Source organism: Pantoea sp. JKS000250 (assembly GCF_003201065.1).
Lineage (GTDB): Bacteria > Pseudomonadota > Gammaproteobacteria > Enterobacterales > Enterobacteriaceae > Pantoea > Pantoea vagans.
In genome coordinates, this window is sequence record NZ_QICZ01000001.1 from 3,776,483 (window position 1) to 3,891,825 (window position 115,343).

Consider the following 115,343-nt stretch of genomic DNA (forward strand, 5'->3'; position numbering starts at 1 on the left):
GGCATTCAGCGAAGCCTGAAAATCGCGCTAAAGTGGGGGGGATTATGATCTCCGCCGCGCTGACCGCATTCCTGACCGGTATCACCGAACCGATTGAATTCTCATTCATGTTCGTCGCACCGATCCTGTATGTGATCCATGCGCTGCTTGCAGGTCTGGCATTCCCAATCTGTATCCTGCTCGGTATGCGTGATGGCACCAGCTTCTCACACGGTCTTATCGACTTTATCGTGCTGAGCGGCAACAGCAGCAAAATCTGGCTGTTCCCGATTATCGGTATCATCTACGGCCTGATTTACTACACCGTATTCCGCGTACTGATCGCCAAACTGGATCTGAAAACGCCTGGCCGTGAAGAGAGCAGCAGCAGCGAGCAATCTACCGCGACCGGTACAGAGATGGCGGGCAAACTGGTGGCGGCGTTTGGTGGTAAAGAGAACATCACTAACCTGGATGCCTGTATCACCCGTTTACGCGTCAGCGTCGCTGACGTGGCGAAAGTGGATCAGACTGAACTGAAAAACCTCGGTGCCCGTGGCGTGGTGGTTGCCGGTTCCGGTGTGCAGGCAATTTTCGGGACTAAATCCGATAACCTGAAAACCGATATGGATGATTACATCCGCAGCATGTAATGATTCAGAGAAATGAAAAAGCCCCGCTAAGCGGGGCTTTTTTTTGGGGCGCGTGTTACAGGTAAACGCGCAAGTACTCAGTCAGGCAGAGCAGGGCCATCGCCTGACCGTAAGGCATTGAGGTGAGAGGAACAGTGCGGTAATAGTCCAGGTCACTGCCCATCGCGGTTCCAAAGGAAACCTGTTTCAGCTCGCCATCGTCATCGATATTCGCAATCACGCCGCGCAGCGCTTTTTCTGCTACCTCCAGATACTCCGCGGGGAGATAGCGCTTGCGAACCCCTTTCAGAATGCCATAGGCAAATCCTGCCGTGGCAGAGGCTTCCGGGTAGCTGTTCGGGTCATCAAGCAGAGTGTGCCACAAGCCGCTGCTGTGCTGACAGGCCTTAAGCGCTTTGACCTGGGTCTCCAGAACCTGCTGCAGGAAGCGGCGGGTCGCGTGATGCTCAGGCCAGTTCATCATCTCCAGGAAGTCAGGAATCACAATCGTCACCCAGCTGTTGCCACGCGCCCAGCGTGCATCAGCAAAGTTATGGCGACCGTCGAAGTTCCAGCCGTGGAACCATAAGCCGGTTTCACGATCCATCAGATACTGGGTGTGCAGCAGGAACTGATAGCTCGCTTCTTCCACCCACTCATCGCGTTTCAGCAACTGGCCGATTTTGGCCAGCGCCATGACGCTCATCATCAGCGTATCGTCCCAGAGCTGCTGGGTGTTTTCATTGTTATAGACGATGTGCTGCAGGCCGCCCTGTTCGGTGCGCGGCATTTCATACATGACCCACTCAGCCCAGCGCTCAAGTACCGGCACCCAGGCCGGGTTACCGGTCTCTTCATAACGGTAAGCCAGCGTCAGAAAAGGACAAACGGTATTCACATTTTTGGTCGGCGTTCCTTCCGCCAGACGCTCAGTGAACCATTCATCAATGATCGCCAGCGTCTGCTGGTCGCCGGTTTGCTGATAGTAGTGCAACATGCCATACAGACCGATGCCATGTGTCCATTCCCAACCCGCCCAGCCTTTGGTATCAATCACCCGGCCATCGTCCAGCCGCAATAAAAATTCGCCTGTCTCATCGGTGATGTTAACCAGATTTTGTGTCAGCTTTTGAATCAGCTGTACCAGTTCGCTGCGTGGCAGCAGATGCTCAGGTTGGCACAATAATTTGCTGTGTTTAACGGGAAATACAGTCATGGTTTATTCCTGTCGTTTTAAGGTCGAGTTTATAGAAGGGTGTAAAGAGGGATGCGCGGACAATTTTTCCGGCGCTGGCTTATTCCGGTTAAGGAAGCCAATGTTATTGTTGCCCCACAGATTTTCGTAAGGCATGCCAGCCAGTGTTTCAACTATCCCGCGTGCTTCCGGGGTGATGCTTTCCGGCACGATGCGGTCCGCTTCACGCATTTTCAGCGTTTCCTGGCGCAGGACAGTATGGGTCTGCAGATTAAGTTTAAAGCGCAGTGACACGATAAAGCCGCAGGCCAGAACGGCCACTGTACCGATACTCAGGATCGCCAGGATGGTGTGGCTGACGCCGGGTACCTGGGTTGCCTGGCCAGAGACAAAACCAGAGAGCTGCAGCACGATACCGACCAGCATGACGGCACCCGCCTGCGACGCTTTACGCGTCAGGGTCATAATGCCGGCAAAAATGCCTTCACGGCGCTGACCGGTGATGGCCTCATCGACATCCGCGATATAGGTGTAGGTGTTCCATGGCACATAGTTAATGCCGCCACGTCCCAGACCTGCCAGGGCAGAGATCACTAACAGCAGTGACATGTTGTCGTTCATGCCGGCATACCACAATCCGGCATAGGAGAGCGACGCCAGGCCAAACAGGATGGCCACCAGACGGTAGGCAGGTGCAGGCCCCATGCGGATACAGAGCGGGATCATCGCCATCACAGCAATAAACTGCAGCACTGCCATGGTGCCCATCAGGCTGGAGGCAACCTGAGCACTCTGCATCAGCACAAACACCACATACCAGGTAAAGACGGCATTAAACACATCCTGGGCGATATAGCCGCCGAGGTACATGCCAAGGTGCTGGCGGAAGATGCGAACACGTAAAGTTGAGGCCAGCTCAACATAGAGCCGTTTAAGATTCTGCATCAGCGTCAGCTGCTGTTTTTCCTGCTCAGCACGCCGCGACTCGGCAGAGAAATCATCCGGGTGACGTTCCCAGGTAAAGCACCACACCAGCGTCAGCACCAGTGCGCAGATTACCGAGAACACCAGGCTGGCGTAGAAAAAGGAGTCGGGATTATCTTTGCCCAGCATACCCAGTAAAATACCGGGTAGAAATGCGGCCAGAATGGCTGAGAGCTGCGCCAGACCAATACGCGCGCCGGAGAACCGGGTTTTCTGTTTGAAATCGTCAGTCATTTCCGGGACCAGCGTTTCATAAGGTACCAGGATCATGGTGTAGACGATATCAAACAGCAGGTAAGTGCAGAGATACCACCAAAAGCTCATGTCGCTGACCCACATCAGGCTATAACTGAATACACAGGGTATGCCTGACAGGATAAAGAATTTGCGGCGGCCAAAGCGTTTGCCCAGCCAGGTTGAGCCAAAGTTGTCGGTAATAAAGCCCATGAGCGGGCTGACCACGGCATCCAGCACGCGAGCGGTAGCAAAGATTAAGGTGGCCTGAATCGGGGTTAATCCACAGAAGGTGGTATAAAAATAGAGCAACCAGGCGGCTGTGAGCGCCGTGGTGCCTGCTCCGAGAAAATCTCCGGAACCATAGGCCAGATAGTGGCCAAGACCAATTTTACGTGAGCGCATGGCTAATGCTCCTTGATGTTATATGGCGGTATATCCCTGGTGACGCCGGACTTCTCACCCGGACTGGTTAGCAAAGTAGAGCTGACCGGGCGGCTAAACCTTCGCAATTTGGCTAACGCCTGGGCTGAAGTGGCAGCCATATAAAGAAAAGGGTGGCGAAATTCTAATTTATAAAACAGCGTTTCATTTTAATGGTATGGCAGGCAGCTTGCGAGCATCTGGAATGCTGTTCAGGTGACAGAGGAGAGGAGCTGCTGCAAAGGCAGGCGAACAATGCAAGAAAAGTGGTACTGAGGTTGAAAGAAAACAAATTTCTCCCGCATACTGATTGATTACGACTCAGGCTCAAGGAATTGCACCATGGCTGAAGAAACCATTTTTAGTAAAATTATCCGCCGCGAAATCCCCGCTGATGTGGTTTATCAGGATGAACTGGTTACGGCTTTCCGCGACATTTCGCCTAAAGCACCGACCCATATTTTAATCGTGCCAAATGTGCTGATCCCAACGGTCAACGAGGCGGAAGCGGCCCATGAGCATGCGCTGGGACGTATGTTTACCACCGCAGCGAAAATCGCCCGTCAGGAAGGGATCGATCAGAATGGTTATCGGCTGATTGTGAATTGCAATCAACATGGTGGTCAGGAGGTCTATCACATCCATATGCATCTGCTGGGCGGCGAACCGCTGGGCCCGATGCTCTCAGACTGACCTGATAACGGAAAAAAGCTATGCGATCCTGGCTGACTGGCCTGCCGATCCTGCTCTGCCTGACGGCCTGCAGCAGTGAAAAACCGATGATCAATACCTCACAGTCGCTGGTGATGGAGTCTTCTGTGCTGTCAGCAGGGATCATTACCGATGAACCGACGCTGGATGAGAACGATGGACTGAAACGAGCCACCAGCGTGCTCTATAATCAGCGCGAAACACCGGTCGTTGTGCACTACCGTTATTACTGGTATGACGACAAAGGTCTGGAAATCACCCCGCAGGAACCGGCGCAGACCGTTACCGTTCCGGCGCAGGGCAGTATTGTCGCCACCTCGCAGCTGGGTAACCTGACTGCCAGCAAGGTTCGTCTTTATCTCTATCTTTAAGGATTTTCTACGTGATACGCAGTGTTAATCGTACCGGAGCGCTCCTGATGGCGCTCATTCTGACCGGCTGTGTAGTGAAACAGCAGCAGCCCGCCACGGTTGAACCGACCCAGCCAGCCGAGCCGGTGCAGCCTGTTCCGCAACCTGAGCCGGTGCCACAACCGCAGCCTCAGCCTGTGCCACAGCCACCGAAGCTGGTCACTATCAACTGGGATGCCAGCGTACAGCCGCTGGTGGCGCAGATGTTGCAGGCCGCCAGCGCCGAGCCGGGTAGCGTGTTGCTGGTCGACCGCATCAAAAACAGCACCAATGGCGCGCTGCAAAGCGAGAAAGCAACAGCCGCTATCCAGAATGCGCTGAACAACAATGGCAAATTCACGCTGGTTTCTGCCGATCAGCTGGCGCAGGCCAAGCAGACGCTGGGATTATCGCCGGATGACAGCCTGAACTCGCGCAGCAAAGCGATTGGTCTGGCACGCAACGTTAATGCCCAGTATGTGCTCTACAGTAACGCACGCGGCGATGTTAAAGCGCCAGCTCTGCAGATGCAGCTGATGCTGGTTCAGACCGGCGAGATCATCTGGTCCGGCAACGGCATTGCACAGAATTAATCCCGTCTTTCAGCGGATAATTCAGCAGGCGACCGGCGAGCCAGGAAAGGTATCAACTATCCCGCTGGCCGGTCTGACCGGTCACAGTCAGAAGATTGTCAGCTCGTGCGGTACCTTCATCGCGCGGGCGGCGCCACAACCGGCAATTCCATTTGTGGATCGGCAGCGCGAATTCCGGCTGTTGAGAAAAATGCGAGCCAGCGGACTGGCACCGCAGCCCGTTGCTGGTCATCGTCAGGGTATTGTGCTGACCTGGTGCGCAGGCGACGCGCTGGATGAACAACGCTTCAGCCAGCAGCGTCCGCAGATTGTGGCATTGCTGCGGCAGCTGCATCAGCAGCCGTTAACCGGCTATCGCCTGCAGTTGTTACCGCTGTTATGGCGCTACTGGCAGCTCTCGCCACAGCGGCATCACCGCTGGCTGCGGGCGCTCAGACGTCTGACGCAGCAGGGCGAACCTCAGCCATTAAGGCTGGCACCGCTGCACATGGATCTGCATGCCGGAAATGTCATACAGAGCCCGGAGGGCCTGTGTCTGATCGACTGGGAATATGCCGCTGATGGCGATGTGGCGCTGGAGCTGGCGGCCGTCTGTGCCAGCGATCCGCAGCATCAGACCGACTGGCTGGCAGAGTACGCCGCAGCGATGCAGCTGCCGCTTCCGGTGCTGGTGCAGCAGGTCAGACGCTGGCAGCCGTGGCTGCGTCTGCTGATGGCCAGCTGGTATCAGTTGCGTGCCGGTCAGGGTGACGACGACACATTACACCAGCTGGCCCGACAGAGCTGGGAACAGATTTAATCGCGTTATGCAGATGCCTAACGCTACAGGATTCAGGTTATGAGATCACATTTACCCGGCCCGCTGATGCTCGACGTTGAGGGCTATGAACTGGATGGCGAAGAGCGCGAGATCCTTAAGCATCCACTGGTAGGCGGCTTAATTTTATTTGCCCGAAACTATCACGACCCGGCCCAGCTGGCAGAGCTGGTGCGGCAGATCCGCGCGGCCTCTCACGCCCGGCTGGTGATTGCGGTGGACCAGGAGGGCGGTCGCGTGCAGCGTTTCCGTGACGGCTTTACCCAACTGCCCGCCATGCAATCTTTTGCGGCGCTTCACGATGCAGAAACCGCCGGTGAAATGGCGCAGCAGGCGGGCTGGCAGATGGCAGCCGAGATGATTGCCATGGATATCGATATCAGCTTCGCGCCGGTGCTCGACATTGGTCATATCAGTGCTGCGATTGGCGATCGTTCTTTCCATGCCGATCCGGCCATCGCGCTTGCCGTTGCCCGCCGCTTTATTGCGGGGATGCATGAGGCAGGCATGAAAACGACCGGCAAACATTTTCCGGGACATGGCGCGGTCAGCGCTGATTCGCATAAAGAGACCCCACGCGATCCGCGCGACGAAAAGACGCTGCGTGAGCACGACATGGCGATCTTCAGCAAGCTGATTACCGAGCAGGCACTGGATGCCATTATGCCTGCACATGTTATCTACACCGACGTTGATCCGCTGCCCGCCAGTGGTTCGCCCTACTGGCTTAAAACCGTGCTGCGCGAGCAACTGGGCTTCGACGGTGTGATTTTCTCCGACGATCTCTCAATGGAGGGCGCCGCCGTGATGGGCAGCTATCCTGAGCGCGCGCAGCAATCCCTTTCTGCCGGTTGTGACATGATTCTGGTCTGCAATCAGCGTCAGGGTGCCATTAGCGTGCTGGATAACCTGATCCCGGTCGGGTCAGAGCGGGTTACGCAGCTGTATCATCAGGGCAGGTTCACCCGCGATGAGTTGCAGGCAACGCATCGCTGGAAAAACAATGCCCAGCAACTGAGTGCACTTCAGGAACGCTGGCTGGCTCACAAAGCGTCGTGGTAAGCAGTGACTGCCCGGCGCTATCACTAACCTGAGGATTATCATGATCATCTATCTGCACGGTTTTGATTCCAGTAGTCCGGGCAATCACGAAAAGGTGCTGCAACTGCAATTTATCGATCCTGATGTCAGGTTGCTCAGTTACAGCACCCTCCATCCTAAACATGACATGCAGTTTCTGCTGAAAGAGACCGATAAAATGCTGACGCTGTCCGACGACGATCGTCCGCTGATTTGCGGCGTCGGGCTGGGCGGCTTCTGGTCAGAGCGCATCGGTTTTCTGTGTGGTATCCGGCAGGCAATCTTCAATCCCAACCTTTTTCCGCAGGAGAACATGGAAGGGAAGATTGACCGGCCAGAAGAGTATCAGGACATCGCCACCAAATGCGTCAGCGATTTTCGCGAACGCAATCGTGACCGCTGTCTGACCTTTCTCTCCCGTCAGGATGAGGCGCTGGACAGCCAGCGCACCGCCGGGCAGCTGCATCCTTTCTATGAAATTGTCTGGGACGAGACAGAAGGACATAAATTCAAAAACATATCCCCACATCTTCAGCGGATAAAAGCTTTCAAAACATTAGGTTAAGCAGGACAGGCACCGCAAGGTGCCTGTTTTCATTACGTAATTATCCGAGTTTTATTTCCCCGCTTTGATGTATATCAATATTCTTATGTTCTCCTCTTCCCGCCATGCTATTCTGCGAGCAGATAGCGATTTTAACTTCGCCAACCCTATGTTTCTTAAGGTTTAATTTAACCTTTGGTTAACTTTTGGTTCACAATTTGAGGGGGTCTTTGTTGACTACGTCTGTTAAGAGAATTGTTATTGTCGGAGGGGGAGCGGGCGGCCTGGAAATGGCGACGCAGCTGGGCCATAAACTGGGTCGTAAAAAGAAGGCCGAGATTATCCTGGTGGATCGTAACCACAGCCATCTGTGGAAGCCGTTGCTGCATGAAGTTGCTACCGGTTCGATGGATGAAGGCATTGATGCGCTGAGCTATCTTGCCCATGCCCGCAATCACGGTTTCGAGTTTCAGTTGGGTTCGCTTACCGACATCGATCGCAGCCGCAAAGTGATCCGTCTGGCCGAAGTGCTGAACGCACAGGGCGAAGTGCTGGTGCCACAGCGTGAAGTGGCCTATGACCAGCTGGTGATGGCGCTGGGCAGCACCTCAAATGATTTCGGCACGCCGGGCGTCAAAGATCACTGCATCTTCCTGGACAATCCGCATCAGGCACGCCGTTTCCACAACGAAATGCTCAACCTGTTCCTGAAATTCTCTGCCAGCGAAGGTAAGGTCGAGAAAGTTAACATCGCCATCGTGGGCGGCGGCGCAACGGGCGTTGAGTTGTCAGCGGAGCTGCACAATGCGGTCAAACAGCTGCACAGTTACGGTTTCAAAGGACTGGGACGCGAAGCGCTGAACGTAACGCTGGTCGAAGCGGGCGAACGTATTCTGCCTGCACTGCCACCGCGCATCTCAGCTGCGGCGCATCAGGAGCTGACCAAACTGGGCGTGCGCGTTCTGACGCAGACCATGGTTACCAGCGCTGAGCAGAATGGCCTGAATACCAAAGGCGGTGAGTTTATTGAAGCCGATCTGATGGTCTGGGCGGCGGGCATCAAAGCGCCGGACTTCCTGAAAGAGATTGGCGGACTGGAAACCAACCGCATCAATCAGCTGGTGGTAAAAGATACGCTGCAGACTACGCTGGATGATGACATCTACGCCATTGGCGACTGCGCCTCCTGCGCATTGCCGGGCGGCGGCGTTGTGCCGCCTCGTGCCCAGTCAGCGCACCAGATGGCCTCACGCGCAATGGACAACATCCTGGCGCAGCGCCACGGCAAACCGCTGAAGGCTTATGTCTACAAAGATCATGGTTCGCTGGTGTCGCTCTCCCGCTTCAGTACGGTCGGCAGCCTGATGGGCAACCTGATGCGCGGTTCAATGATGGTGGAAGGGCGCATTGCGCGCTTTGTCTACATCTCTCTTTATCGTATGCACCAGATCGCACTGCACGGCTATTTCAAAACCGGCCTGATGATGCTGGTCGGCAGCATCAACCGGGTTATCCGCCCGCGGCTTAAGCTGCACTAAGCAACTGCGCTTAATCTGGTAAAGGCTGAGCCTCCTCCATTCTGAGGGGGCTTTTTTATGCCCTGAAAAGTGGCTGAAACCGATTCCGGCAGCAGAAAAAGACCTTCATCTCGCCAGCATTAATACATTGATTAACACGGCTTAATGAATTGCCTGTAGCGATCGCCAGTTGACAGGGAAGGGGGACTGGAATTACGTGCCATCTTAAATAAGAGGTAAGTCCGGGTGGTCAGATTTAATCGTGGACCCTCTTTCCAGCGTGTCCGACATCCATTTAAGTCGGAACATCCGTGCTGCAGGCTTCACCAGGCTTACTGCGTCGACGATTTAACACGAGATGATGCGCGGTTGAACAGGCCTCTGTCCCGGTTATAAGCGGATTTCTGGTCAGGGATGGTGCGTTTTTTAAATGGGGCGCGCAGTTTGCTATTGTAAGTTTTATGTAAATTTTCCTGCATTTTTTCTTGAGATTTAAGATTGCGGCGGCATAATGTGCGCAGAGTAAGCAGCTATATACATTTAGTAACATCTTAACCACATGGACAGGTTATGCGGCCCGATAAAAATGGACTTCTCGCAACGCTGGCACTTCTGCCCGGCGCGCTGCTGATCAACGCCCTGGCAGTGCACACGGTGCAGGCGGCACCCGGTGATGAGCAATTGCAGCATCAGCAGGCGCAACAGAAAGCGCGTCAGCAGCGGCTGATGCCGCAGGTGCCTGATGTGCGTCTCTCAGAAACGGTTCCGTCACCTTCCCGTCTTAAGTTTCCGCAGGAAACCCCCTGCTTTGTTATTCAGAAGGTCAGCCTGTCCGGGCAGGAAGCGCTGCCACACTGGGTGCCTCTGCAACGTCTCGCCAGTCAGGCGAATGGCCACTGTCTCGGCGTAAAAGGGATTAGCCAGTTAATGGGCACGCTGCAAAACCGGCTGATTAATCACGGCTGGGTGACAACGCGCGTACTGGCTCCGCAGCAGGATCTGCGTCAGGGCGTGCTGCAGCTGCTGATTGTGCCCGGCCGGATCCGCAATGTGGAACTGTCACCCGCCTCATCACGCTACGTCAGCCTGTGGCCGACATTACCCGCTCATGCCGGCAATCTGCTGGATTTGCGGGATATTGAACAGGGGCTGGAGAACCTGCAGCGTCTGCCGACGGTAGAGGCGCACATGGCGCTGCGCCCTGGCCTCAATCCGGGGGAAAGTGACATTGTGATTGAACGCACGCAGCGTCGTTTCTGGCGACTCGGCGCATGGCTGGATGACTCGGGCACCGAAAGTACCGGGCGTTACCAGAGCGGGATCATGCTGGCGCTGGATAATCCCACCTCCCTCAGCGATCTCTTCTACCTGACCGCCAGCCGCGACCTGGGATTTGCGGGCAGAAAAAGCAGCAAAAGCCTGTCGGGACACTACTCAGTACCTGTGGGCTACTGGCTGTTTGGCCTTACCGCCAGCGACTACGACTATCATCAGACGGTTGCCGGTTACAGCCGCGATTTTCTCTACGCCGGTAAGAGCCGATCGCTGGATGTTCAGGCCAGTCGGGTGATCTACCGCAATGCAACCGCCAGAACCACCGTCAGCGCTGATGTGCTGGTTAAAGCGTCACGCAACTTCATCAACGACACCGAAATTACCAGCCAGCAGCGTCGTACCAGCGCATGGCGACTCGGCCTGTCGCACCGGCACTATATCGGCCCCGCCACGCTGGACGCCGGTGTCAGTTACCAACGTGGTACGCGCTGGTTCGGCGCGCTGCCCGCCTGGGAGGAGTCGTATCAGGATTCCACCTATGCCACCGCGCTATCAAAAATTCTGACCTGGCAGGCGGGACTTACCACGCCGTTCACGCTGGGCAATCAGCATTTAAGTTACAACATCCAATACCGTCGCCAGATGAGCAACACCCCGCTGACAGCGCAGGATGAGTTTGCGATTGGCAACCGCTGGACCGTGCGCGGTTTTGATGGTGAACGCACCCTGAGTGCCAGCCGGGGCTGGACCGTTCAGAACACGCTGGCCTGGCAGACACCGCTGCCGGCGCAGGAACTCTACCTGGGTGCCGACTATGGCGAGGTAGGGGGCAACAGTGCCTCACAGGGTGGGCCACTGGGACGTCATCTGGCGGGTGGCGTCATCGGGCTGCGCGGCGGCATCACGCCCGCCGGTGTCAGTTACGACTTGTTTGCCGGAATGCCTCTGTCGAAACCGGACGGCTTCAAAACCGATCCTGTAACGTTTGGTTTCAGCGTGAACTGGAACTACTAAATCCTTTATCAATATTGCTGACAATGGACTGTGCGCATTATGAATAAACTTTGCTATCGCCTTATCTTCAACCGGGTTCGCGGCATGTTAATGGTGGTGTCCGACATCACCCGCAGCGGCTATTCGCGCGTTGCCCGCAGCCCGAAACGCACCTCACTGTCAGAGACACGGGTAAAGATCTCACCGCTCAGCTTTGCTCTCTGGCTGGCAGCGGGTGTGGTCAGCCTGCCGGTTCAGGCTAATATTGTGGCAGACAGCAGCGCGCCGGGCAGCCAGCAGCCTACGGTCATGGCCACTGCCAACGGTCTGCCGCAAATTAACATTCAGACGCCCAACAGTCAGGGCGTTTCCCGCAATCAGTACAGCCAGCTCGACGTCGATGCGCGTGGCGCAATCCTCAACAACAGTCATCAGAACACCGCGACTCAGCTGGGCGGTATGGTGGCGGCAAACCCCTGGCTGTCAAAGCAGGAAGCGACGGTCATCCTCAATGAGGTGAACAGCCGTAACCCGAGCCAGCTGAACGGCTTTATCGAAGTGGCGGGTAAACGGGCGGCGGTAGTGATTGCTAACCCTTCAGGCATCACCTGTAACGGCTGCGGATTTATCAATGCCAGCCGCAATACGCTCACCACCGGGCAGGCGCTGATCGAAAATGGTCAGCTTAAAGGCTTCGATGTGAATGGCGGCCGCATCAATATCGAAGGTAAAGGCCTGAATGACAGCGATGCGGACTACACCCAGATCATTGCGCAGTCGGTAGCGGTGAACGCCAGAGTGCATGCCCGTGAACTTAATGTGGTCACGGGCAGGAACCAGGTCGCGACTGAAAGTAACGTCACGACGGTTAAAGCGGATGATGGGGCGACACGGCCTGAGTTTGCGCTTGATGTGGCGGCAATTGGCGGCATGTATGCCAATAAAATTACCCTGACCGGGACTGAAAAGGGCGTTGGCGTGCGGAATGCCGGTGAACTGGGGGCCAGTGCCGGTGAGCTGCATCTGACGGTAGATGGCCGGCTGGAGAACAGCGGCACGCTGCAAAGTCAGGCCGCACTGCAGATAGCCAGCAATGGCGACCAGGATAACCGCGGGAATATCGTCTCACAGCAGGATGTTACGCTGACGTCCGGCGGTACGCTGCGCAACAGCGGTCTGGTGAGCGCGGGCAGAAACGCCACGCTCTCTGCCGGCACCCTGCAGAGTAGCGCTGAAAGCACGCTGGCGGCAGGCGTTGACGGCAACGGTACACTGAGTCAGCCCGGCAATCTGCTGCTGAACAGTCAGGGCGAGCTGAAAGCTCAGGGTAAAAATCTGGCGCATGACCAGATTCAGGCGCGGGGCAGTCGGGTCGATCTGGCCGGCAGTCAGACCTCAGCCGATGCGATTGCGCTGACATCCACCCAGGCGGATATTAGTACCCAGGGTGCAACGCTAGCGGGCCGCACGCTCGGGATCCAGGCCGCAACAGCGCTTAACAATGATGATGGCAAACTGTCTGCTGGCAGCCTGGCCATCACAGCCCAAACGTCAGTAACAATCGCGGTCTGCTGCGCCAGCAGAACCGTGAAGCGCTGACTCTCTCCACCGGTTCATTACTCAACAATCAGGGTACGCTGAGCAATGAAGGCGATACCCGGCTGCAGGCACAGCACATTGAAAATCGCGGTGGACTCATCGCAGGCAACGGTGATTCGCTGCAGCTTGATACGCCATGGCTGGATAATCAGGGCGGCACGGTGCAGCTGGCGGGCAACGGCGCGCTGACCCTTAATGCAACCCGGCTTGAAGGCAATAAGGGCAATCTGCTGTCAGCGGGTGCGTTAACGCTCAGCGGTGACAGGATCGATCTCTCAGAGGGACATACCCAGGCAGAGGCGCTGATGCTGACGGCGGGCACGCTGGATCACCATCAGGGTCTGCTGTCGCAGCGTGGCACAGGCGAGATGGCGATTGCGGTTTCAGGTGATGCAGACAACCGTGGTGGACGGATAGAGAGCGGCGGTAATCTGCGCGTCACATCAGCCAGCCTGGATAACAGTGGCGGGACGCTACTGGCGGCGGGCAGCGGCGATCTGCAACTGCAGGTTCAGGAAACCCTGACGAACGTACAGGGGGCGCTGCAGGCCAGCCACAATCTGCAACTTAATAGTGCTGGCCTGAGTAACCAGCAAGGTCGCATCACTGCCATCAGCGGCGATGCCACATTAACGACCAGTCAGGCTATCGATAATGAGCAGGGCCGCATCGAAGCGGGCCAGCAACTCACCCTGCGCAGCCAGGGAGTAGATAACCACAGCGGAACCGTGCTCGGTGAGGGGGTAACCCTCGATACCCAACAGGGCCAGATCGGTAACACCGGTGGAAATCTGGTGGCCCGGCGCGATTTGAAGATCTCCAGCGGTAAAACGGACAATAGCACCGGCCTGATACAGTCCGGCGGCGATCTGGCGATCAATACTCACGACCAGGCCCTGATCAACCGTGACAGCGGTAAAGCCGGAATAGTCAGCGGCGGCGCACTTGCCATCACCAGCGGCGACTTTGATAACCAGAACGGCGTAATAGCAGCGGCCTCGGCAGCGACGATCAGTAGTGCAGGTGTGACCAACGGTGACGGCACGCTGCTGTCGGATGGCGCACTCACGCTGAACAGTGGCGCGTTCGATAATCAGCGCGGCCTGATCCAGTCCGGTGCATCGCTGTCGCTGGACACCCACGGCGCGCAGCTGACCAACACGGCCAGTGGTGACCGCGGCGGCATTGTGGCGCGCGGTGATCTGCAACTTTTAACCGGAACGATTGCGGGCGACCACGGCGTCATTCAGGGACAAAACCTGTTCATTGATAGCCGGGGCCAGGCTGTCGATATTGAAGCGGGGCTGGTCAGTGCCAGAGGGGAAGTGCAGCTGAGTAGCGGTGCGCTGAATAATCGCGCCGGACGGCTCCAGGCTGGCGGTGATATGCAGCTGGATACGCAGGGAGAGGCGCTGAATAACGCGGCATCCGGCGTTATGGTGGCGGGCGGCAATCTTCGCGTGAGCAGCGGTGTTATCAACAACAGCGGCGGTTCACTGGTCTCGGCGGGCAACGCCCAGCTCAACAGCGGTGCATTGAATAATGCAGATGGCACCCTCACTGCCGATCGTACGCTGACGCTGGAGAGCGGCAGCGTGGATAACCAGCATGGCCTGCTGCAGGCGGGTGAAGCGCTGTCGCTGAACACCCATGGTGCGCAACTGACCAATACCGCCAGCGGTGAACAAGGGGGGATCGTTGCGGGTGGCGATCTGCTCCTCTCCACGGGCCAGATCGATGGCCAGAACGGGGTGATGCTGGGCCAGAATGTCCGCATCAACACCCATCAGCAGACCTTCGATCATCAGCAGGGGCAACTGGGCGCTAAAGGTACGCTGCAACTGGACAGCGGGCTGCTCAACAACCGTGCAGGCAGGATTGAGTCGGGTGGCGATCTCAATCTGGATACCCATGGCAACGATCTCATTAACCGTGACAGTGGAGCGGCAGGCGGCCTGTTCAGTGCGGGTATCCTGAAGCTCTACAGCGGCACGCTGGATAACCTGCGCGGCTTTATCACCGGCAGCAAAGGGGCACAGATTGCGGCAGGCGACATTCACAACCAGTCCGGCACGCTGACGGGCGGTAAAGGACGGCTTGATCTCACCAGTGGCGAGCTGCAAAACCAGGGCGGTCTGTTACAGGCCGGCAGCGACATGACGCTGGACACCCAGGGCCACGCCCTGATCAATCGTGACAGTGGCAGTCAGCGCGGCATAGTTGCCCTGAACAGTCTGGATTTGCGCAGCGGTGCGATTGATAACCAGACGGGCTTTATTGCCGCCGGAAACCAGGCCACGATCGGTGCCTCTGAGCTGAACAACAGTCAGGGACAAATCGCAGGTAATGGCGGGCTGTTGTTCAGCGGTCAGGCACTGAACAACAGTGACGGTAAACTGCAGTCGACGGGGGATATCACCCTTAACACATCCGGCCAGACGCTGGCTAACCAGCGCGGACTGATTGCCAGTGGCGGTAACCTTCACATCGACAGTGGCGCGCTGGATAACCAGCAGGGGCAGATACAGGGCGGCACCGATCTGACGCTCAATGCGGGACAAAATGCGCTGTTTAATCATACAGGCAAACTCCTCTCGGCAGGCACGCTATCACTGACGGCAGGTCAGCTCACCAACAGCGACGGGCTGGTGCAAAGCGTCGGTGACGGCATACTGTCGCTGAGCCAGCAACTGGATAACCGCAGCGGGCTGATTCAGGGCGGCCAGCAGATGACGATTACCACGCCATCGCTGATCAACCGCGATACCCGACAGAGCGGCAAAGGAATCGAAGCAGGCAGCTTAACCCTCGAAGCCGATACCCTGGATAACAGCCAGGGTGCGTTACGTGCAAACCAGCGGCTGGCATTAATCGTGCAGCAGGCACTGGACAACGTCAGCGGGCTGATCTCTTCCGCCGATACCCTGACCATCCAGCAGAGTGCGCCAGCCCGGTCTGCGGCCTCTAAAATCCAGCAGCGTCGGATGCTGGCTATCAATAATGCGCCGGGTCAGACGCTGACTATCAACAACCAGCAGGGCACCCTGATCGCCGATCACGACGCGCAGATCAACGCGGCTGCACTCAGCGGCGACGGGCAGGTGTTATCGCAGGGCGATCTTGGCATCACCCTGGCGGGTGATTTCCACAATACCTCGTCGGTCAAAGCCAACGGCACACTGCGCCTGACGACAGGGGGTGACGTCACCAACGACGGCACCCTCGCGGCCCAGCAATCGCTGTACCTGACTGCACAGAATGTCAATAACCAGGCTGGTGGTGAGATCAGCGGCGGACAGACTGACATCACGGCAGCGGATACCCTGAATAATCGTGGTCTGATTGACGGTGGCCTGACGCATCTGGTGGCGGGCGTTCTGAATAATAGCGGCACTGGTCGCATCTTTGGTGATCACATTGCCATTGCGGCTTCGTTGCTCAATAACCTCAGTGAAGAGGGCAAAGCGGCGGTGATTGCTGCCCGACAGCGACTGGATATCGGGGCGGGCACCCTGAATAATCGTGACCATGCGCTGATTTACAGTGATGGCGATCTGCATATTGGCGGCCAGCTGGAAGCGAATTATCAGGCCACCGGACAGGGGCAGCAGCTCAACAATGACGGGGCAACCATTGAGGCCGGGCAGGATGCCACGATCAGCATGGCGGAAATCAACAATACCAACCGTCATCTGACCACGCAGGTCGTTACGACTGAAGATAGCCAGCACCATGACGCGGTGCTAAAAGGCCATACTGACCGCTTCGACTGGGCCAAAGTGGACACCAGCAAAAAAAATAAATATGGCGTGCACACGGCAAAAATGCCGGACGGCACCAGCGGCAGCGAGTTTTATGAGTATGACTACCGAAGGGTAGTGAAAGAAACCCAGATCCAGGAGAGCGATCCGGGCAAAATCCTGTCAGGCGGCAACATGACCTTTAGCGCCGGCCGTCTCAATAATCAGGACAGTCAGATTGTCGCGGGAGCCGTGCTGGGCGGGCAGATAGGCGAGCTGAATAATCAGGCGACGAAAGGGACACGCGTCACCACGGACGACGGGAAATCGGTACGCTGGTACGCGAAGAAGAAGAAAAAGAAATTTGGCGGGACCGAAACCTCGCAGGGCAAGGATCGGAAAACCTATCGCCCGGCCCCCGTAACGGAAACCATCGATCTGCAGACGCTGAGCTGGCAGGCGAATGCCGCGCCGCAGGGCAATGGCTACCAGACCGGTAACCGGCAGCAGCAGGGTGTCACTGCGCAGGCCGACAGTATTGGCTCGCCTTCTCTTCAGCAGGCGGTTACCGCCGTGGCGCTGAGTGCCACGGATAGCGGCAGTACCTTGCTGCCCGCCGGATTACGCTATGACAGCGCACTGACGCTGGACAAACTCGGCAGCCTCAAAGACCGGCCGCTGCTGTTACCTGCCGGGCAGCAGTTCTCGCTGACGCTGCCTGCGACGGTGGTCGACGGACAGACGATTACGCCAGTGATTCGCGCCGTCTCACCGGACATCCGTCTGCCGGATAACAGCCTCTATCAGTTGCAGCCCGGCAGTGACAGTCACTATCTTGTTGAGACCGATCCGCGTTTTGTGAATCAGAAACAGTGGCTAAGCAGCGACTATATGCAGAATGCCCTGACCACCGACAGCAGCCTGATTCTGAAGCGGCTGGGTGATGGTTATTACGAGCAGCGGCTGGTGCGTGATCAGATTATTCAGCTGACCGGCAACCGCTATATCAGCGGGTATGGCAGCGATGAAGATCAGTATCGCGGGCTGATGAATAATGGGGTAGCCTTTGGCAAAGCCTACGACCTTGAGTTGGGCGTGGCGCTGACCCCGGCACAGATGGCCCTGCTGACCAGCGATATCGTCTGGCTTGTGAATCAGACCGTGACGCTGCCGGATGGCACCCAGCAGACCGTGCTGGTGCCGCAGGTTTATGCGAAGGTAAAACAGGGTGACTTAACCGGCGACGGCGCGTTGATCGGGGGCGGTAGCGTGGCGCTGAACGCCCGTAACGACATCACCAACAGCGGCACCATTCAGGGGCGCGACGTGACGCAGCTGACGGCGCAGTCGCTGACTAACAGCGGTTACATCAGCGGCAACACCGTTAATCTTACCGCCCGTCAGGATATCACTAACCTCGGCGGTACCCTGCGTGGCGACAGTCAGCTTACGCTGCTGGCGGGGCGTGACATCACCAGCCAGTCCACGCTGCGCGGCGACGGCACCGACCGGTGGATCGATCGTCCGGCCGGTATCTACGTGCAGGGCAGTGACGGTGCGCTGACGCTGAGTGCACTGAACAATATCAACCTGGCCGCCAGCGATATCGGCAACGCCGGAGAGAAGAGCACCACGACGATTCAGGCGGGCAATGACCTGACGCTCGGCACCCTCAGCACGCAGCACAGTGAAGATGACAGCTGGAACAGCAGCAACTACCGTCGCCTGTCACAGCAGAGCGACGCCGGGACACGCATCACCGCCGGCGGCGCGCTGCAGCTGAGCGCCGGACAGGATATCCGCGCCACCGCCGCGGACGTTACGGCGGGCGGTGCACTGACCGCCAGTGCCGGACGCGACATCGTGCTCAGCGCGGGCAACAGCCGCACCGATCTCGCCGAACACAGTAAGCAGTCCAGCAAAGGGCTTCTGTCGAGCAGCAGCCTGGAGACCCACGACGAGCTGCACAGCAGTCAGGCGCTCAGCACCACGCTGAGCGGCGACAGCGTCCGGCTTCAGGCGGGCCGCGACATTGGCGTGACCGGCAGCAACGTTGCCGGTACGCAGGATGTGGCGCTGACGGCGGGCCGCGATCTCAGCATCACGACCGCCACAGAAACGAATAATGAAGTGCATCAGCGCGAGGAGAAAAAATCGGGCCTGATGGGCAGCGGCGGCATCGGTTTCACCGTGGGTCAGGCAATGCAGAAGAGCAGCACCGACGCCAGCGGCGCACTTAACCGGGGCAGCACGGTGGGCAGCAGCGATGGCAGCGTAACTCTCAGCGCCAGTAATCAGCTTACCGTGCACGGCAGCGACGTGATCGCCGGTAAAGATCTCTCCCTGAGCGGCAGCGACGTGAGCGTCAGCGCAGCCGAAAACAGCCACACGGCACTGACGAAAACTGAGCAGAAGCAGAGCGGGCTGACGCTGGCGCTGTCCGGCACGGTGGGCGCGGCGCTGAACACGGCGGTGCAGACCGCCCGCACCGCCGATGAAAGCGATGATGGCCGGCTGAAGGCGCTGCAGGGCACCAAGGCGGCGCTGACTGCGGCGCAGGCCGCGCAGGCTTACCAGATGGACGGCGCGCAGACCGACGCGGCGAACGCCAGAAACACCGCTTCGGGCCTCAAACCGGGTGATAAAGGCTATGAAGAAGGCTCGACCAGCTCGGTCGGCATCAGCCTCTCGTACGGCAGCCAGTCGTCGAAAAGCGAGACACGTTCCGAAAGCCGCGAGGCGCAGGGCAGTACGCTGGGCGCGGGCGGTAATCTGAACATCACCGCCACCGGCGCGCAGCCGGGCAGCGCGGGCGATATCCTCGTGCAGGGCAGTCAGCTGCAGGCGGGGGGTGACCTCGGGCTGACGGCGAAAAACGACATCAGCCTGCTCTCTGCGCAGAACAGCGAGCGCACCGACAGCACCAACAGCAGCAAGGGCGGCAGCGTCGGTATCGGGCTGACTGCCGGATCGGGCGGCTACGGCATCAGCGTGTCGGCCAGCATCAACGCAGGCAAAGGCCGCGCAAACGGCAACGGGCTGACCCACACCGAGACCACGCTCACGGCGGGCCACGGACTGAGCCTGAACGCCGGGCGCGACACCACGCTAACGGGCGCACAGGTGCGCGGCGACAGCGTGAAGGTCGACACCGGCCGCAACCTGACGCTGACCTCAGAGCAGGACAGCGACCGCTATGACAGTAAGCAGCAGAACGCCAGCGCGGGCGGCAGCTTCACCTTCGGCTCGATGACCGGGTCGGCGAGCGTGAACCTCAGCCAGGACAAAATGCACAGCAACTGGCAGAGCGTGGCCGAACAGACCGGCATCTTTGCCGGTAAGGGCGGCTTTGACGTGACGGCCGGTGAGCACACCCAGCTCAACGGTGCGGTCATCAGCTCAGCGGCAGGCGCGGATAAAAACCGGCTCGACACCGGCACGCTGGGCTTCAGCAACATTGAGAACCACGCGGACTACAAAACCGAACACCAGAGCGTGGGGATGAGCACCGGCGGCAGCATCGGCAGCCAGTTTGAGGGCAACATGGCGAACGGCCTGCTGGCGGGGCTGAACGGCAGCGGGAGCGCCTCGTCGGTGACGAAGGCGGCGGTAAGCGACGGCACGATTGTTATCCGGGATAAGGCGAATCAGACGCAGGACGTGTCGGCGCTGAGCCGCGACGCAGAGGGGGCGAATCCGGGGCTGGATAAAATCTTCGATAAGGATAGAGAGCAGCGCCGGACGGAAACGGCGCAGCTGCTGGCAGAAATCGGCAGCCAGGCGGGGGACATCGCGCGGACGCAGGGCGAGATAGCGGCGACAAAGGCCGCTACTGAGAAGATGAAAAACATCTCGCCGGACCAGAGGAAGGACGCCGAAGCGCAGTGGCGGAAGGCGAATCCGGGTCAGGAACCCACCACGGCCGACATCACCGGTCAGGTGTACCAGACGCTGTACAACCGGGCGATGCTGGACAGCGGAATGGGGACCGGCGGGGCGGTGCAGCAGGGTATCAGCGCGGCGACGGCGGCGATACAGGGGCTGGCGGGGGGCGATTTGAAAGCCGCACTGGCTGGCAGTTCGGCCCCTTACCTTGCCGAACTGATTAAGCAAAAAGCGCCGGATGAGGCCAGTCGTATAATGGCGCATGCTGCGGTGGCCGGGGTCGTGGCTGCCGCACAGGGGAATTCAGCGGCAGCGGGCGCGGCAGGCGCGGCCACCACGGCGGTGATGGGCGAAGCCATCAAAAACGTGCTTTATGGTGACGTACCGGTCAGCCAGATGAGCGAGCAGCAGAAGCAGACGCTGGTCGCGCTGGGCACGGTTGCGGCAGGGCTTGCGGGCGGCCTGACCGGAAACGGCACAGCGGATGCAGTAGCCGGAGCGCAGGCGGGCCAGAACGAAATCAGCAATAATATGGTCGGCATGGGCATGCTGCAGCAGATGCTGGCGCAGGAGACGCTGAACTCGGCAGCGATGGCTGAAGCAGGCAAAGGCGGAGCTAATGATCAGGCGGCGCTTGCGCTGACAAAAGCAGTTAAGGAAGGCCTTGATTCGACCTGCCGGGCAAATCCCAGCTGCGTGCTGATGGCAATCGTTTCGGCGCAGAGCCAGCAGCATACAAATGGAGCCGGCAGCAAAACCGAAACCGTGCCGATAAATGACGATCTAACGGGTGGAAAACTGTTCAATCCAGGCCAGGATGATAGTAAAGGCACGTCGTTGATCACGCCGGATCGGTCAGGCGAACAGAGATCCATCAATACCGGAAATACGGATGGTGTGCCGGATACAGGCGGGAATACCACGGTTACACCGATCCCTGAGCAGAATAAAGATGATTTGGCTTATCTGGCCCTTAAAGGAAAAGAGGCTCAAGAAGCTGCTGGGAATTTAGGTTTTGACCGAAGAATTCCGGCACCTAAGGCTCCATTTAATTCTCATGGTCAACCTGTATTTTTTGATGGTAAAACATATATTACGCCTGATGTCGACAGCCATAATGTTACCAATGGTTGGAAAATGTTTGACCGTAGAGGAAAACGTATGGGCACTTATGATAGCGATCTAAACAGGATTAAGGATTGACATATGTTTGGTATCTTCCCTGAAGATAAACCAGTAGATATTGAGGGCGAATGCGTCTTACCAGCATTAATAATTATTGATGAATTTTCAGAAATGATGAATATACCTCTTTCTTACTGGAATATAAATGATTACAAAGATAACTGGCGAGGTTCTCTTGAAGAAGGCTTGACAAATAAAAATCATGCTGCTTTAGCTGTTTCTATGTATGAGCCTGCCAATACAAATTTTGTGTTTACTTGGGTATTGTATTTTTCTGGTGATGTTGTTTTCGTTCAAAATAGCATTTTATTTCTAGATGAATGTCCAGGGTTCACTCCTGAAACTATAAATAGTTTTACTGAACCGCGAACAACGTATAATGAAGATGGCATGAAAATATCGGAATGGAATACCGATTTAAAAAGTGTTATTAGTTTTTATCATAGCCTTAAAGACTAAAAAAGATCCCTGCCGCCAAGCAGAACTGATTAAGCAGAAAGCGCCAGATGAGGCCAGTCGTATAATGGCGCATGTTGCGGTGGCCGGGGTCGTGGCTGCCGCACAGGGGAATTCAGCGGCAGCGGGCGCGGCCACCACGGCGGCGATGGGCGAAGCCATCAAAAAAGTGCTTTATGGTGACGTACCGGTCAGCCAGATGAGCGAGCAGCAGAAGCAGAAGCAGACGCTGCTCGCGCTGGGCACGGTTGCGGTAGGGCTTGCGGGCGGCCTGACCGGAAACGGCACAGCGGATGCAGTAGCCGGAGCGCAGGCGGGCCAGAATGAAATCAGCAACAATTTGCTCGGCATGGGCATGTTGCAGCAGATGCTGGCGCAGGAGACGCTGAACTCGGCAGCGATGGCCGAAGCGGGTAAAGGCGGTGCGAACGAGCAGGCGGCACTGGCGCTGACGAAAGCCGTGAAGGAAGGTCTGGGTTCGGCCTGTCTGGCAAATGATGCCTGTGTGCTAATGGCGGTGGTTGCTGCTCAGAACCAGCAGCACACGAATGGAGCAGGCAGCAAAACGGAAACCGTGCCGGTTGATGATGACCTGGCGGGTGGTAAGCTGGTTAATCCCGTGCAGGAGGAAAACAAAGGGACGACGCTGGTTACGCCGGGTTGGTCTGGTGAGCAGGAAATAAGCAATACCGGTAATACTGACGGTCTGCCGGATATGGGAGGCAATACTACTGTTACGCCGGTTCCTGAACAGAATAAGGATGATCTGGCTTATCTGGCTGAAGGTAGAGATAACAGGCTACCTATTCCTGAATCAACCACAGCAAGTAATGGTTTAAAAGTTGAATCTAATACTAAGCATACCCCGGGTGCCCAAGGGTTCAGGCCAGACGCAGGTATCGAGCCGAGGAACTCTTTAGAGCTTTTTGAAAGCTCAGTTGCGACTAAAGATCCAAAGATAAGATTATCTATCGATCAAAATGGAAATATACACAGGTTCTTTAACGCAAATAAAGATGGTTCAGGTATATTCCACTGGAGTGGTAGTACTGGTGATCCCAAAAATAAACTAGGTAATAGAGATCTGGGTTCTTTCAATAAAGAAATTAAACAGTTACAGGGTAAATCATGATTTATGGAAAGCCTTACGAATTTTCTGTCTTCTATAACCTATTGGAAAAAACAGCTGATGGGTATTGGAAACATGGTATTTTTTTGTTTTTCATTGAGGATGAAATATATCCATCAAAAGGTTCTAACTATACCTTGACAATGGCTATAGGATATTTGAGGGATAGCTATCAAGAAGTGGTTGATTGTCTGAGTACAGGCTTGGATTTAACAATGGATGATGAAACGTTATTTGCAACATTAGCTCACTCACATGGAATGATAATTGATCGTGACCCAGATGATTTTGAACTTCCTGATATGGAAAAGATAGGCGTTTTTTTGAGCCCTTTAGAGATTTCTGATGCGGGGTTTTACCTATTTTATTATCCAAAAAAATCAATGAAGAATATCTTATATTTAGTCATGATTACGGCAAGACAGTTAGAAAAGCTATTTTTAATAGGGGAGTCGTTAGTGGAGTTTTAGCCCAACTCCCAGCAATTGAGAGTATATAAACTAAAGGTGCTAATTGCTTCATTTGATGAATTTAATAGAAATAAATAAAATTTTTACCCTTGATTAATAAAGCATTTGAGCCAGTGATAATGTCGACGCAGAATCAGTAGCAAACAAATGGAGAATGCAGTAAAACGGAAAAATGGAAAGCAGGTGACTATCTTAATGACTTTAAACCCTCCCCTACACCTCTGGAACTGGTTAAAGAGCAGGCTGGAAAAGGTTCACAAACTGCATATATCAGGATGGATCATATCCTTAACGGGGAAGTGAAAACGCTTAATGATGGGACAAAAGTTGGGTCTGGTGGTCACTATATTCGTGATTCAAATATTATAATAGATAAGATAACGGGTAAACCTGATACCAATGGTGTTTCGACAGGATATATATCAGTGAGAGATCCAGCTACAGGATAATGGATAAATAAGAAAGCTGAAACTACATTCTTCCCTGAGCACTGGTCAAAAAGACAGACGGCTCAGGAGATTGAGAGTGCGTTCAAAAATTCTGAAAGAATACCGAATACAGAAATGTGGAGCGGGAAATCATCTAGCGGTGTGAAGATTCAAGGCTATTATGGCAAACCCGATGGAACAGGCGCTACTGCATGGCCGGTTTATACAGGGAGGGATAAGTAATGCTGAATGATAAAATTATTTTCTGGTGGGATGAAAATAGCGATTTATTTGTTCCTGTAGGGGGGAGATACGTAAATCCTTTGATGGAGCGGTATTGGGATATGGAGCACGTGAGATTTCAGGATGGTTATCCAATGACATTCAATATGGTATTCATTCTGTTGATATCTGGGTAAAAAACCTTACTGATATTGCATCAGGCAAAACAACTGAAGGCAACTTCGGCATAGGTAATGCCCATTGGGTGATGGTTACGCATGATAAGGTGTTTATTGGGTGTGAGTACGTGGAAGAGCAACAGGTGCTTTTAACCATAGAACAAAAATTATATGTACTGGAACAGTATCGATTATTCCTGGAAGGATCTTATACAAAAGACTTTCCGCCAGAACCGATCGATGTCGAGTATTTAGCAGAGGGTAGAGATGCTATAACACAGTATGAATCTTTAGACGGGGCATATTGTTTACCTTATTAATGAAAAATCCCGCCATGAGCTGACGGGGTTTTTCACAAACAGAAAGTTGTGAATAGCTTCATTGGGGCCACATCCTCCGACGGAAACGTTGATGTAACCCCAATGCCATAGCACATGCGTTGTGGGATCCAGTTTCCACTCAGATGTCTGACGAAAATGGCGCTGCGGGTGCTTTTAGTGGAGAACTGACCACACACTATAGCGTCAACGCCGGCAAAGGCCGGGCAAACGGCAACGGGCTGAGCCTGAACGCCGGGCGCGACACCACGCTGACCGGCGCCCAGGTGCGCGGCGAGAGCGTGAAGGTCGACACCGGCCGCAACCTGACGCTGACCTCAGAGCAGGACAGTGACTGCTACGACAGTAAGCAGCAGAACGCCAGCGCGGGCGGCAGCTTCACCTTCGGCTCAATGACCGGGTCGGCGAGCGTGAACGCCGGTGAGCACACCCAGCTCAACGGTGCGGTCATCAGCTCCACCGCCAGCGCGGATAAAAACCGGCTCGACACCGGCACGCTGGGCTTCAGCAACATTGAGAACCACGCGGACTACAAAACCGAACACCAGAGCGTGGGGATGAGCACCGGCGGCAGCATCGGCAGCCAGTTTGAGGGCAATATGGCGAACGGCCTGCTGGCGGGGCTGAACGGCAGCGGGAGCGCCTCATCGGTAACGGAGTCGGCGGTAAGCGACGGCACGATTGTTATCCGGGATAAGGCGAAGCAGACGCAGGACGTGTCGGCGCTGAGCCGCGACGCAGAGGGGGCGAATCCGGGGCTGGATAAAATCTTCGATAAGGATAAAGAGCAGCGGCGGATGGAGACGGCGCAGCTGCTGGCAGAAATCGGCAGCCAGGCGGGCGACATCGCGCGGACGCAGGGCGAGATTGCGGCGACAAAGGCCGCTACTGAGAAGATGAAAAACATCTCGCCGGACCAGAGGAAGGACGCCGAAGCGCAGTGGCGGAAGGCGAATCCGGGTCAGGAACCCACCACGGCCGACATCACCGGTCAGGTGTACCAGACGCTGTACAACCGGGCGATGCTGGACAGCGGAATGGGGACCGGCGGGGCGGTGCAGCAGGGTATCAGCGCGGCGACGGCGGCGATACAGGGGCTGGCGGGGGGCGATTTGAAAGCCGCACTGGCTGGCAGTTCGGCCCCTTACCTTGCCGAACTGATTAAGCAAAAAGCGCCGGATGAGGCCAGTCGTATAATGGCGCATGCTGCGGTGGCCGGGGTCGTGGCTGCCGCACAGGGGAATTCAGCGGCAGCGGGCGCGGCAGGCGCGGCCACCACGGCGGTGATGGGCGAAGCCATCAAAAACGTGCTTTATGGTGACGTACCGGTCAGCCAGATGAGCGAGCAGCAGAAGCAGACGCTGGTCGCGCTGGGCACGGTTGCGGCAGGGCTTGCGGGCGGCCTGACCGGAAACGGCACAGCGGATGCAGTAGCCGGAGCGCAGGCGGGCCAGAACGAAATCAGCAATAATATGGTCGGCATGGGCATGCTGCAGCAGATGCTGGCGCAGGAGACGCTGAACTCGGCAGCGATGGCTGAAGCAGGCAAAGGCGGAGCTAATGATCAGGCGGCGCTTGCGCTGACAAAAGCAGTTAAGGAAGGCCTTGATTCGACCTGCCGGGCAAATCCCAGCTGCGTGCTGATGGCAATCGTTTCGGCGCAGAGCCAGCAGCATACAAATGGAGCAGGCAGCAAAACAGAAACCGTGCCGGTTGATGATGACCTGACAGGTGGTAAGCTGGTTAATCCGGCTCAGGATGAAAAGAAAGGAACGACGCTGGTTACGCCGGATCGGTCTGATATAAACAGTCCTCTTATTACAATATCTCCTGAAACCCAGCCAGGAAAAAATGATGGAATATTCATCAACCCTAAACCGGTAGAAAATACTGGCAGCAGCTATATTTCTGAATCCTCTGATAAGAGTAATGCTATTAGTGCTGGCGACTTCTTTAAAGGAACAACGTATACAGATAAAGTCAAACAACAAGCTTCTTCTGGAGACTTTCACTCCTTCCCTGAATCTGTAGATGGCCATGCTAATCAGGGAACGGTATCAGTAATTACAGGTGGCGATGGTGTGGAGCGTCTTAAACTTGAAATATTAGGTAGTTATCGTGGGAAAGAAGGTGTATTTGAATATATACGCGAACCAAATGGTTCTATAAACCACAGGCTTTTTATTCCTAAAAATAAATGAGAGTGGGAGAAAAATGATTAATAAAATCTTGGAATTATATTCGCGTTGTGGAAAAAGTCTGTTGGAAAATGGGATTGATGATGCAGCACTACCAATATCTGTAGCGAATGAGGCACTGGAACTATTTGCAGGTGCTAGATGGACAGTGCTTGGTGGAGATGTTTATCAGTATGAAAATAACAAAATGAATAATTTTTATGCTGATTGGTATTGTAATTTGGCTGCGTCTTCTGAAAGTTGTGATTATGCAAGAGAGCATTTAAGTAAATTAAGAGGTAACAATATTTATATCTCTTTTACAATAAGAAATTAAAAAAATTCCGGCTAGGCTGACGGCGTAAAATGACATCAGCCTGCTGTCAGCGCAGAACAGCGAGCGCACCGACAGCACCAACAGCAGCAAGGGCGGCAGCGCCGGCATCGGGCTGACTGCCGGATCGGGCGGCTACGGCATCAGCGTGTCGGCCAGTGTCAACGCGGGCAAAGGCCGCGCAAACGGCAACGGGCTGACCCACACCGAGACCACGCTCACGGCGGGCAACGGGCTGAGCCTGAACGCCGGGCGCGACACCACGCTGACCGGGGCACAGGTGCGCGGCGAGAGCGTCAAGGTCGACACCGGCCGCAACCTGACGCTGACCTCAGAGCAGGACAGCGACCGCTACGACAGTAAGCAGCAGAACGCCAGCGCGGGCGGCAGCTTCACCTTCGGCTCGATGACCGGGTCTGCGAGCGTGAACCTCAGCCAGGACAAAATGCATAGCAACTGGCAGAGCGTGGCCGAACAGACCGGCATCTTTGCCGGTAAGGGCGGCTTTGACGTGACGGCCGGTGAGCACACCCAGCTCAACGGTGCGGTCATCAGCTCAGCGGCAGGCGCGGATAAAAACCGGCTCGACACCGGCACGCTGGGCTTCAGCAACATTGAGAACCACGCGGACTACAAAACCGAACACCAGAGCGTGGGGATGAGCACCGGCGGCAGCATCGGCAGCCAGTTTGAGGGCAACATGGCGAACGGCCTGCTGGCGGGGCTGAACGGCAGCGGGAGCGCCTCGTCGGTGACGAAGGCGGCGGTAAGCGACGGCACGATTGTTATCCGGGATAAGGCGAATCAGACGCAGGACGTGTCGGCGCTGAGCCGCGACGCAGAGGGGGCGAATCCGGGGCTGGATAAAATCTTCGATAAGGATAGAGAGCAGCGCCGGACGGAAACGGCGCAGCTGCTGGCGGAAATCGGCAGCCAGGCGGGGGACATCGCGCGGACGCAGGGCGAGATAGCGGCGACAAAGGCCGCTACTGAGAAGATGAAAAACATCTCGCCGGACCAGAGAAAGGACGCCGAAGCGCAGTGGCGGAAGGCGAATCCGGGTCATGAACCCACCACGGCCGACATCACCGGTCAGGTGTATCAGACGCTGTACAACCGGGCGATGCTGGACAGCGGAATGGGAACCGGCGGGGCAGTGCAGCAGGGTATCAGCGCGGCGACGGCGGCGATACAGGGGCTGGCGGGGGGCAACGTGGCCCAGGCGCTGAGCGGGGCGGCGGCACCGTACCTGGCGGAGCAGATACATACGCTGACGGAGGGCAACCCGCAAGCCAACCTGATGGCGCATGCTGTAGTTGGCGCAGTAGTGACGCAGGCATCTGGTAACTCAGCTCTGGGCGGAGCGGCAGGTGCCGCGACCGCCTCCGCCGCAACTTCCGTGATAGCGAAAACGCTGTACGGTACGGATGACTATAGCAAACTGGATGAGGCGCAAAAGCAGACCATATCAACTCTGAGTACGCTGGCAAGTGGGCTGGCGGGCGGGCTTGCCGGAGACAGTGGAGCTTCAGCTGTTGCAGGGGCTCAGGCAGGAAAAAATACTTCTGAGAACAACGACATGTTCAATCTGCCGTCAGGGTTGAACAGTTACGGTAGTGCAGCCTCAACGCTTGGGACGTCAATGGAAGGTGCAGGAGCGACACCGGAAGAGATCAACGCGGCAATGAGTAAAAATGTTAAAGGTGATATGCCTGAAGGGGCAAATATAACCAAAGTTATCGTAAACGGTTATAAAGATGGTGTGTTGATTGCGGGTGCGTGGTATTTAGGCCCGGCGGCGTCGATAGGTAAGGTCGTGGGTGGTGCAGTAATTGCAGAAATAGCGAACGGAACATATCAGTGGTTTGATATAAACAGTGTCAAGAACCAGAGTTTGCCTGAAAATCAGCAAAAAACCTGGGATTATTGGGGCAGCGCTTCGGCAGGTATTACGGGAGCACTGGCTCCGGGGCGAAATATATGGCAAAACGCAGGAATCGCGGCAGGTGGAACCCTATTTACTGATGGGCCTGATAAAGGTGCTTTAACTGGTACGGGAGCTGGTTGGGCCATAGGTAGTGTGGTTGGTGTGGTTGCACCGCCTGTATTGAAACCAGTTTTAGGCCCAAGCTCTGGCTTCGTCAGCGATGTTATTGGTTCTGTTGGTGGTGAGTTTATTGGTAATAAAGTTAAAGACAAAATTAACAAAAAGGATTCTAATGATGTTGAACAATAAAAAAAATCAGAATATAAATTTAAGGCTTTTATTTTTAAGTGTTATTTACCTTATTGCCTGCTGTTTCATTTTTTTCTTTATAGCTATTGTTATTATTGATTTAATTTTTGATGGCAAGGTGAATTTAACGCAAGAAGTAATTATAGATATCATCGTTGTAAGCACTATCGCGGGTACTGCGGGAGGGTTAGGTTCATGGGTTTTCGCTAAAATAGATGAACGCAAAGTCCGAAAAACGCCGCCATCCGATCCACAATAAACAGTGATCCCGGCCTACCGAGCCGGGATTTTTTTATCTGCCTGTCACTCTTCAGCCAGCCGGAGAATCAACTGCCCCGGTCCAGTGATCACCTCGATCTTCTGCCCGGTCGTAAATCCCAGCGTTTCCAGCCAGCGGCCTTTAATAGTCAACTGCGGCAGCGGGTTCGGCTGGCCTTTATTAGGCCGGTAACCCACTTTGTAATAATGCACCTGCGATTCGCTGGCGGTAGTTGTGGGCATGTGCGTCTCTGGCTTATGATGCGTATCAGCCATGATCAACTCCTTATCAGTTGGTTGTGGTCAGCGGGCTGTTGGTGTTCCACCACCTTCAGTCCGCGCTAAAATCTCTCGTTACGCTCTTCCTCTCCTGTTTTCTCCTGTTCAAATATACACCTTCCGTCGGGTAAACTCGCTGAAAGCGAAGTAGTAAATTGCGAGCCGTCTCTGATAAAAGGATTCTTTTTTTCCGGTCTGCATTTCGCTTATCCCTTCTTCATATCGCCTTACGGAATATTCTTTCCCGGCTGAATATCACACTATGATTCCGCATTAACCAGCCTTCATTCTGTCTTACTGATTACGCCTTGCCTCCACTAAAGTCGGTAATAAAGGCTGCGACGTGACGTAGCTGTAACATGACTGCGGATGAGCACATCCGGCAGAAGGGAGCATTGACAGCCTCCATAGCTACAGTAAATAAAAATCGTTCCGGCATCAGATTGCAGAACTCCGGCAACATTGCGAAATATGTGCACTGCACAACAGAGCACACTGGTGGGAGCATAAGCATTGGCAGTCAGTTTCAGGTCAGCATTTTTGAATAAGTGCAGGTGTAACTCGCCAATTGCTATTTTCCATACAGGTCAATTTAAATAGATCTGTAACTCAGAGTCTGAATAAAGGGGAATCTTGCGGTCAGATTGAGAATCCGTGTTAATAGACGGTATAAAACCGTGTGGTTTTCTGGATGTATTAGGGATAATATTTTCGGTGATTTTTCTTTTTTTTGTGGCGATGCGGTCTTGATACCTCTGATTATTTTTGGTCTAATAATGCCCTGAAAATGGATTAATAAATAAAGTACATTAGTTATTCAGGTGGTGAAATTCCTGACTTAACTCAAATTAAATGGACGAAATGCCATTGTGAACGAGTGGGATTTAAATCCCAGATTTCCACAGGTCAGCCTGTTTTAAAACACCCGGGTATAAACAGATGCACTCCGACCCTGTCTGAGCATAAGGCGCGGAGCGCTAAAGGAAATTCCTGGCCGGTACAGGCGGATTGATAAAACGATAACCAGTCCGTCGGGTATGGGTGATTCAGGGAACGAAGTCCTGCGATAAGCGCAGGGAAATAATGTTAAATTATGAAAAGGAATTAACCAGATGACCTCTAAGTTAACGATGCTGGCATTACTGTGTGGCGGTTTGTTCGTGGGCAGCAATGCGCTGGCTGATAATCACACTGTCTCGATCGGCTATGCTCAAAGCAAAGTTGATGACTTCAAAAACATTCGCGGTGTCAATGTTCAGTATCGCTATGAGTGGGACTCTCCTCTCAGCGTTATTGGTTCGTTCAGCTATCTGAAAGGCGATCAAAGTTTTTCTGAGCGCGAAGATTTTTATGGCGATGTCAGCGGGTATGACGGCAAAACTAAAGTGAAATATTACTCACTGATGGCTGGTCCGGCATATCGTATCAATGACTATGTCAGCTTCTATGGATTGATCGGTGTTGCCCATACCAAAGTGGATGAGAACGTGACTTATCTCGGAGCGTATTCCGAAGATTATAGCGAAAATAAATCCTCTTTTGCCTATGGCGCAGGTATTGTCGTGAATCCAGTCAGCAACCTCTCTGTGAGTGTTGGCTATGAAGGTACTCGCGTGAAATATAACGAAGATGTTGCTATCAATGGTTTCAACATTGGTATCGGCTACCGTTTCTGATTTAACGCTAAAATCTGCAACCCTGATCATCTGGTCAGGGTTGTTTTTTTGCGGCCTGTGAAGGGTAAGATTTAATGAATCTCAGGTCTTAGTTAGTTGTCAGATATAGATACCTTATTTTATTTTCCTCGCAGGATTAATAAAGTCTTTGCACAATGATTTGGCCAGCCATTTTGTTTAATAGTTGCATCGCCCCATAAAGACTGTGCAACGCAACAGGCACCCGGCTCCGACATCATTAAAATAATCCCATTTTTATTTCAGTTAAATTAAGGACAATAAACAATGGCGGAAAAAACATCATCTCCGGATTGATAGCACTATTATTGAGTGGCTGCACCGCAGGTTTCAGACCTTCTCTGGATGATTATAAAGGACAGGATGCGGCCCGGATTCGCGTCGCTTCAGAGGGCAATACGGCTCTTCAGTTCTTTGAAAAGCAGGGTTCAGGTTGCTATAAAAAAGTACTGGAACGCCGTATTACTTCTGGCTTTGCCATTCTGGGTATCCCTGTCACAGGGAATAAACGAATAGGTATGCCAGCCTCATCTGATAATAATGGTGCTTTCATCAATGAGTTCACCCTGAAGCCGGGACAAATGATTCGGATCATCCACTACTGGACTGAGACTGGGTACAACCAGAACACTCAAAAATCTGCCACTGCTGAATTTATTCCTCAGGCTAACCATGACTACGATATCGTGGTCTAAGGCTCTGAATATTCAGGCGATAGCGTGTCCATCAAAAATCTCACTCCAGACGGCGCCGTAGTGGGCTGGAGCGACGTGAAGGAATGCCCGTCAGAGAGTATTTTTGATTAGTTTTCTCTTCCTTCATTCCTGAAGCCTGATTGCTTCAGCAATGAATGTCCACGTTTACGGCATAGTCAGTAACCTGCTGACAGGTAGCGATGGAAATGCCGTTACCAGAACAGGCAGTCAGCGTCTTTATAACGCTTTGTAAAGGTTTATCACATTGATTTAAATACTTAAATTTCTGGCTTAAATCGGTACCAGTAATAATTCGCTGTACCTCGGAACTCTCCTAAAAACTGGCCCTGATAGCAATGTGACCAATTTCCTCCATTTATCTGATGTTGCATTTTCGGTCCATCTGTAAAACTTCATCTCAACAAACACGGCGCGTCGCGCACGCCGGTTATACCTCAATTACTGAGGATGCTTTAACAGCAGGATTGCGCGGTAACACTTTTCAGGAGGAACTTCCTGTGAATAAATCAATGTTAGCGGGTATCGGTATTGGTGTGGCAGCAGCGCTGGGTGTTGCCGCCGTAGCAGGCATGAACGTGTTTGATCGCGGTCCTCAATACGCTCAGGTACTGGCTGCAACGCCAATCAAAGAGAGCATCAGACAGCCACGTCAGGAGTGCCGTAATGTCACACTGACGCATCGTCGGGCCGTACAGGATGAAAACCGTCTTGCTGGCTCTGTATTAGGTGCAGTGGCAGGTGGAGTGCTGGGTCACCAGTTCGGTGGCGGTCGCGGTAAGGATGTTGCGACGGTAGCAGGTGCATTGGCAGGCGGTTATGCGGGTAATCAGGTCCAGGGCGGACTGCAGGATCGTGATACCTACACGACAACCGAACAGCGCTGTAAAACAGTGTACGACAAACAAGAGAAAAAACTGGGATATGACGTGACCTATAAAATAGGCGATCAGCAGGGTAAAATCCGTATGGAAAATGACCCCGGCACGCGTATTCCACTGGATCGCAATGGTCAGCTGATTCTCAACGGTGACCAGGCGTAATTGGGCAAAGCTTTGCCGCACTCGCGGCCACACAGCACGACGTAATGAAAAAGGCGCATCTCAAAGATGCGCCTTTTTTATCGCCATTTTCCCGCACTTTACCGATTAGCTCAGCAAAGCGCGGGCAGAGGGTTACGCCTGATGCTCAGCCAGTTGTGAAACGAAGCCCTGCACCCAATCCATACGGATTTTTCTTTCCGACAGCTCGCGGGTAAATCGCAGGCGTGTTGGCCCATCCAGTTTCCACTGCTGCGGCTCTTTCTGCAGCAGACTAATCAGCCATGCCGGATCGACCTTGTTCTGCGGCGCAAAATCGAAATAGCCACCTTTGTCGCTGGCTTCAATCTTACGCAGACCGACCGCGCGGGCTTTCAGGCGAATAATCGCCACGTCCAGCAGATTACGCGCAGGGTCAGGCAGCAGGCCGAAGCGGTCGATCATCTCAACTTTCAGCTCCTGCAACTCCTCTTCAACCTCCGCGCTGGCAATGCGCTTATAAAGTGAAAGACGGGTGCTGACATCCGGGATAAAGGTCTCGGGCAGCAGCGCTGGCATGCGAAGTTCCACCTCGGTCTGGTTGCTGGTGAGATCCTCCAGTGATGGCTCGCGACCCGCTTTCAGCGCATCCACGGCATTCTCCAGCAGCTCCATGTAGAGCGTGAAGCCCAGCGTCTCCATCTGTCCGCTCTGCTCATCACCCAGCAGTTCGCCCGCTCCGCGAATCTCCAGGTCATGGGTTGCCAGCGCAAAGCCGGCGCCCAGATCTTCAAGTGAGGCGATCGCCTCCAGGCGTTTATGCGCGTCCGTGGTCATAGACTTCGGATGCGGCGTCAACAGCCAGGCGTAAGCCTGATGATGCGAACGACCGACGCGACCACGCAGCTGATGCAGCTGCGCCAGACCAAAGTGATCGGCCCGCTCAATGATGATGGTGTTCGCGGTCGGAATGTCGATCCCGGTTTCGATGATGGTGGTACAGACCAGCACGTTGAAACGCTGATGATGGAAATCGTTCATCACCCGCTCCAGCTCACGCTCGCGCATCTGTCCATGACCAATCGCTACCCGCGCTTCTGGCACCAGATCGCTGAGACGCTGCGCCGCTTTCTCAATATTTTCGACGTCGTTGTAGAGGTAGTAAACCTGGCCGCCACGCAGAACTTCACGCAGAATCGCTTCACGGATCACCAGATCGTCGTATTCACGGACAAAGGTTTTTACCGCTAAACGGCGGGCAGGCGGGGTAGCGATAATCGAGAGATCGCGCATGCCGCTCATGGCCATGTTCAGGGTGCGCGGAATCGGCGTGGCGGTCAGGGTCAGGATGTCCACATCGGCACGCATCGCTTTAATGCGCTCTTTATGACGCACCCCGAACCGGTGCTCTTCATCGACAATCAGCAGGCCGAGATCGTGCCACTTGAGGTCACTCATCAGTAGTTTGTGGGTGCCGATCAAAATGTCGATCTTGCCCTCGCTGGCCTGTTCCAGTACCTGCGCCTGCTCTTTGGCGGTACGGAAGCGGGATAGCATCTCAATGCGAACCGGCCAGTTGGCGAAGCGATCGCGGAAGTTATCGTAGTGTTGCTGTGCCAGCAGGGTGGTCGGCACCAGCACGGCCACCTGTTTGTGGTTTTCTACCGCCAGAAACGCGGCGCGCATCGCCACTTCCGTTTTACCAAAGCCCACGTCGCCGCACACCAGTCGATCCATCGCCAGCGGCTGACACATATCACTCAGCACGGCATTGATCGCCTGTGCCTGATCGGGCGTAGTTTCAAACGGGAAACTTTCGCAGAACAGCTGATACTGCTCGCGGTCATGCTTAAAGGCAAAGCCGGTTTTAGCGGCGCGCTGGGCATAGATGTCCAGCAGCTCAGCTGCTACATCGCGTACTTTCTCCGCCGCTTTCTGCCGCGCGCGTGACCAGGCGTCACTGCCCAGCTTGTGCAGCGGCGCGTTATCGTCAGCCCCGCCCGCATAGCGGCTGATCAGGTGCAGCGATGAAACCGGCACATAGAGTTTGGCGTCGTTGGCATAGGAGAGCATCAGGTATTCCGCCTCAATGCCGCCTGCTTCCAGCGTAGTCAGGCCGATATAGCGGCCCACGCCGTGCTCCAGATGCACCACCGGCTGGCCGGGATGCAGCTCCGCCAGGTTACGAATCAGAATGTCCGGGTTAATGGTGCGACGGGTATCCTGACGGCGACGGCTGACGCGTTCGCCCAGCAGATCGCTTTCGCAAATCAGCGCCCGGTTGCCCTGGGTATCGATAAAACCGCGCTCGCTGGCCCCAATCATCAGCGTGAAACGATCGTCGACGGTTTCATCAAAACGGTGCACCGGCTGAGGACGCAGTTTAATCCGTGCCAGCAGCTCCTGCAGGCTCTCGCGACGGCCTTCACTTTCTACCGAGAAGACCACGGCGCCGCTGAAGGTCTGAATAAACTGCCGCAGATGATCGAGCGGCGCTTTCGCCTGCGCCTGAACGGTGAGGTCTGGCAGCGGGGTATAACCGAGATTGGTGTTGGCAGCTTTGGCAGGCAGCACCTCATTGGTCATCTGGATGCGCGGCCAGGCTTTCAGTTCACCCATTAACGCATCGGGACGCAGCCACAGAGTGACCGGCTCCAGCAGTGGACGCATCGGGTCCACCCGGCGGTTCTCATAGCGCGCCTCAGCATCCTGCCAGAAGCGGGTGGCGCTGCCTTCGAGGTCGCCGCAGTTCACAATCAGGGTGTTGTCAGGCAAATAGCTGAACAGGCTGGGTAACGGCTGCTCAAAGAACAGCGGCTGCCAGTATTCGATGCCCGCAGGCAACGTGCCTTTGCTGACCTGCTGATAGATGTGCTCCGACTCGCGGCGCACATCAAAAATTTCGCGCCAGCGGCTACGGAACAGCTCAATGGCGGCTTTGTCGCTGGGAAATTCATGCGCAGGCAGCAGGTTAATTTCTGCCACCGCTTCCAGCGTGCGCTGATTATCGACGTCGAACAGACGCAGGCTGTCGATCTCATCATCGAAAAAGTCGATGCGATAGGGCTGATCGCTGCCCATCGGGAACAGGTCGAGTAGGGCGCCGCGCGTGGCGTATTCGCCGTGCTCCATGACCTGATCGACATGACGATAACCTGCCTGCTCAAGCTGATCGCGCAGCCGGTCGCGTGACAGCTTTTGTCCCTGCTTCATCACCAGCGCATGACCGTGCAGGAAACTGTGCGGACAGACGCGCTGCATCAGGGTGTTGACCGGCATGATCAGCATGCCGCTCTGCATCACCGGCAGCTGATAGAGGGTCGAGAGGCGCGCGGAGATAATATCCTGATGCGGCGAGAAGCTGTCATACGGCAGCGTCTCCCAGTCGGCGAGGTGCACCACCGGCAGATCGGTAAACTGACGGATTTCATCCAGCAGACGCAGGGCGGTTTGGGTATCGGGGGTAATCATCAATACCGGGCCAGCATGACGTTCGGTAATGCTGGCACACTCTACCGCATGTGCAGCGCCGATGAGCTGGCCGAGCTGGCGGTGATCGCCGGATTTAACGGGCAGGGTATAACGAGTCTGTTCGGGCATGGGATCTCGGGGTTGCTCCATTTTTCCAGGACGTAATCATTCCATATTATGTCAGGGGGATCACCTTTGCGGCACAATTTTCCTGCCGCGCCGCGCTGAACACGGGGATCGGTCAGCCATTACCGGGCGTCGGCGGTAATACAGCGGATAGAGAGAGGATAGACGAGTCTGGAGCGGGATCAGAAAAAACCGCCGTCGCTCTGCAGCGACGGGGTTAAACGGGCATTCTATTTTATGGATTGCTGTGTGTAATACATGCGTGGGCGGTCGATATTTGCCCAGGATAACTCCTGCTCAGGATGATAGCTGAGGTTGCCGTCGTCCCACTTTACGTAGTAGCCGGCTGGTGCGCTTCCCTGCTCAAAGACGTTGATGATTTCGCCTCTGATTTCCCCGGATTGATGTTTAACAATACTGCCTTTGGGAAATTTCAACATGGTCGCTACCTCTATCGCTGTGCGATAAATACCCTCTTATCCTGTTACAGATTGTAGTCTACGCGCCAGGGCGCTGGATAATCAGCCAATAAGCGATGGCTTTATCGTCTATTCTGCGGCTTTGGTCGTGAATGTGACGTATCCTGACGCAACTTTGCTGCCGACTCAGAGGGTTAGAGGTTTCATAAAGCGAGCCGCTCCTTTATCATCCCCCTACCTATTTTCAGGCAACGGCTAACTGGATTCCATGTATCAACCTGTCGCGCTATTTATCGGTCTGCGTTACATGCGCGGACGAGCATCGGATCGCTTCGGTCGCTTTGTCTCCTGGCTCTCAACGATTGGCATTACGCTCGGCGTGCTGGCGATGGTCACCGTGTTATCGGTGATGAATGGTTTTGAGCGTGAACTCGAAGGCAATATTCTTGGCCTGATGCCTCAGGCGTTGATCACCAGTGATAAAGGCAGTCTCAATCCCCAACAGCAACCCGCTGACTCGCTGAATTTGCAGGGTGTCAGCCGCATCGCGCCGCTGACCACCGCCAGTGTGGTGCTGCAAAGCCCGCACAGCGTCTCGGTTGGCGTGATGCTGGGCATTGAGCCGGATGAAAAGGATCCGCTGACGCCGTTCCTGGTGAACACCCAGCAGAGCGTGCTGCAGGCCGGGCAGTACAATGTGATCCTCGGTGAACAGCTGGCGTCACAGCTTGGCGTAAAACGTGGCGATCAGCTGCGTCTGATGGTGCCGTCGGTCAGCCAGTTTACGCCGATGGGACGCGTGCCGAGCCAGCGTCTGTTTACGGTGGCAGGCACCTATGCCGCCAACAGCGAAGTCGACGGTTATCAGATTCTGGTTAATCTTCAGGATGCGTCGCGCGTGATGCGCTATCCGGCCGGGAATATTACCGGCTGGCGGCTGTGGCTGGATAAACCGCTATCGGTTGACAGCCTCAGCCAGCAGACGCTGCCCCAGGGTCTTGTCTGGAAAGACTGGCGTGAGCGCAAAGGCGATCTCTTCCAGGCGGTGCGCATGGAGAAGAACATGATGGGCCTGCTGCTGAGCCTGATTATCGCTGTGGCCGCTTTTAACATCATCACCTCATTAGGCCTGCTGATCATGGAGAAGCAGGGCGAAGTGGCGATCCTGCAAACCCAGGGCCTGACGCGCCGGCAAATCGTGGCGGTGTTTATGGTGCAGGGTGCCAGCGCCGGGATTATCGGCACGCTGCTCGGCACGCTGCTCGGTGTGCTGCTCGCCAGCCAGCTCAACAATTTAATGCCGGTGATTGGCCTGTTCCTCGATGGTGCCGCGTTGCCGGTTGATATCAATGTGTGGCAGGTGGTCACCATCGCCCTCAGCGCGATGATTGTGGCGCTGTTGTCTACGCTCTATCCTTCGTGGCGCGCTGCCGCCGTTCAACCTGCTGAGGCTTTACGTTATGAGTAACACTCCTTTGTTGCAGTGCCGCGACCTGTGCAAACGCTATCAGGAAGGCAGCGTGCAGACCGATGTGCTACGCAATGTGGCTTTCAGCCTTCAGCCCGGTGAACTGACGGCGATTGTCGGCAGCTCCGGTTCCGGTAAAAGTACGCTGCTGCATCTGCTGGGCGGTCTGGATGCGCCGACATCGGGCGATGTGGTGTTTGATGGTCAGTCGCTGAACGCCATGTCCTCGTCGGCCAAAGCCGAGCTGCGTAACCGCGAGCTGGGCTTCATCTATCAGTTCCACCATCTGCTGCCGGACTTCAGCGCGCTGGAAAACGTGGCGATGCCGCTGCTGATTGGCAAAATCGCGAAAGCAGAAGCGCAGGATCGCGCCCGCGAGATGCTGGCCGCCGTCGGGCTGGACCACCGTGCCGCGCACCGGCCGTCTGAACTGTCCGGCGGCGAGCGTCAGCGCGTGGCGATCGCCCGTGCGCTGGTCAACCGACCACGGCTGGTGATGGCGGATGAGCCCACCGGTAACCTGGATGCGCGCAACGCCGATGCTATTTTTGAACTGCTGGGCGAGCTGAACGTTCGTCAGGGCACCGCCTTTCTGGTGGTGACGCACGATCTGATGCTGGCAAAACGCATGACGCGTCAGATGGAGATGCGTGATGGTCAGTTAAGCGTTCAGCTCACTCTGGCAGGAGCGCTGTAATGGGTTCGTCGTTATCCCTGTTGCTGGGCCTGCGCTTCAGCCGTGGACGCCGTCGTGGCGGCATGGTTTCGCTGATTTCGGTGATCTCCACCATCGGGATTGCGCTGGGCGTGGCGGTGCTGATTATCGGCCTCAGCGCCATGAACGGTTTTGAGCGTGAGCTGAATAACCGCATTCTGGCGGTGGTGCCGCACGGTGAAATCGAGGCGGTTAATCAGCCGTTCCAGCACTGGCAGTCGATGATTGCGCCGATTGAAAAGGTGCCCGGCATTGCGGCGGCAGCCCCCTATGTCAACTTCACTGGCCTGATTGAGAGCGGTGCCCGGCTGGAAGCGCTGCAGGTGAAGGGCGTTGATCCTGCCCAGGAGCCGCGCCTCAGCGCACTGCCACAGTTTGTCGCCGGTAACGCCTGGTCCTCTTTTGCCGCCGGTAAGCAGCAGATCATTCTGGGCGGCGGCATTGCTGAATCGCTGAAGGTGAAGCAGGGCGACTGGATCACCATCATGATCCCGAATAACGATGGTGATAACAAACTGCTTCAGCCAAAACGCATTCGGCTGCAGGTCAGCGGTATCCTGCAACTCAGCGGCATGCTTGATCACAGTCTGGCGCTGGTGCCGCTGGCCGATGCGCAGCACTATCTGGATATGGGTGACAGCGTCTCTGGTATCGCGCTGAAGATGACCGACCCGTTCCAGGCCGTCAAACTGGTGCGCGATGCCGGTGAAGCAACCCGTTCTTACGTCTACATTAAGAGCTGGATTGGCACCTACGGCTATATGTACCGCGACATTCAGATGATCCGCGCCATCATGTATCTGGCGATGGTGCTGGTGATTGGTGTCGCCTGCTTTAACATCGTCTCCACGCTGGTGATGGCGGTGAAGGACAAGAGCAGCGATATCGCGGTGCTGCGTACCCTCGGCGCGAAAGACCGGCTGATCCGCGCCATCTTTATCTGGTACGGTTTGCTGGCGGGCCTGCTGGGCAGCGTCAGCGGTGTGGTGGCTGGCGTGCTGGTGGCGCTGAATCTGACCTCACTGGTGCGCGGGCTGGAGTCAATCACCGGTCATCATCTGCTGGCAGGAGATATCTACTTTATTGATTTCCTGCCCTCGGAACTGCACTGGATTGACGTGTTCTCAGTACTGATTACCGCCATTCTGCTGAGCCTGCTGGCGAGCTGGTATCCCGCCAGACGCGCCAGCCGCATTGACCCGGCTCGGGTATTAAGCGGTCAGTGATAAAAATGCGGCGCGAGTAATTTCGCGCCGCATCTGTTTAAGACCTTTGCTGTTGGGTCATGCCCTCAGCAACCGTTACTATCGGGTGATGTTAACCCGGAATCTGTTTAGAGCGGCTCGCCGCAGCTGCTACGCCAGGAGATTTTATGCGTACACCACGTCGCCGCATACGACTTGCCCGCCTGAAGAAAACCCGGAGAAAAGTGCATCAGCGCTTTCGCCAGCGCATTTTTGAGCGCGATCGTCAGGTCGAACTGGCCGCTCATCCCCAGCCGCATGTTGTGGTGCTGACCGGCGCAGGCATTTCCGCGGAGTCCGGCATCCGGACCTTCCGCGCGGCTGATGGCCTGTGGGAAGAGCACCACGTTGAAGACGTTGCCACGCCCGAAGGCTTTCAGCGCGATTCCGCGCTGGTGCAGCGTTTCTACAATGCGCGTCGTCAGCAGCTGCAGGAAGCCGACATCCAGCCTAATGCCGCCCATCTGGCGCTGGCGGAGCTGGAGCAGGTGTTAGGCGATAATTTCCTGCTGGTCACGCAAAACATCGACAACCTGCATGAGCGTGCCGGAAACAGCCGGGTGCTGCATATGCACGGTGAGCTGTTAAAGGTGCGCTGTGTCACCAGCGGTCAGGTAATTGAGTGGACCGGCGATATCACGCCGGACGATCGCTGCACCTGCTGTCAGTTCCCCTCTGTGCTGCGGCCGCACGTGGTCTGGTTTGGCGAGATGCCGCTGGGCATGGAGCAGATTTACCAGGCGCTGGAACAGGCCGATTACTTTATCGCGATCGGCACGTCAGGCCATGTCTATCCGGCCGCGGGATTTGTGCATGAGGCCAAACTGCAGGGCGCGCACACCGTTGAGCTGAACCTGGAGCCGAGCCAGGTGGGTAACGAGTTTGCCGAACGGCATTACGGCCTGGCGAGTGAAGTGGTGCCGAAGTTTGTTCATACCCTTCTGCGCGGGCTGTATAAGTAGGCGGGGCGGCGATGGCCGCCCGAAGTTGCTGACAAAGTCTGCCACGGCCAGCTGTAAGACCGTGTATGCACAGGGAACACGGTCAGATCAGAAAGTCGCTTAAACCATCCATGGCCGCTCGTCCCGCGCGATGACGCACCTCATCCATGAAGTGCGCCCGTTGCCGGGCCAACGCGTTGCGTTGTTCAAAAACGCTCCCGGCGTTTTTATCCGGGCGGCGGGACGCTTTCCTCTTCTGACCGTGTTCCCTGCGCTTTATGCTAATGCGTTGCAGCCAGGGTCACCCAGCTTTGGCTTTGCCAGCAGTCTGCGGAGCGGCTAATGCCGCCCCTTTTATCAATTTTAGCGGCCCGCTTTAAGCTGCTGGAACAGGGTTTCGTACTGAAGGCTGGCGTCGCCCACATCATCCTGCCATTCACCGTGCTTAATTACGTCAGCAGGTGGATAGAGTGACGGATCGTTCGCCACAGCGGGTGGCAGCAACGCCTTTGCCGCGAGGTTCGGTGTAGGATAGCCGATAGTTTCCGCCACTTTCGCCGCGACGTCAGGACGCAGCAGGAAGTTAATCAGCTTCAGCGCGCCCGCCTTGTTCTTCGCGTTAGCCGGTATCGCGAGGTTATCCATCCAGAAAATGCCGCCCTCTTCAGGCCAGACGATCGCTAACGGCGTGCCAGACTGACGTGCGACATACGCTGAGCCATTCCAGAGCATGCCCAGATTCACTTCGCCTTCCATAAAGGGATTACCCGGATTATCAGAGTTGAAGGCCAGCACATTGGGCATCAGCTTTTTCAGCTCAGAATAAGCGGCTTTGATCTGCTCAGGATCGCGGGTATTGCCGGAGTATCCCAGCTTGCGCAGCGCCATCTGGAACACTTCGCGCGCGTCGTCGGTCAGCAGCAGGCTTTGCTTATATTCCGGCTTCCATAGATCGGCCCAGCGGGTCACGCTTTTCACGTCGATCTCATCGGTATTGACACCGATTGCCGTCGCGCCCCAGATATAGGGAATCGAGTAGTTATTGTCAGGATCGAAGGGTTTATTCAGCAGGTCGGGATCAAGGTTGCTGAAGTTGCTGAGCTGGCTTTTGTCGATCTTCTGCAGCATCCCTTCGTTACGCATTTTTGCCACGAAGTAGGTTGACGGCACGACCAGATCGTAAGCGCCATCTTTCCAGGTTTTCAGTTTGGCGTACATGCTCTCATTGGATTCATAGGTCGAATAGATCACTTTAATGCCGGTCTCTTTCGTGAACTGCTCCAGCAGCCCCGGCGGCACATATTCGGTCCAGTTGTAAAAATAGAGGGTATTACTGTTGTCTGCCTGCGCCACGTTCATACCCAGCAACAGCGCACCTGCCGCCAGCCAGTGAGATCTCTTTTTCATCCTCAATCCTCTTATTTATTTCTGTCACGCAGCAGCCACTGACTGGCCGCGACCAGCAGCAGTGACAGCAGCATTAAAATAGTGGCCAGCGCATTCACTTCCGGAGAGACGCCAACTTTTACCATCGAGTAGATCTTCAGCGGTAAAATCTCAAACGTCGGACCGGTGACAAAGGAAGAGACCACTACATCATCCATCGACAGGGTAAAGCTCAGTAACCATCCGGCGGCAACGGCTGGCATCGCCAGCGGCAGAATGATTTTGCGCAGAATGGTGGTTTCGCTGGCCCCCAGATCTTTGGCTGCTTCCAGCATGCGCACATCAAAACCTTTCAGACGTGAGTAGACGGTAATCACCACAAACGGCAGGCAAAATGTAATGTGGGAAAAAAGCAGTGACCAGAAGCCCAGCGACATGCCCAGCAGCATAAACAGCACCAGCAGGGAGATAGCCATCACAATGTCCGGCGACATCATCACCACGAACAGCATGCCACTGACAAAGGGCTTGCCGCGAAAACGATAGCGAAAGAGAGCGACAGCGGTGAGTGCGCCGATCAGTGTGGCACAGCTGGCTGAGAGCACGCCCATGATTAGCGAGTGCTGCGCCGCCTGAATCAGACTGTCATTGTTCAGCAGCAGGCTGTACCAGCGGGTCGTGAAACCCTGCCAGTTAATGCCAAAGCGGGAGGCGTTAAACGAATTCACGATCAGAATAACAATCGGTATATAGAACCAGGCGTAAATAATCGCCATAAAACTGCCGCGTAACAGGCGTGCCATCATCCTAAATCCACCCGGTTATTCAGCAGTCGCGCCGCGCGCCAGTAAATCAGCAACAGCAATCCCATCAACAGCGTCATCACAATGCTGGTAGCCGCGCCAAATGGCCAGTCGCGGATGTTGAGGAACTGACTTTTGATGACGTTGCCAATCAGCAGATTCTTTGCGCCGCCCATCAGGTCGGCGACGTAGAACAGCCCCATCGCCGGGATCAACACCAGCAGACAGCCCGCAATAATGCCCGGCATGGTCAGCGGCAGAATAATACGGAAAAAGGTCTGCAGCTTACCGGCACCGAGGTCGCGCGCCGCTTCCAGCAGCGGTTTATCCAGCTTCTCCAGGCTGGAGTAGAGCGGCAGCACCATAAACGGCAGCAGAATGTAGATCAGCCCGAGGATCACCGCTTCCGGGGTATACATGATGCGAAACGGCTTATCGATCAGCCCCAGCGACAGCAGGAAATCATTCAGCCAGCCACGGGTGCTGAGGAAAATTTTCAGGCCGTAAATACGGATCAGCGAGTTGGTCCAGAAAGGCACAATTAACAGAAACAGCATCAGCGGACGCAGGCGCGGTGTGAGTTTTGTCAGACACCATGCAAAGGGATAGCCGAGCAACAGACAGCCGATCGTGGCAATCAGCGCCATGCTCAGCGAGTGCAGCAGCACCTGCGCATAGAGCGGGTCGAGCAGCCGGGTGTAATTACTGAAGGTCAACACCGCGCTGACGAAATGTGCATCATCGCGCGTCAGAAAACTGGTGACAAAAATCATCAGGTTGGGCACAAAGACGAACAGCGTCAGCCAGCCGACAATCAGGGCGATGACCCCCTTCTGAAAACCATTACGCATCCGCTTCATAGGGCAGTACCACCTCCCATCCCGGCACCCAGCTCACGGCCATCTTCTGATTAAGCGAGTGATCAACGTCCGGGTCATCTTCATTAAAGAACTCGCTGACCGTAACCAGCTTACCGTTCTCCAGCTCTACCGCAGACTCCAGCGTCATGCCTTTGTAATTACGTTCGCGCACATAGCCAATCAGGCCATCTGATGCGCTGTCACCGTGGATCTCCTGCACCCGCAGATCTTCCGGACGCAGCAGCACATGAAGCCGGTCACCCACGCTGACCGGGAAAGTACAGTGGATCTCGCACTCGCGTCCCTCGACCCGGGCACGCACGTCTGGCGCGCGGTCGCTGGCGAGCACTTCAGCATCAAAGACATTAATTTCGCCGATAAAGCGGGCAACAAACAGGTTTTCGGGCTCTTCGTAGATTTCGCGTGGCGTACCGTCCTGCACGACCTTGCCGTCGCGCATGACCACGATGCGATCGGACATGGTCAGCGCCTCTTCCTGATCGTGGGTGACAAAGACAAAGGTGATGCCGAGCTTACGCTGCAGGGCTTTCAGCTCGTTCTGCATCTGACGGCGCAGCTTATAGTCCAGCGCCGATAGGGATTCGTCCAGCAGCAGCACTTCAGGACGATTGACTACTGCGCGGGCAATCGCCACACGCTGTTGCTGGCCGCCAGAGAGCTGATGCGGGCGGCGATCGGCAAAGCTTTCCAGCTGCACCATTGCCAGCGCGTCATTGACTCTGGTCGTTATCTCCGCCGCCGGGGTTTTCTGCATCCGCAGGCCAAAGGCGACGTTTTCATATACCGTCATATGCGGAAACAGCGCATAGCTCTGAAACACGGTATTGACGTGACGGTGTTCGGCCGGCGTATCAGTAATGTCCTGATCATCGAGCGAAATACGGCCGCGATCTGCCGCTTCCAGTCCGGCAATCAGGCGCAGAATGGTGGTTTTGCCACAGCCCGACGGGCCGAGCAGGGTGATGAACTCACCGTGATGGATGGTCAGGTTAAAATCATCAATGATGGTCTTACCATCAAAAGCTTTACTGATGCCAGAAAGCGTAACCAGCGCCTGCTGTGCGCGTGTTTGCGTCATTTTAGTCTCAGTCTGTCTAGGGTCGAACAGGTAATAGCATAGCCGCTCAGCGCAGCCAGCCAGCAAAGAGGGGCGGATGATACCTGAAAAATAAGGCATTGCCATGTTTTGCCCGCCTGGCCGCGGCAATTTGACCGGCTGTTAACAACATTGCGAGGTTTGCCGCAACAATCACGTAATCAGGCGTTTTTTTCGGGCTTATTACTTTCACAAAGGTCACTGACAGCGCTAACCTGTCTGCGAATGATTTTACGCAACGTTGTGACCGGCGGGTCTGTGAATAATACCGGACGGCACTTTTAAAGGATGGGATATGGAACAGTTACTTGAGCGCTTTTTAAGTTATGTGGCAGTTGAGACACAGGCTAAGCCGCAGGCGCGCCAGGTGCCCAGCAGTGAAGGGCAGTGGACGCTGGCGCGTCAGCTGCAGGAGGAGCTGCTGGCCCTGGGTTTTGTTGATGTCACCCTGAGCGATCACTGTTGCGTCATGGGCACACTGCCCGCCAATGTTGACTGGCCGACGCCAGTTATCGGTTTCATCTCCCACATGGATACGTCGCCTGATTTCACAGCGAAACATGTGAATCCGCAGATCATCGAAGATTATCGCGGTGGCGACATTGCGCTGGGTAATGGCAATGAGGTTCTGTCACCCGTGATGTTCCCGGTGCTGCACAAGCTGATTGGGCATACGCTGATTACCACCGATGGCAAAACCCTGCTGGGCGCGGATGATAAAGCGGGTATTGCCGAGATTATGACGGCGATGGCGCAGCTGGCTAACAGCGATACGCCGCACGGCGCGATCCGTGTCGCCTTCACGCCCGATGAAGAGATCGGTCGCGGCACCTCTCACTTTGATGTGGAGGCGTTTGCGGCTGACTGGGCCTACACCATTGATGGCAGCGACCTGGGCGAGTTTGAGTATGAGAACTTCAATGCCGCCTCGGCTACGGTCAAAATCGTCGGTAACAACGTGCATCCAGGCTCCGCCAAAGGCGTGATGGTCAATGCGCTGGAGCTGGCTAACCAGTTTCATGCGGCCGTACCGGCCGGCGAAAAACCGCAGTACACCGACGGCTATCAGGGCTTCTACCATCTGCACCAGATCAAAGGCAGCGTCGAGCACGCCGAGATGCTCTATATCATTCGTGACTTTGAAACCGGGAGTTTCGAACAGCGTAAACAGACGCTGCTGCAGATCGCCGCGGAGATCAACAAAACCCTGCACCCGGATTGCTCGGTCACGGTTGAAATCACTAACAGCTATCGCAACATGCGTGAAAAAGTCGAGCCGTTCCCGCATATCATTGATCTGGCTTTGCAGGCGATGCGTGACTGCGGCATTGAACCGGTGGTGAAACCGATTCGTGGCGGCACCGATGGGTCGTCACTGTCGTGGAAAGGGTTGCCTTGCCCGAACATCTTTACCGGGGGCTATAACTATCACGGCAAGCATGAGTTCGCGTCGCTGAATATCATGGCGAAGTCAGTGGAAGTCATTGTGCGTCTGTCCGAACTGGCAGCACAGAAGAAGGATTAAATGAAAAAAGGCTCTCTGCCAGTAAAAGCCAGAGAGCCTGTTTCAGCCGCAGCGCACGGTTCTGCGCTGCGGGTTATTCCTCGCCGAAGTACCAGTAACCAGCATTCACCAGACCGGCGATCTGCGCCAGCACGGCCGGATCATCCAGCGCATCTCCCAGGTCGTCGAGCGTGATGCGATAGTGATTCGCCAGAACCGCCATGACATCGGGGCGTGAACACTCAACCCGCTCACCATTGATATAAACAGCATCACCAATCGTCAGGACACGCAGGCCACCCAACCGGCTCAGGGCATCGCCCTGTTGCAGCGCATCATAAATCTCATCAGGCTGATAAGGCGGTTCCGGCGGCGCGACGTCGAGTTCGTGGCGTGACTGCGAAATGAATTCGCCGAACCACTGCTCAAACTGCTCCGGCTGATTGACCACATCCAGCATCAGCTGGCGCACGCCTTCAATCTCCTGCGGCAGGATCTGTGACGGGCAATCGCGTGCAGGCACATCCGGATCGCTGAAGCGCAGGCTGCCCAGCTCGTTGGCCAGGGCGTAGTCGGCAAAGCCGCTGATTAACTCACGACCGCTGGGGGCGCGGAAACCAACGGAGTAGTTCAGGGCGTTTTCCAGCGAGTAGCCTTCATGCGGGAATCCTGGCGGAATGTAGAGAATATCGCCCGGCTCCAGCTCTTCATCGATGATGGCATCGAAGGGTTCAACCTGCAGCAGGTCCGGATGCGGACAGTGCTGCTTCAGCGCCACTTTTTCACCGACGCGCCAGCGACGGCGGCCCGTACCCTGAATAATGAAGACATCATACTGATCAAAATGGGGACCGACGCCGCCGCCAGGCACGGCAAACGACACCATCAGGTCATCGACACGCCAGTCAGGCAGGAAGCGGAAAGGGCGCATCAGCGCGGCAGAGGGTTCATGCCAGTGATTGACCGCCTGGACCAGCAGCGACCAGTTGTTCTCTCCCAGGTGATCATAGCTCTCAAACGGGCCGTGGCTGACCTGCCATTTGCCGTCCTGATGGCTGACCAGGCGGCTGTCCACCTCGTTTTCCATTGCCAGTCCGGCCAGTTCATCCGGTGAAAGAGGATCAACGAAGTTTTTAAAACCACGCTTCAGCACGACCGGGCGTTTCTGCCAGTAGCGCTGAATAAAATCGGGCCAGTTAATATCGAGCTGATAGTCCATACAAGGGTTCCGCTTAGGGCTGTAAATGCCAGCTAGTATAACAGCCCGGACGGTTTTCTACTCGCGACGATGTTCGACTTCCTGGCGCTGAAAAACCACTTCCATACGTGCTCCGCCAAGCGCACTGCTGGTGGCGATGACGTTACCCTCATACTGTTCCAGAATATCGCGCACCACCGCCAGACCTAATCCCTGGCCCGGACGCAGCGTATCGGCGCGCTGCCCCCGCACAAACACTAAATCGCGCTTGCTCTCAGGAATACCCGGGCCATCGTCGTCGATATAGAGATGCAGCGCCTTTTCGCTCTGATAAGCACTGACTTCGATAAATTCCAGGCAGTACTTGCAGGCGTTATCGAGTACGTTGCCCAGCACTTCCATAAAGTCATTCTGGTCGCCCACAAAGGTCAGCTCCGGTGAGATATCCAGCGTTATCGCCACGCCTTTGCGCTGATAAACTTTATTCAGTGCCGAGCAGAGACTGTCGAGCAGACCGGAAACGGAATGAAGATCGCGCTGCAGCGGATTGTGATCGGCCTGCATACTGGCGCGATGCAGGTAGTATCCCACCTGTTGTGAGATGCGGCTTATCTGCTCCAGCATTACCGGCTCCGCCTGTTCCACCGTCAGCTCTTTACCATTGCGCAGCGATCGCAGGGTACTCTGCAATACGGCCAGCGGCGTTTTCAGGCTGTGGGTCAGATCCGAAAGGGTGGTGCGATAGCGGGTGTAGCGCTGCCGTTCATTGGTCAGCAGCAGATTGAGGTTGCGCACCAGACTGCGCAGCTCCTGCGGCGGATTATCCGCCAGATTCTCACGCTGACTGGTCTCAAGTTCGCGCACCTGCTGTGTCAGCGCACCAATTGGCCGCAGACTCCAGTGCGCCGCCAGCCACAGCAGCGGAATAATCAGTATCAGGTTGGCCGCCAGCACATAGCTGAACCACGACCAGACCACATCAGAGTGCTGCAACTCCTGCGGAATAGAGTCGACCACTACGATGGTGAGTGCGGGCAGATTCGTCGTGGCATCGTAACGGTTAACGGCCACCGAGTGGGTAAAGGTGTCGTTACTGTCGGTGTCCCAGTCATTAAGCCGTTGCTTCGCATTGAGATTATTGCCCATCGCGACCATGCTGGTGCGGTTGCTGGTATCGATCTCGTAGAAGTCGGGCTTCAGCAGCCATTCGCGGCGGATCTTTTTGCGAATATCCGGCACGTCGCGTTGCTGCCACAGCAGCTTGCCGTGCTCATCGTAGATGAAGACCAGCGTCGGAAAGTTCAGCGTCATGCGTTCCGGCTGCGCGATGGTGAGCTTGTTGTCATGCCATTGCGCCAGCGTAAAGAACAGATTGCTCTCGCCGCGCATCACCCGGTAGGTATTTTTATCGAAACTCACCACATAGCCAATGACTGCGACCATGCCGTAAGAAAGAGAGAGGAACAGAACTATCGCTGCGGAGGCCAGCAGAAAGCGGGCGCGCAGCGAAATAGGGCGGTAACGATTAAACCAGGACATGGTCAGAGATCAAAGCGGTAACCCTGGCCACGCACGGTGGCAATGACATCAGTAGGGTGCAATGCCAGAATCTTTTTGCGCAGACGACCCATCAGGACGTCGATGGTGTGGCTTTCACGCAGTTCAGCGTCAGGATAGAGCTGCAGCATCAGCGAGTCTTTGCTCACCACTTTGCCCGCATTTCGGATTAGCGTCTCGACAATGGTGTACTCAAAGGCGGTGAGTTTTACTGGCTCTTCATTCACCGTCAGCTCACGGCGTGAGAGATCGACCTGAAACGGGGCCATATCGATGATTTGCGACGCATGACCGCTGTTGCGGCGCATCAGCGCCTGCAGGCGTGCCGCGACCTCTTCAATGTGAAACGGTTTGGTGACGTAGTCATCCGCACCGGCTTCCAGCGCTTCGACTTTTGCCTGCCAGCCCTCACGGGCGGTCAGCACCAGAATCGGCTGACGCACGGCATCACTGCGCCAGCGGCGAATCAGCGACATGCCATCTTCATCCGGCAGGCCGAGATCCACCAGCGCGATATCGGGCAGATGTTCGCGGAGAAAATAGTCAGCTTCTTTGGCGTCTTCGGCGGCATCGACCTGATGGCCCATGTCACGTAACTGGACGGCGAGATGATGGCGCAGCAGGGCATTGTCTTCAACAACCAGAACACGCATAGAAATTCCTTACACTCTGTTTGAGTCAACCTGCAGAAAGTATACGCGAAATGTATTAAACAAGATGTTAACGCAGACCGGACTGAGCCGGTCTGCGGCGGACATTATTTCAGATCGTCAACCATCTGGATAGCGCGACCAATATAGTTTGCAGGCGTCATCTGCTTCAGACGCACTTTTTCCTCTTCCGGCAGCGCCAGGCTGTCGATAAAGGCCTGCATGCCGGCAGCATCTACGCGTTTGCCGCGCGTCAGCTCTTTCAGCTTCTCATACGGCTTCTCAATGCCGTAACGACGCATCACCGTCTGGATCGGCTCTGCCAGCACTTCCCAGTTATGATCCAGCTCGTCCAGCAGACGATCGCGGTTCACTTCCAGCTTGGAGATACCTTTCAGCGTCGCCTGATAGGCGATCAGCGCATAACCCACACCCACGCCGAGGTTGCGCAGCACGGTGGAGTCGGTCAGGTCACGCTGCCAGCGTGAGACCGGCAGTTTGCTGGCCAGATGCTGCATCACGGCGTTCGCCAGGCCCAGATTGCCTTCGGAGTTTTCGAAGTCGATCGGGTTCACTTTGTGCGGCATGGTTGAGGAGCCGATTTCACCCGCGATGGTTTTCTGTTTGAAATGGTTCAGCGCCACATAACCCCAGATATCACGATCGAAATCGATCAGGATGGTGTTAAAGCGGGCGATGCAGTCGAACATCTCGGCGATATAGTCGTGCGGTTCAATCTGCGTGGTGTACGGGTTCCAGGTAATCCCCAACGAAGTAACGAATTTCTCGCTCAGTTCATGCCAGTCCACTTCGGGATAGGCGGCAATGTGGGCATTGTAGTTACCGACTGCGCCATTGATTTTACCCAGCACTTCAATCTGCTTCAGCTGACGTAACTGACGCTCCAGACGGTAGGCGACGTTGGCCATCTCTTTACCCATGGTCGATGGCGTCGCCGGCTGGCCGTGGGTGCGTGAGAGCAGCGGAATGTCACGGTATTCGCTGGCAAGCCCTTTCACGGCGCTGATCAGCTGGTCCCAGTAAGGCAGGATGACGTCACGGCGGGCCATTTCCAGCATCAGGGCGTGCGACAGATTGTTGATATCTTCAGAGGTGCAGGCGAAGTGGATAAATTCAGAGACGGCATGCAGGGCAGGGAAATCGGCCACTTTCTCTTTCAGGAAATACTCAACCGCTTTCACATCGTGGTTGGTGGTGCGCTCAATCGTTTTGATGCGGGCGGCATCGCCTTCTGAAAAACCGGCGACAATTGCATCAAGGAAAGCGTTTGCGTCGGCATCAAATGCAGGAACTTCCTTGATCTCTGCGGTCGCGGCCAGTTTTTGTAACCAGCGAACTTCAACCTCAACGCGGAATTTCAGCAGACCGAACTCGCTGAAAATCGCACGCAGCGGGCTGACTTTATCGCCGTAACGACCATCGACAGGTGAGACGGCGGTCAGAGAGGATAATTCCATCAGTGCAACTCCTGAATCATTTAGCAGTGTTTTGCCGCACCGACTTAGTAAGTCAGTGGCAGCCGGGATAAGAGGGTTTTCGCTTCACGCAGCAAACGCTGGCGCGAGAACATTAGTTGCAGTCGGCCACCGCCGACCTGCTGCCACAATACGGCAGCGCGGATACCGGCTAACAGAGTGGCACGCACTTTACTCTGAACCTGCGTATTCTGCAGCACCGCAGGCGAACCGGTAACCTGGATACGCGGGCCAAGTGGGCTGATCACATCCACATAGATGCCAGCCATCGCGCTGAGGATGGTGTCTGACTCCAGTTCATAATGTGCCAGCTGGCGATCCAGCTGCGTAATGCGCTGTGCCAGCGTCGCCATGGCGGATTTACTGGCGCTGAGCTTGCGCTCCAGCACCATCATGCTCAGGGTGTAACGCGTCAGTTCAGCGCCTGCCCCCTGACGACTGCTGCTGTTCAGCACCGCCATCAGGGTTTCAAGTCCGAGGCGCAGGTTGGCTTCATTGTTGCCGAACACCGCCAGCGTGGAGCCAGGATTCAGGTCCAGTACGCTGCGCAGCGACACGGTCAGCGCTTCAGGCTGGCAGTGACCCTGCTGAGCCAGCTGCTGCACCAGATGGGCGGACTGACAGATGCCCGCCAGCGCCAGCGTGATTTCCTGATAATTTTTCGCCACGGTTACTCCTGTTTACGCGTCATCAACGCGGGCTAAGCCCGTTTACTCCGCCACTAACGGCAGGCGCTGTTCGATAATACCGCCACCGAGGCAGACATCGCCAAGGTAAAAGACCGCAGACTGGCCCGGCGTGACCGCAGCCACGGGCTCGTCAAAGCGCACCTCAATCCGATCGTCACCCTGCGGAATAATCTCACAGGGAATGTCGGTCTGACGATAGCGGGTTTTCACAGTGCAGCGCAGTGGGACGGTAATCGGCTGACGATTAACCCAGTGCAGCTGCTGCGCAATCAGGCCAACGGACATCAGACGCGGATGTTCGCCGCCCTGGGCGACAATCAGACGGTTACGCGCCACATCTTTGTCAACCACATACCAGGGATCATCTTTGCTCTCTTTCAGGCCGCCGATACCGAGACCTTTACGCTGTCCCAGAGTATGGTACATCAGCCCCTGATGTTCACCGACGATCTGGCCTTCCGTGGTTTCTATTTCGCCTGGCTGAGCCGGGAGATAGCGCGCAAGGAAGTCGCGGAATTTGCGCTCGCCGATAAAGCAGATGCCAGTCGAGTCTTTTTTCTTCGCGGTGATCAGGTCCAGCTGTTCTGCAATGCGGCGCACTTCCGGTTTTTCCAGCTCGCCGACCGGGAACAGACTTTGGGCAATCTGTTCGTGGCTCAGGGTATAGAGGAAATAGCTCTGGTCTTTGTTACCATCCAGTCCGCGTAACAGCTGGCTCTGACCATCGACGTCCTTGCGGCGCACGTAGTGACCCGTGGCGATGAAATCTGCGCCCAGGTCTTCCGCTGCGAACTCCAGGAACGCTTTGAATTTGATCTCTTTATTGCAGAGGATATCGGGGTTCGGCGTGCGGCCTGCTTTGTACTCTTCGAGGAAATGCTCAAAGACGTTATCCCAGTACTCTGCGGCAAAGTTAACTTTATGCAGCTTCATACCGAGCTTGTCGCACACAGCCTGCGCATCTGCCAGATCGTCCGCGGCAGTACAATACTCCTCGCCATCGTCCTCCTCCCAGTTCTTCATGAACAGGCCTTCAACCTGGTAACCCTGCTGCTGCAGTAACCAGGCGGAAACGGAAGAATCGACGCCGCCGGACATACCGACGATCACTTTTTTCTGGCTGTTGTCAGACATGACACGCTCGCATTACGATAAAAAAACAGGCGGCGCATTCTATCATGCAGAAGGCAGACGCGCACCCTCGTGAAACGGCCACTGGAACGGGCTGACCAGATGTAGCGGGTAGCGCGTGCCCTGTTGCCAGAGGCGTACGCTTTCCGCGACCAGTGGCGAACGCAGGTTAGATGCAGTGAGAATCTGCGCTGGCGGCAGCCACCAGCAGCAATCGATGTCGCTGTCCTGCGGCTGGGTTGGCGCTTTTTTGGCCAGATCCACGCCAAACAGAAAACGCACAAAAGGCGTACTGTCGGGCGCGATCCACTGGTTTATCCCGATGAAATAGTGCATCGATGCCGCGATGCCGGTCTCTTCATAGAGTTCGCGTTCGGCGGCTTCCAGCAGCGTTTCATCCGCTTCGAGATGTCCGGCAGGCTGGTTCCAGGTGGCACGACCGTTGATCGTCTCTTCCACCACCAGCAGTTCACCTTCGGCCTGAACCAGACAGGCGACAGTAACATGAGGTTTAAACATCACTTCTCCGCAATTGTTAACCTGAGGTTATAAAAAATCGGTTTTCAGGTGGGGCTCTCGCTGATTTCACGCCACGTACCTGAAGCCAGATCGTCGAGTGAATAGCTCCCCATGGCGTAGCGGATTAACCGCAAGGTGGGAAAGCCAATATGGGCTGTCATGCGGCGCACCTGACGATTACGGCCTTCATACAGTGTGACTTTCAGCCACTGCGTCGGGATATTTTTGCGCTCGCGGATTGGCGGCTGACGCGGCCAGAGCCACTGAGGCTCAGCCACTTTTTCCACGCCAGCGGGCAGCGTCATGCCATCTTTCAGATTAACCCCATCCCGCAGAGGCTGCAGATCCGCTTCCTGCGGATCGCCTTCCACCTGCACATAATAGACCTTGCCGGTGCGTTTGCCGGGCTGCGTCAGCGCGGCCTGCAGGGCACCGTCGTTGGTCAGTACCATCAGGCCTTCGCTGTCGCGGTCAAGGCGGCCCGCGGCATAAACGTCTGCGACGCTGACAAAATCTTTCAGGGTGCGGCGGCCCGCTTCATCAGTGAATTGCGGCAAAACGTCGAACGGTTTGTTAAACAGAATGACACGTCGTGGAGCAGCAGGGCGGGCAGGCGCACGTCGCGCATCACGCGTCGGGCGGCTGAATCGTTTATCCTGGTGAATTCGTTGAGTTGTTTTTCGCATGGGCTTTGCAGTCAGAAACATTCGGCGCATTATAACGTGAAATTGCGGTGATTGGCGTGACGGAAATATTCAAGTAGTATTGACGCGCATCTTACAAATCATTAACAAACGCCCAGGAGAGGTTAATGGAAAGCAAAGTAGTAGTTCCGGCGGAAGGTCAGAAAATCACCCTGAATCAGGGCAAGCTTACAGTGCCAAACAATCCGGTCATTCCTTACATTGAGGGTGACGGTATCGGTGTTGATGTTTCCCCGGTGATGCTGAAAGTCGTCGATGCGGCGGTGAAGAAAGCCTACAACGGCGAGCGTAAGATCTCCTGGATGGAGATTTACACGGGTGAGAAGTCAGTTGAACTCTACGGTCAGGACGTCTGGCTGCCACAGGAAACGCTCGACTTAATCAAGGAATATCGCGTGGCTATCAAAGGCCCACTGACCACCCCGGTCGGCGGCGGTATTCGTTCACTGAACGTAGCACTGCGTCAGGAGCTTGACCTCTACGTCTGCCTGCGTCCGGTACGTTACTACAAAGGCACGCCAAGCCCGGTTAAACGCCCTGAAGAGACCGACATGGTGATCTTCCGTGAAAACTCCGAAGATATCTATGCGGGTATCGAGTGGAAAGCGGGCTCTGCCGAAGCGGACAAAGTGATCAAATTCCTGCGCGAAGAGATGGGCGTGAAGAAAATTCGCTTCCCTGAGCAGTGCGGTATCGGCGTTAAGCCGTGTTCAGAAGCGGGTACCAAACGTCTGGTGCGCGCGGCAGTGGAATACACCATCACCAACGATCGTGATTCACTGACCCTGGTTCACAAAGGCAACATCATGAAGTTCACCGAAGGCTCTTTCAAAGACTGGGGATACCAGTTAGTGAAAGACGAATTCGGCGGCGAACTGATCGACGGCGGCCCGTGGATGAAGTTCAAAAACCCGAACACCGGTAAAGAGATCATCGTTAAAGATGTGATTGCTGATGCTTTCCTGCAACAGATCCTGCTGCGTCCGGCAGAATATGACGTTATCGCCTGTATGAACCTGAACGGTGACTACATCTCTGACGCCCTGGCGGCGCAGGTTGGCGGTATCGGTATCGCACCAGGCGCTAACATCGGTGATGAGTGTGCACTGTTCGAAGCGACTCACGGTACAGCACCGAAGTATGCCGGTCAGGATAAAGTGAACCCAGGTTCAGTGATTCTGTCAGCAGAAATGATGCTGCGTCATCTGGAGTGGTTCGAAGCGGCTGACCTGATTGTTAAAGGTGTTGAAGGCGCTATCGCTAACAAGACCGTGACTTACGATTTCGAACGCCTGATGGATGGCGCTAAACTGCTGAAATGTTCAGAGTTTGGTGACGCGATCATCGAAAATATGTAATGTCTGCTTAAGCCCACATCGCGGTAAACGCGATGTGGGCTTTTTTATGCCCGCTCTTTCACGCTTTTCCCTTCTCTTCGCATCCTCTCCTCAGTCATAACGTATTCAGTATTGATGCTCTTACTAAGGCAATTAACAGGTGTTCAGTATCCCCTTCAACGTATGAACGAATGACGTTTCATTATCAACATCCTGATAAATTCTTACCTGCGACTGAATATTTTAATATTTCTGCAAATTGCATTATCTGATGCCACTACAAAAGAAACTGTGAACGCAAAACTGGCATCTGTTTGTGACTGAATATCGTTACTGTAATACCTCACTCATAAGGAGGATTTATGGACGCTAATTATACAAAAGACGCGATTTATATCTGTCGCCTGATGTTTGGGCAGGCTGTGCTGGAATTATTAGCAGATAATCAGCCGGTCACTAACCGCGCTCTGGAAGCAAAAATAAAGGTGATGTTACCTGATGCGCAGCCTGCGCTGATTTACAATGTCGCTCTTGATCTGTTAAATGAAACGCTAAGTTAATCTTCTGCCTGTCTGATAAGCGCCCGGCATTCAATATGTCGGGCCTGGCTATCAGCACGTGACAGCTGATTCATTTTTGTAACGCGTGCCGCAAAAAAAAGAGTTGAACAGGATCCCGTTGTCACAGAGGTGTACGCTTCTGCGAATACACAGGGAGAATATTATGGACGATGAAGCTTTAAGTGATGCGATTGCGGCATGCCGACTACTATTTGGTCAGGCTGTTATGGAAATTGTGGCTGAGGATAAGCTGGTAACCCGCGAAGCCATTACTGAAAAAATTCATCAAATGTTTACCGGTATTGAGCCTGAACCTGTTATGAGACTGGCTATCAACCTGCTGTCAAATAACGTCCACTGCTGATTCCGCTGAATGCAGTGATGACACTGGCCGCCGTAGGTGGCCTTTTATCTCTTCCTCACGCTGACGCCCCGCGCAAGTTTTTCTTAATCATTCACCCGGCTAATGAGCCCGGCATAACGCTTGCCTGAAAAGCGCCCATCGCCTTTCAACAACATGGCGATCATTGAACCAACCTCGATCTGCGCTGACTAATTTGCTGACTTATGCCGTTACGTTAACGCTTCAGAGACGTTAATTGTGCGAGTCTCACTTTTATTCAGCCAGAACGGCGTAGCCAGTGCGCAGAGGATGTCAGACATGCGGGTTTTAATTATTTGTCGGGATAATATTGGCGATACCTTGCTGACCACGCCACTCATCAGTGCGCTGGCGCAGTCGGGCCAGTATCAGGTCGATGTACTGACCAACAACTACGCTGCGCCCGTGTTGCAGCATAATCCCGATATCCGGCAGCTCTTCTATTACACCAAGTTGCATCACCGTGAGGCAGGGCAGGGACGACTGGCCTGTGTGTTACAGCGACTGAAGCTGATGCTGAATCTGAAAAAGCAGCGTTACGACATAGTGATTCTGGCCAAAAGCCGCTGGGATCAGCATGGCCTGAAGTGGGTTAAAATCGTGCGTCCCGCCAGAGTGATCGCGCTGGGGCAGCAGCCGCATCCGCTGATCAGCGATTTACTGCCGCCGCCCGGCCAGTCACCCTGTCATATCAGCGAAACCCTGTTTAGCCTGGGACGGGATTTGCGTCTCAGCGCCACCGCGCCAGGCAAACTGACGCTGCGGCCGGATGCGGCTATAGCGGCCAGCCTGCGAGACACCTGCGCGATTGATCCCACTCTTCCGGTCTATGCACTCCAGATCAGCGCCCGCAAGCCGAGCCAGCAGTGGGACGCCGCCCGATTTGCCGGGCTGGCTGAGAAAATTTCGGCGCATCATCCCTGCCAGATCATGCTGCTCTGGTCACCTGGCAGCCGCGATAATCCGCGTCATCCGGGGGATGATGAAAAAGCGCGTGAAATCATGGCGCTCTGCCCGCACCTGCCGATAAAGGCGGTGGCGACTACCAGCCTGCCGCAGCTGATTGCGGCTATGTCGTTATGTCAGGGGCTGGTGAGCAGTGATGGCGGGGCAATGCACATCGGTGCCGCACTGGGCTTACCGGTGGTGGCGCTGTTTGGTGACAGCGATCCGGCGTGCTGGCATCCGTGGCAGGTTAACTATCAGGTGCTGCAACCGGCGTCACGTGAGGTCAACGCGCTGAGTAGCCGCGAGGTTTATGACGCCTTCGCCCAAACGATTATTCAGTAATCTGCTTCAGGCCAGCGTCCACGGCTGGCCGCTTCACAGAGCATCGCGATCGTTACGGGAGAATATCCGCCAGATGTAAACCACTTCATTGGTGTCATTCGCCGCGGGTACGCCGCCGGAAAATAGCGGGCATCATCATAATGCTCAGAGCAGACGTTGAACGTGGCAAAAAAATCATTCATCAGAATCGCGAACTCCACCTCATTCAGCGGCAGCTGCTGCAGATGAAAACCCGCCCGATCCACTTTCCGGAACCCGCCCAGGGCGGTTGGCTGATTGTGGTATTCAATCAGCGCAATAATAGCGTGAGAGAGATCGTTCATTACCCCACCAGTTTCGCCACGGCCTGCTCGACTTCTTCGGCCTTAATCGACGCCATCGGATGCTGTGATGCCGTTTTATCCGGGCGATGAATAACAATATGGCGATCGCTGTCCTGGCAGGGGCCGGTATAGCGTGGATTGGCGGTAGAGAACAGGCTGACCGTTGGCGTCTGTGCCGCCACCGCGATGTGCAGTGGGCCGGTATCGCCGGTGACCAGCAGGTCCAGCGTGCGGATCAGGGTAATGAGGCCGCTGAGATTCGTTTTGCCTGCCATTGGCGTCACACGCTTACGGCAGTGCGGCGGCAGGCTTTCGATAAATTGTTTCTCAAGAGACTGCTCAGCAGCTGTACCGGTGACAATAATTTCAGCGTCAGGCCAGCGTTCGAGCAACGCGGTCGCCAGCTGGCTGAATGAAGCCAGCGGCCAGCGGCGAATATCTTTAGATGCCCCTAACTGAAAACCGATACGGCGATGGCTGGCTGTTGCAGCAGGGCGGCTATTTACCTCGGGCAGATGCATCCGGGTCTGCTCTGTCTCTGCGCCCAGCGCTTCGAGCAGCTTCAGCTTGCGCTTGATGGTGTGATCGTCGAAATAGCCTGAATAGTGATCAAGATATTTATTCAGCACCGGGGATTCGCTGCCGTAATGATCGCGCACAATCGCCTTACTGCCAGTCAGTACTGAGCTCATAATATCGTAGGGAAAATGGGCGTGTAATATCACTGACAAATCCGGTTTCTGGCGACGCAGTTTGAAAAATAGCGGCAGGAAATTAGCCACTTTGTTATCCCAGATATAGATCTTATCGAACCAGTTATAACGGCTGACCAGGTCCTTATTTTTCTTACTGGAAACCAGAATAAATTTGCTGGTGGGAAAGCGATTCTTCAGGCTCCAGATAGCGGGTGTATTCATCAGAAAATCGCCCAGTGCCGTAGTGGAATAAATCACTACCGTGCCGGGTGTTAGCGCCTGCAGGGCCTGCGGTTTTGTTCTGCCTGAAAATCGAGAATAAAGCGTTAAAAGTCGGTCTATCAGATAAATCTTTTTTTTCTTCACGTCTGAATTCTCTTGAACGTATCAATAATATTAAACAAAAGGTGTTGTGCATTATTAGAGAATATTCTTACGTCTAAAGTTCAGCAGGGGGAAATCTTTTTTATTGGTCGTAGAATATTTGTTTAAACTTTTTCCACAATTTTAGTGTTGTTTATTCAGGGTATATATACAGAATTGTGTAAAAGAGGTAGGCAATTTTCGAAAAGAGTTGGGATGATTCTTATAATAAGAATAATATTTCAGGATTTTTTAATCCCGCCCTTAATTACTAGCAGGTTAACTATTAGCAAATTTATTTTACGGCAGCTATTGAATATAAAAAAAACAAACCCCGGCATGCGTGCCGGGGCAGGGTATTACGACTGAGGCTGACCCACCGGGCCTGATCCCAGGGTGCCGCCTGGAGAAGACTGGCCACTTGGCGCATGGGGACGGCCATCTTCTTTAATGGCGTCGCTCTTATGTGAGCAGCCCGCCAGAGAGGTTAAGGTCGCTGCCACCAGCAGCAAAGCAGGAATCGTTTTCATGAGGTCACCTTGATGTTGTCAGAAAGAGAACGTAATTAAGACTGGAGACTCACCGTGCGCTGGCCTGTGAAGGCTTATCTTTCAGATGTTTCTCAGCATACGGTCAGCTACAGCCAAAAAAAACGGAAGCCAGTGGCTCCCGTTCTGTTGACGTGTGGCGGTATTACTTGCGACCCAGCAGGAAGCCGATAAATACGCCAACGCCTGCAGCAATGGCCAGACCGGCAGCAGGATTGGACTGAACCTGATCGCGAATGGTCTCAGCAGCATCACGTGCAGCATAGCTTGCCTGGTTGGTATAACGACGCGCTGCGCCCTTAGCCTGATGCTCGGATGAACCGGTTGATGCACCCCATTGTTCCTGAACTGCGCCAGCGGCTTCTTTTACTTTATCTTCGATTTTTCCTGACATTTAAATGCTCCTTGGTTTTGAGTAAGACTCTCAAAGCGTAGCAAAGATAGTGAGTTCTGCTGCGCCAGTGCCCGATTAGGCGTTAAAAAATCATTTCTGGCTGTTAATGGCGCTGCGTTTGCGGGCCAGCCATTTCCTGTCTAGCCTTTTGAGATGAGAGTCACAGCCGGAGGAGAAACGATGAAACGTGATGCACTGAATGATGATGACTATGATGAAGTCTGCCGCGTTATTGGCGATGCAGTCATTGTGCTGATGGAGCGCGGTCATGATACCCGGCGTGGCGAAATCTACGACCTGCTTAAACGAACCCGGCAGCAGCGCGCCCACAGTGAACGGGATGAGCAGCGAATGCTGGATCACGCTATCCGGCTGGTTAAGCCCGACGTTTAGCGAATGTGGAAGCGTTACGTTACTGTAGCAGCACGCCCTGAATCAGGCTGGCTTCAACAATCTCCACCTCATTGATTTTCAGCGCCTGCATATATCCTTCCACCAGTAACAGATTACTCACGTCCGTGGCGCGATAGTCGCCAGACAGTTCACTGTCGCCTTTCCAGACCTGCTGCTGCGAGAGCTGGCTCAGGGCCGCCAGCGTATAGCGGTCGGGTTTGCCCGGTAACTGATTGCGAATCGAAAAACCGTGTACGCCTCCGATGCCAATTACCCGACGACCGGCCACATCCTGTTTGATCTGCGGGCTGACTTCGTTAGTCGCGTAAAACTGCACAAAGCGCAGCACCGACTGCCGCCAGGAACCAATAGGATTGGGGGATCCCGCCTTCGGGCTGTTCTTGAGCACCGTCAGAATAAAGTTTTTCAGCGTCACCGAAGCCAGTCTGCCCTGATAGATATCGGCTACCGGCTTGCCCGCCTGCTGCCGCCATGCAGTCATCTGCATTGACCCGCCGCCAATATCCCAGACCAGTAACTGCTCATCCCGGACCATTGGATCGTTAAGCGCGGCTCTGGCAGAGAGAAAGCCAAGCGTCGCCTCCTGCTGCTGCGAAATAATGCTGATTTGCGCACCGCTCTGGCGCTGCAACTGTTCAATGACGGCCTGACCGTTGCTGGCGTTGCGAAACACCGCCGTCGCCACGCCGCTGATTCGCTGCGGATGAAAGCGCTGTGCGTGCGCCACCAGCTGCTGCAGTGCGGCGGCACCTTCATGGGTTACTGACGGACTCAGCTGGTTATCCGCTGAATGGGCTAATGCGTCGTTCCAGGCCACGGCGCGCTGATCCTGATACAGCACTTTTTCGATACGCTGCTGGCAGACATTGACGCGCGCCACCGCAATTTTGGTAGTACCGGAACCGATATCCAGACCGGCGCGGATTTGCTGGCAGCGATCGGCCTGGGCCGATGCGACAAAAAACAGCGAGCAGAACAGCGTAAAAACAGACAGCGCAGCAGGACGCATAGCGACTCCGGGGGCAGAGGGGATCAGAGTGAACGGGTGGCGATGCAGGTCGGGTAGACGCTCACCAGGAAATGACGCAGATGGTCAAAGCACCATTCGGCGTCATCAGCCTGCGGACAATAGAACTGGATGGTAATTTTTTCGTAATCGCGCTGACGCTGACGCAGCGGCGACCAGCTCCAGTCGAGCACTGAACGGGCATAGTTAACCAGTGTCCCGGCGGGCAGCTGATGTTGCTGCTCCTGTCCGGTCAGGTAACGATGAAAGCTCGCTTCCAGCTGCAGGGCTTCCTCAAAGTCGTGCTGCGGCAGGTCAGGACGAAAAGCCACATCGATAAAACCACAGACCGCCTTTTCCTGCTGCTGCCAGTCACAGGCCAGAGTCATAAACAACCCCTCCTGCAGGTTAACCTCCTCGACCAGTCGCCGCAGATTCGCTGAGCGATTCAGCACGACAATCTCTTCAAGGCGACCGGTTTCCAGCGTCAGATCAAAGCCACAGGGATTAACAGAGCCATCCGCATTGCGCGTAGCGGGGAAGGGGAAGTCGATATAACCGTTGTTATCCAGACGCTTTTCCATCGGGGAGCCCTGCTGCTTGACGTTTCCTGACAATAAACCATCTGGCAGCAGGATTCATCCCTTATGGACAGGTCCAGGTGATTTGGGTGTCCTGGTAAGGATTAATCAGGCGGAACTGCTTATCTGACAGGCGCTGCGCATAGTAGCCTTCACGCGTTACGGCGGAGGGGACATATCTGAATCGATCCAGCGACTGTAGCGGGCCACTGTTTACGCTGACATTGTCCCGTGTCACGGTGAAGCTGTTAACCAGATCAAAAATCACACCCTGAGTCTGTCCCATCGACTGACCATAAATTGTCGAGACCTCACCCGGACATTCCACCCCTTTCGGGCCAGATGAACATCCAGTCACCATCACGATGAGGATTAAAATGCTGAGTCGCATCATGATTTTCTACCTGCTTCAATCCCTGGGAGTGTTGTGGCGCAGAGTCTATCCTGTTGCACCACCAATCACTTAATTATAGCAGTTTCCGCTACGCTTCCTGTTTGTGATTTGTTTAATCGTTAAGCAACAGGAATGTAAAGGGGTGACTTTGCTTATCAATAAACGTTATTCTTGGCTCCTTTGCGCACCACTTAGGCAAATCCAGGGATAAATGATGAAAGAAGAAGAAGCAAGTCTAATGATTATTCGCCACGCGATTGACGAGCTGGAAGCCGATAAGAAGCAACAGGTGCTCGCCTGCTCAGCGAATATTCGTGCAGCCATGCAGGCTTATGATAGCGAAAATGCCGGGCTGGCGCTGATGTTAGTGGCCGCCGAGGTGGCAGCCGAATAGTCACTATCCGGCCATGCAGGCACGCTGTCAGGCTGGCCGGATTACTTTATCTTTTCTCAACTTTCAGGTTTTTTCCCACACCGATTCCACCTTTTAATGGTCTCAGTCACGCTCGCCTCACGCCTCTCCTCTGGTTTTTATATGTTAAGCTAAGAAAATTCTCAATAAAATCAGTGGAGACACAACATGAAGGCAGCGTTAATTGCCCTGGGCCTGCTGGCCTGTCACATTGCACCCGCCTGGAGTGAAACCGAATTTCAGCTTAACTGTCCCGGCCGGCCGACCATGACGGTTTCGCGTGCCGAATATGGTTTAACCACCCTGATGTGGCCGGATAATCACTTCCAGATTGCCGCCGGTCAGCAGCGAACCCGCTTAGAAACGGGCGATCAGGTGGCGATTACCCGCTTTCGCAATGGCGATCAGCTGATTGTGAACCAGCGCAGCCAGGCAACCTTCTTTGTTTACCGCGACAGCGATAAACTGCTGCCCTGCAGACGCAGCGAAAAACGCGATGTCGATGCGCTGACCCTGGAGCGCTACGACGATCGTCAGCGTTCCGACAGTTAACCCCGGGAGCCACTATGCAACCTGAGATTACCGACAACGTTACCGCGCAGGATCTGGATGAGGTCAGGCTGGGCCTCAATGCCTTCAACAGCAAATTTATTGATGTGAATACGATCAGGTCAATTGGGGTGTTTATCCGTGATGAGCAAGGCAAAAAGCTGGCCGGGCTGACCGGCTCAACTACCGGTCACTGGCTGCGGATTGATATGCTCTGGGTGAGTGAGGCGCTACGCGGGCAGGGGGCAGGCAGCAGGCTGATTCAGGCTGCCGAGCAGGAGGCGCGGGATCGCGGCTGCCGTTATGCACAGGTGGATACCGCCAGTTTTCAGGCGCGGCCGTTTTATGAAAAACTTGGCTACACTCTGCGGCTCACGCTGGCGAACTACATAGATGATTATCAGCGGCACTATCTGACCAAAGAACTGTAATCAGAACAGCGGATTTTCCCGCAGATCCAGAGGATGCTGTTCAGCTTCATCAATGGCAGCCAGCCAGCTTTGCAGCGTCACTTTTTTCCAGGAAAGATGCCCGCGCGTGGTGCTCATCAGCACCACGTCGGGGCGCAGCGAGCGGTAAAATTCCAGCGTCTGGCTCAGCTCAGCCGGATTACTGTCCGGCACCAGCACCGTGATCCAGTTGTCATGAGAACGGGTCACGGTATCGCCGACAAACAGATAGGTCAGCCCCAGCGGCGAGGTATAAAGAAAGCTGCAACTACCCGGTGTGTGTCCGGGCGTCGGCAGCAGATGGAAATCGCCGAAGTGCGTCTCCGGCTGCGAAAAGGTGTCATCAGGCTCCGCAAAACGGCTGATGGGGCCTAATGAGCGGCTGTGGCAGTAAAGCGCGCTGCTGAAACGCTGCTGGATCACCGCCGCACCAGGCGCGGATTCGTGCCAGTGGGTCAGATAGTGACGGATCACGCCGCCGGTATCAGCAATCACTTCATGATCGAGCGGGTTTTCTACGCGGCCAATCAGCAGATTGCCGCGCGGGTGACGCAGCATAAAGCCATGCATCATCAGGTCATTAACGGCATCTTCCACCGGGAATTCCGGGGTTGAGATCCACAAATCGTCATACAACGGCTTCAATGTCGATCTCCTGAAACGCTCTCTAATCCCGCAGGACGGGATGCCCGGTCGCCTGCAAATGGGCGTTGCCCTGGCTGACCGCTAATCGTGCGCTGGCACCCAGCGGCAGTGTGACGGTATCAGCGGCATGACCAAAATCTAATCCACAGATCACTGGCAGACCGGTAGTATCACGCACGCGCTGCCAGACGGTACTGAAATCAAACCCATTGTCATAGTCCGACAGGGCCGTGCTGGTGAAGCTGCCGGTGACGATCGCCCGCTGTCGCGCCAGAATGCCGCTCTGCTCCAGCTGAATCAGCATGCGTTCAATGCGGAACGGATGCTCATTCACATCTTCTATCACCAGAATGCCGTTCTCAATCTGCGGCATCCACGGCGTGCCGATCAGTGAGCAGATCATCGCCAGATTCCCGCCCCACAGCGTACCCTGCCAGTTGCCCTGGTCTGGCGTTTCGCTCTGCCATTTCACCTCTACTGTAGGTGATGTCAGTGCCTGCCAGAAGTGGTGCAGGGTAAATTCAGATAAGGTCGCGGCACCGAAGTTACCGGCCAGCATCGGTGCACTGAAGGTAATCAGGCCAACCTGTGCCAGCAGCGCCAGCTGAATCGCGGTGAAGTCGCTGTGGCCGCACAGCGCCAGCGGCTGATTCAGCAGACGGCGTTGCAGGCCAACATAGTCGATGGATGCCAGTAACCGGCTGGCTCCGTAACCGCCGCGCACCGCCAGCACCACGTCGGGCAGCGTAGTGAGGCTGGCAAGCTGGTTGATATCCGCAAGGCGTTCCGCGTCGGTGCCGGCGAAGCGCTGAAAACGGCGGGTGATCACCTGCTCGTTCTCCACCTGATGGCCCGCCGCGCGCAGTCGTGCAATGCCCTGCAGCGCCGCAGGCTGATTATGACAGTAACCGGAGGGGGAGATAAGACGAACTGAACGTGAAATCATCATACTTTCCTGCTGTTAGCGCTCATGACTGACGGCGATGATGGCGAAAAGCCCCGCTGAAGTCACGGTGCACGCCGCATAATCGTGTATTTAGGATAAACGGTAATTTTGCTCTCAGGCTGCCTGGGTATGATAGCATTCGCCATAACCGCGATGAGACGAAAAATTGCTGAAAATCCGACACCTTATACTCTCGGCTTTACTCCTGACTGGCTGTGCCAGCGAGCCACCGCACCATGCCGTTAAGCAGCGCAACACGCCGTTAACGCAGGCACCGCCTTCCAGCGTCAATGGAACCTGGGCCATGTTTACCGAAGATGCCGCCAGTCATTATGGCGTTGATGAGAAGTTGATCAGCGCCATTATCAGTGTCGAATCGGGTGGAAATCCGGGCGTAGTGAGCCGTTCCAATGCGGTAGGGCTGATGCAGATTAAAGCGTCGACCGCGGGGCGCGAAGTCTATCGCACGCTGGGCCGCCGGGGTCAGCCGTCGAATGCCGAGTTGCGCGATCCGGCCAAAAATATTGATATCGGCACCGCCTATATCCGCATCCTGCAGGACTCTGCGCTGTCGGGCATCCGCGATCCGCTGACCCTGCGCTACGCCACCATCGTCTCTTATGCCAATGGTGCCGGTGCGCTGCTGCGAACATTTTCCCGCGATCGCGATCGGGCTATTGCGATGATCAATGCCATGTCACCGGATGAGTTCTATCAGCATGTGCAGAACAGGCATCCGGCGGCGCAGGCACCGCGCTATCTCTGGAAAGTCACCACCGCTTATCGCACCATCTGACCGGTTTTGACTACGCCTGCGGCGTGAGCAGCAGCCGCGCCGTGGGATAGTCAATAATCAGTACCTTGATATAACCGCCCAATAGCGCACCGCGAATCGCCTGCGCTTTCTCCCGTCCCCCAGCCAGCCCGACGACCTGCGGACACTGTTTCACCTGCGCCAGCTCCATTCCGATCACCGGATCTTCTTCCGCTTTCAACACTGGCTGGCCGCAGGCGTCAAAATAGTGCAGGCAGATATCACCGACCGCACCGCGTGCCGCCAGCGTCTGCAGCATTTTGCCATCATAGTAGTTGCCAGAATTGCGCAGCAGCGCCGACGGCTCCAGATCGCCGATGCCGACAATCGCCAGATCGACCTGCTCAAATTTACTCAGCACCTCGGCAACCTCGGCATTGGCCGACAGCCGCTGGCGATCGCTGACCGAATGCTCAATCGACTGCGACGGCAGCAGCCAGGCGGGGCAGTTCAGCAGCGCCGCCAGATTCTGGGTCAGAATGGTGGCCTGCACGTTGCCGTTTGCTCCGACGCCGCCCAGCAGCTGGATCACGCCCTTACAGGCGCTGTTAAGCGGATGCAGCGCATCTACCATCGCCCGGATAGTGCCGCTCCACGACGAAATACCAATCAGCTCATCGTTGCGCAGCCGGGTCTCCAGATAGTGAGCGGCCGCCGATCCAATCGCCTGCTTAATCTGCAGTGACGACGCCTGATCCGGCACATCCACCACAATCGCCTGCGGCAGGTTGTAGGTCTGCTCAATCGCCTTTTCCAGTTCCGGATAGACGTTAGCCGGTGGCACCACACTGATCTTGACCACACCCTCTTTCACGCTGCGATTAAGAATGCGTGAGACAAACGACTGCGATAGGGTCAGCGACTGCGCGATCTCTGACTGCTTCAGCCCTTCGACATAGTAAAGCGTGGCAATCTTCACCATCAGTCGCTGTTCATCCTGTTTTGCCATCGGTTTTTCCCTCTCTGAATCTGCCCGGTATTGTTAACCAGGATGATCAAAATCACAACGCAGGCTAATTTGTGATCGTTTTCGCTTTTTAACGATTGCGCATTGGACGGCGCGTCAGCGCAGGCGCATAGTCATTATGCATATAAAATCGCGTGTGAATATATATTCAAAGCGGAGAAAAATAATGACTCGTCCTCTGATTAAACTGACCCTGCTGGCTTCGATGTTCGCTTTTTCTGCAACGGCGCTGGCGGCAGAGCAAGGCCTGCTGGCGATTATTACCCCATCCCATGACAACCCGTTTTTCAAAGCCGAGGCAGAAGGCGCGTTAGCCAGAGCCAAAGAGCTGGGTTACGCCACGCTGGTGGCGTCGCACGACGATGACGTTAACAAGCAAAACCAGCTGATTGAGACCGCGATTGCGCGCAAAGCGAAAGCGATCATTCTGGATAACGCCGGCGCGGACGCCACCGTCGGGCCGGTGCAGAAAGCCAAAGATGCCGGTATCCCGACCTTTCTGATTGACCGTGAGATCAACAAAACCGGTATCGCCGTGGCGCAGATCGTCTCCAATAACTATCAGGGTGCGCAGCTGGGTGCAGAGACATTTGCAAAGTTGCTGGGCGGCAAAGGCGAGTACGTTGAACTGCTGGGCAAGGAGTCTGACACCAACGCGGGCGTGCGGTCGCAGGGCTATCACGACGTGCTGGATGACTACACCGACCTGAAAATGGTGGCGCAGCAGAGCGCGAACTGGAGCCAGACCGAAGCCTTCAGCCGCATGGAAACCCTGCTGCAGAAGCACCCCAACATCGTTGGTGTGATCTCCGGTAACGACACTATGGCGCTGGGCGCGGAAGCCGCGCTGAAAGCCGCCGGAAAAACCTCGGTGATCGTGGTGGGCTTTGACGGCAGCGACTACACCCGCGATTCGATCCTCAACAAAGGCAACATCAAAGCGACGGTACTCCAGCCGGGCTGGGATCAGGCGCAGATGGCGGTCATGCAGGCGGACTACTACCTGAAGAACGGCAAAGCGCAGAAACAGGAGAAGCAACTGATGGACTGTGTGCTGATTGACGACAGCAACGCCGCTAAGCTGAAAAACTTCAACCTGGCGAAATAACCATGAAACGGATACTGGCGGTATTGACCGGTATGGCGCTGCTCAGCGCCTGCACCGTGGTGGATCTGGATGCGGACGGTAACCCGATTCTGCCGAAAGATCCGCACGCGAAGCCCAGTTATACCACCCAGACGCCGCAGCAGATTGCGGAGGAGACCTGGCAGCCGCGGGTCATGACCACCGCGAACAGCCACGCGCTGAGCTGGGCCGACATGGAGGCGAAAAGTCAGACGGTTAAACCCGGCGGGCGTGAAAGCGTCTTCGTACGGGCCAGCGGGACGGCCAGCGCCCTGGATGAGAGTAATCCGCGAGAACGCACGCTGACGCTGACGATCAACGGTAAACCGGTGGCAGTCAGGGTCGGGCCGGTGCTGCGCAGCAACGCTATTCGCGACGCCGCCGGGTTCCGTTTCGAGGAGTTTACAAATCAGGTGCAGTACGCCCAGCTGACGCGGGCGCTTAATCGTCATGCGGTGAAGCAGCTGCCGCCACTGGATGCCAGCTGGGTCAACCAGCCGGTACAGGCGCTGCTGGCGGTGAGCATCGGTCACAACAGCGTTGTAGAGGTGGTGGCGGTGGAGCTGAAGCGGGGGACGCCCTGATGAACGATGAGATCATTCTGCGGGCCGAGCAGATATCGATGCTGTTTCCCGGCACGCTGGCGCTGGATCGCGTCGACTACCGGGTCTGGCGCGGCAAAGTTAACGTCATCATCGGTGAAAACGGGGCGGGGAAATCAACCCTGATGAAGATTCTGGCCGGGGTACAGCAGCCCAGCGCCGGTTCGCTGTTCCTGAATGGCAAGCCGCTGACGCTGAGCAGCACCCGTGACGCCGCCCGGCACGGTATCGGCATGGTGCACCAGGAGCTGAACCTGTTTGAAAACCTCACGGTGGCGGAGAACCTCTTTCTGGGCCGGGAGATCCAGCGCGGCCTGTCACCCATCAATGAGGCGGAGCAGGCACGCCGCACCGCCGCACTGATGGCGCGGCTCGATCAGCCGATTTCCCCCACTGAGAGGGTCGGCAATCTCAAAGTAGGTCAGCAGCAGCTGGTGGAGATCGCCAAAGCGCTGGCGGAAGATGCAGACATTCTGATCCTCGACGAGCCAACCTCCGCGCTGAGCAAAACCGAAGTGGAGATCCTGTTCCGGGTGATCCGCGACCTGACGCAGCAGGGCGTGACCCTCATCTATATCTCCCACCGGCTGGAGGAGCTGATGGCGATTGGTGACGTGATTACCATTCTGCGTGACGGACGTTTCCAGGCGGAAGCCCCGGTCAGCACCATCGATGTACCGTGGATCGTGCGCGAGATGCTGGGCAGTGAGCCGGTCACGACCTTTTTGCCGGATCGGCGTGAATTTGGCGCGCCGGTGCTCGAGGCACAGCATATTACCTGCGTCAGTCCCAACGGCAATACGCTGGTGGATGACGTCAGTTTTCAGGTGCGGGCCGGCGAAATTGTCGGGATCTACGGACTGATGGGCGCGGGTCGCACCGAACTGTTTGAGTGTCTGCTCGGCAGCCAGCGCCACTATCTCGGCAGGCTGTGGCTCGACAGTAAACCACTGCCAACCCGTCTGCCGACCGCCGATCGCATCCGTATGGGCATGAGCCTGGTGCCGGAAGATCGTAAACGCGCCGGGATTTTCCCGGTCTCGTCGGTCGCCAGTAATCTCACCATCGCCAGCCTGTGGCGGCGACTGTCGCACCGTTTTGCCATTGCGCATCAGGCGGAGCAGCAGGCGGTGAATCAGACGGTGGGCAACCTGGCGATCAAAATCTCGTCGCCGGACGTCGCCATCAGTGCACTCAGCGGCGGCAATCAGCAGAAAGTGGTGATTGGCCGTGCGCTGCTGACCAATCCACGTCTGCTGCTGCTGGATGAGCCGAGTCGCGGTATTGACGTCGGGGCCAAAGCCGAGGTGTTTCGCACCATGGTGGCGCTGTCGCAGCAGGGCATCGCCGTGCTGTTCTCCACCTCAGACCTGAAAGAGATTATGGCGGTAGCCGATCGCATCCTGGTGATGTCGGGCGGCAAACTTACGGCTGATCTTCCCCGCGACCAGGCGGAAGAGGCAGCGCTGGTGAAAGCAAGTGCGCAGGGGTTCTGAGCATGAAAAGCAATAACAGCGTCGCGCTGAACACACTTCCGGCTAAAGCGTTCAGTTCCCGCGAAAGCATTCTGCTGCTGCTTCTGAAACTGCGCACCTTTATTGCGCTGATTCTGATTGTCGGCTTCTTCGCCATCACCGTGCCGGACTTTCTCGCCACCGGCAGCCTGGTGATCATGGTGAAACATATCGCCATCAACGCCTTTCTGGCGCTGGGCATCACCTTAGTCATTATCACCGCAGGCATTGACCTGTCGATTGGGGCCACCTTAGGGCTATGCGGCATGATCGCCGGCTGGCTGATCACTAAAGGGATTGTGCTGCCGATGTTTGGCATCGCTATCTTCCCCAGCGTCTGGGTGATTGTGCCGGTGGTGCTGTTGGTCGGCGCGCTGATTGGCGCGGGCAACGGCTGGATCATTACCCGCTACAATGTGGCCCCCTTTATCTGCACCCTCGGCACCATGTACATCCTGCGCGGTGCGGCAATGCTTACCTCTGGCGGCGAGACCTTTCCCGGTTTGCAGGGTAATCCGCTACTGGGCAATACCGGTTTCGACAGGATTGGTGCGGGAACGTTTCTCGGGCTGCCGTATGCCATCTGGATGATGGTGCTGCTGGCGCTGGTCATCGCCTATATCGCCCGTCGTCTGCCGTTTGGCCGTCAGGTCTATGCCATCGGCGACAACGAGCGTGCCGCTGAACTGTCGGGGGTGAAAACCCGGCAGGTGAAAATTCTGGTCTACACCCTGTCGGGCTTCTGTGCAGCCATTGCCGGCATCGTGGTCTCATCGCAGCTGGTCGCCAGCCATCCGGCGAACGGCACCGCGTTTGAGATGAACGCGATTGCCGCCGTGGTGCTGGGCGGCACCTCGCTGGCGGGCGGACGCGGCACCATTGTCGGCACGCTGATTGGGGCGTTTGTCATCGGCTTTCTGGCGGATGGCCTGATCATGATGGGTGTCAGCGAATTCTGGCAGATGGTCATTAAGGGCATTGTCATCATCATCGCGGTCATTATCGACCAGACTCAGAGCCGGATGCAGCAGAAGGCGGCGGTGGTGGCACAGAAAGCATTAATTGAGGAGGGCTCACCGGCAAAATCCTGAACGCACTGAGCCAGGCAGGCGGGACTGCTGCATGTTTCTGCTCACGGGGATGGCCTGCCCGATTAACGGGCAGAGTGGCAGACAAAGGGGAGCGCCAGTGTAAGGCACGCCTTTTCTGGCAGAAATTTTTTTAACCGACGTGAATATATATTCATAACCGATTTAAAATTCAGAGGTAGTGTATGAATCCTTTCAATCTTCCGGTCGAAGACCTTGAGCGTCGGGCGCGTGCTATCCGTCGTCGCATTATCCAGCTGAATGCGGGCAGCCCGGCAGGTGGTCATACCGGTGCCGATCTGTCGCAGGTGGAGATCCTCACCGCGCTTTACTTCCGCATTCTGAACTGCGCCCCGGATCGCACTGACGACGATCAGCGTGACATCTACATCCAGTCTAAAGGACACGCGGTGGGCGGTTATTACTGCGTGCTGGCGGAAGCAGGCTACTTTCCGACCGACTGGCTGGCAACTTATCAGCATGCCGACTCACATCTGCCCGGCCATCCGGTGCGGCAGAAAACGCCTGGCGTTGAGCTGAATACCGGCGCACTGGGACACGGACTGCCGGTGGCGGTGGGCATCGCTATCGCAGCGAAAAAAGATAACAGCTCGCGCCGCATCTTTGTGGTGACCGGCGACGGGGAACTGGCCGAAGGCAGCAACTGGGAGGCAGCACTGGTCGCAGCGCATTACGGCCTCGACAACCTGATCATCATTAATGACAAGAACAAGCTGCAACTGGCGGGCGCGACCCGCGACATCATGAACACCGATCCGCTGCCGGAAAAATGGCGCGCCTTCGGGCTGGAGGTCACCGAATGCAACGGCAATGAGATGGCGGCGGTCGTCGACACTATTGAAAATCTGCCGAAGAACGGCAAGCCGCAGGTGATCGTGGCACATACCGAAAAGGGCTTTGGTATCTCCTTTATTCAGAGCAAAGCCGAATGGCATCACCGGGTGCCGAAAGGCGAAGAGATCGCGCTGGCACTGGAGGAACTGAAAGATGAGTAATGCACAACATTTAGCAAGCGTCATGGTAACGGCCTTTATCGACGCGGTGAATCGCGGCGTGGATCTGGTGCCGGTGGTGGCTGACTCCACCTCAACCGCCAAAATCGCCCCCTTTATCAAAGCGTTTCCCGACCGGCTGATCAACGTCGGCATCGCCGAGCAGACGCTGGTGGGCACAGCGGCCGGGCTGGCGCTGGGCGGCAAAGTTGCGGTGACCTGTAACGCCGCGCCGTTTCTGGTATCACGCGCCAATGAGCAGGTGAAAGTTGACGTCTGTTACAACAATACCAACGTCAAACTGTTCGGGCTGAATGCCGGGGCCAGCTATGGCCCATTAGCCAGCACCCACCACAGCATTGATGATATCGCGGTGATGCGCGGTTTCGGCAATATCGAGATCTATGCGCCTTCCTGCCCGCTGGAGTGCCGCCAGATCATCGACTACGCCCTTGAGCATGTTGGCCCGGTCTATATCCGTCTGGACGGCAAAGATCTGCCGCAGCTGCACGACGAAAGCTACCGGTTCAGTCCGGGTGCGATCGACCTGTTGCGGGAAGGCAGCGACATCGCGCTGGTGGCGATGGGCTCAACGGTTCACGAGGTAGTTCACGCCGCTGAGCAACTGGCTGAACAGGGCATTTCAGCCGGTGTGATCGCGGTTCCATCGATTCGTCCCTGTGATACCCAACAGCTGCGCAACCTGTTAAATCACTACCCAGCGGTGATTACCGTAGAAGAGCACAACGTCAATGGTGGTGTCGGCAGCCTGGTGGCCGAAGTGCTGGCGGAAGGCGGCTGCGGCATCCCGCTGTTACGGCTCGGCATTCCGGATGGCGAATATGCGATTGCCGGCGATCGCGCCTCGACCCGTGCCCGTCATGGCATTGATGCCAGCAGCGTAGTCAACAGTGCAGCACGCATCTGCGCAGGAGCATAAACATGGTGGGACCCCTGATTCTGGCGATCGACGAAGGCACCACCAACGCCAAGGCGATTGCGGTTGATCGCAGTGGCCGCGTCGTGGCGCGCGGCAGCCAGAGTTTAACCCTGCAACATCCGCAGCCCGGACTGGCGGAGCAGGACCCTATGGCAATCTGGCAGGCGGTAAAGCAGGCAATCATCCAGTGTCTGTCAGCCTGTGATAGCGCGCCGGTTGCGGCCGTGGCGATCAGCAATCAGCGCGAGTCGGTGCTGATCTGGCAGCGGCGTGATGGTCAGCCGCTGACGCCACTGGTGAGCTGGCAGGATCGACGCTCAGAGGTATTCTGTCGCGATCTGCACCAGACGGGCAAAGCGCCACGTATTACCGGCTTAACCGGGCTGGCCGTTGATCCGATGTTTCCGGCCGCCAAGCTGACCGGGATGCTGGCCGCGATTCCCGACGGCGCGGCGCGGGCCGCAGCCGGTGAGCTTTGCATCGGCACCGTCGACAGCTGGCTCAGCTGGCAGCTCAGCGCAGGTGAGGTATTCGTTACCGATCACGCCAACGCCGCCCGCACTCAACTTTATAGTCTGCATCTTAATGACTGGGACGACGAGCTGCTGACGCTGTTTCAGCTACCGCGCGCCGCGCTGCCACGTATTACCTCCTCCGCCAGCGAACAGGGCGTGGTCGCGGTGCGTAACATTCCCGGCTTAGCGCCCGGCACGCCCATTCTGGCGCGTATCGGTGACTCCCATGCTGCGCTGCAGGCACAGCGGCGCGGCGAGTCAGAAGTGGTGAAAGCCACCTACGGCACCGGCTCCTCACTGATGATGTCGATGGCGACCCCGCTACTGACGGAAAATGGCCTCAGCACCACCGTGGCCTGGCACGACGGCACGCTGCGTTATGCGTTTGAAGGCAACATCACCCACACCGGTTCCGGTGCCGCCTGGCTGGGCAAACTGCTCGGCGTGCAGGATCCGCGTGTGCTGACCGCCATGGCGCAGCGCTGCGACGACAATCAGGGCATCTATTTTGTCCCGGCGCTCTCCGGCCTGGGCGCGCCCTGGTGGGATCTGCAGGCGCGCGGCATGGTATGCGGACTGACGGACGCCGCCACGCCCGACGCACTGGCGCGTGTCGCGCTGGAGTCGATCGTCTGGCAAATCGCCGACGTCTTTTTTGCGATGGAGCAGGCCAGCGGCCAGCAGCTCCCGGCCCTCTGTGTGGATGGCAGCGCCACCGAAAACAGCTGGCTGATGCAGTTACAGGCGGATGTGTTACAGCGGCCGCTGCAGCGGGTGCCGACCGCCGAAGTATCCGCGCTGGGCGCGGCGCTGCTGGCGGGCAAAGTACTGGGATGGTGGCAGCAGGGCAGTGATATGCAGGCGCTGCAGGGCGGGAGCGTCATCATGCCGCGTGAAGAGCACGCGCAGCGTATGCAGGAAAACTATAAAGGCTGGATCGACGCCGTTGCACGCTGTCGTTATCAGCCACATTAATCCTTAACCGGAGCAGAGCCATGTCAACACTTCCTCAGCAGTTAACCTTCGGTGTCATCATTGGCAACCGGGGATTTTTTCCCAACTATCTGGTGGGCGAGGCGCGCCAGCAGGCGGTTGCGCTGTTTGAAAAGATGAACATCAATACGGTGATGCTGGATGAAACCCAGACCAATCTGGGTGGCGTCGAGACGCGGCAGGAGGCTAAAACCTGTGCTGCGCTGTTTCGTCAGCATCGCGAAGCGATTCACGGCATTGTGGTGCTGCTGCCTAACTTTGGTGATGAAAAGGCCATTGCCGAAGCGCTGCGTCTGGCCGGGCTGAATGTGCCCGTACTGGTGCAGGCGGAAGAGGACAACCTGGATAAAATGGGGCTGGCGACCCGACGCGACAGCTTCTGCGGCAAAATTTCGCTCTGCAACAACCTGCGACAGTATGGCATTCCGTTTACCCTGACCCGCCAGCACGTCTGCGCCCTGAGCGGCGAGGTTTTTCAGCAGGATTTACAGCGCTTCAGCCAGCTCTGCCGGGTAGTGAATGCGATGCGGCGGGTGCGCGTTGGCGCGATTGGTGCGCGGCCCGCCGGATTCAACACCGTCCGCTACAGCGAAAAGCTGCTGGAGAAGATGGGCATCGCGGTAGAAACCCTGGATTTATCGGAGATTTTTACCCGTACAAACCGGCTGCGTGGTGACGATATCCGCGTGGCAGAGAAGCGCGAGATCCTGGAAGCCAACGCCGATGCGCGCGGCATTCCGGGCGACAAAATGGTGACTATGGCCAAACTGTTTGTGGTCATCAGCGAGTGGATCAGTGACAACGATATCGACACGACTGCCATTCAGTGCTGGACGTCGCTGCAGGAAAACCTGGGCATCAACGTCTGCTCTATCATGAGCGTGATGTCGGGACAGCTGATGCCCAGCGCCTGTGAAGTGGACGTGATGGGCGCGCTGTCGATGTATGCGCTTGCCAGCTGTTCGCTGAGTCCTGCTTCACTGGCGGACTGGAACAACAACTTTGGCGACGAGCGGGACAAATGCGTGCTGTTTCACTGCGGAAATTTTGCCAGCGCCAGCCTCGAGTCACCGACCATGGGCACGGCGGATATTATTGGTACCACCGTGGGCAAAGAGAACACCTGCGGTGCGGTGCATGGCCGGATGAAGCAGGGCGACCTCACCTATTTCCGCCTCTCGACCGACGACTTCAGCGGCGAAATCAAAGCCTATGTGGGCGAAGGCATGTCGGTCACCGATCCGCTGGACACGGTCGGCTGTCGCGCGGTCATTCAGGTGCCGCAGCTGGAGACGCTGCTGGCGTGGATCTGCCGCAATGGCTTTGAGCACCACGTGGCGATGAACCACTCTGCTACGGCCGGTGTGCTGCAGGAAGCATTCAGTGAGTATCTCGGCGTGAGTTGTTACCGGCATCAGTAAGCGATAAGAGTGAATCGCAGAACGCGATAAGGGCAATGCGGGCCATGAAGCCGATGCGACCACGGTTCTGGCCGCATCGGCTTCATGGCCCGCCATTTTCAGGACAGGAGGGCGGGCATGTTAGCGCGCCATTCTGCGCACTTCGCCATCGTCACTTTCCACGGCAACCAAATCCACCGGCGGCAGATTACCCCCGCTGAACTCAACCTGACGAATCGGGAAGGCGAAGCGGATATTGCGCTCTTCAAGAGCCGCCATGAGCTGCAGGTTAATCTCCTGCTGTATATCCATGTACTTGTTGTAATCCGCATCCAGCACAAAATAGACCACTTCAAAGGTCAGCTTTGAGTCCTCAAAAGCCAGGAAGTGGGCGCGGTCAAAACGGGTGGTCTCAACGCCCTCGATAATCTCTTTCACCAGCGGGCTGATCTGGCGCACCTGCTCAGAAGGCGTGGCATAGCTGATGCCAAACTTAAACACGATGCGGCGCTGCTGCATACGCTTGTAGTTGTGGATGGTCTGCTGCAACAGAATGGTGTTTGAGCAGACGATCTGCTCGCCACTCAGGCTGCGCAGCCGGGTGGTTTTCAGGCCGATATGTTCAATGGAACCGGCTATATCACCAAAGACAATGAAATCGCCATGCTCGAATGGTTTATCGAAGCCTATCGCCAGCGACGCAAACACATCGCTCAGCACGGTCTGAATCGCCAGCGCAATCGCGATCCCCCCGACGCCCAGGCTGGCGACCAGTGCGGTAATATTGATGCCCATGTTCGACAGAATGGCCAGGAACATCATGATCCAGACCACGACCCGCAGCAGAATCCCGAGGATCACCGTCGTCACCGGATTCCGCACGTGCAGGGGATCGCGCAGCAGGCTTTTCAGCCAGAGCCGGATGCCGCAGTCGATCCACAGCGCGAGCTGTACGATCAGCGCCAGGAACCAGCCGTGTGCGATGGTCACGCTCCAGGATTCGGGCAGGTCCACAAACTTCAGGGCAATCAGCAGTGAAAAGATCAGCAGCAGGGTCTGGCTGGTGCTGCGCAGTATCTCCACCAGAATCGCGGTCGCGCGGACATGACGATGTTCGCTGTAAAGCGCAATCCGGTTGGAGATAAAGCGAATCAGGGTACGTAATACCCAGTAAATCACCAGCGTGGAAACCACCACGATGGCGCTGTTGAGCCAGAGTTCCTGATTAAAAAAGAGGGAGTGAAAACGACGTGAAGAGAGCCAGTTTTCCATTGGGGAGGGTCTCCTTGCTGGGTTCCGGTTTAAAAGAAAACAAGCAAGAAGCATAGCCTGGATGCGGCCCACCTGTGTGGCGCATCCCTGAAGACGTTACTGGAAACGGGTCGATTTATCGCGAGCCAGTCGCTCAAGAGCAAAAATAATCTGCTGAAGCTGCCGCTCCTGCGCCGGGTTCAGCGTGGCAAAGCGAAAGCTCAGGCGCGGTGTCACAAGGGTTTCGTTTTTGCGGGTCACCACGCAGCGCTCGCCAATATTCAGCAGCTTCACCGGCACTTCAAAAATGCCATATTCGCCCAGCTCAACCCGAAATTGATTGAAGCTATCGCCATTCTGCAATCCGTCCGGCAGCGGCTCATCTACCAGCACGCCCAGACCGCCCAGGGAGAGATCCTGCAATCGCAGACGCGTTTTACGGCCATCCGGCCACAGGGTATGACACCAGAACTGCGGCTCCATCGGGGCGCAGACGCGGAAGAATTCCCGTCGCTGAATCTGCCACAGCAGGTCCGGCAGCGGCGCGCTGAAGGCGGGTAAGCCTTCAAACTCCACTTTTTCCAGCGAGGCGAGGCTGAACTCTACCTTCGCGCCGAAGGTTTCAGCGGTGATACTGAGATCGTCGCTGGTCAGTGCGTATTCGTTATCCAGGTTATTACTGCCGAGGTCAAACAGCAGGCGATCTTTATCGGCAGTCAGCATCCGGCTGATAAACTGCCCGCGCGCGAAGCGCACCAGTAGTGGCGTCTGCAGGCGCAGCAGATCTTTCATTACGCCCAGAACCGCCAGCGTGCCACGTTTTAAATATTGTTCCTGGTCGGCTTCTTTCACGTCCTGCTCCGCAAGGGGTTACTGTATTTATGCTGTTTTTTTGCCTCATCCCGGTTATCGGCGCGGCAAAAAAAAGCTTTAGCCGGTGAATTCTTAAAAAATAGTGTGACCCGTGAGGCGTTTTTCAAAAAGCTGGCTATACTTATCGCGGTAAACCGCTTGATAAATCAGGCGTTCACGCTTTAATCATAAAAAGGAAGGAGCAACAGATGGGTATTATTTCCTGGATCGTCTTTGGCTTAATCGCGGGTATTCTGGCGAAGTGGATTATGCCGGGTAAAGACGGTGGCGGTTTCATTCTGACTATCGTTCTGGGTATTATCGGTGCCGTAGTGGGTGGCTGGATCAGTACGCTGTTTGGCTTCGGCCGCGTCGATGGGTTTAACTTCGGAAGCTTTGTGGTCGCTGTTATCGGTGCCATCGTGGTGCTGTTCGTATACCGCAAAGTACGCAGTTAACCGTAACGGTTTCAACAGAAAAGGGGACGAAGCGATTCGTCCCCTTTTTTATCTTTTACTTTTAATCAGAAATCGTAACCAACGGTCGCCATCACGCTGCGTTCCGCACCCCAGTAGCAGTAGCCTGTGCCGTAGCAGCCCGCCACATAAGTACGATCGGTCAGGTTGTTGGCGTTGACCTGTACCCAGGCCCCTTTCAGGCTGCTGTTCCAGACGCCAAGATCGGCCCGCACCGACGCATCAAACAGCGTCACCGACGGCACGCGCGTGGTGTTTTCATTGTCCGCCCACTGTTTGCCGATGTAACGCACGCCTGCACCTGCACTCAGACCGTAATCAAACTGATAGTGACCCCAGAGTGCCGCCATGCTGTTGGGGGTGACGTATGGCGTATGTCCGCTGTTGCCATCCACCGAATCTTTAAAGCGCAGATGATTCAGCGTATAGCTCGCCACGGTGCTCAGACGCGGGGTTAATTGATTACGCGCTTCCAGCTCGATACCCTGTGAATGGACTTTGCCCGATGGCGTAAAGAACGGCGTCGGTGCTTCTCGATTCGCCACATCTTTTTGCGTCAGGTCATAGACCGCCACGCTATAGAGATCGCGGGTGCCATTGGGCTGATATTTAACGCCAGCTTCATACTGCTCGGCGGTGGTCGGCTTCAGCAGGTTATTGTTGCGATCCGTGAGTGCATTGGGGGTAATTGCCTGGCTCCAGCTCACATAAGGCGAGATGCCGTTGTCGAACGCATAGAGCAGTGCCGCGCGTCCGCTGATATGATCATCCTGACGACGCTCGCTGCCGCTGTTATTGGCGACGATGCGGTCATAACGGCCGGAGAGATCCAGATGCCAGCGATCCAGCTTCATCTCATCCTGCAGATAGAGGCCGGTCTGATAATAGCGACGGGTTTTATCCACCCAGGTGTAATCCGGCATGTCGCCCACCTGCTCGCCGGTCAGGGCATTCAGCTGACTGGCTGAACCGCCGGCCGCGCTGATCTCATTTTTATAACGATGATACTCGGCACCCAGCGTAACACGGTGCTCCAGTTCGCCGGTGTCGAACTCCGCCTGTAAGCGGTTATCGGTGGACCAGGCCGAGAGCGACGAGCGTTCACCGGAATATAAACGGTTTAGGAGGTCGGGATTTTTTTCATCCCAGCCAATCTGATAGACCTGATCGAGATCGACATTTGAGTGGCTGTAGCTGCCGGTCGAGGAGAACGACCAGACGTCGTTAAAGCGATGGGCGAAGTCGAAGCTGTAGATCTGCTCGCGGCGCTTGAACTGATCGAGATCGCTGTTGCCGTCATAAAAGCCATTGCTCAGCTTATAGCCGTTGTGTTCGGTGAGGCTGCCGTCGCCCGGTACGGAACCGTGATAACCGCCCGACGGATCTTTCTGCAGATAGGCTTTCAGGATCAGATGGGTATCTTCATCCGGCTGCCACATCAGTTGCGGCATCAGCGCATATTTCTCTTCGCGGGTGTGATCGTACTGCGTATCGCTGTTTCGGGTCACGCCGGTCAGGCGAAACGCCCACTGGTCGTTAATCGCATTGGTATAGTCAAACATCGTGCCGGTGGTGGCATTACTGCCCGCCTGCAGTTGGATGTGACCCTCTTCGCTGAACTGTGGACGTTTGGTCACCATATTGACCAGGCCGCCTGGCACCGTCTGACCATAAAGGGCAGAAGAGGGGCCTTTGATCACATCGATGCGCTCAAGGAAGGCGTTATCGACCTGGAAAATATTGTAGCTGCCGCCGTCGCTCATCAGCCGCATGCCGTCGAGGAAGGTGTTATCGGTATCGCCGCCGTGGAAGCCGCGCAGCGAAATAGTGTCGTAACGGGTTGCGGCCCCACCAAAGTTGGTGAAGACGCCGGAGCTGTAGCCGAGTGCCTGGTTCAGGGTCAGCGCGCCCTGATCCTGCATCTGCTGGCGGGTGACCACGGATATCGACTGCGGCGTGGTGATCAGCGAACGATCGCTTTTGGTTGCGCCCTGGCTGGTCGTCGCCAGATAGCCCTGGGTCGGTGACGTCGAGTCTTCCTGCGGTTGTGCAGTCACCACCATATCGGCAGCGAAACTCAGAGCAGGCGCGGTCAGCGCCAGGGTGCAGAGGCGAATATACCCTCTCAGCGACAGTGACAGTTTCATCGGAGTTCCTTTCATAGCAAAGATTAAGGCAGGTGAGTAAAGTTGTTAATAGGTAATCTCATTATCATAATGAGAATTATTACCTTTTGTAAATTGGCTGCAATTTTGCCTGTTGATGTAAGAAGGTCAAGTAAAATTCGCTGAAAAGGCGTGCGGATACCTCCGGTGAGGCCAGAGGTATCCAGAGAGGGTTAAGGTTGTGAGGCTGACGCCTGCGGAATATCGTGGGCGCTGTTACAGGTTTTATCTTTCGGACAATACTTATCGAGCAGTTTCAGCGTGACGCCGTTGGTCCAGCCAAAGCCGTCCTGCAGCGGATACTCACCGCCGCCACCGCCGCCGAGATTTTTGCCGTCGACGACATATTTCTCCACCAGCTTATGCTCACGGTCATAGGTTGTCTGGACGTTTTGCAGGAAGCGTAAGCCTACCTCTTTCGCCAGTTTTGGCTGGTTGTAATGCTCCAGACCTTCCACGGCAACCCACTGCAGCGGTGCCCAGCCATTCGGTGCATCCCACTGCTGGCCGTTGTTCACGATGGTGGTCACCAGACCACCGGGCTTCAGCAGCTGCTTTTCAACTGCGCTGGCGGTGCTTTCAGCCTGCTTATCACTGGCGACCTGCAGATAGAGCGGGAACAGCGCGGCAGCCGTCAGTTGCGGATGAACCTGCTTTTTCTGCCAGTCATAGTCGGCATACCAGTTCTGTTTACTGTCCCACAGATAGCGGTTGATCGCCGCCTGGCGCTTCTCCGCGCGATCGGCGTACTGCTTCGCCAGATCGCTCTGCTTGTTCATCTGGTAGCCTTTCGACAGGGTCTGCTCCAGATGGAATAGCAGGCTATTCAGGTCAACCGGCGCCAGCTGGGTGGTACGGATTGTCGACAGGTTGTGGGCATCGGTAAACCAGCGTGAGCTGAAATCCCAGCCCGATGCGGCACCGGAACGCAGATCGCGATAAAGTTCAGCTTTATTGCGCTGCGGCGCTTTCTGCGCAGTAGCAATATCATCCATCCAGGATTCGGTGCGTGGTACATCGCGCGCATCCCAGTAGCGGTTGAGCAGGGTGCCATCTGCCAGCTTAATCACCCGCTTGCTGGCTGCGCCCGCCGCGACGTTATCGCTGTCGGCCATCCAGTAGTCGTACTCTTTCTGCAGCTGCGGCAGATAGTGGGTATAAGCTTTGCCGTCATCGTGCGTCGCCAGCAGGTCGACCATCAGGCTGAAGAACGGCGGCTGTGAACGGCTTAGGTAGTAGCTGCGGTTGCCGTTGGGGATGTGGCCATAACGGTCAAGCAGCGAGGCGAAGTTATCCGTCATATCCTGGACTTTATCCCAGTGTCCGCTCTCGGCCAGCCCCAGCATGGTGAAGTAGCTGTCCCAGTAATAGACTTCGCGGAAACGCCCGCCCGGCACCACATAGGGCTTAGGCAACGGCAGCAGCGAGTCATACTGACCGGCGCTGCTGGTGGTGCGCGTCAGCACCGGCCACAGGCCATCAATGTGCTCACGAAGGTTTTGTCCGGCGGGCGGCACATATTTGTCGCCCGCAGCGGGCAGGGTAAAGTTAGCGTCAACAAAACGTTTGAGATCGAAATTGCGCTGTTTCTTCTGCATCTGCCAGTCGGCAAGAATCGAAGCGGGATCAAATTTCGGCACCGCATCGGCAAAGGTCTTCTGATCGGGATAGAACTTCGCCTGCTGCACGGCATTAAACAGCGGCCCTAAACGAACATCCGGCGGCTGCGGCTGATTATTCAGCATGCGGCTGTTGTCGTCGGCATGGGCGGTGAAAGCGGGTACGCTCAGCAGCAACGTGAGCAGAAAGGGCGCATAACGCTGACGCCGTGAGTCGGCGTTTACCTCAATTTTTGTCATCGGTTTTTCTCCTTGTCCGAAATGCGGCCGCGCGTAACGCATTGACCACAGGACCAACTTTAGACCTTATCTGCCCACTTCACCCTGAAGCGAGCCGGAAATGTGAAGCCACGGGAATTATTTTTATGGAAAAAACCGCTTTTTCACGCGGGTTTTTTCTTGCTCTCACCTCACTTTTCCCCGACGCTGAAAGAAAAAAAGGAGAGCAGGATGGAGATCATCTGGTATCACCCGTCGCAGTCTGCAGCGGCCTGGATTAACGGTTTACAACAGCGTCTGCCACATGCGCGTGTGCGTGCCTGGCAACCAGGCGACAACGGACCAGCAGATTATGCGCTGGTCCGTTCACCCCCCGCAGAGATGCTGCAGGGACGTGCCACACTGCGCGGCGTCTTTGCGCTGGGTGCAGGCGTTGACGAGATTCTGAAACAGCTACAGCAGCACCCTGAGATGCTGCCCGACAGCGTGCCGCTCTACCGGCTGGAAGATACCGGGATGGCGCGCCAGATGCAGGAATATGCCGTCCATAGCGTACTGAACTGGTTCCGTCGTTTTGACGACTACCGTCTTCAGCAGCAGCAACAGTGCTGGCAGCCGCTGCCTGCTTACCCGCGTGAAAGCTTCACCGTCGGGATTCTGGGCGCGGGCGTGCTGGGACAGAGCGTGGCAGAGAGCCTGAAACCCTGGGGATTCCCGTTACGCGTCTGGAGCCGTTCACCAAAAGCCATCGACGGCGTGACCAGCTTTGCCGGACGCGATGCGCTACCTGCGTTTTTGCAGGAGACGCGTGTGGTGATCAACCTGCTGCCGAGCACGCACGAGACCATTAATCTTATCGATCACGCCTTTTTAGAGCAGTTGCCGCACGGCGCGTTCTTCCTCAACATCGCGCGTGGCGCACAGGTGGTGGAAGCGGATCTGCTGGCCGCGCTCAATAGCGGTCAGCTGAAAGCGGCGGCGCTGGATGTGTTTCAGGTTGAACCGCTGCCCGAAGCGCATCCGCTCTGGTCACATCCGCGCGTCACGATCACGCCCCATAATGCGGCGGTAACCTTGATCGACGAAGCTATCGATTACATCGCCCGCGCCATCACCCAGGATCAGGCAGGCGAGCCGCCGCAGGGCAGGGTAGATCGTCAGCGCGGCTATTAATGAACCGGCCCCGGCAGGGGCACTCAGCAGGAGAAAAGGATGTATCCGGTAGATCTGCATATGCACACCATCGCCAGCACGCATGCTTACAGCACGCTGCACGACTACGTGACCCAGGCGAAACAAACCGGCATGAAGCTGTTTGCCATTACCGACCACGGCCCCGACATGGCTGATGCGCCGCACTACTGGCACTTCATTAACATGCGCGTCTGGCCGCGCGTCATTGATGGCGTGGGGATTCTGCGCGGTATCGAAGCCAACATTAAAAACCAGCAGGGTGAGATCGACTGTTCCGGCCCGATGCTTGATGCATTGGATTTAATCGTCGCCGGTTTTCATGAGCCGGTTTATGCGCCGCGCGACAGAAAGCATCACACAGACGCGATGATCGCCGCCATGGCGGGCGGGCTGGTTCATATCATCAGCCATCCGGGCAACCCGAAATTCCCGGTTGATATCCCGGCGATTGCCGAGGCCGCAGCGCACTACGACGTGGCGCTGGAGCTGAACAACTCCTCCTTTACCCATTCGCGTCCGGGTAGCGAACCTAACTGCCGCGCTATCGCCGCTGCCGTGCGTGATGCGGGTGGACGGCTGGCATTCGGCTCCGATTCCCACACCGCGTTTACGCTGGGCCATTTCGATCACTGTCTGCGGATTGCCCGCGAAGTAGATTTTCCTGAGGATCGGGTGTTAAATGTCACGCCGCGTCGCCTGCTCGACTTTCTGGAAATGCGTAGCGGCAAACATATTGCTGAACTGGCTGACTTTTAATTTATTTTGCCTCAAGGAAATCTGACTCATGAATGAGTTTTCCATTCTGTGCCGTGTGATCGGCTCACTGTTTAATCGTCAGCCGCAGGACCCGCTGCTGGTGCCACTGTTCACGCTGCTGCGTGAAGGCAAACTGCAGTCGCAGTGGCCGCTGGAGCAGGATGAGCTGCTGACGCGTCTGCAACAGAACAGCGATCCGCAGGCGCTGGCCGCCGATTACAACGCGCTGTTTGTTGGCAGCGACTGTAATGTGCCGCCTTACGCCTCACGGTGGCCGGAAGGCAAAACGGAGCCGGAAGTACGTGCGTTCTTAACCTCACGCGGCATGCCGCTGAGCGATGCGCCTGCTGACCATTTTGGCGTGCTGCTGCTGGCCGCATCCTGGCTGGAAGATCAGTCAGCGGAAGATGAGAGCGCGGCGCAGCTGGCACTGTTTGAGGAGTACCTGCTGCCGTGGTGCGGAACGTTCCTGGGTAAAGTGGAAGCACATGCAACCACGGCGTTTTATCGCACGCTGGCGATGCTGAGCCGCGAAGCAATTCAGGCGATGTATAACGAACTGCTTGAGAGCAGCGAAGAAGCGCCAGACGCCTGATTTACCACCTCGCCGGGTGCGAACCCGGCGCACAGCCCGGTGTTGCGCAGAGCTGCGGGGTGCCGGGTAGCCAGGCGGCTGCCCTGAGCCTGACCCCAAACCCCCACGGCGTTAACTCGTAACAGGGCAGGTTGTCTTTAACCCGCGGCGTAATGCCGGAACCCGAGCACTGCCCGGTGGGATGCTGCTGCAACAGCCACGCGGTGCGTGCCAGCGACAGCCGCACCTGGCTGCCATCTCCTTGCGTCACGCGTCGCCGTAATCCTTCCAGCACCGCGGCCGCCAGCAGATAGCCGGTAGCATGGTCCAGCGCCTGTACCGGCAGCGGAACCGGTTTGTCGCTCTGCTGCCACTGCATGCCGCGTTCAGCAATGCCGCATCCCATCTGCACCAGACTGTCGAAACCCCGGCGGTTGCGCCACGGACCCTGCCAGCCCCAGGCATTCAGACCGGCATCAACCAGACCGGGCGAGAGTGACTGAAGCGTCTCTGCATCAAACCCCAGCCGTTCCAGCGCATCCGCCCGGTAGCCATGCACCAGCACGTCCGCCTCACGTAGCAGGCGGATAAACTGAGCGCGATCGGCGGGTTGTGTCAGGTCGAGCACCGCACGACGTTTGCCGCAGCTCATCTCCTCATCCAGCGTCGGCTCCTGCCAGCCTGGCGGATCGATGCGCAGCACACTGGCCCCCAGGCTGGCCAGAAACCGCGTGGCGACCGGCCCGGCAATAATCCGTGTCAGATCCAGTACCCTGATGCCCAGTAACGGGCGCGCTTCGGCCAGCGGCCACGCCGGAGCGGGTGCCGCGAGTGTTGTTTTCCAGCTAAACAGCGGCTCATGCTGCACGGCCTGGCCCTGGGGATGCTGCTGCCAGGCGGCGGCGCTGCGCATTTCAGCGGCGCAGCCACCGGCATCAATAATCGCCTGCTCCAGTTCGCTTGCCTGCCACTGTTGCACCTGCTGTGCCAGCGCCGCGCGATCGGCGTGCGCGCCCAGCACCTGTTCCATCGCCAGCCGGTGATGCGCGGCGTTGGTGTGCAGGCGGATCCAGCCATCGCGGCTGCGATAGTCACCGGCAAACGCATCCCACATCGCGGGCGCAGCACGGTTCAGCGGGATGAAGCTCTGCTGAAACCAGCGCGACGCCAGGCGCACATTGACAGCGACGGGTGGAGAGAGATATTCAGGGTGGGAGGCGGCGATCAGTGCCGCGGTGGCCTGGGTTGCCAGACCGATGCTGGTGGCCGCCAGTTCACTGACGGCAAAAGCAGAAGCGAAGGTGGCGCGCTCAAGGAAGGCAGGAAGAGGCAAGGCGTCATCGCGACCCCGCAATCCCTGCTGCATCTGCTGCCAGAGCGCGGCGGCAAGCTGTGAGTCCATATTGTGCATCCTGAGAGGGGAGATTTCTCAAGCATAGCACGCAGGATTAACGCCGCCGCAGGCGCGGGAAGCGCGCATGCATCCGCAGGTTACGCAGGTTGAGCACCGCGATAGCCGTGCCCAGGATCACCAGCGAGGCGCCGATAATCTTGAAGCTGTTGAGGCTGTCACCCAGCACGATAATCCCCATCACCACCGATAAAACTGGCGTCAGCAGCGAGTAGGGCATGATCAGATTGACGTTATATTTCTTCAGCAGCATATACCACAGCGTATAGGCCACAATTGACGAGGCGATGGCGCTATAAAGAATGGCAAACCAGCCGCGCCAGCCCGCATGCTGCAGCGCATAGAGCTGATGGGATTCCATCACCAGACTGGAGCCGCCGACGATGGGAATCGCCAGAAACGCAATCCAGCCGGTCATGGTCAGCGGTTTAATCGGCGGTGACTTTTTCACTATCAGGTTACTGACGGCCCAGCCGGTAGCGCTGCACAACAGCAGACAGAGCACCCACCACGAGGGAATGGTCGGACTGCCTGAGAGCACCACCACGCCGCTCAGCGAAATCATAATGCCCAGCAGCTGCACCAGCTTCAGCTTCTCTTTCAGTACCACCATCGCCAGCAACATCGCAATCGGTGTGCCCAGCTGCACCACAATCGCGCCGGTACCGGCATCGGTGTAACGCAGGCCGACAAACAGCAGCGAGAAGTGCATAAAACCGAAGGTAAAAGCCAGCAACAGCAGCCAGGGCAACTGCTGACGGTTAATACGGCAGAACGGCACCAGCACGATGGCGACGACCACAAAGCGCATAAACGTCAGAAACAGCGGCGGCAGCTCCAGCAGCCCCCATTTCACCGCCACGTTGTTGAAGGCCCAGATAGAAACCACCATCAGAATCAGAAAAAAATGCCGCACAGCCACGATAATATCCTTTCGATGATTTTTGCTTAGCCCGCTAATGATGGCACGAACTGCGGCATTCCAGCCAATCGCAGCGACAAATTTTCTGCAATTGCGGCGCAACCTGATGAGACTTTCGGGCGTGATGCTGGCAGACTGATTTGAAACGACTTCTTAAAGGAACCGATTCGGTATGACCTATACGTCCGCCTTACCCCTTGCGTTGATTCAGCTTGAAGTCCCACCCGCAAACGTCGTTTCAGAGATTGGTGAACAGCCGCGTTGGTTTATTGATGCACTGAATCTGCAACCCGATGAGTACCTGATTGTGCGGCCTCATCTGGGCGAAGCCTTACCCGATTTTGATCAGATTTCCGGCGCGATCCTCAGCGGTTCATGGGCGATGGTCACCGATCACGCCGACTGGAGTGAGCGCAGCGCCGCCTGGGTCAGAGCGGCGATTGATCAGGGTCTGCCGCTGCTCGGTGTCTGTTACGGCCATCAGCTGATGGCGTATGCGCTGGGCGGTGAGGTGGCAGACAATCCCAACGGCTGGGAACGCGGTCTGTTACCCATTCGCTGCTCCGATCAGACCCAGCGCGATCCGCTGCTGCAGAAGCTGCCCGCCGACTTCAGCGTCTGGTTGTCGCATCGTCAGTCGGTCGTCAGTGCGCCGTCCGGGGCGCAGGTGCTGGCCGCTTCTGCGCGCGATGGCTGTCAGATTGTGCGTTATTCACCGCAGGCAATCTCGGTACAGTTCCATCCCGAATTTTCACGGCACATTATGAGTGTCTGTACGCCGCCAGGCTGCAAAGAGGATGGGGCCAACGAGATTGAGGGCAAAGACTGGGCGCGCGAGTTACTGGTGACGTTCTGGCAACAGACGCGCCCGGCAGTGGAGCGTGCTCAGGGCGCGTAGTGACGCGTGCAGCGATAGACCCACGCGGGTGGCACGTTTTTCAGCACCCGCTGGCGCTCCCAGGTGAAGTAACGCGACAGATCGGGCTGGGTCAGTGAGGTGTACTGGAACTGCACAAAAACACCGTCCGGGCCAAGGGCGTTATAAACCGCTCGCAGAATGGCTTCACGCAGTTCGGGCGGTAATGAGAGCAGCGGCAGGCCGGAGAAGATCACGTCATAGTTGCCGTTCAGATACTCCGCAGAGCAGGTGCGCACGGTCATGCGCGGGTCCTCCAGTGCGGTTAGCTTGTCTGCCAGCGTAGTGCAGATTTCAAAGGCATCCAGTGTTGAGTCGGGTGCCATGTGTGCCAGTATCTGTCGGGTCAGTACGCCATCACCCGCGCCAAGTTCCGCTATGCGCGCCGCTTCAGGCCATTTCACCGACGTAATCATCGTCCGGCACAACGCCTCTGACGAGGGGGTAATGCTGCCCATCTTGCGCGGATTGCGTATAAACTGATGCACGAAATTGGCTTTAGCGCGCATCTGGGTAAAAGCTGAAGCCAGCATGCTTATCTCCGGAATGAATTCATCCTCAGGTTGACCCCCTTTGTGCCGCACAAGTTTCTCTCTGACTACGCTTTCGGGTAAAAGTCGGAATTTTCTCTAAGCGCAGCGTAAACGCCTATTCCTTCGAGGCGGTCACAGTTTCCGGTTAACAGACCTGACAGGCTCACAATGATCCTTCATGTTAATAATAAGTTTCATCATTGTTACGTCAGTCACCTGTCAGGAGAATGATCATGCGTTACGCTGCCCCCGGAGAACAGGGTTCTCTGATTACGCTACAGAAGAAGTATGGCAACTTCATTAATGGTGAATTCGTCGCGCCGGTGAAGGGTAACTACTTTACTAACACCTCGCCGGTAAACGGCTCTGCGGCCGGTGAGTTTCCGCGCTCAGACGCGGCCGATGTGGATAACGCGGTGGCCGCCGCGGCAGCGGCAGCGGACGCCTGGGGCAAGACCTCACCGCAACAACGCGCGCTGCTGCTACTGAAAATTGCCGATCGGCTGGAACAGCATCTGGAGACCATGGCGGTCTATGAAACCTGGGATAACGGTAAACCAGTGCGCGAAACGCTGGCGGCCGATATGCCGCTGGCGGTCGATCACTTCCGCTACTTTGCCGGTTGTGTCCGGGCGCAGGAGGGCAGCGCGGCAGAGATTGATGAGTTCACCGCTGCCTACCATTTCCATGAGCCGCTGGGCGTGGTGGCGCAGATTATCCCATGGAACTTCCCGCTGTTGATGGCGGCCTGGAAACTGGCTCCGGCGCTGGGCGCAGGGAACTGCGTGGTGCTGAAACCGGCTGAACAGACGCCGCTGTCGATCACTATCTTTGTCGATCTGATTAAAGATTTGCTGCCACCGGGCGTGCTGAATGTGGTGCACGGCTTTGGTAAAGAGGCGGGTGAGGCGCTGGCGTCCCATTCCGGTATCGCCAAGGTCGCCTTCACCGGCTCTACCGCTACTGGCGGGCACATTCTGGAGCTGGCCGCCAAAAGTCTGATCCCCTCGACGGTCGAACTGGGTGGCAAGTCACCGAACATCTTCTTTGAAGACATCATGCAGGCGGAGGAGAGCTTTATTGAGAAAGCGGCCGAAGGCGTGGTACTGGGCTTCCTGAATCAGGGCGAAGTCTGCACCTGTCCATCGCGTGCGCTGGTGCAGGAGTCGATCTACGAGCCGTTTATGGCGGCGGTGATGAAGCGGGTAAAAACCATCAAACGCGGTGACCCGCTGGACACCGATACCATGGTAGGCGCGCAGGCGTCGCAGCAGCAGTTCGATAAAATCCTCTCTTATCTTGAGGTGGCACGGCAGGAGGGCGCAGAAGTGCTGGTGGGCGGCGGCGTAGAGAAGCTGGATGACTCACTCAACAGCGGCTATTACATCCAGCCAACCCTGCTGAAAGGTAACAACAGCATGCGGGTGTTCCAGGAGGAGATCTTTGGCCCGGTGATCGGCATCACCACTTTTAAAGATGAGGCGGAAGCGATCAGCATCGCCAACGACTCGATTTATGGCCTGGGTGCCGGCGTCTGGACCCGCGATATCAACCGTGCCTATCGGGTGGGCAGGGCGATCAAAGCGGGGCGCGTCTGGACAAACTGTTATCACCTCTATCCGGCGCACGCTGCCTTTGGCGGCTACAAGAAGTCGGGCATCGGGCGTGAAACTCACAAAATGATGCTCGATCACTATCAGCAGACGAAAAACCTGCTGGTCAGCTACAGTATTGAGCCGCTGGGCTTCTTCTGATGGTCTTAAAAGATGCCGGACTAACCCGGCATGTTGTCTCACAAAACCACGCTACTGCGTGGTTTTTTTTTGGTTAAAAGGCCGAAACCCGTTAGGAAATATCTGGTAGCCAGTTTTTAAAAGCGAACCGGTAAAGAACAATTAATCAGTCTGGTCTGAAAGCGCATCTGGCCTGATTAACGTTTCGCTTAACCCCTTCCAATCCCCACCCTGCCTGGTTTACATCCCCCTCACTGTAAGTCCGTATAAGGTATTGATATTTATATAAATATATAAATATCCCCTTGCGACTCAGCATAGTTGCAGACTGCCTGTACGACATAAAAACTTTGAAATTTGCCTTAAATCAGAACCATTCAAAACATGAGTAATTTTAATGGCAATCTCAGAGGAAACTTATTTATGTGCAAAAAAACTTCATATTTTCGCAAGTTGTTAAGATTAGTCCTAACCGTGTGCTTAAAAGTAACACCTATTTGTATTAACTTTATTTGTTAAGGTTTACTTGAGTAAATTCTTCTGAAAGTGGGCCGTTGAAATTTTGTCAATCTTCTGTAAACTCGCAGCTAATATTTACACATGGATTGTAATCTCTGAACCACGGGCAGGATCTACCTGACTCGTGCGGTAGCTATGAAATTTCAGTAAAGTCATAAGTCACTGAAAATAAACAAATATAATGAAGATTATTCGGGCGTAATGTGTCATTTCTTACTGCCGGATAATTGACTCACGGTTATCGGCTTAATTCAATCCGCCGGTTTTTCGACCAGGGATGGCATAAGGAAAGCTTGGGTTTACCCCACCTTCTTAAATTTGCCGGGAAAAAATTGATCATGTTTCTGATCGTTGTTTGCCAGGTCAGATTCCTCCCTTTTCCCGTTTACGTCCCCGATGTTGCTTTTTTATACTTAACTTTTGCTGATCGGTTAACGTTTCGCAGCAAGACGCTTAGGCGCTTTTTGTTTAAGGATTATTTTTTAATCTGGCACTAAGTGGCTTCCTGTGCAGATGACATCTCCGATTTTCATTACTGACACCCGGCCTCTGGCCACTCTCCAAGGTATGAATGGAACACAACATGAAAAAAATGGTGAAGCTCCGCGTTGCGTTAGGCCTGATGTTTGTTTTTTCAGTCGCCGGTTGTAAAACCCCGCCAAAAATGACCGATGACACCCTGGTCACCAGCACGGTGGACGGTGTGGCGATCAGTCACCGTTATGCCGTAAAACCGCCAGCGCAGTTCAGTCCGGTCAATGAAACCTATCGCGCGCTCTATCCCGGTTCGGTAATGAGCCAGCCAGGCTACGGCGGCAAGGTAGTGGAGACGCTGAAAACCGGCGAAACCTACACCGTGATTGGTCAGGTCGAGAACAACTGGCTGGCGCTGGGTGAACCGGCTCAGGCAGCAGAGCCTCAACCAGACAACGCTACCGCCAGTGTCAAAGATGCACGTCAGTCTGCCGCGCCGCAGTCAACCGTCCAGCTGACAGGCTATGTGCCATTCCGCGCCGTGGTGAAAAGCGCACTCTACGATCAGACCGTCAAAGCCGATCAGCCGAAACGCCGCGTGCGCAGCAGTAGCAAGAAGAAAACCTGCGTCGCGGTTAACGGTGACAGCACTGCCTGTCAGAACAGCACTAACGGAACCTGGATCATTAACTAATCGCACTGAGCAGGGAGGGCTGGATGATGAGAACAACACAACTGCGCGGTGGGCTGATCGTGCTGCTGATGTGGCTGCTGACGGCCTGCAGCAGTAGCAGTACGCCGCCGGTGGCTTACTACAACCTGGACGTTCAGGGGCAGAATCAGCTTAACGGCGGTGCGCCGCTGAAGGTCCGTGTGGTGTTACTAAGCTCCGATGCGGAGTTCATGTCAGCAGACTTCTTCTCCCTGCAAAACCAGTCCGCAACGGTGCTGGGCAGTGCGCAGCTTAACACCCAGCAATTCTTCCTGACGCCAGAGCAGCGCAGCAAAACGCTGCGGATTAAGAGCCTGCCTGAGGCGCGCTTCATCGGCATCATGGCGGAATATCAGGCGCTGGATGGCAAGGTGTGGCGACTGTCGCTGCCGGTTCCCGAAGGGGAGTCGCCCTCATTCTGGGCATTCTGGAAACGTGACGATAGCGAGCTGAATGCGCGCATCGTGGCGGGAATTAATGGCCTTCGCGTGGAAAAACAGTGATGTCGATGAACAGAGCCGAAAAGGTCGTCTGGACCGAGGGGATGTTTCTGCGTCCTCACCATTTCCAGCAGTCAGAAAATTATCTTCTCAGCACCCTGCGTGAATGGGGTCAGTCACAGCGCGTCTACACCTGGGGCTTTTACGATCTGGAGTTTGATGAAGCGCTGCTGCGTCAGGGGAAACTGGCGCTGAGTGCGGCCAGCGGCTGTCTGCCAGACGGCACGTTTTTCGCCTTCAGCCAGCCGCAACATGGCCCGGCACCGCTTGATCTGCCAGCTTCTGTTGACCGCAGCAAAGTGGTGCTGGCGATACCGACCCGTCGCAATGGCCGCGAAGCCGTCGCTTTCCAGGAGTCGCAGGATTCTCTGGCGCGCTATCTGGCCTGGGAAGCGGAAGTGGAAGATGACAACGCCCAGGCCGTAGGCAGCGCGACGGTACAGTTCGGCAAGCTGCGCCTGCGGCTGATGCTGGAGCAGGATCTGACCGCCGAGTGGACCGCGATGGGCGTTGCGCAGGTCATTGAAAAACGCAGCGACAACCATATCCGGCTCGACAGCGACTACATCCCGCCGATGCTGACTCTGAACAGCAGCCGTCCGCTGCAAAACATGTTTAACGACCTGCACGGGCTTATCCAGCAGCGCAGCCAGCAGCTGAGTCAGCGTGCACCCGGCACCGGCCGCTTCAACAGCGCCGATATGGTCGATTTTATGCTGCTGGCGCTGCTCAATCGTCAGCTTGGCCTGCACAGCCATCTGCAACATCTGCCGCTGCTGCATCCTGAAACCCTCTACAGCCACTGGCTGCAACTGGCCGCAGAGCTGAGTACCTGGACGCCCGCGCGCGCGCCGGAAGGACTGCCGCTCTACGATCATGATGACCTGCATAACTGCTTCAGCCGTCTGTCGCTGCTGCTGCGTCAGGGTCTGTCGCAAGTGATGGAGGAGAGCGCCATTCAGCTGCCACTGACGCAGCGTTCGCACGGCCTTAACGTCGCTACCGTGCCGGAGAGCAGCATGGTGCATGAGTTCGGCTTTGTGCTGGCTGTGAAAGCCAGCGTGCCGGCCGACACTCTGAAAACCCATTTCCCGGCACAGATGAAAGTCGCGCCGGTCAGCAAAATCCGCGATCTGGTGCAGCTGCAGCTGCCGGGTCTGGCACTTCGGGCGATGCCCGGCGCGCCGCCGCAGATCCCGTGGCATGCCGGATACAGCTATTTCGAACTGGATAAGAACAGCGAGCTATGGAAAGAGATGGAGCGCTCGGGCGCTTTTGCGCTGCATCTTGCCGGTGAGTTTCCGGGCCTGAACATGGAGTTCTGGGCCATCCGCAGTCAGTCAGAATAATAAACTGAGCACGCAGCATGATGCAGGAACAACAACATTCACACAGCGATCTTGCGCCGGATGCCAGCCACCAGAATGTGCTGGTTGCGGCGGCCAACCCCCTGATTAACGCGATTCCACAGATCCGCCATTCGGTGTCGCATGAAGACCCGGCGCAACTGCGTCAGCAGCTGATCGACCAGATCCGCCGCTTTGAGCTGAGCTGCCAGCAGTCGGGCCTCGGCTACGAAGTGATCATCGGCGCGCGCTACTGTCTCTGTACCGCGCTGGATGAGGCGGCGGCGCTGACGCCGTGGGGCAGTCGCGGCGTCTGGACCAGCAACGGTCTGCTGGTCACCTTTCACAACGAAACCTGGGGCGGCGAGAAGTTTTTCCAGCTGCTGGCGAAGCTGTCGCAGAACCCCAGACGTCACATTCTGATGCTTGAGCTGATCTACTTCTGCCTGCTGCTGGGATTCGAAGGACGCTACCGGGTGCTGGACAATGGCCGCTCGCAGCTGGAGACCATCAAACAGCGCCTGCTGCAGATGATCAAAAGCGTACGCGGCAGTTACGCCGCGGCGCTGTCACCGCATCCCACCGATCAGCCGGTGCTGCGCAAGCTATGGCGGCCGATGATCCCGCTGTGGGCCTGTGCGGCCGTGGCTGGGCTGGCCGCCTGTCTGTTCTACATCGTGCTCAACTGGCGTCTGGGTGATTACACCTCGCCGGTGCTGGCCCGCATCTATCAGACGGCGCTGCCGGAAGTGAAGATTGGCAACCCGGCGCCGCCTCCGCCTGCCACGCTGAATCTGCGCGCCTTCCTGAAGCCGGAAATTGATGCCGGGCTGGTGGCGGTGCGTGATGAAGCGGACCGCAGCGTGGTGACGCTGAAAGGGGATGGGCTATTTGCTTCGGCGGCGACCGAAGTGCGCGGCGGCTACATTGACGTGATCCGGCGCATCGCGGCGGCCATGAACAACGTCAGCGGCCAGATTCAGGTGATTGGCTACAGCGATAACGTGCCGATCCGCAGCGCGCGCTTCGCCTCCAACTTTGAGCTGTCGCTGGCGCGCGCCCATTCGGTGCAGACCCTGCTGCAACAGCAGCTGGCGCAGCCGTCGCGGGTGAAAGCGGAAGGGCGCGGCGAAAGCAATCCGCTGGTGCCGAACACCAGCGCAGAAAATCGCGCGCGTAACCGTCGTGTTGAAATCACACTGCTGGTGGCGCCGGATGCGACGCATGCCGAACTCAACGGCCTGGCGAGAGGGAACTGATCCATGCTGAATATTCTGTTTGCGGTGCTGACCAGCCGCCTTGCGTGGGGCTTTGTCGGCATCACCGCGCTCTCTTTTATCATCTGGGTGATTGGCCCGGTCTTCTCTATCGTTGATTCGCGGCCACTTGAGCCAGAGCAGAACCGCATGATCAGTATCGCGCTGCTCTATCTGGTCTGGGGACTGGGGCAGGCGATTCCACGGCTATACAATTACTGGCTTAACCGCAAGCTGATGTCGAGTCTGGAAACCGGCAAAAGCGATGCGCCGGAAGCCGATCGTCAGCGTCTGACCAGTGAAGAGCAGGTGCTGGCGGGCCGTTTCTCCGAAGCTACTGAAATGCTGAGAAAGGCGCACTTCCAGCGCCACAGCAGCAAAGGCACGCCGTTCTGGGCGCAGCGCTTTGGTCGTCAGTATCTCTATCAGCTGCCGTGGTACATGATCATCGGCGCACCCGGTGCCGGTAAAACGACGGCGCTGGTCAACTCGGGCCTGCAGTTTCCGCTGGCGGATAAGTTTGGCAAGTCAGCGCTGCGCGGCATTGGCGGCACCCGCAACTGCGACTGGTGGTTTACTAATGACGCCGTGCTGCTCGATACCGCCGGGCGTTACAGCACCCAGGAGAGTCAGCAGGAGCGGGATGCCAGCGAATGGCACCATTTCCTCGATCTGCTGCGTAAATATCGCGGACGTCAGCCGATCAACGGCGTCATCGTCACCCTGAGCGTCTCCGATCTGCTGAGTCAGTCGCCCGAGGCACTGCGCAACCAGGCGCTGGCGCTGCGTCAGCGTCTGATGGAGTTGCACGATCGTCTCGGCATCCGTTTCCCGGTTTATGTGCTGGTCACCAAAGCAGACCTGCTCAAAGGTTTCCGCAGCTACTTCGCCTCGCTGGATAAAGCGCAGCGTGAACAGATCTGGGGATTCACCTTTCCGTGGGCGAAGGCATCCGCCGCCGATTTCGAGCTGAACAGCCAGTTCCGGCAGGAGTATTCCCTGCTGCAACAGCGGCTCGATGCCGGACTGGCCGATCGGCTGCTGACGGAGAGCGACGCGCAGGCGCGTGCCGAAAGCTATCTCTTCCCGCAGGAGTTCGCTGCACTGCGTCCGTTGCTGGCCGACGCGCTCGACACGCTGTTCGCCCGCTCCGATTTTGAAACCCAGTTCGCGCCACGCGGCATCTACTTTGCCAGCGGCACCCAGGAAGGTCTGCCGTTTGACCGGGTAATGGGCGAGCTGAACCGTGCCCTGAATCTGCCAGGCCAGCAGACGGGCGAATCAGGCAGCTGGGATCAGGTCGATAAGGACGCCCCGATTCCGCAGAACAAAGGGCAGAGTTTCTTCCTCAAAGGCGTGCTGGAAAATGTGGTTTTCCAGGAGTCGGGTCTGGCGGGCAGCAACCGCTGGTGGGAGCTGCGCAATCGCGCCGGACTCTGGTCAGGCTATCTGGCGCTGCTGTTGCTGCTACTGGTCGCGGGCGGTCTGTGGCTCACCAGCTACAGCAAGAACAAAGCCTATCTGCAGGAGATGGCCGCTAAAGCGCCGCAGGTGGAGCAGCTGGGCGACCAGCTTCAGAAGCAGGTCAACGGCGATCTCTTTGCGCTGGTGCCTTATCTCAACACCCTGTTGCACCTGCCGGAAAGCGCCGACTTCTCGCTGGAATCGCCGCCGCTGACGCGCCGTATGGGTCTTTATCGTGGCACCGAGGTCAGCGATGCGACGCGTGCGCTTTACGACAAAGCGCTGAAGCAGCTGCTGTTGCCGCAGGTGGCGCAGAACATCACCCGCTGGCTGCGCAATGACAACGGCAGCGACGCTGACTACAGCTATGAAGCGCTGAAGGCGTATCAGATGCTCTATCAGCCGAAGCACTACGATGGCAAGTTCCTGCAGGCATGGCTGATGCTTAACCTGTCGCGCGAGCTGCCGCAGAACGTGACACAGCAGCAGGTAAAACAGCTGGCGTGGCATCTGCAACAGCTGCTGGAGACGCAGATTCACTCGTCGCCATATGCGAAGGATGACGCGCTGGTAAAGCGCGAGCAGGCGCTGATTAATCAGATGCCGCTGTCACAGCGCGTCTATGGACGCCTGAAGCGCCTGCTGCAACGTGATGACAGCCTGCAACCGGTGACGCTGGCGGCGCTGGGCGGTCCCCAGAGCGAGCTGGTGTTTTCCCGTAAAAGCGGTAAATCGGTTAATGACGGTGTGGCAGGTCTCTATACGCCGGACGGCTACTGGCAGCATGTGGACAAGCAGATTGGTCCGGTGACCCAGGCGCTTTATCAGGACGATCTCTGGGTGCTGGACGGCGCTGCGCCGCAGCAGAAGAGTGAGCAGACCGATCTCGCGGTGCGCCAGCTCTATGTGCAGGACTACATCCGTCAGTGGGAGCAGTTCCTGAGCGATATCCAGCTCAACAGAAGTGCCGATCTCTCGCAGCGTATTAACACCGCGCGCTTGCTGTCGGGCAACCACTCGCCGCTGCGCCAGCTGGTCATCAACCTCAGTAACCTGCTGACGCTGAACCGGGCGCAGCCCGATGAGAAAACGGCGCAGGCGGCAAAGCCGTCGGATAACAGCGCCACCCGCACCCTTGAAGCGTTGTTTACCTCGCCCGAAGCGGCTGCGGCGCGTGGACAGGCGGCAGCGCAGGCGTCACCGGAGCAGGCGGTTGCCGTGCATTTTGCGCCTGTGCTTGAGCTGGCTCAGCCATTACAGCAGGGCAGCAAGGTGCTGGCGGTGGATGATTTCCTGCACCAGATTGACGATCTCTATAGTTACCTCACGGCGGTGCAGGATGCCGCCAACAGCGGGATGCCGCCACCGGCCAGCGATGCGATCAGTCGTTTGCAGGCTAGCGCCGGACGTCTGCCCGGTTCGCTGCAGAATATGGTCTCCAGCATGGCGGTCGGGGCCAGCAGCGATGCACAGCGCCGCGACATGGATAACGTCCGTAAACGCATCACCATGGAAGTGGGCAGTTTCTGTCGTCAGGCGATCGCCGGCCGTTATCCGCTGGTGCGTTCCGCACGCAGTGAGGTGACACCCGACGATCTGGCACGGATGTTCGCCCCCGGCAGCGGCATGATGGACAGCTTCTTCCGCGACAACCTGGCCAGCAAAGTCGACACCACCAACGCCTCATGGCGCTTTACGCCTGGTATCGACGGCAAAACGCTGCCGGGCGGCGAAGCGCTGCTGCGTCCTTTCCAGCAGGCGCAGTCAATCCGCGATGCGTTCTTTGCTAACGGTGCGACCACGCCAGGCTTCCGCGTCACGCTGCGCACCGTAAAAATGGACAATGACATTCTTAACCTGACGCTGGATGTGGATGGACAGCAGTTGCGTTACAGCCACGGGCCGCAGGCGGTACAGATGGTCAGTTGGCCCGGTCCGGGCGGCACCAGCCAGGTGCGCATGCAGCTGGGCCTGACCAACGGCACTACCTCAACGCTGGTGACCAGTGGGCCCTGGGCACTCAATCGCTTCTTCGATCGCGCCCGTGTTACCGCGGCCGGCGGCCTGACCCGCGAAGCCACGTTCAGCGTGGAGGGGCATCAGGTCACGCTGTCGTTTACCCCTGGCAGCATTCGTAACCCGTTCCAGCTTCCCGGCTTTAGCTGCCCCTGAAACAGGACCCGACAATGACTCATTACGCTGCACCCTGCTGGTACGGCAAATTGCCCAGCGCGGGTGACTTTGTGAAGCGCCGCTTTCCTGATGTCCTCTATCGCCAATGGTCCAGCTGGTTTCAGGTGGGCCTGCATCACTGGCAGAGCAGTCAGGAGGGGGATAACGCGCCGTCGCGCCCGTTCCTCAACGCGCCGGTCTGGAATTTTGTGGTGCCGCCGATGCTGGGCAGCCAGCTGATCCAGATGGGCTGCCTGATTGCGGCACGGGACAGCGTGGGACGTAACTACCCGCTCTGCGCGCTGCGTCACTTCACCCCCGCCGAGTGGTCGCCAGCGCTGCTGGCACGCTCCGGCGAGTGGTATCAGCAGGTGGGCAATACGCTGCTGCGGGTGGTGCAGGGTGGCGGATCGCCGGAGCAGCTGGATCAGGCGCTGATCAGCATTCCGCAGCCGCAACCGCCGCAGGAGACGGGTGAGCCGTCAGATATCCTCAACGTTATCGGGTATGGCGACACGCCTTCAACGCTGAACTGGACGCTGCCGGGTGAGAACTTCGACCCGCAGTTTTACACCAGTTTCTGGTGGACCAATCAGAGCGACGGGTTTCCGCTTTATACCCAGGTCCACAGCGGTAACTTCACCGCCCAGCTTTTTTCATTGCTGTTTGATCCGGCCGGTGGGGCAAAGCCGGGACGAAACGGACTTTATCCCCCGATGTTTGAATCCTGAGGCAACACCCATGACGATGAATACAGAGGCTTTGCTGGCTCCGGTCAGTGATGACAATCCCGGTGGCGATAACCTGGAGTACGACGCCGATTTTCAGGCCATGGAGCAGGCCAGTGCCGGTAAAGCCGAACAGCAGTTCGGCAACACCATCATTCCGGCAGAACCCGCCGACTGGAACAAAGTTGAGAAGCTGGCGATAGCGCTGCTGGCCCGCAGTAAAGATTTACGCGTGATGCTGGCGCTGACCCACGCCTGGACGGAGCTGAAAGGACTGCCGGGCTATGCCCAGGGCCTGAAGCTGATTGAACAGGCGCTGCTGCTCTACTGGGAGCCGCTGTGGCCCCGGCTGGAAGAGTACGGTGAGCAGGACCCGTTCTACCGCATTAATGCCCTGGCACTGCTGGGTGACAAGACGGAACTCAGTGGCGCGGTGCGTCAGTGCTGGCTGCTGCGCTATCCGTCCGACGGTATCACGCTGCGTGATGCAGCCGCCCTGTGCGACGGCAGCAAAACCGAGGTGGCGGACTACCCCGGCGGCCTGCCGCGTCTGATCGACGAACTGGCACGCGGCGACCAGCCCGGTATTGAGGCGGTGCTGCAGATTCATGAGCGGCTGCAGACCATCTGCGAAACCGTGGCCGAACGGCTGGGCGACGCGGCGGTGCCGGAACTGGCCCTGCTGCGCCGACAGATTGCGCTGATTGCTGAACGCTGCCAGGCCACCGATATCAGCCAGCTGATACCCACCGCAGCGGCGGAACAACCCGAAGAAGCGGCGGCCCCGACGGCGGTCGCAACGGCGCCGCGCGCGGCCGCGGACTGGCGCACGGTACAGATCAGTTCCCGCGCCGATGCCCAGCTGATGCTGGAGAAAGTGAAGCTCTACTTCACCCAGCATGAGCCGAGCCATCCGGCTCCGCTGATGATCGACCGGGTACAGCGCTTAATCGAGCGCGACTTCCTGGAAATCATCCGCGAGCTGGCACCCGATGGCGTGCATCAGCTGGAAACCATTTTCGGACGTCGCGACTAAGCAGGCGTGACCCACTCACACAGCGGGAGCTGCGCGCCTGCTGTGACACATTATCCGCGCATCATTGATGGAGAAAACCATGGCAACAAGCAAATCCAGTGGGCAGAAGTTCATTGCCCGCAATCGCGCGCCTCGCGTTCAGATTGAATATGACGTGGAAATTTATGGCGCGGAACGCAAAATCCAGCTGCCGTTTGTGATGGGCGTGCTGGCGGATCTGGTGGGTAAACCGCTGGAGCCGCAGCCGGGCATCGACGAACGCAAATTCCTTGAGATCGACATCGACAACTTCGATGAGCGCATGAAAGCGCTGAAGCCACGCGCCGCGTTCCAGGTAGACAACACCCTGAACGGCGAAGGCAAGCTCAACATCGATCTCACTTTCGACAGCATGGACGACTTTTCGCCGGATGCCGTGGCCCGCAACGTCGAGCCGCTGAGCAAGCTGCTGGAAGCGCGTACCCAGCTGGCAAATCTGCTGACCTATATGGACGGCAAAAACGGTGCGGAAGAGCTGATTGGTAAAGTGCTGCAGGACCCAACGCTGCTGCAGGCTCTGACCCATCTGCCTAAGCAGGATGAGGCCACTGAAGGTAAGGAGCCGCAGGCATGACGCAGACTTCACAACAACCCCAGTCGCAGGGTGCGGCCAGTTTCAGCCAGGATGAGTTCAGCGCGCTGCTGAACAAAGAGTTCCGGCCGAAAAGCGATCAGGCACGCGCCGCGGTCGAAAGCGCGGTAAAAACTCTGGCGCAGCAGGCGCTGGAGAACACCGTCACCGTTTCCAGCGACGCGTATCGCACCATTCAGGCGCTGATCGCGGAGATCGACGAAAAGCTGTCGCAGCAGGTTAACCAGATTATTCACCATCCGGAGTTTCAGTCGCTGGAGAGCGCCTGGCGCGGCCTGAGCTATCTGGTGAACAACACTGAAACGGACGAGATGCTGAAAATCCGTTTTATGAGCATCTCCAAGCAGGAGCTGGGTCGTACGCTTAAGCGCTATAAAGGTGCCGGCTGGGATCAAAGCCCGCTGTTCAAGAAGATTTACGAGCAGGAGTATGGTCAGTTCGGCGGCGAGCCGTTTGGCTGTCTGGTGGGCGACTACTACTTCGACCACAGCCCGCAGGATGTTGAGCTGCTGGGTGAAATGGCTCGCATCGGTTCGGCGGCACACTGTCCATTTATCACCGGCACCGCGCCGGAAGTGATGCAGATGGAATCCTGGCAGGAGCTGGCGAATCCGCGCGATCTGACCAAAATCTTCCAGAACACCGAATATGCCGCCTGGCGCAGCCTGCGTGAGTCGGAAGATGCACGCTATCTGGGCCTGGTGATGCCGCGTTTCCTGGCGCGTCTGCCTTATGGCATTCGTACCAACCCGGTCGACAGTTTCGATTTCGAAGAGCAGACCGACGGTTCCGATCACGGCAATTACACCTGGAGCAATGCGGCGTACGCGATGGCCGCCAACATTAACCGCTCCTTTAAGGAGTATGGCTGGTGTACCGCAATCCGCGGCGTGGAATCGGGCGGAGCGGTTGAGAACCTGCCGTGCCATACCTTCCCGAGCGATGACGGCGGTGTGGACATGAAGTGTCCGACTGAAATCGCCATCAGCGATCGCCGTGAAGCCGAACTGGCGAAAAACGGCTTTATGCCGCTGGTGCATCGCAAAAACTCTGACTTCGCCGCCTTTATCGGTGCGCAGTCACTGCAGAAGCCGATGGAGTATCACGACGCCGATGCCACCGCCAATGCGCGGCTGGCCGCGCGTTTGCCCTACCTGTTTGCCTGCTGCCGCTTCGCGCATTACCTGAAGTGCATTGTGCGCGACAAGATTGGCTCCTTCCGCGAGCGCGATGAGATGGAACGCTGGCTCAACGACTGGGTGATGAACTATGTCGATGGCGATCCGGCTAACTCCTCACAGGAGACCAAGTCACGCAAGCCGCTGGCCGCTGCCGAGGTGAATGTGGAAGAGCAGGAAGACAATCCAGGCTATTACGCCGCGAAGTTCTTCCTGCGTCCGCACTACCAGCTGGAAGGTCTGACCGTTTCGCTGCGTCTGGTCTCTAAGCTGCCGTCACTGAAGAATGATAATGCTTAAGGGCTGAAAATGGGCGTGGTGCCGGAATCTGAAACTGCATCGCGCCTCTCCCTGTTGTAACGGCTTTAACCCATTTATTCGCCTGAACGTGTCTGAGCAGAGTGGTGTGCAATGCTATACCCGGTCTTTATCAGACTGAGTGTGTTTGCGTATTCTTTTCACAAGAATAAAAATCACAACTAAGCAAACTGTGGTAAAAAGCGCTTTACCGGCAATAAAGCCGAGTGAAGAGAGAGTGAAATTTTCATAGCGAGAGATAAGGTATATAGACTCGATAATATCGACGATCGCATAAAGTGAAAGTAGTGAAAATATTACGGCCAGAAAAATTGAGAGGGTTTTTTTCATGCTCCTTCCTTTTTTGAGCTATTGAAACTTTCCGCTAATGTAAACTTTTCGTCAGGTTGCTGTCTATTGAATGATGACCTGCAATCTTAGACAAATCGAAGGTCATCGGTTTTGCATATTAAGTTCCGCTATAAATAAGCGTTAACTAAAAGTATTTGTCCGATTTAAAAACGGGCAGCAAGAAGTCTGAAATATCGTTAAGCACGATATTTCAGAAGCAAGGCAAAGGTAAAATATGGACTGTTTTATTCAGCCCCATGCTTTTCTTTTTGCCATATCCTTGCTTTTTTTGAAAGCAATAATCTCAACCAATAAAGAGTGAAAGATAATGGCTATTGATATGTTTATGAAGGTTGACGGTGTTACTGGCGAGTCGAAAGACTCAAATCACACTGGCTGGACTGATATTACCTCTTTCTCATGGGGTGCTTCTCAGCCAGGCAACATGTCTGTGGGCGGCGGCGGCGGTGCGGGTAAAGTTAACTTCAACGACCTGCACGTGAATGCACTGATCGACAAATCCACCACTGCGCTGCTGAAGAACTGCGCAAGCGGTAAGCATCTCACTAAAGTTGAACTCTCTATCTGTAAAGCGGGCGGTTCACAGGTTGAGTATGCGCGCATCACTCTGGAAGACGTTCTGGTGACTGCGGTGAATTACAATGGCTCCGACAACGGCGATACCCTGGGAATGACCTACTCCTTCCAGGCATCCAAAGTGAAGCAGCAGTACTGGGAGCAGAGCTCTTCCGGCGGCAAAGGCGCAGAGAGCAGCGCCGGCTGGGACATTAAAGGCAACAAAGAAGCGTAATATTGTTCGGCAGCCTCCCCTCAGGGGAGGCTTTAAAAGGAGTTTTGCTATGGCACATTTAAGACCTCAATTTTCAGCTGCCTGGAACCGCTTCTCAGAAGTTAATGTTTCCGTCGAGAAGGTTGGAGAAATATTGGGTGGCAAAGTAGAAGCAAATATCGCCGCCGGAATTTTCGAGAATGCCTGTCCAATCAGAATGAGCTATGTTCTTAATTACACTGGCGTTCCTGTTCCCGCAAACAGTCGTTATGCGACCGTCACGGGTAAAGACAAAAATCGTTATATGTTTCGCGTCAACGATATGATGGACTTTTTAGTCGGCGCGTTTGGTCAGCCAGACCTGACAGTGAAGTCACCAAAACCCGGTTCATTTAACGGTAAACAGGGGATTATTGTTTTTCAGGGGAGTGGCTGGAGCAATGCCCGTGGGCACGTGACACTCTGGAACGGCAATATCTGCTCTGATACCTGTCACTTCCTGGGTGGCGCAGAAAATGGTAGTTTTGTTCCTGATGTTGCCTCCCTGTGGATACTGAAATGAAAAAATTACTGATGTTACTGGCTCTGACGCTATCTCCTGCAGTGCTGGCGATAACGCCTCCGGCGCCAGACTCCTTTAAGCAACCGCAGATTTTCAGCAACTGGCTTCTGAACCGCTGTGCAGGTAAAGCTACCACTGACAAGGCTTTCAGCGATGATGCCTTCAAAAGTGCGTCAGCCTGGTTAGAGGTAAGTCATCTCCCTGTTGAAGCCTTCAGTGATGGCGATAAATTAATCAATGCGTATTTGAAGATGGATCTGACCGGCTCAGTCAAAGGAAGCTTCAATATGATGAAATGCACATTACTTTCGCAAAGCCAGGATGCTGAGGCTCTCTATAATAAATACAAAAAGTAATTTTCTTTTTTGGTAGAGCTCGAAGGATATTACAGCGTTAAACATCAGCAGTAAATTATCAAAGGAGATATGTTTAGTTAAATGGAATCGCTCATTACACCTGACGTTAAGCAGGACAGTGACTCCTGCAAGGAAATTTCCACATGATGAAAAAAGTCATTCATTTTATTATCATAGTGCTAATGAGTCTGCCTTTATTGTCTTTGGCGAAGTCGATTTCACACTTCGAAGGAAAAAAATTCAGAGCGGATATTACCTATGACTGTGAGGAAGGTAACGTCAGTTGTGATAACGTTTCGCTTAAGTCAACAAGAGTAAAAGATAACTCATCGATAGTTCTTAAAGGTGAAACGATAAATACCAATTGCCCTGACGTCTGCGACTTCAGGGGCTATCGCTTCGCTAACGGTCAATATGATTATTCATTTTATCCAGACCAGAAGGGCGAGAGTCTTTGGGATTATATCGTGACATTCAAGGGTAATGTTATTGCTCAGGATGTTGGGGTAATGAAATAGAGAAGCATATATAAATCCGATGTTATTGAGCGTGCGCTTGTACTCAGGGATAGGAGATAGCACAGGTGAGAATTTTAATGAGATCTTGTTTGTCTTTATTTTTGTGTATTACAGCTGTTTATGTTTTTCCCGTCCACGCAATGAGTGATTGTTCAATCGGTAATAACGATCAGGAAGTTTATTCCTGTGTCCAAAAAAACAAAAACGAAACTGAGCTTGATTTAAATAAAGAATATAAAATCGCTAAGACCAGAGTTGAAACGCTCTTTAAGGGTAATGGTAAAGAGTTAAGACAATATATGGATACGTTGACTGAAGCTCAACGAGCCTGGCTGAAGTACCGGGATAATGACTGTAAACTGGCTTTGTATGCTGCAGATAAAGGAAGTGATTTAAGTAACGCTAATATTAGTATGTGAACTTCTGAGCTTAACGAGCAAAGAATCAAAAAATTGAAGTTGATTCCCTATCATTGATAGCAAAAATTGCTGAGCAAAGAATGAAGAAAATCTATGAAGTGGCTTTGATCGCTTTTTCTATTTCCATGAGTGCTTCAGCGCTCGCTGAAAGTCCCTGTGCAAAACAGCCTTCAGACGGTGCGCTGTTCCAGTGTACTGTTCAGCAGAAGAAGCTAGCGGAAGATGACCTGAACAAAGAGTATCAGACGGCTAAAAAACGTATTGTGCAGATGTACGGCACGCAGAAAAAACTGGCTGACGACTATGTCGCTACTCTGGTGGATACCCAACGCAACTGGCTGAAGTATCGTGATGGTCAGTGCAGGCTGGAAGCCTTCGCCGCCGAAGAAGTCAGCAATGCGAATGCTGTGGCAACCAACCTCTGTGTTATCCGCATCAATAAAGAGCGTACTGCTATTCTTAAGCAACTGCCTTACTGATTATATCGTCGTGCTCAGGCTTTACAGGCTGGGCAGGATATTCTCTATAAGATAACCCTGCATTACGCTGTTATCACGTTAATTCATTTCCAGTAAATAATTCCGTGTCGATTAAATCTAAGCTGGTTATTCACAATTAATTTTTATAATAATCAACCTCGGGTTTGTTTGAATTATTTGCCTCACCAATTCATGGCGAATTAATGTGTTGGCGAAATGGCGTCATTAAAAGAAATAAGGCAGTGCTGCTATTTAAGTAAATAAATAAACTCAGAGAAAAAATAATAAACTCAACCCCAAAATTAAACTCTCCGCTCCCAATACCCCGCGCCTTTCCCCGAGAGGTGCGTGGTATAGATGCCGAACCGCTAACCGCAGGAATCCGTTATGCGCTTTACGATAATAACGACTAAACCCGGCCAACAGCCGCCGCAAACTCATTGTGATTTCTTTCCGCCCGGCGGCACCATTGGTCGCGGCGTGGATAACAATCTGGTGCTGCCGGATGACGACCGAACGCTCTCCCGGCTGCAGGCCATTGTGCACATCACCGCGAACGGTGAATGTCGTCTGACTAACCGTGGCAATGTGACGCGCGTGCTGCTCAACGATATTCCGCTGGAACGCGGTCGTCAGGTTGAGCTGCAGGATGGGGACATTCTGGGCATCGATGATTATCAGCTGCTGGTCAGCGATCTCAATAGTGCGCAGCAGCCGCAGGCTGAAAGGGCGGTTCCGCGTCCGGAGCCGGTCCAGACCGCCGCGGCTCCTCGTGAACCGGTAGCCGAAAAAGCCAGTACCACCGCCGCTATCCCCAGCGAAATCTGGGACAGCCTGGCGAAAGAGTTCTCGATTTCCGACGATCTCTCTAAACGCAAAGCCGTGCCGGAAATGCCGGATGCCCATCCGCTGACCGCGCCCGCCATGCCAGATCGGAATCCGGAAGATCCACTGGCACAGCTAATCAATGATGCGCCGCTGGATTATGGTCAGCAGCCCAAAAACAGCAGCCTGTTTGATGACGGTGATGCGCTGTTCGCGCAGCAGAGTATTTTTGAAGACCGTACGCCGAGCACGCTGGCGGCTCAGCCGCACACTACGCCAAAGCAGGCTGAGGCGCCTACTGCGGAACTGGATCCACTGAGCCTGTTCGACGGCGAGAGCAGTGCGGATGTGCGCAACCATGATGATCCATTAGGACTGATGATGGGGAACGCGGTGCCGCTGGCGCAGCCGGAGCCAGCGAAACCGGCGGCGCTGCATGTGCCGCCTCACCAAGAGACAAAGCCTGAGCCGGTTGCCCCACGCTCACCTGAGCAGGCTTCCGTCAGCCTGAACGAAATGGATCACTCTCCGCTATTTAGCGGCATCGACTTACCCGTTGATGACCAGCCTCATAGTGAATCCCCGCGCCAGACGCTGCTGGCGGATGAGGCGGAATCCGGTCAGACAGACGCGGTCAATCCGCAAAACGACTATGGCGGCATTACGCTGCCGACACCCCAGGCGGTGCAGCGTGCTCCCTCACCGACGCCGAAAGGGCGGCTGCGCATTGATCCGGTTGCCTCGGGTCATCAGCATGCCGCCGCCGTGCAGCCCTCCACATCCAGCCAGAGCAGCGGCGATGCGCTGAAAGGCGAACTGCTGGACGCGCTGCTGGAAGGCATGGGCCTGCGCGATCTGCAGCCGACGCCGCAGTTTGACCGCGAGCAGATGCTGCAGTTTGGTCAGATGCTCAGCATGTTCTCGCAGGGCACGGTCGCGCTGCTGTCATCGCGCTCGATTCTTAAGCGCGGCGTTAAGGCCGACATGACGGTGATCCTCGACGACGCCAATAACCCGTTCAAGCTGCTGCCATCGGGCAAAACTGTCCTGATGCAGATGTTTGGCAGCCGGATGCCGGGCTTTATGCCACCACGTCAGGCGGTGCGGGATGCGCTGATTGATTTGCAGGCGCACCAGCTGGGCATGATCGCCGGTATCCGCGCTATCATCGCCTCGATGCTGCAATCCTTTAACCCGGAGCAGCTGGAGGAAGAGGCACGTCAGGCGGGATCGGTTTCCCGTATCGGCCTGCCGGGCAGCCGTAAAGCGGCGCTGTGGGAGCATTTTGTTGAGCGCTACGGCGAGACGGCGGGCGAGATCGAAGACGATTTCCACACCCTGTTTGGCGAAGCGTTCCTGCACGCCTATGACCTGGAAGTTAATCAGTACAAAGACTCACAAACCCACACGGATGACGCATGAATATCACTATTGCCTCGACGTCGAATCAGGGCGATCGCGCCAGTAATCAGGATCAGATCGGTGATGTCATCGGTAAGCGTTCCGCCTGTTTTGTGGTGTGCGACGGTGTGGCCGGGTTTCCCGGCGGTGACAGGGCGGCCGCCATCGCCCGCAGCAGCCTGCTGGAAGCGTTCGATGGGGATGCGCACCTCAATGCGCAGTCGATTCGCAACTACGTTAATCACGCAAATCACGCTATCCGGCAGCAGCAGAAAGCCAGCAGCGAGCACAGCCGGATGGGCACCACGCTGGTCAGCCTGTTCATCGACCGCGACTACCACCTTGCCTGCTGGGCGCATGCCGGTGATAGCCGCCTTTATCTGTTCCGCCGCGGCTATCTCTATCTGGTCACCACCGACCACAGCCTGGTGCAGCAGATGAAAGATGCCGGACATCGCACCGAAGGCATCAACAGCAACCTGCTCTATTTTGCGCTGGGGATGGGTGATGAGCAGCGCGACGCCAGCTACAGCGACGTGGTCGGGATTGAAGATGGCGATGCCTTTCTGCTCTGCACCGATGGTTTCTGGCACGGCGTGACGCTGGAGCAGATGCAGCAGTCACTGCACATGGTGAACACGCCGGAAGAGTGGCTGACGCTGATGCAGCAAATCATCAAAAACGATCAGTCAGATCAGGGGCAGCAGGATAATTTCAGCGCACTGGCCGTCTGGATCGGATCGCCCCAGGACACCACTTTGCTGCACTCGCTCTCTGAAGCGGCGCAGTTCTTCCCTCTGCGAGATTGAGAACGCCAACATGAAATATGGATTACTGGGTCTGGCTGCGCTGCTGCTCAGCACGCACGCTTATGCTGAAAACTATCGCATCGTTCAGTCCCCGGCACAGAAACTGGATGTCTGGATTGATGACGTCAAAAACAATCAGCTGTCGAGCTGGTGTAACAGCACCATTAACCTGCGCATCGTCACCCTGGGTGAGAAAAACGCGTCGGTGCTGAAAGAGTTTCTGCCACGGGTGGCTGGCCTGATGGCGTCGCAGTGTAAACCGCTGCAGCAGCTGCACTGGCAGCTGACCGATACAGAGGGCAGTGAAATCGCCACCGGCAGTGCCGCCCGGGCGCAGCAGTGGAAGACCGTGGTGACGCCACCCGCACCGCCTGCACAACAACAGCCAGCCACGGCTGCCGTGCCCGCGGACCCATTGGTCAATGCCGCCCAGGCGGATACCTCGCCATGGCTGCAGTTCAGCCTGCTCGACGGCTGCCATTTCCGCACCTGGTGGCAGCATCCGGCACAGGGCAGCGCGCTGTTTGTACCGGCTAAGCAGGGGCTGGTCTGCGGTTCCGATGGCTGGCTCAGCGGACACAGTCGTCTGACGCAGCAGGGTAACGGCGCACCGGCAGCCGTCGGCGTGACCTTCCTGCAGGGCTTCCCGGTGATGGGGCTGAACAGTCAGTCGCCCACCGCCGAACTGCACATCACCACGGTTAACAGCGAGCGCATGGTGCTGAGTAACGAAAAATCCCCGGACAGCTGGCTGGTTCTGCCCTTTAGCAACCGCTTTAACGGCTGGCAGGCGGCCCGTCAGGTGGTGGTGCTGATGCCCGCCAGTGAAGCCGCTGATGAGAGTGCTTTGCAGGCACGTCTGCAGGAAGTCCGCAAAGTCTGGTCGCCGTGGGTCAGCGGCAATACCACACTGAGCGTACAGCTGGTGGAAAAACTGCACCCTGAACTGAAAGATCCCGCCGCTGCGGTTTATCGCACCCTTAACTGACGCAAAAGGAGTTTGCATGGAATCCTTACAACATCATCTTGCGAACGCCACGCTCAGCGAGACGCTGGCTGACGTTACCCGCCAGATTCAGGCCAGTCCGGCGAACGCCGATCTGCGCGCCGCCTTTGTCCAGTTACTCTGCCTGGCGGGCAACTGGGCGCGTGCGCAGACGCAGCTGCAATCCTGGCTGGCGTTAAGCCCGCAGGCGCAACCAACGGTTAATCTGTTGCAGCAGGCGATTGCCGGTGAGCTGCAGCGTGATGCCGTGCTGCGTGGCGAAACACAACCCGTGCTGCCGGGCAGCGCCTGGCACTGGTGCGACACACTGCTGGCCGCATTACAGGCCGAAACCGCGGGTGATGTCGCGCGCGGCAGCGCACTGCGTGCCGACGCGCTGGAGCTTGCTGCCGCCAATCCCGGCACCGCGACCGGGCAGGATCAGCCGACCGCCTTCAGCTGGCTGATGGATGGCGACAGCCGTTTCGGGCCGGTGTGTGAAGTGATCAATCAGGGCCGTTATTACTGGATCCCGTTCGCCGCCATTCGTGAGATGCAGTTCCAGGCACCTGCCAGCGTCACCGATCTGGTGTGGCGTCATACGCGGGTGCAGCTGGTGGATGGCAGCGAACAGGTGTGTCAGATCCCGGCGCGCTATCCGCTGCTGGCGGGTGCGGACGAGCGTTTTCTGCGCGCCAGCGTCACCGAATGGCAGCCGCTGGGCGACGATCCGGACCAGTTTATCGGCCAGGGACAAAAAATGTGGCTCAGCGACAGCGCGGAGTTCTCGCTGCTGAGCCTGCAGCAGGTCGCGTTTGACAACGTTGAGTCCGCCGATGAGTCATGATTCAGGCGCGCACAATGATGGCTATGCCCAGCTGCATGGCGGCTTTCGTGCGCGTAAAAAGCGCGATGCGCTGACCGCCCGCGACAAGCTGCAATCCTCGCTGCTGGACCGCCTGACCGATAACGCGCCGGACAGGCAGCAGGAGCCGGAGAACAGCATGCTGATCAGCCACAGCACGCTGCGCCGCCACGTGCTGCGCGATCTGCAATGGCTGTTTAACACCATCAACAACGAAGCGCAGCAGGATCTGGACGGCTTCGATCAGGTGCAGCGTTCTGTCTGGAACTTCGGCGTAGCGCCGCTGGCCGGGCAGAACGTCTCCGATATCGAATGGCAGGATATGCAGCGCAAAATGACCAACGCCATTCTGCATTTTGAGCCGCGCATTCTGCCGCAGGGTCTGCAGGTGCGCTGCGTCAGCGATCTCGGCTCGCTTAGTCTGCACAACGTATTGTCGATTGAAATCAAAGGGCGGCTCTGGTGCGTGCCTTATCCGCTGGCGTTTCTGTTCCGCACTCAGGTTGATCTGGAGAGCGGCCATTTCGAACTTCAGGATGCAGGGTAATCATGGACAGCAATCTGCTCGACTATTACAACCGTGAACTGGCTTACCTGCGCGAGATGGGGGCGGAGTTCGCGACGCGTTACCCGAAAGTGGCGGGACGTCTTGGCATGCATGGCATCGACGTGGCGGACCCCTATGTCGAGCGGCTGATGGAGGGATTCGCCTTCCTGACGTCGCGTGTGCAGCTGAAGATGGATGCGGAGTTTCCGCGCTTCTCGCAGCGCCTGCTGGAGATGATTGCGCCATCCTATCTCTCGCCAACGCCATCAATGGCGATCGCGCAGCTGACGCCGGACAGCCGCAAGGGTGATATCACCCAGGGCTTTCGCGTGCCGCGCGGCACCATGATGGAGAGCCAGAACCTGAAAAAAACCGGGGTGACCTGCAGCTACACCACCGCACACGATGTGGTGCTGCATCCGCTGCGCATCAGCGAAGTCACTCTCGGCGGCGTGCCCGGCGATCTGCCCTCTGGCGAACTAAAATTGGGTGGTCTGGGCGCGGCCAGTGCGCTGCGCATCCGCATCAGCTGCGAGGGGATCTCCTCATTGAGTCAGCTCAGTGTGGATGACCTGATGCTGTTCCTCAGCGGCCCCGATATCCAGGCGCTGAAGCTGCTTGAGCTGCTGATGCAGCACCGGGTCGGCATCGTCCTGCAGTCGGCAGAGCAGCGGCCACAGCGTCAGGTGCTGACGGATGAAGCCCTGCAGCAGGAGGGCTTTGCGCCGGAGCAGGCGCTGCTGCCGGACGATCTGCGCAACTTCGACGGCTATCGCCTGTTGCAGGAGTATTTTGCGTTTCCGGCGCGCTTCCAGTTTATCAGCCTGAGTCAGCTCGGCCCGTTCCTGCGCCGCTGCGACAACGCCACGGCGTTCGACATCATCATCCTGCTCGACAAAGCGGACAGCGCACTGGAAAGCGTGGTCGATCACAGCCATCTGGCGCTGCACTGCACCCCGGTCATCAATCTGTTCCCGAAAACCGCCGAGCGTCTGAAGGTCAGCGACAGCCAGCATGAATATCATCTGGTGGTGGATAACATCCGGCCGCTGGATTATGAGGTGCATTCGGTGCAGCGGCTGTTCGCCACCGTAGAAGGCCAGCGGGAAGAGCAGGTTTTCCGTCCGTTCTGGAGCACCTTCAGCGGTGACCAGGGTGATTACGGTGCTTACTTCTCGCTGCGCCGCGAACAGCGCACCCTGTCTGAGCAGGCGCAGCGCTATGGCACCCGCACCGGGTACATCGGTTCCGAAGTCTTTCTCTCGCTGGTGGATGAGCATCACGCGCCGTGGCGCGACGACGTGCGCTATCTCTCCGCCGAGGTGATGTGTACCAGCCGCGATCTGCCGCTGATGCTGCAGCAGGATCAGGGCAACTTCGTGATGCCGGACTCCATTCCGGTGTCGGAGCTGAAACTGTGCAAAGGGCCGACGCCACCGCGTCCGGCACTGGCCGAAGGCCTTTCTGCGTGGCGGCTGATCAGCCATCTGCAGATGAACTATCTCAGCCTGATGGACAGCAGCGACGGGGAAGGCGC

Annotated in this window: 106 protein-coding genes and 1 pseudogene (2 of these 107 running past the window's edge); 72 read left to right on the top strand and 35 right to left on the bottom strand. The window is 56.2% G+C overall.

The window, feature by feature from the left end; genetic code table 11:
* Positions 1 to 632: the 3' end of a PTS glucose transporter subunit IIBC gene (ptsG, locus tag BY447_RS17910; protein ID WP_110331702.1), read on the top strand. It extends 805 nt beyond the left edge of the window; only the last 632 of its 1,437 coding nucleotides appear in the window; its start codon lies beyond the left edge, outside the window; its stop codon occupies positions 630 to 632.
* A 55-nt stretch (positions 633 to 687) separates the two neighbouring features.
* Here the strand turns inward: ptsG and BY447_RS17915 are convergent, their stop codons facing one another.
* Both BY447_RS17915 and BY447_RS17920 read right to left on the bottom strand, forming a co-directional pair.
* Positions 688 to 1,827, bottom strand: a complete 1,140-nt coding sequence (locus BY447_RS17915) for a glycoside hydrolase family 88/105 protein (RefSeq protein ID WP_013357463.1) — start codon at positions 1,825 to 1,827, stop codon at positions 688 to 690.
* A 3-nt stretch (positions 1,828 to 1,830) separates the two neighbouring features.
* Complete coding sequence (locus BY447_RS17920; RefSeq protein ID WP_110331703.1) at positions 1,831 to 3,429, bottom strand: MFS transporter; 1,599 nt, start codon at positions 3,427 to 3,429, stop codon at positions 1,831 to 1,833.
* 360 nt (positions 3,430 to 3,789) lie between these two features.
* Here BY447_RS17920 and hinT point away from each other — a divergent pair, with 360 nt between their 5' ends.
* The 19 genes and pseudogenes from hinT to BY447_RS18015 all read left to right on the top strand — a co-directional run bounded on the left by hinT (position 3,790) and on the right by BY447_RS18015 (position 30,003).
* The gene (gene hinT / locus BY447_RS17925) at positions 3,790 to 4,140 is read left to right on the top strand and encodes a purine nucleoside phosphoramidase (RefSeq protein WP_013357465.1); all 351 of its coding nucleotides are present in this window, start codon (positions 3,790 to 3,792) and stop codon (positions 4,138 to 4,140) included.
* 20 nt (positions 4,141 to 4,160) lie between these two features.
* Positions 4,161 to 4,529: a YcfL family protein gene (locus tag BY447_RS17930; protein WP_033732268.1), complete on the top strand. Its 369-nt coding sequence runs from the start codon at positions 4,161 to 4,163 to the stop codon at positions 4,527 to 4,529.
* Positions 4,530 to 4,540: 11 nt separating this feature from the next.
* Positions 4,541 to 5,140 carry a penicillin-binding protein activator LpoB gene (lpoB, locus tag BY447_RS17935; RefSeq protein WP_110331704.1) on the top strand — a complete coding sequence of 200 codons (600 nt, stop codon included), beginning with the start codon at positions 4,541 to 4,543 and terminating at the stop codon, positions 5,138 to 5,140.
* 16 nt (positions 5,141 to 5,156) lie between these two features.
* Positions 5,157 to 5,939, top strand: coding sequence for a thiamine kinase (thiK, locus tag BY447_RS17940; RefSeq protein ID WP_110331959.1), 783 nt, complete (start codon positions 5,157 to 5,159; stop codon positions 5,937 to 5,939).
* A 39-nt stretch (positions 5,940 to 5,978) separates the two neighbouring features.
* Positions 5,979 to 7,019, top strand: coding sequence for a beta-N-acetylhexosaminidase (nagZ, locus tag BY447_RS17945; protein WP_013357469.1), 1,041 nt, complete (start codon positions 5,979 to 5,981; stop codon positions 7,017 to 7,019).
* Between the two features lie 40 nt (positions 7,020 to 7,059).
* Positions 7,060 to 7,602 carry an alpha/beta hydrolase YcfP gene (ycfP, locus tag BY447_RS17950; RefSeq protein ID WP_013357470.1) on the top strand — a complete coding sequence of 181 codons (543 nt, stop codon included), beginning with the start codon at positions 7,060 to 7,062 and terminating at the stop codon, positions 7,600 to 7,602.
* A 212-nt stretch (positions 7,603 to 7,814) separates the two neighbouring features.
* Positions 7,815 to 9,119 (top strand): NAD(P)/FAD-dependent oxidoreductase, encoded by a 1,305-nt coding sequence (locus BY447_RS17955; protein WP_110331705.1) that lies wholly within the window; start codon positions 7,815 to 7,817, stop codon positions 9,117 to 9,119.
* Between the two features lie 549 nt (positions 9,120 to 9,668).
* On the top strand, positions 9,669 to 11,387 hold the full coding sequence (locus tag BY447_RS17960) for a ShlB/FhaC/HecB family hemolysin secretion/activation protein (protein ID WP_110331706.1): 1,719 nt from the start codon (positions 9,669 to 9,671) through the stop codon (positions 11,385 to 11,387).
* Between the two features lie 39 nt (positions 11,388 to 11,426).
* Positions 11,427 to 12,965, top strand: coding sequence for a filamentous hemagglutinin N-terminal domain-containing protein (locus tag BY447_RS17965; protein ID WP_110331707.1), 1,539 nt, complete (start codon positions 11,427 to 11,429; stop codon positions 12,963 to 12,965).
* 161 nt (positions 12,966 to 13,126) lie between these two features.
* On the top strand, positions 13,127 to 21,793 hold the full coding sequence (locus tag BY447_RS17970) for a hemagglutinin repeat-containing protein (protein WP_110331708.1): 8,667 nt from the start codon (positions 13,127 to 13,129) through the stop codon (positions 21,791 to 21,793).
* A 3-nt stretch (positions 21,794 to 21,796) separates the two neighbouring features.
* Positions 21,797 to 22,234 (top strand): hypothetical protein, encoded by a 438-nt coding sequence (locus tag BY447_RS17975; protein ID WP_110331709.1) that lies wholly within the window; start codon positions 21,797 to 21,799, stop codon positions 22,232 to 22,234.
* On the top strand, positions 22,200 to 23,363 hold the full coding sequence (locus BY447_RS17980) for a VENN motif pre-toxin domain-containing protein (RefSeq protein ID WP_146211001.1): 1,164 nt from the start codon (positions 22,200 to 22,202) through the stop codon (positions 23,361 to 23,363). The genes BY447_RS17975 and BY447_RS17980 overlap by 35 nt, the downstream gene beginning before the upstream one ends.
* Positions 23,360 to 23,830 carry an immunity 42 family protein gene (locus BY447_RS17985; protein ID WP_110331711.1) on the top strand — a complete coding sequence of 157 codons (471 nt, stop codon included), beginning with the start codon at positions 23,360 to 23,362 and terminating at the stop codon, positions 23,828 to 23,830. Before BY447_RS17980 ends, BY447_RS17985 begins: the two co-directional genes overlap by 4 nt.
* 452 nt (positions 23,831 to 24,282) lie before the next feature.
* Positions 24,283 to 24,501: an EndoU domain-containing protein gene (locus BY447_RS23655; protein ID WP_146211007.1), complete on the top strand. Its 219-nt coding sequence runs from the start codon at positions 24,283 to 24,285 to the stop codon at positions 24,499 to 24,501.
* A 94-nt stretch (positions 24,502 to 24,595) separates the two neighbouring features.
* Complete coding sequence (locus tag BY447_RS17995; RefSeq protein ID WP_199226937.1) at positions 24,596 to 24,979, top strand: hypothetical protein; 384 nt, start codon at positions 24,596 to 24,598, stop codon at positions 24,977 to 24,979.
* 158 nt (positions 24,980 to 25,137) lie between these two features.
* A pseudogene (locus BY447_RS18000) lies at positions 25,138 to 26,478 on the top strand (VENN motif pre-toxin domain-containing protein); the annotation flags it as partial.
* A gap of 733 nt (positions 26,479 to 27,211) precedes the next feature.
* The gene (gene imm40, locus BY447_RS18005) at positions 27,212 to 27,511 is read left to right on the top strand and encodes an Imm40 family immunity protein (RefSeq protein WP_110331713.1); all 300 of its coding nucleotides are present in this window, start codon (positions 27,212 to 27,214) and stop codon (positions 27,509 to 27,511) included.
* A 43-nt stretch (positions 27,512 to 27,554) separates the two neighbouring features.
* Complete coding sequence (locus tag BY447_RS18010; protein ID WP_416376692.1) at positions 27,555 to 29,744, top strand: hemagglutinin repeat-containing protein; 2,190 nt, start codon at positions 27,555 to 27,557, stop codon at positions 29,742 to 29,744.
* Positions 29,731 to 30,003: a hypothetical protein gene (locus BY447_RS18015; protein WP_110331715.1), complete on the top strand. Its 273-nt coding sequence runs from the start codon at positions 29,731 to 29,733 to the stop codon at positions 30,001 to 30,003. The genes BY447_RS18010 and BY447_RS18015 overlap by 14 nt, the downstream gene beginning before the upstream one ends.
* 44 nt (positions 30,004 to 30,047) lie before the next feature.
* Here BY447_RS18015 and BY447_RS18020 read toward each other — a convergent pair whose 3' ends face one another.
* Positions 30,048 to 30,278, bottom strand: coding sequence for a SymE family type I addiction module toxin (locus BY447_RS18020; protein WP_033782658.1), 231 nt, complete (start codon positions 30,276 to 30,278; stop codon positions 30,048 to 30,050).
* Positions 30,279 to 31,393: 1,115 nt separating this feature from the next.
* Here BY447_RS18020 and BY447_RS18025 point away from each other — a divergent pair.
* The 3 genes from BY447_RS18025 to BY447_RS18035 all read left to right on the top strand — a co-directional run bounded on the left by BY447_RS18025 (position 31,394) and on the right by BY447_RS18035 (position 33,731).
* Positions 31,394 to 31,957, top strand: a complete 564-nt coding sequence (locus BY447_RS18025) for an Ail/Lom family outer membrane beta-barrel protein (protein WP_013357475.1) — start codon at positions 31,394 to 31,396, stop codon at positions 31,955 to 31,957.
* 311 nt (positions 31,958 to 32,268) lie between these two features.
* Positions 32,269 to 32,670, top strand: coding sequence for a hypothetical protein (locus BY447_RS18030; protein ID WP_323859495.1), 402 nt, complete (start codon positions 32,269 to 32,271; stop codon positions 32,668 to 32,670).
* 518 nt (positions 32,671 to 33,188) lie between these two features.
* Positions 33,189 to 33,731 (top strand): glycine zipper 2TM domain-containing protein, encoded by a 543-nt coding sequence (locus tag BY447_RS18035; protein WP_033732285.1) that lies wholly within the window; start codon positions 33,189 to 33,191, stop codon positions 33,729 to 33,731.
* Positions 33,732 to 33,863: 132 nt separating this feature from the next.
* On the opposite strand, the gene mfd is transcribed toward BY447_RS18035, so the two are convergent.
* Positions 33,864 to 37,307, bottom strand: coding sequence for a transcription-repair coupling factor (mfd, locus tag BY447_RS18040; RefSeq protein ID WP_110331716.1), 3,444 nt, complete (start codon positions 37,305 to 37,307; stop codon positions 33,864 to 33,866).
* A gap of 227 nt (positions 37,308 to 37,534) precedes the next feature.
* A complete protein-coding gene (locus tag BY447_RS18045; RefSeq protein WP_013357479.1) occupies positions 37,535 to 37,744 on the bottom strand; it encodes a hypothetical protein in 210 nt (69 codons plus the stop codon).
* A 247-nt stretch (positions 37,745 to 37,991) separates the two neighbouring features.
* Between BY447_RS18045 and lolC the strand changes: the two genes are divergently transcribed.
* The 4 genes from lolC to cobB all read left to right on the top strand — a co-directional run bounded on the left by lolC (position 37,992) and on the right by cobB (position 42,112).
* Positions 37,992 to 39,191, top strand: a complete 1,200-nt coding sequence (lolC, locus tag BY447_RS18050) for a lipoprotein-releasing ABC transporter permease subunit LolC (protein WP_013357480.1) — start codon at positions 37,992 to 37,994, stop codon at positions 39,189 to 39,191.
* A complete protein-coding gene (gene lolD / locus BY447_RS18055) occupies positions 39,184 to 39,888 on the top strand; it encodes a lipoprotein-releasing ABC transporter ATP-binding protein LolD (RefSeq protein WP_110331717.1) in 705 nt (234 codons plus the stop codon). The genes lolC and lolD overlap by 8 nt, the downstream gene beginning before the upstream one ends.
* Positions 39,888 to 41,132, top strand: a complete 1,245-nt coding sequence (lolE, locus tag BY447_RS18060; RefSeq protein ID WP_033782665.1) for a lipoprotein-releasing ABC transporter permease subunit LolE — start codon at positions 39,888 to 39,890, stop codon at positions 41,130 to 41,132. Before lolD ends, lolE begins: the two co-directional genes overlap by 1 nt.
* 146 nt (positions 41,133 to 41,278) lie before the next feature.
* Entirely contained in the window at positions 41,279 to 42,112 is an 834-nt protein-coding gene (gene cobB, locus BY447_RS18065) for a Sir2 family NAD+-dependent deacetylase (protein WP_110331718.1), read from the top strand.
* 342 nt (positions 42,113 to 42,454) lie between these two features.
* Here the strand turns inward: cobB and potD are convergent, their stop codons facing one another.
* From potD to potA, 4 genes are read right to left on the bottom strand one after another with little or no spacing between them, the layout of a single operon-like run.
* A complete protein-coding gene (potD, locus tag BY447_RS18070; RefSeq protein WP_033782667.1) occupies positions 42,455 to 43,498 on the bottom strand; it encodes a spermidine/putrescine ABC transporter substrate-binding protein PotD in 1,044 nt (347 codons plus the stop codon).
* Positions 43,499 to 43,509: 11 nt separating this feature from the next.
* Positions 43,510 to 44,283, bottom strand: coding sequence for a spermidine/putrescine ABC transporter permease PotC (potC, locus tag BY447_RS18075; protein WP_110331719.1), 774 nt, complete (start codon positions 44,281 to 44,283; stop codon positions 43,510 to 43,512).
* Positions 44,280 to 45,131: a spermidine/putrescine ABC transporter permease PotB gene (potB, locus tag BY447_RS18080; RefSeq protein WP_107320173.1), complete on the bottom strand. Its 852-nt coding sequence runs from the start codon at positions 45,129 to 45,131 to the stop codon at positions 44,280 to 44,282. The genes potC and potB overlap by 4 nt, the downstream gene beginning before the upstream one ends.
* The gene (gene potA, locus BY447_RS18085) at positions 45,124 to 46,239 is read right to left on the bottom strand and encodes a spermidine/putrescine ABC transporter ATP-binding protein PotA (protein WP_110331720.1); all 1,116 of its coding nucleotides are present in this window, start codon (positions 46,237 to 46,239) and stop codon (positions 45,124 to 45,126) included. Before potA ends, potB begins: the two co-directional genes overlap by 8 nt.
* A gap of 313 nt (positions 46,240 to 46,552) precedes the next feature.
* Here potA and pepT point away from each other — a divergent pair, with 313 nt between their 5' ends.
* The gene (gene pepT, locus BY447_RS18090; protein ID WP_110331721.1) at positions 46,553 to 47,782 is read left to right on the top strand and encodes a peptidase T; all 1,230 of its coding nucleotides are present in this window, start codon (positions 46,553 to 46,555) and stop codon (positions 47,780 to 47,782) included.
* A 73-nt stretch (positions 47,783 to 47,855) separates the two neighbouring features.
* On the opposite strand, the gene BY447_RS18095 is transcribed toward pepT, so the two are convergent.
* The 8 genes from BY447_RS18095 to rluE all read right to left on the bottom strand — a co-directional run bounded on the left by BY447_RS18095 (position 47,856) and on the right by rluE (position 55,708).
* Positions 47,856 to 48,980 carry a cupin domain-containing protein gene (locus tag BY447_RS18095; protein ID WP_013357489.1) on the bottom strand — a complete coding sequence of 375 codons (1,125 nt, stop codon included), beginning with the start codon at positions 48,978 to 48,980 and terminating at the stop codon, positions 47,856 to 47,858.
* Between the two features lie 57 nt (positions 48,981 to 49,037).
* Entirely contained in the window at positions 49,038 to 50,498 is a 1,461-nt protein-coding gene (phoQ, locus tag BY447_RS18100; protein WP_110331722.1) for a two-component system sensor histidine kinase PhoQ, read from the bottom strand.
* A 2-nt stretch (positions 50,499 to 50,500) separates the two neighbouring features.
* Positions 50,501 to 51,169 (bottom strand): two-component system response regulator PhoP, encoded by a 669-nt coding sequence (phoP, locus tag BY447_RS18105; protein ID WP_003849836.1) that lies wholly within the window; start codon positions 51,167 to 51,169, stop codon positions 50,501 to 50,503.
* A 104-nt stretch (positions 51,170 to 51,273) separates the two neighbouring features.
* Positions 51,274 to 52,644, bottom strand: coding sequence for an adenylosuccinate lyase (purB, locus tag BY447_RS18110; RefSeq protein ID WP_110331723.1), 1,371 nt, complete (start codon positions 52,642 to 52,644; stop codon positions 51,274 to 51,276).
* 44 nt (positions 52,645 to 52,688) lie between these two features.
* Positions 52,689 to 53,330 (bottom strand): high frequency lysogenization protein HflD, encoded by a 642-nt coding sequence (gene hflD / locus BY447_RS18115; protein ID WP_033732295.1) that lies wholly within the window; start codon positions 53,328 to 53,330, stop codon positions 52,689 to 52,691.
* 42 nt (positions 53,331 to 53,372) lie between these two features.
* Positions 53,373 to 54,485 (bottom strand): tRNA 2-thiouridine(34) synthase MnmA, encoded by a 1,113-nt coding sequence (mnmA, locus tag BY447_RS18120; RefSeq protein WP_110331724.1) that lies wholly within the window; start codon positions 54,483 to 54,485, stop codon positions 53,373 to 53,375.
* 42 nt (positions 54,486 to 54,527) lie between these two features.
* Complete coding sequence (locus tag BY447_RS18125) at positions 54,528 to 55,001, bottom strand: NUDIX domain-containing protein (protein ID WP_033782677.1); 474 nt, start codon at positions 54,999 to 55,001, stop codon at positions 54,528 to 54,530.
* Between the two features lie 44 nt (positions 55,002 to 55,045).
* Positions 55,046 to 55,708 carry a 23S rRNA pseudouridine(2457) synthase RluE gene (gene rluE, locus BY447_RS18130; RefSeq protein ID WP_146211002.1) on the bottom strand — a complete coding sequence of 221 codons (663 nt, stop codon included), beginning with the start codon at positions 55,706 to 55,708 and terminating at the stop codon, positions 55,046 to 55,048.
* Positions 55,709 to 55,812: 104 nt separating this feature from the next.
* Between rluE and icd the strand changes: the two genes are divergently transcribed.
* The 4 genes from icd to BY447_RS18150 all read left to right on the top strand — a co-directional run bounded on the left by icd (position 55,813) and on the right by BY447_RS18150 (position 59,274).
* A complete protein-coding gene (gene icd / locus BY447_RS18135; protein ID WP_013357495.1) occupies positions 55,813 to 57,063 on the top strand; it encodes an NADP-dependent isocitrate dehydrogenase in 1,251 nt (416 codons plus the stop codon).
* A 341-nt stretch (positions 57,064 to 57,404) separates the two neighbouring features.
* Positions 57,405 to 57,602 carry a hypothetical protein gene (locus BY447_RS18140; protein WP_013357527.1) on the top strand — a complete coding sequence of 66 codons (198 nt, stop codon included), beginning with the start codon at positions 57,405 to 57,407 and terminating at the stop codon, positions 57,600 to 57,602.
* Between the two features lie 163 nt (positions 57,603 to 57,765).
* Complete coding sequence (locus BY447_RS18145; RefSeq protein ID WP_013357528.1) at positions 57,766 to 57,966, top strand: hypothetical protein; 201 nt, start codon at positions 57,766 to 57,768, stop codon at positions 57,964 to 57,966.
* Between the two features lie 297 nt (positions 57,967 to 58,263).
* A complete protein-coding gene (locus BY447_RS18150) occupies positions 58,264 to 59,274 on the top strand; it encodes a glycosyltransferase family 9 protein (protein ID WP_110331726.1) in 1,011 nt (336 codons plus the stop codon).
* Here the strand turns inward: BY447_RS18150 and BY447_RS18155 are convergent.
* From BY447_RS18155 to BY447_RS18165, 4 genes are all read right to left on the bottom strand, one after another.
* Entirely contained in the window at positions 59,268 to 59,597 is a 330-nt protein-coding gene (locus BY447_RS18155) for a DUF1493 family protein (protein WP_110331727.1), read from the bottom strand. The two genes, BY447_RS18150 and BY447_RS18155, sit on opposite strands and share 7 nt — an antisense overlap.
* The gene (locus BY447_RS18160) at positions 59,597 to 60,658 is read right to left on the bottom strand and encodes a glycosyltransferase family 9 protein (protein ID WP_110331728.1); all 1,062 of its coding nucleotides are present in this window, start codon (positions 60,656 to 60,658) and stop codon (positions 59,597 to 59,599) included. The genes BY447_RS18155 and BY447_RS18160 overlap by 1 nt, the downstream gene beginning before the upstream one ends.
* A 356-nt stretch (positions 60,659 to 61,014) precedes the next feature.
* The gene (locus BY447_RS23410) at positions 61,015 to 61,185 is read right to left on the bottom strand and encodes a hypothetical protein (RefSeq protein WP_013357533.1); all 171 of its coding nucleotides are present in this window, start codon (positions 61,183 to 61,185) and stop codon (positions 61,015 to 61,017) included.
* Positions 61,186 to 61,348: 163 nt separating this feature from the next.
* The gene (locus BY447_RS18165) at positions 61,349 to 61,597 is read right to left on the bottom strand and encodes a DUF883 family protein (protein WP_110331729.1); all 249 of its coding nucleotides are present in this window, start codon (positions 61,595 to 61,597) and stop codon (positions 61,349 to 61,351) included.
* 180 nt (positions 61,598 to 61,777) lie between these two features.
* Between BY447_RS18165 and BY447_RS18170 the strand changes: the two genes are divergently transcribed.
* Complete coding sequence (locus tag BY447_RS18170; protein ID WP_013357535.1) at positions 61,778 to 61,990, top strand: DUF2767 family protein; 213 nt, start codon at positions 61,778 to 61,780, stop codon at positions 61,988 to 61,990.
* Between the two features lie 19 nt (positions 61,991 to 62,009).
* On the opposite strand, the gene BY447_RS18175 is transcribed toward BY447_RS18170, so the two are convergent.
* The 3 genes from BY447_RS18175 to BY447_RS18185 all read right to left on the bottom strand — a co-directional run bounded on the left by BY447_RS18175 (position 62,010) and on the right by BY447_RS18185 (position 63,992).
* Positions 62,010 to 63,020, bottom strand: a complete 1,011-nt coding sequence (locus tag BY447_RS18175) for a Ppx/GppA phosphatase family protein (RefSeq protein WP_110331730.1) — start codon at positions 63,018 to 63,020, stop codon at positions 62,010 to 62,012.
* Positions 63,021 to 63,043: 23 nt separating this feature from the next.
* A complete protein-coding gene (locus BY447_RS18180; RefSeq protein WP_013357537.1) occupies positions 63,044 to 63,601 on the bottom strand; it encodes a hypothetical protein in 558 nt (185 codons plus the stop codon).
* Positions 63,602 to 63,662: 61 nt separating this feature from the next.
* Complete coding sequence (locus BY447_RS18185; RefSeq protein WP_110331731.1) at positions 63,663 to 63,992, bottom strand: hypothetical protein; 330 nt, start codon at positions 63,990 to 63,992, stop codon at positions 63,663 to 63,665.
* 214 nt (positions 63,993 to 64,206) lie between these two features.
* On the opposite strand from BY447_RS18185, the gene BY447_RS18190 reads away from it, so the two are divergent.
* The 3 genes from BY447_RS18190 to BY447_RS18200 all read left to right on the top strand — a co-directional run bounded on the left by BY447_RS18190 (position 64,207) and on the right by BY447_RS18200 (position 65,384).
* Entirely contained in the window at positions 64,207 to 64,386 is a 180-nt protein-coding gene (locus tag BY447_RS18190) for a hypothetical protein (protein WP_013357539.1), read from the top strand.
* 186 nt (positions 64,387 to 64,572) lie between these two features.
* On the top strand, positions 64,573 to 64,956 hold the full coding sequence (locus BY447_RS18195; protein ID WP_110331732.1) for a hypothetical protein: 384 nt from the start codon (positions 64,573 to 64,575) through the stop codon (positions 64,954 to 64,956).
* A 14-nt stretch (positions 64,957 to 64,970) separates the two neighbouring features.
* On the top strand, positions 64,971 to 65,384 hold the full coding sequence (locus BY447_RS18200; RefSeq protein WP_110331733.1) for a GNAT family N-acetyltransferase: 414 nt from the start codon (positions 64,971 to 64,973) through the stop codon (positions 65,382 to 65,384).
* Here BY447_RS18200 and BY447_RS18205 read toward each other — a convergent pair whose 3' ends face one another.
* Together BY447_RS18205 and ldcA are read right to left on the bottom strand one after the other, a co-directional pair.
* A complete protein-coding gene (locus BY447_RS18205) occupies positions 65,385 to 66,047 on the bottom strand; it encodes an MBL fold metallo-hydrolase (protein WP_033782762.1) in 663 nt (220 codons plus the stop codon).
* Between the two features lie 22 nt (positions 66,048 to 66,069).
* On the bottom strand, positions 66,070 to 66,993 hold the full coding sequence (ldcA, locus tag BY447_RS18210; protein WP_199226938.1) for a muramoyltetrapeptide carboxypeptidase: 924 nt from the start codon (positions 66,991 to 66,993) through the stop codon (positions 66,070 to 66,072).
* A 166-nt stretch (positions 66,994 to 67,159) separates the two neighbouring features.
* Here ldcA and emtA point away from each other — a divergent pair, with 166 nt between their 5' ends.
* Positions 67,160 to 67,789, top strand: coding sequence for a membrane-bound lytic murein transglycosylase EmtA (emtA, locus tag BY447_RS18215; protein ID WP_081093833.1), 630 nt, complete (start codon positions 67,160 to 67,162; stop codon positions 67,787 to 67,789).
* Between the two features lie 10 nt (positions 67,790 to 67,799).
* Here the strand turns inward: emtA and BY447_RS18220 are convergent, their stop codons facing one another.
* On the bottom strand, positions 67,800 to 68,756 hold the full coding sequence (locus BY447_RS18220) for a sugar-binding transcriptional regulator (protein ID WP_013357545.1): 957 nt from the start codon (positions 68,754 to 68,756) through the stop codon (positions 67,800 to 67,802).
* Between the two features lie 184 nt (positions 68,757 to 68,940).
* On the opposite strand from BY447_RS18220, the gene BY447_RS18225 reads away from it, so the two are divergent.
* From BY447_RS18225 to BY447_RS18260, 8 genes are all read left to right on the top strand, one after another.
* Entirely contained in the window at positions 68,941 to 69,882 is a 942-nt protein-coding gene (locus BY447_RS18225) for a D-ribose ABC transporter substrate-binding protein (RefSeq protein ID WP_110331735.1), read from the top strand.
* 2 nt (positions 69,883 to 69,884) lie between these two features.
* A complete protein-coding gene (locus BY447_RS18230) occupies positions 69,885 to 70,484 on the top strand; it encodes a DUF2291 family protein (RefSeq protein WP_110331736.1) in 600 nt (199 codons plus the stop codon).
* Positions 70,484 to 71,998 (top strand): sugar ABC transporter ATP-binding protein, encoded by a 1,515-nt coding sequence (locus tag BY447_RS18235; RefSeq protein ID WP_110331737.1) that lies wholly within the window; start codon positions 70,484 to 70,486, stop codon positions 71,996 to 71,998. Before BY447_RS18230 ends, BY447_RS18235 begins: the two co-directional genes overlap by 1 nt.
* Positions 71,999 to 72,000: 2 nt before the next feature.
* On the top strand, positions 72,001 to 73,107 hold the full coding sequence (locus tag BY447_RS18240) for an ABC transporter permease (RefSeq protein ID WP_110331738.1): 1,107 nt from the start codon (positions 72,001 to 72,003) through the stop codon (positions 73,105 to 73,107).
* Positions 73,108 to 73,289: 182 nt separating this feature from the next.
* Positions 73,290 to 74,120, top strand: coding sequence for a transketolase (locus BY447_RS18245; protein WP_033732315.1), 831 nt, complete (start codon positions 73,290 to 73,292; stop codon positions 74,118 to 74,120).
* Entirely contained in the window at positions 74,113 to 75,057 is a 945-nt protein-coding gene (locus tag BY447_RS18250; protein ID WP_013357551.1) for a transketolase family protein, read from the top strand. Before BY447_RS18245 ends, BY447_RS18250 begins: the two co-directional genes overlap by 8 nt.
* Before the next feature lie 2 nt (positions 75,058 to 75,059).
* Positions 75,060 to 76,547, top strand: a complete 1,488-nt coding sequence (locus tag BY447_RS18255) for an FGGY family carbohydrate kinase (protein ID WP_110331739.1) — start codon at positions 75,060 to 75,062, stop codon at positions 76,545 to 76,547.
* Positions 76,548 to 76,567: 20 nt separating this feature from the next.
* Positions 76,568 to 77,986, top strand: coding sequence for an L-fucose/L-arabinose isomerase family protein (locus BY447_RS18260; RefSeq protein WP_110331740.1), 1,419 nt, complete (start codon positions 76,568 to 76,570; stop codon positions 77,984 to 77,986).
* A 120-nt stretch (positions 77,987 to 78,106) separates the two neighbouring features.
* Here BY447_RS18260 and BY447_RS18265 read toward each other — a convergent pair whose 3' ends face one another.
* Positions 78,107 to 79,237 carry a mechanosensitive ion channel family protein gene (locus BY447_RS18265; protein ID WP_110331741.1) on the bottom strand — a complete coding sequence of 377 codons (1,131 nt, stop codon included), beginning with the start codon at positions 79,235 to 79,237 and terminating at the stop codon, positions 78,107 to 78,109.
* A 96-nt stretch (positions 79,238 to 79,333) separates the two neighbouring features.
* Positions 79,334 to 80,068, bottom strand: a complete 735-nt coding sequence (locus tag BY447_RS18270) for a flagellar brake protein (RefSeq protein ID WP_110331742.1) — start codon at positions 80,066 to 80,068, stop codon at positions 79,334 to 79,336.
* Positions 80,069 to 80,277: 209 nt separating this feature from the next.
* Between BY447_RS18270 and BY447_RS18275 the strand changes: the two genes are divergently transcribed.
* Complete coding sequence (locus tag BY447_RS18275) at positions 80,278 to 80,526, top strand: GlsB/YeaQ/YmgE family stress response membrane protein (RefSeq protein WP_013357556.1); 249 nt, start codon at positions 80,278 to 80,280, stop codon at positions 80,524 to 80,526.
* 65 nt (positions 80,527 to 80,591) lie between these two features.
* Here the strand turns inward: BY447_RS18275 and BY447_RS18280 are convergent, their stop codons facing one another.
* Together BY447_RS18280 and treA are read right to left on the bottom strand one after the other, a co-directional pair.
* Entirely contained in the window at positions 80,592 to 82,691 is a 2,100-nt protein-coding gene (locus tag BY447_RS18280) for a TonB-dependent siderophore receptor (protein ID WP_110331743.1), read from the bottom strand.
* A 191-nt stretch (positions 82,692 to 82,882) separates the two neighbouring features.
* Complete coding sequence (gene treA / locus BY447_RS18285; protein ID WP_110331744.1) at positions 82,883 to 84,568, bottom strand: alpha,alpha-trehalase TreA; 1,686 nt, start codon at positions 84,566 to 84,568, stop codon at positions 82,883 to 82,885.
* Positions 84,569 to 84,778: 210 nt separating this feature from the next.
* On the opposite strand from treA, the gene ghrA reads away from it, so the two are divergent.
* From ghrA to BY447_RS18300, 3 genes are read left to right on the top strand one after another with little or no spacing between them, the layout of a single operon-like run.
* Positions 84,779 to 85,720: a glyoxylate/hydroxypyruvate reductase GhrA gene (ghrA, locus tag BY447_RS18290; RefSeq protein WP_110331745.1), complete on the top strand. Its 942-nt coding sequence runs from the start codon at positions 84,779 to 84,781 to the stop codon at positions 85,718 to 85,720.
* Between the two features lie 39 nt (positions 85,721 to 85,759).
* On the top strand, positions 85,760 to 86,497 hold the full coding sequence (locus tag BY447_RS18295) for a phosphatase (RefSeq protein WP_033732325.1): 738 nt from the start codon (positions 85,760 to 85,762) through the stop codon (positions 86,495 to 86,497).
* A gap of 28 nt (positions 86,498 to 86,525) precedes the next feature.
* Positions 86,526 to 87,092 (top strand): TorD/DmsD family molecular chaperone, encoded by a 567-nt coding sequence (locus tag BY447_RS18300; protein ID WP_033782783.1) that lies wholly within the window; start codon positions 86,526 to 86,528, stop codon positions 87,090 to 87,092.
* A 1-nt stretch (position 87,093) separates the two neighbouring features.
* On the opposite strand, the gene BY447_RS18305 is transcribed toward BY447_RS18300, so the two are convergent.
* A complete protein-coding gene (locus tag BY447_RS18305) occupies positions 87,094 to 88,473 on the bottom strand; it encodes a CoA transferase (protein ID WP_110331746.1) in 1,380 nt (459 codons plus the stop codon).
* Positions 88,474 to 88,519: 46 nt separating this feature from the next.
* Positions 88,520 to 89,404 (bottom strand): DMT family transporter, encoded by an 885-nt coding sequence (locus BY447_RS18310; RefSeq protein ID WP_013357563.1) that lies wholly within the window; start codon positions 89,402 to 89,404, stop codon positions 88,520 to 88,522.
* 172 nt (positions 89,405 to 89,576) lie between these two features.
* Between BY447_RS18310 and BY447_RS18315 the strand changes: the two genes are divergently transcribed.
* Complete coding sequence (locus BY447_RS18315; protein ID WP_110331747.1) at positions 89,577 to 90,302, top strand: glutamine amidotransferase; 726 nt, start codon at positions 89,577 to 89,579, stop codon at positions 90,300 to 90,302.
* Here the strand turns inward: BY447_RS18315 and BY447_RS18320 are convergent.
* Positions 90,290 to 90,853 carry a class I SAM-dependent methyltransferase gene (locus BY447_RS18320; protein WP_110331748.1) on the bottom strand — a complete coding sequence of 188 codons (564 nt, stop codon included), beginning with the start codon at positions 90,851 to 90,853 and terminating at the stop codon, positions 90,290 to 90,292. The genes BY447_RS18315 and BY447_RS18320 overlap by 13 nt on opposite strands.
* 233 nt (positions 90,854 to 91,086) lie before the next feature.
* On the opposite strand from BY447_RS18320, the gene BY447_RS18325 reads away from it, so the two are divergent.
* From BY447_RS18325 to tssC, 10 genes are all read left to right on the top strand, one after another.
* A complete protein-coding gene (locus BY447_RS18325) occupies positions 91,087 to 92,607 on the top strand; it encodes an aldehyde dehydrogenase family protein (protein WP_013357566.1) in 1,521 nt (506 codons plus the stop codon).
* A gap of 1,069 nt (positions 92,608 to 93,676) precedes the next feature.
* A complete protein-coding gene (locus BY447_RS18335) occupies positions 93,677 to 94,273 on the top strand; it encodes an SH3 domain-containing protein (RefSeq protein ID WP_110331749.1) in 597 nt (198 codons plus the stop codon).
* Positions 94,274 to 94,296: 23 nt separating this feature from the next.
* A complete protein-coding gene (gene tssJ, locus BY447_RS18340) occupies positions 94,297 to 94,794 on the top strand; it encodes a type VI secretion system lipoprotein TssJ (RefSeq protein ID WP_110331750.1) in 498 nt (165 codons plus the stop codon).
* A gap of 5 nt (positions 94,795 to 94,799) precedes the next feature.
* A complete protein-coding gene (tssK, locus tag BY447_RS18345; protein WP_013357569.1) occupies positions 94,800 to 96,140 on the top strand; it encodes a type VI secretion system baseplate subunit TssK in 1,341 nt (446 codons plus the stop codon).
* A 17-nt stretch (positions 96,141 to 96,157) separates the two neighbouring features.
* Positions 96,158 to 97,396, top strand: coding sequence for a DotU family type VI secretion system protein (locus BY447_RS18350; RefSeq protein WP_110331751.1), 1,239 nt, complete (start codon positions 96,158 to 96,160; stop codon positions 97,394 to 97,396).
* Positions 97,397 to 97,399: 3 nt separating this feature from the next.
* Positions 97,400 to 101,029, top strand: coding sequence for a type VI secretion system membrane subunit TssM (tssM, locus tag BY447_RS18355; RefSeq protein WP_110331752.1), 3,630 nt, complete (start codon positions 97,400 to 97,402; stop codon positions 101,027 to 101,029).
* Positions 101,030 to 101,043: 14 nt separating this feature from the next.
* On the top strand, positions 101,044 to 101,760 hold the full coding sequence (gene tagF, locus BY447_RS18360) for a type VI secretion system-associated protein TagF (RefSeq protein ID WP_110331753.1): 717 nt from the start codon (positions 101,044 to 101,046) through the stop codon (positions 101,758 to 101,760).
* Between the two features lie 16 nt (positions 101,761 to 101,776).
* Positions 101,777 to 102,793, top strand: coding sequence for a type VI secretion system protein TssA (gene tssA, locus BY447_RS18365; protein ID WP_199226956.1), 1,017 nt, complete (start codon positions 101,777 to 101,779; stop codon positions 102,791 to 102,793).
* A 79-nt stretch (positions 102,794 to 102,872) separates the two neighbouring features.
* Positions 102,873 to 103,406 carry a type VI secretion system contractile sheath small subunit gene (tssB, locus tag BY447_RS18370; RefSeq protein ID WP_008925979.1) on the top strand — a complete coding sequence of 178 codons (534 nt, stop codon included), beginning with the start codon at positions 102,873 to 102,875 and terminating at the stop codon, positions 103,404 to 103,406.
* Entirely contained in the window at positions 103,403 to 104,902 is a 1,500-nt protein-coding gene (gene tssC / locus BY447_RS18375; protein WP_003853307.1) for a type VI secretion system contractile sheath large subunit, read from the top strand. Before tssB ends, tssC begins: the two co-directional genes overlap by 4 nt.
* 114 nt (positions 104,903 to 105,016) lie before the next feature.
* Here tssC and BY447_RS18380 read toward each other — a convergent pair whose 3' ends face one another.
* Positions 105,017 to 105,250: a hypothetical protein gene (locus BY447_RS18380; RefSeq protein WP_110331755.1), complete on the bottom strand. Its 234-nt coding sequence runs from the start codon at positions 105,248 to 105,250 to the stop codon at positions 105,017 to 105,019.
* Positions 105,251 to 105,578: 328 nt separating this feature from the next.
* Between BY447_RS18380 and BY447_RS18385 the strand changes: the two genes are divergently transcribed.
* The 12 genes from BY447_RS18385 to tssF all read left to right on the top strand — a co-directional run.
* Complete coding sequence (locus tag BY447_RS18385) at positions 105,579 to 106,061, top strand: Hcp family type VI secretion system effector (protein ID WP_013357577.1); 483 nt, start codon at positions 105,579 to 105,581, stop codon at positions 106,059 to 106,061.
* Between the two features lie 49 nt (positions 106,062 to 106,110).
* Positions 106,111 to 106,602 carry a type VI secretion system amidase effector protein Tae4 gene (locus BY447_RS18390; RefSeq protein ID WP_110331756.1) on the top strand — a complete coding sequence of 164 codons (492 nt, stop codon included), beginning with the start codon at positions 106,111 to 106,113 and terminating at the stop codon, positions 106,600 to 106,602.
* Positions 106,599 to 106,958, top strand: a complete 360-nt coding sequence (locus BY447_RS18395; protein WP_110331757.1) for a T6SS amidase immunity protein Tai4 family protein — start codon at positions 106,599 to 106,601, stop codon at positions 106,956 to 106,958. The genes BY447_RS18390 and BY447_RS18395 overlap by 4 nt, the downstream gene beginning before the upstream one ends.
* Positions 106,959 to 107,101: 143 nt before the next feature.
* The gene (locus BY447_RS18400) at positions 107,102 to 107,476 is read left to right on the top strand and encodes a hypothetical protein (RefSeq protein WP_110331758.1); all 375 of its coding nucleotides are present in this window, start codon (positions 107,102 to 107,104) and stop codon (positions 107,474 to 107,476) included.
* Between the two features lie 89 nt (positions 107,477 to 107,565).
* Positions 107,566 to 107,895 (top strand): lysozyme inhibitor LprI family protein, encoded by a 330-nt coding sequence (locus BY447_RS18405; protein ID WP_313677932.1) that lies wholly within the window; start codon positions 107,566 to 107,568, stop codon positions 107,893 to 107,895.
* 80 nt (positions 107,896 to 107,975) lie between these two features.
* Positions 107,976 to 108,374, top strand: coding sequence for a lysozyme inhibitor LprI family protein (locus BY447_RS18410; protein WP_110331760.1), 399 nt, complete (start codon positions 107,976 to 107,978; stop codon positions 108,372 to 108,374).
* A gap of 387 nt (positions 108,375 to 108,761) precedes the next feature.
* On the top strand, positions 108,762 to 110,621 hold the full coding sequence (tagH, locus tag BY447_RS18415) for a type VI secretion system-associated FHA domain protein TagH (protein ID WP_110331761.1): 1,860 nt from the start codon (positions 108,762 to 108,764) through the stop codon (positions 110,619 to 110,621).
* Positions 110,618 to 111,409: a PP2C family protein-serine/threonine phosphatase gene (locus tag BY447_RS18420; RefSeq protein ID WP_013357582.1), complete on the top strand. Its 792-nt coding sequence runs from the start codon at positions 110,618 to 110,620 to the stop codon at positions 111,407 to 111,409. The genes tagH and BY447_RS18420 overlap by 4 nt, the downstream gene beginning before the upstream one ends.
* A 10-nt stretch (positions 111,410 to 111,419) precedes the next feature.
* The gene (locus tag BY447_RS18425) at positions 111,420 to 112,397 is read left to right on the top strand and encodes a hypothetical protein (RefSeq protein WP_095707332.1); all 978 of its coding nucleotides are present in this window, start codon (positions 111,420 to 111,422) and stop codon (positions 112,395 to 112,397) included.
* A 16-nt stretch (positions 112,398 to 112,413) separates the two neighbouring features.
* Positions 112,414 to 113,241 (top strand): type VI secretion system accessory protein TagJ, encoded by an 828-nt coding sequence (locus BY447_RS18430; protein ID WP_110331762.1) that lies wholly within the window; start codon positions 112,414 to 112,416, stop codon positions 113,239 to 113,241.
* Complete coding sequence (gene tssE, locus BY447_RS18435) at positions 113,231 to 113,806, top strand: type VI secretion system baseplate subunit TssE (RefSeq protein ID WP_061062261.1); 576 nt, start codon at positions 113,231 to 113,233, stop codon at positions 113,804 to 113,806. Before BY447_RS18430 ends, tssE begins: the two co-directional genes overlap by 11 nt.
* A 2-nt stretch (positions 113,807 to 113,808) precedes the next feature.
* On the top strand, positions 113,809 to 115,343 hold the 5' portion of the coding sequence (tssF, locus tag BY447_RS18440; RefSeq protein WP_110331763.1) for a type VI secretion system baseplate subunit TssF. Its footprint extends 337 nt past the window's final position; only the first 1,535 of its 1,872 coding nucleotides appear in the window; it begins with the start codon at positions 113,809 to 113,811; its stop codon lies beyond the right edge, outside the window.

Excerpts from the sequence above, each read along its gene's own strand:
- BY447_RS17915 (WP_013357463.1), bottom strand. The coding sequence starts at position 1,827 with ATGACTGTATTTCCCGTTAAACACAGCAAATTATTGTGCCAACCTGAG.
- BY447_RS17920 (WP_110331703.1), bottom strand. The coding sequence starts at position 3,429 with ATGCGCTCACGTAAAATTGGTCTTGGCCACTATCTGGCCTATGGTTCC.
- hinT (WP_013357465.1), top strand. The coding sequence starts at position 3,790 with ATGGCTGAAGAAACCATTTTTAGTAAAATTATCCGCCGCGAAATCCCC.
- BY447_RS17930 (WP_033732268.1), top strand. The coding sequence starts at position 4,161 with ATGCGATCCTGGCTGACTGGCCTGCCGATCCTGCTCTGCCTGACGGCC.
- nagZ (WP_013357469.1), top strand. The coding sequence starts at position 5,979 with ATGAGATCACATTTACCCGGCCCGCTGATGCTCGACGTTGAGGGCTAT.
- ycfP (WP_013357470.1), top strand. The coding sequence starts at position 7,060 with ATGATCATCTATCTGCACGGTTTTGATTCCAGTAGTCCGGGCAATCAC.
- BY447_RS17960 (WP_110331706.1), top strand. The coding sequence starts at position 9,669 with ATGCGGCCCGATAAAAATGGACTTCTCGCAACGCTGGCACTTCTGCCC.
- BY447_RS17965 (WP_110331707.1), top strand. The coding sequence starts at position 11,427 with ATGAATAAACTTTGCTATCGCCTTATCTTCAACCGGGTTCGCGGCATG.
- BY447_RS17975 (WP_110331709.1), top strand. The coding sequence starts at position 21,797 with ATGTTTGGTATCTTCCCTGAAGATAAACCAGTAGATATTGAGGGCGAA.
- BY447_RS17985 (WP_110331711.1), top strand. The coding sequence starts at position 23,360 with ATGATTTATGGAAAGCCTTACGAATTTTCTGTCTTCTATAACCTATTG.
- imm40 (WP_110331713.1), top strand. The coding sequence starts at position 27,212 with ATGATTAATAAAATCTTGGAATTATATTCGCGTTGTGGAAAAAGTCTG.
- BY447_RS18015 (WP_110331715.1), top strand. The coding sequence starts at position 29,731 with ATGTTGAACAATAAAAAAAATCAGAATATAAATTTAAGGCTTTTATTT.
- BY447_RS18020 (WP_033782658.1), bottom strand. The coding sequence starts at position 30,278 with ATGGCTGATACGCATCATAAGCCAGAGACGCACATGCCCACAACTACC.
- BY447_RS18025 (WP_013357475.1), top strand. The coding sequence starts at position 31,394 with ATGACCTCTAAGTTAACGATGCTGGCATTACTGTGTGGCGGTTTGTTC.
- mfd (WP_110331716.1), bottom strand. The coding sequence starts at position 37,307 with ATGCCCGAACAGACTCGTTATACCCTGCCCGTTAAATCCGGCGATCAC.
- BY447_RS18045 (WP_013357479.1), bottom strand. The coding sequence starts at position 37,744 with ATGTTGAAATTTCCCAAAGGCAGTATTGTTAAACATCAATCCGGGGAA.
- lolC (WP_013357480.1), top strand. The coding sequence starts at position 37,992 with ATGTATCAACCTGTCGCGCTATTTATCGGTCTGCGTTACATGCGCGGA.
- lolD (WP_110331717.1), top strand. The coding sequence starts at position 39,184 with ATGAGTAACACTCCTTTGTTGCAGTGCCGCGACCTGTGCAAACGCTAT.
- lolE (WP_033782665.1), top strand. The coding sequence starts at position 39,888 with ATGGGTTCGTCGTTATCCCTGTTGCTGGGCCTGCGCTTCAGCCGTGGA.
- cobB (WP_110331718.1), top strand. The coding sequence starts at position 41,279 with ATGCGTACACCACGTCGCCGCATACGACTTGCCCGCCTGAAGAAAACC.
- potD (WP_033782667.1), bottom strand. The coding sequence starts at position 43,498 with ATGAAAAAGAGATCTCACTGGCTGGCGGCAGGTGCGCTGTTGCTGGGT.
- potC (WP_110331719.1), bottom strand. The coding sequence starts at position 44,283 with ATGATGGCACGCCTGTTACGCGGCAGTTTTATGGCGATTATTTACGCC.
- potB (WP_107320173.1), bottom strand. The coding sequence starts at position 45,131 with ATGCGTAATGGTTTTCAGAAGGGGGTCATCGCCCTGATTGTCGGCTGG.
- potA (WP_110331720.1), bottom strand. The coding sequence starts at position 46,239 with ATGACGCAAACACGCGCACAGCAGGCGCTGGTTACGCTTTCTGGCATC.
- pepT (WP_110331721.1), top strand. The coding sequence starts at position 46,553 with ATGGAACAGTTACTTGAGCGCTTTTTAAGTTATGTGGCAGTTGAGACA.
- BY447_RS18095 (WP_013357489.1), bottom strand. The coding sequence starts at position 48,980 with ATGGACTATCAGCTCGATATTAACTGGCCCGATTTTATTCAGCGCTAC.
- phoQ (WP_110331722.1), bottom strand. The coding sequence starts at position 50,498 with ATGTCCTGGTTTAATCGTTACCGCCCTATTTCGCTGCGCGCCCGCTTT.
- phoP (WP_003849836.1), bottom strand. The coding sequence starts at position 51,169 with ATGCGTGTTCTGGTTGTTGAAGACAATGCCCTGCTGCGCCATCATCTC.
- purB (WP_110331723.1), bottom strand. The coding sequence starts at position 52,644 with ATGGAATTATCCTCTCTGACCGCCGTCTCACCTGTCGATGGTCGTTAC.
- mnmA (WP_110331724.1), bottom strand. The coding sequence starts at position 54,485 with ATGTCTGACAACAGCCAGAAAAAAGTGATCGTCGGTATGTCCGGCGGC.
- BY447_RS18125 (WP_033782677.1), bottom strand. The coding sequence starts at position 55,001 with ATGTTTAAACCTCATGTTACTGTCGCCTGTCTGGTTCAGGCCGAAGGT.
- rluE (WP_146211002.1), bottom strand. The coding sequence starts at position 55,708 with ATGTTTCTGACTGCAAAGCCCATGCGAAAAACAACTCAACGAATTCAC.
- icd (WP_013357495.1), top strand. The coding sequence starts at position 55,813 with ATGGAAAGCAAAGTAGTAGTTCCGGCGGAAGGTCAGAAAATCACCCTG.
- BY447_RS18140 (WP_013357527.1), top strand. The coding sequence starts at position 57,405 with ATGGACGCTAATTATACAAAAGACGCGATTTATATCTGTCGCCTGATG.
- BY447_RS18145 (WP_013357528.1), top strand. The coding sequence starts at position 57,766 with ATGGACGATGAAGCTTTAAGTGATGCGATTGCGGCATGCCGACTACTA.
- BY447_RS18150 (WP_110331726.1), top strand. The coding sequence starts at position 58,264 with ATGCGGGTTTTAATTATTTGTCGGGATAATATTGGCGATACCTTGCTG.
- BY447_RS18155 (WP_110331727.1), bottom strand. The coding sequence starts at position 59,597 with ATGAACGATCTCTCTCACGCTATTATTGCGCTGATTGAATACCACAAT.
- BY447_RS23410 (WP_013357533.1), bottom strand. The coding sequence starts at position 61,185 with ATGAAAACGATTCCTGCTTTGCTGCTGGTGGCAGCGACCTTAACCTCT.
- BY447_RS18165 (WP_110331729.1), bottom strand. The coding sequence starts at position 61,597 with ATGTCAGGAAAAATCGAAGATAAAGTAAAAGAAGCCGCTGGCGCAGTT.
- BY447_RS18170 (WP_013357535.1), top strand. The coding sequence starts at position 61,778 with ATGAAACGTGATGCACTGAATGATGATGACTATGATGAAGTCTGCCGC.
- BY447_RS18175 (WP_110331730.1), bottom strand. The coding sequence starts at position 63,020 with ATGCGTCCTGCTGCGCTGTCTGTTTTTACGCTGTTCTGCTCGCTGTTT.
- BY447_RS18180 (WP_013357537.1), bottom strand. The coding sequence starts at position 63,601 with ATGGAAAAGCGTCTGGATAACAACGGTTATATCGACTTCCCCTTCCCC.
- BY447_RS18185 (WP_110331731.1), bottom strand. The coding sequence starts at position 63,992 with ATGATGCGACTCAGCATTTTAATCCTCATCGTGATGGTGACTGGATGT.
- BY447_RS18190 (WP_013357539.1), top strand. The coding sequence starts at position 64,207 with ATGAAAGAAGAAGAAGCAAGTCTAATGATTATTCGCCACGCGATTGAC.
- BY447_RS18195 (WP_110331732.1), top strand. The coding sequence starts at position 64,573 with ATGAAGGCAGCGTTAATTGCCCTGGGCCTGCTGGCCTGTCACATTGCA.
- BY447_RS18200 (WP_110331733.1), top strand. The coding sequence starts at position 64,971 with ATGCAACCTGAGATTACCGACAACGTTACCGCGCAGGATCTGGATGAG.
- ldcA (WP_199226938.1), bottom strand. The coding sequence starts at position 66,993 with ATGATTTCACGTTCAGTTCGTCTTATCTCCCCCTCCGGTTACTGTCAT.
- BY447_RS18220 (WP_013357545.1), bottom strand. The coding sequence starts at position 68,756 with ATGGCAAAACAGGATGAACAGCGACTGATGGTGAAGATTGCCACGCTT.
- BY447_RS18225 (WP_110331735.1), top strand. The coding sequence starts at position 68,941 with ATGACTCGTCCTCTGATTAAACTGACCCTGCTGGCTTCGATGTTCGCT.
- BY447_RS18230 (WP_110331736.1), top strand. The coding sequence starts at position 69,885 with ATGAAACGGATACTGGCGGTATTGACCGGTATGGCGCTGCTCAGCGCC.
- BY447_RS18235 (WP_110331737.1), top strand. The coding sequence starts at position 70,484 with ATGAACGATGAGATCATTCTGCGGGCCGAGCAGATATCGATGCTGTTT.
- BY447_RS18240 (WP_110331738.1), top strand. The coding sequence starts at position 72,001 with ATGAAAAGCAATAACAGCGTCGCGCTGAACACACTTCCGGCTAAAGCG.
- BY447_RS18245 (WP_033732315.1), top strand. The coding sequence starts at position 73,290 with ATGAATCCTTTCAATCTTCCGGTCGAAGACCTTGAGCGTCGGGCGCGT.
- BY447_RS18250 (WP_013357551.1), top strand. The coding sequence starts at position 74,113 with ATGAGTAATGCACAACATTTAGCAAGCGTCATGGTAACGGCCTTTATC.
- BY447_RS18255 (WP_110331739.1), top strand. The coding sequence starts at position 75,060 with ATGGTGGGACCCCTGATTCTGGCGATCGACGAAGGCACCACCAACGCC.
- BY447_RS18260 (WP_110331740.1), top strand. The coding sequence starts at position 76,568 with ATGTCAACACTTCCTCAGCAGTTAACCTTCGGTGTCATCATTGGCAAC.
- BY447_RS18265 (WP_110331741.1), bottom strand. The coding sequence starts at position 79,237 with ATGGAAAACTGGCTCTCTTCACGTCGTTTTCACTCCCTCTTTTTTAAT.
- BY447_RS18275 (WP_013357556.1), top strand. The coding sequence starts at position 80,278 with ATGGGTATTATTTCCTGGATCGTCTTTGGCTTAATCGCGGGTATTCTG.
- BY447_RS18280 (WP_110331743.1), bottom strand. The coding sequence starts at position 82,691 with ATGAAACTGTCACTGTCGCTGAGAGGGTATATTCGCCTCTGCACCCTG.
- treA (WP_110331744.1), bottom strand. The coding sequence starts at position 84,568 with ATGACAAAAATTGAGGTAAACGCCGACTCACGGCGTCAGCGTTATGCG.
- ghrA (WP_110331745.1), top strand. The coding sequence starts at position 84,779 with ATGGAGATCATCTGGTATCACCCGTCGCAGTCTGCAGCGGCCTGGATT.
- BY447_RS18295 (WP_033732325.1), top strand. The coding sequence starts at position 85,760 with ATGTATCCGGTAGATCTGCATATGCACACCATCGCCAGCACGCATGCT.
- BY447_RS18300 (WP_033782783.1), top strand. The coding sequence starts at position 86,526 with ATGAATGAGTTTTCCATTCTGTGCCGTGTGATCGGCTCACTGTTTAAT.
- BY447_RS18305 (WP_110331746.1), bottom strand. The coding sequence starts at position 88,473 with ATGGACTCACAGCTTGCCGCCGCGCTCTGGCAGCAGATGCAGCAGGGA.
- BY447_RS18315 (WP_110331747.1), top strand. The coding sequence starts at position 89,577 with ATGACCTATACGTCCGCCTTACCCCTTGCGTTGATTCAGCTTGAAGTC.
- BY447_RS18320 (WP_110331748.1), bottom strand. The coding sequence starts at position 90,853 with ATGCTGGCTTCAGCTTTTACCCAGATGCGCGCTAAAGCCAATTTCGTG.
- BY447_RS18325 (WP_013357566.1), top strand. The coding sequence starts at position 91,087 with ATGCGTTACGCTGCCCCCGGAGAACAGGGTTCTCTGATTACGCTACAG.
- BY447_RS18335 (WP_110331749.1), top strand. The coding sequence starts at position 93,677 with ATGGAACACAACATGAAAAAAATGGTGAAGCTCCGCGTTGCGTTAGGC.
- tssJ (WP_110331750.1), top strand. The coding sequence starts at position 94,297 with ATGATGAGAACAACACAACTGCGCGGTGGGCTGATCGTGCTGCTGATG.
- tssK (WP_013357569.1), top strand. The coding sequence starts at position 94,800 with ATGAACAGAGCCGAAAAGGTCGTCTGGACCGAGGGGATGTTTCTGCGT.
- BY447_RS18350 (WP_110331751.1), top strand. The coding sequence starts at position 96,158 with ATGATGCAGGAACAACAACATTCACACAGCGATCTTGCGCCGGATGCC.
- tssM (WP_110331752.1), top strand. The coding sequence starts at position 97,400 with ATGCTGAATATTCTGTTTGCGGTGCTGACCAGCCGCCTTGCGTGGGGC.
- tagF (WP_110331753.1), top strand. The coding sequence starts at position 101,044 with ATGACTCATTACGCTGCACCCTGCTGGTACGGCAAATTGCCCAGCGCG.
- tssA (WP_199226956.1), top strand. The coding sequence starts at position 101,777 with ATGAATACAGAGGCTTTGCTGGCTCCGGTCAGTGATGACAATCCCGGT.
- tssB (WP_008925979.1), top strand. The coding sequence starts at position 102,873 with ATGGCAACAAGCAAATCCAGTGGGCAGAAGTTCATTGCCCGCAATCGC.
- tssC (WP_003853307.1), top strand. The coding sequence starts at position 103,403 with ATGACGCAGACTTCACAACAACCCCAGTCGCAGGGTGCGGCCAGTTTC.
- BY447_RS18380 (WP_110331755.1), bottom strand. The coding sequence starts at position 105,250 with ATGAAAAAAACCCTCTCAATTTTTCTGGCCGTAATATTTTCACTACTT.
- BY447_RS18385 (WP_013357577.1), top strand. The coding sequence starts at position 105,579 with ATGGCTATTGATATGTTTATGAAGGTTGACGGTGTTACTGGCGAGTCG.
- BY447_RS18390 (WP_110331756.1), top strand. The coding sequence starts at position 106,111 with ATGGCACATTTAAGACCTCAATTTTCAGCTGCCTGGAACCGCTTCTCA.
- BY447_RS18395 (WP_110331757.1), top strand. The coding sequence starts at position 106,599 with ATGAAAAAATTACTGATGTTACTGGCTCTGACGCTATCTCCTGCAGTG.
- BY447_RS18400 (WP_110331758.1), top strand. The coding sequence starts at position 107,102 with ATGATGAAAAAAGTCATTCATTTTATTATCATAGTGCTAATGAGTCTG.
- BY447_RS18410 (WP_110331760.1), top strand. The coding sequence starts at position 107,976 with ATGAAGAAAATCTATGAAGTGGCTTTGATCGCTTTTTCTATTTCCATG.
- tagH (WP_110331761.1), top strand. The coding sequence starts at position 108,762 with ATGCGCTTTACGATAATAACGACTAAACCCGGCCAACAGCCGCCGCAA.
- BY447_RS18420 (WP_013357582.1), top strand. The coding sequence starts at position 110,618 with ATGAATATCACTATTGCCTCGACGTCGAATCAGGGCGATCGCGCCAGT.
- BY447_RS18425 (WP_095707332.1), top strand. The coding sequence starts at position 111,420 with ATGAAATATGGATTACTGGGTCTGGCTGCGCTGCTGCTCAGCACGCAC.
- BY447_RS18430 (WP_110331762.1), top strand. The coding sequence starts at position 112,414 with ATGGAATCCTTACAACATCATCTTGCGAACGCCACGCTCAGCGAGACG.
- tssE (WP_061062261.1), top strand. The coding sequence starts at position 113,231 with ATGAGTCATGATTCAGGCGCGCACAATGATGGCTATGCCCAGCTGCAT.